Genomic DNA, 81,305 nt, shown 5'->3' on the forward strand with positions numbered 1-81,305 from the left:
GGCCTGACCACCGCCGACTTCACCGTGGCCAATGGCGTGCTGAGCAACCTCAGCAGCAGCGACGGCGGTATCACCTGGATCGCCACCCTGACGCCGACATCGGGTAATACCAGCACCGGCAACCTGATCACGCTGGACAACACCGGTGTGCAGGACGCGGCGGGCAACACCGGGGCGAACACCACCGTCTCCAACGCCTACGCCATTGACACCGCGCGCCCGACCGCCACCATCACGGTCACAGACAGCGCGCTGGCGGCGGGCGAGAGCAGCACGGTCACCATCACCTTCAGCGAAGCGGTCACCGGCCTGACCAGCGCCGACTTCACCGTGGCCAATGGTGTGCTGAGCGGCCTTAGCTCCAGCGACGGCGGTATCACCTGGACAGCGGTGCTGACACCGACCGCAGGCGCCACCTCCGCCGCCAACCTGATCACCCTGAACGGCAACGGTTATGCCGACGCAGCCGGCAATACCGGGGCGAGTACCGCGGTCTCCAACAACTACGCCATCGATACCCGGCACCCGACCGTGGCAAGCGTCAGCGTGCCGGTCGGCGTGCACTACAACGCCGGCGACACCCTGACCTTCGTGGTCAACGCCAGCGAAGCGGTGATCATCAACGGCACGCCGCGCCTGGCCATCGATATGGGCGGCACCACCGTGTTCGCCGATTACGTGGCGGGTTCCGGCAGCAATACGCTGGTGTTCCAGTACACGGTCCGCGCCGGCGACAACGATGCCAACGGCATCGCCGTCACTGGCCTGGTGGCCAATGGCGCGACCCTGCGCGATGCCATCGGCAATTCGATGAACCTGACGCTGAACGGCGTCGGCAACACCAGCGGTGTGATTGTGGACACCACGGCGCCTGGCGTCAGCGCCACCGTCACGCCGCTGCCAACACCCGGCAGCGTGCAGTACACCGTGACCTTCGATGAGAACGTCAACGGCGTCGACCTTGGCGACTTCTACATGGTCACCACTGGCAACGTTACCGGCACCCTCCAGTCGCTGGTGCGAGTGGATGCCCGTACCTACCTGGTCACGGTCAGCAACGTCGCCGGCAGTGGCACCCTGACTCTCGGCCTGAATGCCACGGGTACCTTCATCACCGATGTCGCGGGCAACCCGCTGGTTTCGGGCTTGTCCGGGCAGGCCTACAGCATTCCGCAGAGCGATGGCGATCCGGAGTTCCGTGCCAATCCGCCGGTCATCGTGCCGCCGGAGCCGACGGTACCGTTCGACCCGGTGCAGCCCAACGTGCCGCCGCCACCCTTCACCTCGCCGCTCATTCCGCCGCCGCTGTTCGAGCAGCCGACCCTGGGCAGCGGCATTCCGACCCTGGGCAATATCTTCATCAACCAGGGAGCCCTGGCGCCCAGCTTCATCGCCCAGGTCTTCGCCAGCAGCGATAGCTTCGGCGACGGTTCGGGCAGGGGCTTCCTCGGCTTTGGTGGCGGCGATGCCAATGTGTTCGGCAGCAGCAGCCTGTCGAGTTTCTTCGACAAGGACGTGCCGCAGGACTCCGAAGAAATGAAGCTGTTCGACGGCAAGCAATGGAAGGGCGGCTCCGGGGGGAGCGGCCAGGGCATCTTCGGAGCGCCCACGCTTGGCCAGCAGTTGCAGGACATGCAGGACAAGGAGCATCGCCAGGTCCGCGACCTGGCCATGGCACTGGGACAGATCCAGGCGGATCGCCCGCAGGTTTGAACAACAACGAATTAGAGATCTGTAAGTGCCGTGTCTAGGGGGCGGCCCAAGGATGAGCAAAGCAGCGAAGCTTTTCACCGTCAGCGTGCTGGCGCTAGCGGTCACCGGATGCGCGGTGACCAGCCAGCCTATCGACCGCAACGTCAGCGAACAGCGTGCCCGCCAGGATATGGCGACCATGTTCAAGGACCAGGAGCCTCTCAGCGGACCCCTGACCCTGCATGAGGCCATGGCCCGCGCCGTGAAGTACAACCTGGAGGCGCGCCTCAAGGTGATGGAAGAAGCCCTGGCCAAGCGCCAGGTAGACCTGGCCAGCTTCGACATGCTGCCGCGCATGGCCATGGAAGCGGGCTACGCCGGGCGCAACAACGTCAGCGCCTCCAGCAGCCAGAGCGTGCTGACCAACACCCAGTCCCTGGAACCGTCCACCTCCCAGGACCGCGACCGTGGCGTGGCGGACCTGACCATGGTGTGGAACGTGCTGGACTTCGGCGTCAGCTACGTCAGCGCCAAGCAGCAGGCCGACCAGCGCCTGATCGTCCAGGAGCGTCGCCGCAAGGTGGTCCACACCATCATCCAGGACGTGCGTTCGGCCTATTGGCGCGCCGTGGCCGCCGAGCGCCTGCTGAAGCAGATCGACAGCCTGATGGCCCGCGTCGACGAAGCCCGCAACAGCAGCCAGCGCATGAGCAGCGAACGCATCGGCGATCCGGTGCAGTCCCTGAGCTACCAGCGGGCACTGATCGAAGCCACCCGCCAGCTGGAAGAACAGCGCCGCGCGCTGTCCCTGGCCAAGACCGAACTGGCCGCGCTGGTGAACCTGCCGCTGAATACCGATTTCACCCTGGCCGCGGATGACAACTACCAGGTGCCCGAGCTCAAGGTGGACATCACCCGCCTGGAAGAAGAAGCCCTGGCCAGCCGCCCGGAACTGCGCGAGCAGGACTACCAGGCGCGCATCAGCGCTGCCGAAACGCGCAAGGCCATGCTGCGCCTGCTGCCGGGCCTGGAGTTCTCCGCTGGCGGCCACTACGACAGCAACTCCTTCCTGGTGAACCAGAGCTGGGCCGACTACGGCGTGAAGGTCACCTGGAACCTGTTCAACGCCATCTCCGCACCGGCCGCCATTGACGTCGCCAAGGCCGGCGAGTCGGTCGCCGCGGCTCGTCGCCAGGCCATGTCGATGGCCGTGCTGGCGCAGCTTTATGTGGCCAACGCCAACTACCACGAGGCCCAGCGCCAATTCCAGACCAGCCAGCAACTGGCCGAGCTGGACGGGCAGATCGCCGAGCAGCTGCGCAATCGCTACAAGACCCAGAGCATCGGCGAACTGGACCTGATCCAGGGTGAGCTGAATACCCTGCAGGCGCAGCTCAAGCGTGACCTGTCCTACGCCGAACTGCGCAATGCCTATGCCCAGCTGTTCGTCAGCGCCGGCGTCGACCCGCTGCCCGAATCCCTGCCGGACGACAAGCTGGCCACCATCGCCAGCGCGCTGCAGAGCAACGAGTCGCGCTGGGCGAGTGGGGATATCGGCGCCGCGAAGTAAGGCGTCAGTCGGTCGCCTGCACGCGTAGGGTGGGCTTCAGCCCACCAATATGGGATGTGGGCCATGGGAGCGAATTTTTTCGCGAATGAATTCGCCCCCATGGCCAACCTACGGAAATGCGGCATGGCACTCAGTGCCCGTGCCCCTCCCCATGCCCTTCATCCTCCGCCACTTCGGTGTCATGTCCGTGGGGAGCGCTTTCGCCACCGCCGTGCTGGTGACCGTCGCTGCTGGCCACCAGTTGGCGATAGCCGTCGGCGTCCAGTTTGGGTAGCTGCTGGAGGAACGCCACCATCCCCCAGATGTGTTCGTCGCCCATGCTCTTGCCCCAGGCGGCCATGCCGGTGGCTTTTATGCCGTGCTTGATCACCCAGAACGTGGCTGCCGGGTCGCCATTCACGCCTTGTCTGGCGAGGTTCGGCGGGGCGGGGTAGAGGGCCTGGCTGAGTTCGGTGGCTTCAACGCCGGGAGCCAGGTGGCAGCCCACGCACATGGCGTCGTAATTGCCGGCGCCGGCTCGGATCAGTTCGGCGCCGTCCAGCGGTGGTACCTGGATATCCTGCGAACGCACTTCGATGGAGCGGTCCCGCGCTGCCTTGAGGAAGGCATGCACGAGGGAATAGTGCGGGTCGTCTGCGGCGACGTTCACCACGCCGCTGTAGACCACGCCGCCCACGCCAGCGGCGACCACCAGGCCGGCGAGGGCCAGGGTTTTTATTGTTCTTTTCATGGTTGGGTTCTCAGAACCAGAGGCGGATACCGGCGACGAAACGGGCTTCGTCGTTGTCGTCGCCTTCTTCGCTCGCGAAGTCAGCGGTGTTGCCGTAATTGCGGTTCCAGGTCACGCCGATGTAAGGCGCGAACTCGCGGACGATCTCGTAGCGCAGGCGCAAGCCCACCTCGGTGTTGGCCAGGCCCGAGCCGACGCCGCGCTCGTGGTCGTTGCGGCCATAGAGGTTCACTTCGGCCGTGGGCTGCAGGATCAATTTGTTGGTCAGCAGGATGTCGTAGTCGCCTTCCAGGCGCAGCGCGCTCTGGCCGTTTTCGCCGAGGAAGGCGGTGGCTTCCGCCTCGAACGCGTACAGCGCCATGCCCTGCACACCGAAGGCGGCCCAGGTTTGCGGTGAGCCCGGCTTGAAGTCCTGGCGCACGCCGGCCACCAGGTCCCACCAGGGGCTGATCGCGCGCCCGTAGAGCGCCTGGACTTCCGCTTCCTCGGTCTTGCCGTTGGCGCGCTCGCCCTCGGAGCGGAACCAGAAGCGATTGATGTCACTGCCAACCCAGCCGGATGCGTCCCAGCTCAGCACGCTGGCGTCATCGGCGTCCTGGTACTCCAGCTGGTCCAGCAGGAAGAAGCTGTTGATGCCACCTGCGTGCATCGTGTGGGGTGGAAGCTCCGGGAAGGCGGCGGCGCGGTCGGCATCGGTGGGCACGGGGATGGGCGTGCGGCTGCCGTACCCGGCGGTTTGCGCCTTCTGGTTGTGGTCCATCTGGCTGTGATCCATGGTGCCGTGATTCATCTGTCCATGCCCCATGGCCTCGTGATCCATGGTTTCGGCTGCCTGCGCGCCACCAGCCGCGGCGAGGGCCGCGACCAGGGCTAGCAGGGCAGGGCGCTTGGGACTATCGATCATCGTTGCTTTCCGCCTTCGGCTTGGCGTCCTTGTGCATGGCGCCGTGATCCATCTTGCTGTGATCCATGTTCTGCATCTGGCTATGGTCCATGCCCTGCATCTGGCTGTGATCCATCTGCCCGTGGTTCATCTGGCCATGGTCCATTTTCCCGGCCTCGCCGGCCGGAGCTTTCTGGTGGCCGGCGTGGTCGTCCTGCCCGGCCCAGGCGGCGGGCGCCAGCAGGGTGAAGGCCAGTGCGGCGGCGGTGAGGGACTTCATCGATTTGTTCATGGGGATCTCCTTCATTCGACCACGCGGACTTCACGGAACATGCCCATGTCCATGTGGAACAGCAGGTGGCAGTGGTAGGCCCAGCGCCCAAGGGCGTCGGCCGTGACTCGGTAGCTGCGGCGGGTGCCGGGCGGCATGTCGATGGTGTGCTTGCGCACCAGGAAGTTGCCCGACTCGTCCTCCAGGTCGCTCCACAGGCCGTGGAGGTGGATGGGGTGGGTCATCATGGTGTCGTTGACCAGGGTGATGCGCAGGCGCTCGCCGTACTTCAGCAGCAGCGGTTCGGCATCGGCGAAGGGGATGCCGTCGAACGACCAGGAGAAGCGCTCCATGTGCCCGGTCAGGTGCAGCTCGATGGTGCGGGCCGGCTCGCGGCCGTCCGGGTCGGGGAAGGTGCTGCGCAGGTCGGAGTAGGTCAGTACGCGGCGGCCGTTCTTGCGCAGGCCGATGCCGGGGTCGGCCAGCTTCGGTGCGGGTGTCATGGTCTGCATGTCCACCAGCGGGTTGTTGGACTCCGATGCCGGATGGGACTGCATCTGGCCGCCCATCTGGGAGTGATCCATGCCCGCCATGCTGGAGTGGTCCATCCCAGCCATCTGGGAATGGTCCATGCCCGCCATCTTGGAGTGATCCATCCCGGCCATCTGGGAATGGTCCATGCCCGCCATCTTGGAGTGGTCCATCCCGGCCATCTGGGAATGATCCATACCTGCCATGTTGGAGTGGTCCATCCCCTTCATGTCGCCATGCCCCATGCTGCCGTGATCCATGCCCATGTCGGACATGCTGATCAGCGGACGTGGGTCCGGCTGCGGTACGGGGCCGCTCAGGCCCTCGCGCACGGCCAAGGTGCCGCGGGCGTATCCTGAGCGGTCCATGGACTGGGCGAAGACGGTGTACGCCTCCTCGCCAGCGGGCTCCACCAGCACGTCGTAGGTCTCGGCCACAGCGATGCGGAATTCATCGACGCTCACTGGTTCCACCGGCTGGCCGTCGGCGGCGATCACGGTCATTTTCAGGCCGGGGATTCGCACGTCGAAGTAGGTCATGGCCGAGCCGTTGATGAAGCGCAGGCGGATCTTCTCTCCCGGCTGGAACAACCCGGTCCAGTTGCCGTCCGGCGCCTGGCCGTTGAGCAGGTAGGTGTAGGTGGCGCCGCTTACGTCCGCGAGGTCGGTGGGGCTCATCTTCATTTCCGCCCACATCTTGCGGTCGGCCATTGCGGCGGCCCAGCCGTCCTTGCTGACGTCATCGATGAAGTCGCCGACGGTGCGCTTGTGCTGGTTGTAGTAGTCCGACTGCTTCTTCAGCTTGGCCACCACGCGGGCCGGGTCTTCGTCGGTCCAGTCGCTCAGCATCACCACGTAGTCGCGCTGGTACTGGTAGGGCTCCGGTTCCTTCGGATCGATCACGATGGGGCCGTACACGCCCACCTGCTCCTGCAGGCCGGAATGGCTGTGGTACCAGTAGGTGCCGTGCTGCTTCACCTGGAAGCGGTACTCGTACATGCCGTCCGGCGCGATGCCGGCGAAGCTGAAGCCCGGCACGCCATCCATGTTCGCCGGCAGGATCATGCCGTGCCAGTGAATGGAGGTGTCTTCGTCCAGGCGGTTGCGTACGCGCAGGGTCACGGTGTCGCCCTCGCGCCAGCGCAGCAGCGGGCCGGGGAGGGTGCCGTTGATGGTCTTGGCGATTCGCGCCTTGCCGGTGAGGTTCACCGGCGTCTCGCCAATGAACAGGTCGAACTCGGTGCCGCTGAGCACCGTTGGCTGGCCGGGGCTGGTCACCGCCCAGACGGGCGTTTTCCACAGCCCGAGACCACCGAGTATGCCGCCGGCGGCCAGGCCTTTGACGAAGGTCCGCCGCGAGGTTTTGCACTGCATGCCGTTTCAATCCAGTCAGTCGAAAGAGGCACCGCGCAAGCCGATGTCGCGCGGTTCGAGTGCAAAACTGCCACAACAAAAATCGGCACGTGATTACATTTCTGTCAGCTTGCCCAAGCCTGTTGCCGACCCTTGGGCTATCGTTTCCCAACGGCAGCGGTAGGGTGCAAACCCTTGCCTGGTTCAAGGACAACCACTTCCTTTGCGGGAGACGCACCATGCCCATCCGCAACCGATTCAGCGCACTGTTGTTGGCCCTGCTGGCCTCCGGCAGCGCTCCGCTCTATGCCGCCACGGACGCCGGTATTTCCGCCGCCGAAGGCGACACGCCAACCGCAGGTGTTTCCGCCGTTCCAGCGGAGGCCCCCGCGCCGGTTCCCCAGGCTGCGGCGCCGGCCGCCCAGCCCGCGGCCCAGCCCGCCGCTGCCCAGGCAGTGTTCAGTGTCGAAGAACTCGACCAGATGATGGCGCCCATCGCCCTCTACCCGGATTCCCTGCTGGCGCAGGTGCTGATGGCTACCACCTATCCGGGCAACGTGGCTGACGCGGTCGCCTGGTCCAAGGCCCACCCGGATGCCAAGGGTGATGACGCCGTGAAGCAGGTGGCCAACCAGCCCTGGGACCCCAGCGTCCAGTCGCTCGTGGCCTTTCCGCAGGTGCTTGCTACCCTCGGCCAGGACCCGGCCTGGGTGCAGCGCGTAGGGGATGCCTTCCTGGCCCAGCCCAATGACGTGATGGATTCGGTCCAGCGCCTGCGTCGCCAGGCCCAGGCCGCCGGCAACCTGCAATCCAACGAGCAGCAGACGGTAACCGTGCAGGCCGCTCCGCCACCCAGCTCCACCACCACCGTGGTACAGCCGGCCGCGAGCAACCAGACCATCGTCATCGAGCCTGCGAATCCGCAGGTGGTCTACGTACCGAGCTACAACCCGACCGTGGTCTATGGCACCTGGTCCTATCCGTCCTATCCACCCCCTTACTATCCACCGCCGCCCAGCTACGGCTATCCCATCGCCACCGGCCTGGCGGCGGGTCTGGCCTTCGGCGTCGGCGTCGGCATCGTCAACTCACTCTGGGGCGACTGTGACTGGGGCGGTGGCGATGTCGACATCGACGTCAACAAGTACAACAACATCAACTCCAACCGGCAGATCAATCGCAACCAGAACAAGTTCGTCCACAACCCTGCCAACCGTCAGGGCGTGCCCTACCGCGACAACGTCAACCGCCAGCAGAACGGCCTGCGCCTGAATGGCGGTGAGCAGCGCCAGGCCTTGCGTGGCTACGATGGCAATCGCACCGCGCAACGCCAGCGTGCCAGCCAGAGCATGCAGCAGCGCGGCATCCAGGCCCCGGCCGCTACAAATCAGCAGGCTCGCGAACGCGCCCAGGCCGCCACTCGCGACATGCGCAATGACCCGCAGGCGCGCCAACGTGCCGAAGGCGTACGGCAGCAGCGCCAGGCGGGCGATGCCAACCGCCAGCAGCGCCCGCGTGCGCAGAACAACCAGCAAGTGCGGCAGCAGGCACGGCAGCAAAATGCCTCTGCCCGGCAAGCGCCGCGAAATAACGCTTTTGCAGGAGCGCGACAGCCGTCGCAGACGCGCGCAGCGGCAAACCGGGGGCAGGCCAGCCGGGCTTCCGCTTCGCGTCCGCACCAGTCGGCCGCTGGCCGCCAGGTACAACGTCCAGCCCACACACCGTCTCGTGGCGGTGGTGGTCGTCGGCGCTGAAAGGAGACAGCACATGAATCGCGCATCCCGAATCATCGCCCTGGCAGTGCTGGTAACCGCCGCCCTGAGCGCTGGCGCCAACGAGCGCTTCAAGACCCCGGACGCCGCCGCAGAAGCCTTCGTCGTGGCCCTCGGCACGGAAAAGGCCGACGCCAACAAGCTGGCCGCGCTGCTCGGTGCCGACTGGCAGGAGTACATCCCGACCAAGGGAATCGAGCGCAAGGACGTGGACGCCTTCATCGCCTACTACAAGGAAAAGCACGTCATCCAGACCGCCACCAAGGGCCGCGCCCATATCGTCGTCGGCAACGACCCCTGGACCCTGCCCATCCCCATCGTCCAGGGCAAGGAAGGCTGGAGCTTCGACGCCAAGGCCGGAGGCGAAGAGATTCGCCAGCGCCGCATCGGCCGCAACGAGCTGGCTGCCATCCAGGCCGCCGAGGCCTATCACGACGCGCAGATGGACTACGCCGAAGTCGACCGCAATGGCGACGGCATACTCGAGTACGCGCAGAAGTTCATCAGCAGTGATGGCCAGCACGACGGCCTCTATTGGCCGGATGAGGATGGCACCGAGGAAAGCCCCCTCGGCCCGCTGTTCGGCGGCCAGACCAAGGGTGACGACTGGCACGGCTACCACTTCCGTATCCTCACCTCGCAGGGGCCATCAGCGCCGGGCGGCACCTACAACTACATGCTGGGCAAGGCCATGAGCCGGGGCTTCGCCCTCGTCGCCTGGCCCGCCCAATACGGGGATAGCGGGGTGATGAGCTTCATGATCAGCCATGAAGGCCAGATCTTTCAGAAGGACCTTGGCCCCAACAGCGAAAAGATCGCCAAGGCCATGAAGAGTTTCGACCCTGACAGCAGCTGGGATGAAATCCAGACGCAGAGCACGCCGGGGTCGTAATCGCGCAAACGAAAAAGCCGCAGGGTGCCATGGGCACCCTGCGGCTTTTGTATAAGGTCGGGCATCCTTGCCCGCCCACGCTTAGCAGGACGCGAGCGCAGGATTCAGGCGGACGGAAGCCTTGGCTTCGGCCCGGTTGGCGGCCCACTTCACCAGCAGGCTCATCGTTACGAAGCCGAGGCAGATGAGTACCGGGTAGGCAGCCATGATTTCGGTCAGGGAGTACTTCCAGCTCAGCGGACGGGCGATACCCAGCATCGCGCCATAGAACCAGGACACCCCGGAAACGACACCCGAGAACAGCGCGAGGCTACGGGCATTGATGTCCATCTTCAGCAGGCTGCCAGCCTTGTCCATCGCAGGCATTACCACGCTGTGCAGGACCCAGCCATTGAGGGTCAGAAGAGCGACCACCAGGATCTTGGACTGCAGTTTCGGGTTGAGGAAGTACATCGCACCTTTCTGCGAGTAATCCAGCGCCAGGATGCCGATACCGGTCACCCAGAGTGCCGCCAGAGCAATCAGCACGGTCTTCTTCAACATATGCAGGTGTTCCTTGTCGGCATCGGTCGAGTCGCGGCCCTGGAACAGCTGCTTGATCATGGCGACATCACTGGTCAGCACCAGTCCGATGGCCACACAGCAAGCGATGAGGTGGGCGTATACAACACCCATCCGGGTCAGCTCCATGGTTACCGGTTGCTGAAGCGCGGAAGCAACAAGATGAAAAAGCTCCATGGTTTACCTCTTTCTAACAATTTGAGCGGCTGTACTGATGCAACAGCGGCATTGGAATTATGGATTTGAGTGTTCGCCGATTAGTGCGAACTAAGACCCTGTTCGGGAGATGCGACATCCAGGTCAGACGTACATCCACCATTGGCCTTTTTTCGGGACGAAAAATCCCCTGCACATGAACTCATGCACTGTGGAGTCGTTCCGGATTTAGTTGGAAAACTCAGTCGCGCTATCAGTGGTGTTGATAGCAGCTCGCGTCCTGATCGCCGGGGCATAATAATCGCAACATCTGGATTTTGCTCAAAAAGTGATCAAAATGCCGACCGGCGGCAGTGTTGGTGATGGTTATAACGGCCTCACAAAAGTGATGAATCGCCTCTAAACCGGTGGTTTCCGAAAGCCATGAAGACCTTGTGGGCAATTCGGAATCTTGACGATCTGCAGGTGGCAAATCAGTCATGCAATGGCCTAAGTGCCATTGTTGTCGGTGGGTTTTGCTCGGGGCGGTTGAGCGAAGCGATGCCCTTCGACCAGGGGGCGAATGGCTATCCATATCTGCGGTTTTCCGCCGCATTGCTCCCTTCTCGGTGCACCGCCAACATCAGGTTTCGATTCTGGAGGCTCGCTATGGAAAGCAATGGTTGGTTGCTGTTGGCCGCTTCGGGCACGTTCCTCGCCGCTGCGCTGCACGTCGCTTGCATCTTTTTCGGTCCAGCCTGGTACGACGCCATGGGGGCTGGCGAACGGATCGTCCGCTGGTCGCGCGAGGGCCATTGGAAGCCAGCGCTGATCACCAGCGCGATCACCTTCATGCTCGTGATCTGGGCACTTTACGCACTGGCCGGCGCAGGCATGCTCCCCACCGTACCGGCCGCGCGCTTCGTATTGTCCGCGATCACCGCCATCCTGCTGTTGCGCGGGATGGCAGGCCTGGCCCTTGCCCGGTTCAGACCCGGCTACAATGGCGCCCGCTTCTGGATCGTCAGTTCGGCGGCCTGCCTGGTGCTCGGCGGTCTGTACCTGGTCGGTACCCTTCAGGCCTGGCCCCGACTGTAGGTGCACGCCGGCTCACATCAACGCCTCCCGGATGAAATCCGGGAAACCCCTCAAATTCCGTCCACCAATCGCGCGCGTGCTGTTTCGTAGGATGTGGTTGAGCGAAGCGATACCCATCAATTCGCCGCCGCCATCGCCTGTTGATGCATCCGCCACCTCCTGAACCTGCTCGCTGACGTCGGATAGAAGCGGAAAGTAGGGGGCGGCTCACGTCAACGTCTCCCTGTCGCACAGATTCATCGCCCGCTCATGCGCGGCCTCGTAGAGCGACCGCGCATCCCCCAGCAGCAAACCCACCGCAAAGGACAGCCGCGCCGCTTCGCGCTGCACGAAGTCCGAGCTCTCGGCCTGCTCCACGAGTTGCAGCAAATCGATCACGGCGGTCATGCGCTGCTGGGCCGTTTCAAATAGCTGGGCGGGGTCGGCGCTGGCGTTGAAAAACATCACATCGTTGTAGGGCTGGGAGGGTGAAGTGAAGGCCCTGAAGTCAGGCATGGCGCACCTCCGGGATGGAGGCGGAGAAGGGGGGAGGGTTGGAAGTGGCGCGGAGGGGCGCGGGGGTAAAAGGCGGGAAGTTGCTATCCATGGCAAGCACCTTGGTTGGGCTTTCTTTTCCTGCCAGCAACCTTCCTACGGGTTGGTGGCAGGGCCGTGCAAGGGTAGGAACCCCGACAACCAAGATCCGGGCAGGCCCCAGGAGGCCTCCTCACACGGCCCGCCATAGATGTGCAGGACAGCATCAACGCTGATCCAGCAGCCATGTCGCTACCGCGTCTTGGTTAGGTTCCGGGTTCCTACGCCCGGGTCACGGGATTGACCGTGACGGGCCGGACTCTAGCCAGCGCGCTTGTAGGCGCTCAAGGCTAAAGGCTCGTAGGAATCTTCTATGTAGGAATGCGGGTTTGGAGTACAGAAAGGGCTGTAGGAAAGGGCCTTCACCGTACGTCGCCCGGGCCCCTTCCGCCGACGTAAGGTGGCCGCAGAATCAAGGCGGAATTGGTCAAAAACTATACTGAGAGTGCGGGGGTGAAACTGGGGGGACCATTCAGGAGGGCTCGCCATGCGTATCCTCAAGCTCCTCATCCTCTTGCTGGCCTGCGCCACCAGCGGCCAGCTCCTCGCCCAGCAACCCTGGACCACTTCCAGCGGCTCCGGCGAAACCCTGCTTGCATGGAACGGCGGCGGCCATGGTGGCGGGCGACACAACGGTTATCGCCACGGCAATGGCTACAACCACCACAAGCACTTCAACCACCACCGTGGATACTACGGACCTCGCGTCATCTACGCTCCGCGCTACTACGGCTATGGCGGTTACTACGTGCCTCCGCAGCCGTATTACTACCCGCGCTATGGCAGCCCGCGGGTCGTGATTCAGTACTACGACCCGAGGCTGGGAATATTCATAGGGTCGGATCTGGGAGGGTATTGAACAACTACTCGAACGGCTGGCCGGTGCTCGCCGGCCAGCAGCGATGCGATGTTCCCGTAATGCACGGAAATGCCCTGGCTGGTTCCAGACCTACTTCACAGACGCCAGATAGTGCGCCACCAGCGCATTGGCATGACCATGACCCATGCCGTGCTCGGTCTTGAGCCAGGCCACCATCTCCATGTGCTTCTTGCCGCTGAGGGTTCCCAGCAGATTCAGCCAGTGGGTGATGGGTTGTCCGTATCTTTTCTCGATGGAGGGGAAGTACGAGGCGGGTCCCTTTACCTGGCCATCTTCAGGCATGGTGAAGCTCCTTTGGGGGGGTATAAGCCGCATTTACGTTAGCTCAGGTTGGAGCCTGGCGCTGGCAATTGGCAGGAGGGACTTCCGGTGTTCAACGGGCGGGGTAGAGCGGGAAAAAGCAGGCGCCGCCGGGCGGCGGCGCCTTGGGGAAGCATCAGTCCTGACGGCTGGTGACTTCCAGCAGGTGATAACCGAACTGGGTTTTCACCGGGCCTTGCACCACGTTCAGCGGGGCGCTGAAGACGACGGTGTCGAATTCCTTGACCATCTGGCCGCGGCCGAAGGAGCCGAGGTTGCCGCCGTCGCGGCTGGAGGGGCAGGTGGAATGCTGCTTGGCGATTTCGGCGAAGTCGGCGCCGGCTTCGATGGCGGCCTTCAGTTCGTTGCACTTGGCTTCGCTGGAAACCAGGATGTGGCGGGCGGTAGCGCGTGCCATGGTGGGGTACTCCTCTTTCGTTGAGGCGCCAGAGACTAGCGGAATTGACGGGTGAATCAAGGTGCTTGGTCGGGGTGGCGTAAAGCTCCGTGAGTCCCGGATCGGCCCAACTTGCGTCAGGCCGCCGGCCTTCGTTCATTCACGAATGAATTCGCTTCCCACTTCCTGGTGATGCGGGTGCAAAGGCGAGCCGCTTTTCGTAGGTTGGGTAGAGCGAAGCGAAACCCAACGCTTCACAGCTCGCCCTCTTTCGTTGGGCCTCGCTCCTCGGACCAACCTACGGGAGGCCTGCGGCCTCCATCGCGAATGATTTCGCTCCCACAAGGGATTTCCCCTGCCGGGTATTTCATATCTGCCTCTTACGCGCGGCCGACGCTGAAGTGGCTCACCTGGGCGTGCAGGCCTTCGGCGAGGCGGGCGACACCCTGGCTGGCGCTGCTCACCTGGTCGGAGCCGGCGGCGTTGCTGCTGGCCAGGTCGCGGATCAGTTCGATGCGCTGGCTGATGTCGTGGGCCACGGCGGCCTGTTCTTCGGCGGCGCTCGCAATTTGCACGGCCATGTCGCTGATCACCCGGTTGGCGTGGGTGATGCTTTCCAGCGCCTGACCGGCGTCGTCGGCCTGGCGCGAGCCGGCTTCGGCCTGGTTGCGGCTTTGTCCCATCGCGTCCACTGCTTGTTGGGCGCCCTGTTGCAGGCGCTGGATCATGCCCTGGATTTCCTGGGTGGAGTCCTGGGTGCGCTTGGCCAGGCTGCGGACTTCATCGGCCACCACGGCGAAGCCGCGGCCTTGTTCGCCGGCGCGGGCCGCTTCGATGGCGGCGTTGAGGGCGAGCAGGTTGGTCTGGTCGGCGATGCCGCGAATCACGTCGAGGATGCCGCCGATGCTGGCGGTATCGGCGGCCAGGGCCTGGACCACTTCGGCGGCCTCGCCGATGTCGCCGGACAGCCTCTGGATGGTGTCGACCATCTCCTCCACCACCTGGCGGCCATTGCTGGCGGAACGGTCGGCCTGCTGCGCGGCTTCAGCGGTCTGCGCCGAGTGGCGCGCCACTTCCTGCACGGTGGCGGCCATTTCGGTGATGGCGGTGGCCACTTCGACGGTGTGCAGTTCCTGCTGCCGGATATTTTCCAGGGTGGTGCGGGTGGTGTTGGTGAGCTGCTCGGCAGAGACGCTGAGCTGGCTGCTGGAGTGCGCCACGTTGCTGACGATCTCGCGCAGCTTGGCCACCATCTGCCCGAAGGAGTGGGACAACACGCCGAACTCGCCGGAGCTGCGGGCGTCGAGGCGGGTGTCGAGGTCACCGTCGGCCACCCGGCGGGCTTCGCCGGAAAGGCGCATCAGGGCGCCACTGACCCTGCGGCGAATGGTGAAGATGCCGATCACGGCAATGACGATCAGCAGCAGGACCATCACGCTGACGGCGGTCATGTAGGCCCTGCCGGCGGTGTGCAGCTCGTCGACTTCGCTTTGGGTGCGCTGGTCGAGCATGACGAAGAAGTCTTCCACCGGGTGCATGATGCGCGCCTTTTCCGCGTGGTATTTGGGGCTGTGCACCTGCTCAGTGGCGAGCGCGAGGTTGCCGCCACGGACGGCCTCGAAGGCCTTCGTCTCGATACCGGCCAGTTCATTGGAGGCTTTTTCCGCTTCGATCAGTTTGTCCAGCTCGGCCTGGCTGAAGCCCTGGCGGCGCATCAGTTCCTGCAGAGGCACGGCCGGTTCGGTGCCGCGCTCGGTGCCCTGGCCGGCGGCGAGGAAATCGAGGTACGGGAGCTGATACTCCGCAGGCCGGGGTTGCTGGCCGTTGCGGATCGCGAGCACCTGCTCGTAAAGGCGTGCGTAACGCTCGTCGCCGGTGACGGCAAAGGTACGGGCCATGCGGGTGAGGTCATCGGAGCTTTGTCGCAGTTCATCGGCCAGCAGGTAGGACTGGTAACGGTTCTCCTGGCGTTCGCCAAGGCTTCGCTGGTTATTGATGAGCAGCACCACCAGCAGGCAGAGGATGGAGGTGCAGATGATGATGGCGCTGAAGATCAGCGAGAACAGTCGTTGAATGGACATCGGGCTCTCCGGCAGGACCGGGCCGGTCTCGCAGGCGGGCGCTTGGGCGGGAGGTGGGTGGCGATCCTTCGCTCAGTCGATTCGCGGTGCGGGGGGAGGCGGCAATCCGTGCGCTTGTTTCGGGACGCACCGGATCGGTGCGACGGAAATAATTGACCACTTGGGCAGAGATGGCAAACGGCCATGGCGCATAGAGTTATGCCCGGGCGGTTTTGGAATGTGCCTCGGCAATGAGCCAGTCGCTGAGTTCGCGCAGTTGCGGACTTGGGGCAGGGCGTTCGGGGTAGACCAGGAAGTAGGCGCCGCCGGTGGGAACCTTGAGGTCGAAGGGTGCAACCAGGCGGCCGGTCGCGAGGTCTTCGCCGATCAGCGCCCAGTCGCCCAGGGCTACGCCATTGCCTTGGGCGGCGACGGAGAGGGCCAGATCGAGGGTGTCGAAGTGATGCCCGCTGCCGAGCTTGTCGAGGGTGGCTCCGGCGGCCCGGAGCCAGGTTTTCCAGTCTTCGTCATCGCGGGTCGGGTGAAGCAGGGTGTGCCTGGCCAGGTCGGCAGTGCTGGTCAGTGGCACCGGACCATCCATCAGTTGCTGGGAGCACACGGGAGTGAGCTGTTCATCGAACAGGTGGTGGGCGACCTGCGCGGTGCCGGGCTGGGTGCCGTAGATCACCGCAGCGTCGAACTCTTCACGGCGAAAATCCACGCCGTATTGCACGGTGGTGGTCAACTCCACCGGCACGTCCGGGCGTTCAGCCTGCCATTGCATCAGGCGCGGCAGGAGCCAGCGCATCACGCAGGTGGGGGCCTTGAGTTGCAGCGCTTCGCGCTTCGCGCCGACCTGTTCGACGGCCTCATCGATCAGGTTGAAGACCTGCTGGATGCGCGGCAGCAGTTCACGCCCCTGGGGGGTGAGGCTGAGCCCCCGTGCCTGGCGCTGGAACAGTGGGTAGCCCAGGTGGCTTTCGAGCCCTGAAATCTGCCGGCTTACAGCACCCTGCGTGAGGTGCAGCAGTTCGGCGGCGCGGGTGAAATTGCAGCACTGGGCCGTGATCAGGAAGGTATGCAGGGCGGGCAGGGGAGGCAGGCGTTTCATTGTATGAGCCATGACGTTAGGGCATGGCTAGTATGACGATTTTTGCCTTGTCAGGCATACCGCTCGACGGCTCAATAGGCGCTAGTTGTGGCCCTCCAGCCGGTTTTTGTTCCTTGCGCAGGGAGTGGCCGCCATCAGTCTCTCTCATGGAGCCCATACAATGTCGAATACCCTCCCGACCTTCCCCGAGACCCTGGCCGGCGTTTATATCAACGGCCAATGGCTTCCCGGTGGCACCGTGCTGGATGTGGTGAACCCGTCTACCGAGGAGCACCTGGCGAGCATCGGCACCGGTGATGCCAATGACGTCGACCAGGCCGTGCAGGCTGCCAGCCAGGCGCTCCCGGCCTGGGCACGCAGCAGCGGTGCCGAGCGTGGCGCGGTGCTGCGCCGCATTGCCGAAGGCGTACGCCAGCGTCGTGAAACCCTGGTCCAGCTGCAGTCGCTGAACAACGGCAAGCCGCTGTTCGAAGCGGCCATCGACGTCGATGACGTGATCGGCACCTTCGAGTACTACGCCAGCCTGGCCGAAGGCCTGGACGCCCAGCAGGACCGTCCGGTTGAATTGCCGACCGAAGACTTCGCCGCTCGCCTGCGCCGAGAACCCATTGGTGTGGTGGGCCTGATCGTGCCGTGGAACTTCCCCATGGTGACCACCGCCTGGAAACTCGCCCCGGCGCTGGCAGCTGGTTGCGCCGTAGTGCTCAAGCCTTCTGAAGTGACGCCGCTGCCGGAGCTGGAGCTGGCGCGCATCATCGCCGAGGCCGGCCTGCCGGCAGGCGTGCTCAACATCGTGTGTGGCACCGGCCTGGCGGTGGGTGCACCGCTGTCCTCCCATCCCCAGGTGGCCAAGGTGTCCTTCACCGGCAGCAACGCGGTTGGCGTGCAGGTAATGCAGCGCGCGGCCGAAACCGTGAAGGGCATCAGCCTGGAGCTAGGTGGCAAGTCGTCGCTGCTGGTGCTGGAAGACGCGGACCTGGAGTTGGCCGTCGAACTGGCCTGCGGTGGCGCCTTCTTCAACGCCGGGCAGATGTGCTCGGCCACTAGCCGCGTGCTGGTGGCAGAACCCCTGGCGGCCGACTTCCTCGCCCTCGTGCAGGCTCGCGCTGAAGCGATCCAGGTGGGTGAGCCCTTCAGCGCGGGGGTGGAGATGGGCGCCCTGGTGAATCAGGCCCAGTACCAGCGCGTGCGCGGCCACATTGAGCGCGGCATCGCTGCCGGTGCGCGCCTGGTGTGTGGCGGTGGGCGTCCGGCTGAGCTGGAACGCGGTTTCTTCCTCAAGCCCACCGTGTTCGCCGATGTACCCAGGGACAGCGCCTTGTGGAACGAGGAAATCTTCGGGCCGGTGCTCTGCGTGCGCAGCTTCTCCACCGAGGTAGAGGCTATCGCCCTGGCCAACGACACCCAGTTCGGCCTGGTGGCCAGCGTGGTGAGCCGTAACCTCGATGCCGCCGAGCGCGTGGCCAATGCCCTGCAGGCCGGCATGGTGTGGATCAACTCGCCGCAGGTGATCTTCCCGCAGACCGCCTGGGGTGGTTACAAGCAGAGCAGCATCGGCCGCGAACTCGGTCCGTGGGGCCTCTCCTCCTTCCAGGAAATCAAGCACGTGGTAAGGGCTGTCTGACGGCTCAACAGAAGCTGGTGGGGGATGCCTCACCTGTGGGGGCGATTTCAATCGCCAAGCAGGCCGTAGGCGTACCTGACGGAGCATCGTGGGGCCCTGCGCGGCCCTTCGCGAATGAATTCGCCCCCACAAACAACTGCATCAAGCCCAACAGAGCCGCCTTCGGGCGGCTTTGTCATGTTTGGGTCCCAGCCATGCATTAAGGACATGGCTCCGATGACGAATTTTCGATTGTTGCGTCCCCTGGCGCACCGCAGGATGACCGCGCCGGCCACTTCGCTGCCGTAGCTCCATACAAAAACAATAGGAGTCCTCAATGGGCGAGCATGATCTGAGCAGAAGAAATTTCATCAAGACGGTAGGTGTCGCTTCGGTGGCCGCTGCCACCCTGTCGATGCCCTTCATCCGGGCCAGTGCCAGCGATACCCGTTTCCAGGGCAAGACCTTGCGTCTGCTGACCTGGTCGGACGACACCGGTCTCGCGGCTCTGCGCAATATCGCGGCTACCTTCGAGGCCAAGACGGGTGCCAAGGTGATCGCCGACCGCACCGGCAGCACCTCGGAAATGGTCGCCAAGCTGAAGGCCGGTGGTGATCGCCCGCAGTACGACATCATCACCCTCGCCGGGGTGGGCGCCGAAGGCCTGGCCAGCGCCGGGCTGCTGGAGAAACCCGACCTCAATCGCATTCCCAACCTCAAGGACGTGCCTGCCCAGTACCAGACCGGCGCTAACGGTCATGGCATCGGCTACCTGCTGTGGTGCAACAGCCTGGTGTACAACACGCGCACCGTGAAAGACGTACCGGACAGCTACGCCGCGCTGTGGGACCCGGCCTACGAAGGCCGCCTGTTCCTGCCGCCGCCGAACTGGACCGAAGCCATGGACCTGATCATCATCGCGGCCAAGCTGGCCGGTGGTGATGTGCATAACATCGAGCCGGGCTTCAAGAAGCTGGAAGAGCTGAAGGACCGCGTGATGACCCTGGGCGAAAACCCCAACCAGATCGCCGAGCTGTTCCGCACCAACTCGCTGGATATGGGCGGTCTCTACGCTCCGGCGTTCTTCCCCAAGCAGATCCGCGATCCTGCCTACAGCCTGGGCGCCACCTTCGGCATGAAGGAAGGCTTCTACACCGACCTGATGCTCTCGGTAATGCCCAAGCACCGTCCGGGCGATACCGATCTGGCCTACGCCTTCCTCGACCATTCGCTGGACCCGCTGGTGCAGGGCAAGATGGCCGAAGACATCTTCAACGGTCCGGTCAACTCCAAGGCGATCATCTCCGCCGAGGCGCGCAAAAGCCCCTTCATCCTCACGCCGGAGCAGATCGCAGAGAAGGCGATCATGCACGACAACGCCTTCCTCGCTACGGTCCATGACCAGTGGATTCGCCGCTACACGGAAATCTTCTCTTCCTGATGCAGCCACGGCACCTGCCGTGAGTCGCGCCGGGCGGCTGGCCTTCGGCTGCCCGCTCCGGCGCGTGGTTTCCCTGTTCTGACGAGACGAGCGATATGGAACACATTGATCTGACCGATCCGGTCGGCGCGGCACCCCTGCGCCCGCCAAAGGCGGTTTCTCCTACTGTGCGGGCCTGGCTCTTCCTTACCCCTTCGATGCTGTTCCTGGCCGTGCTGGTGGCCGCCAGCCTGTTGGTGCTGCGCATGAGCATCGGCGAGAAGGGGGCGGAGTGGAGCGGGTTCAGTCTGGCCAGCTATGCCCAACTGGCCGAGCCCTACTACCTGAAGTCGCTGTTGCTGACCTTGCGCCTGGCGCTGTTCAGCGCGCTGATCGCGGTGGTCCTGGCGATTCCGGTGGGCTACTGCATGTCACGCCTGCAGTCGCCGTTCCTGCGCCGGATATTCCTGGCCGCGGTGCTCCTGCCGTTGCTGGTGAACCTGTTGCTGCAAAGCTACGGCTGGCTGGTGATTCTCGGTCCGGCGGGCATGCTCAACCAGGGCCTGATGGGGCTGGGGCTGATCGACCGGCCGATGATGCTGCTCTACAACCAGACCGGCGTGCTGATGGGCCTGGTGCAGACGGCCTTCCCCCTGGCGGTGCTGCCGATCGCCAGCGCCATGCGCGGCGTGTCGCGCACCTACGAAGAGGCCGCCGCGACCCTGGGCGCCAGCCGCGTGCGGGTGTTCTGTCAGGTCGTACTGCCGATGAGCCTGCCGGGCATCTTCACCGGCGCCACCCTGGTGTTCGCCTACAACGCCAGCAGCTTCGTGGTGCCGCTGCTGCTCGGCGGGCGGCGCGTGCCGATGCTGGCGGTGATGGTGCATGACCAGATCGCCCCGCTGATGAACTGGCCCGCGGCCTCCGCCGCCGGCGTGGTGCTGATAGTCACCACCCTGGCGATCATGACTTTCTCCGAATACGTCACTGGCCGTCGCCGCCGCATGCTGGAGGCTTCGCAATGAGCAATCCTTTCCGTTCCCACGCGGCGCTACCGGGGGAAACCGGCCGCTTCGCGATGATCCTTTCCGGCGTGATCCTGTTTCTGGCGGTGTTGCCGATCCTGACGATGATCGTGATGTCCTTCAGCGGCGCGTCGAACCTCGATTTCCCTCCGTCGAGCTACAGCCTGCAATGGTACGAGGCGGCCTGGCGCACCTTCGTCTCGCCTGACGCCAGCGATGTGCTGAGCCTGGGACAGGCGCTGACCACCAGCCTGCTGGTGTCCTGCCTGACCATGGTGCTGGCCACCCTGGTCGCGGTGCCGGCGTCGTACGCGCTGACCCGCTGCGAATTCCGTGGCAAGGCCGTGGCGCTGCAGCTGATGTCGCTGCCCCTGGTGTTCCCCATGGTGGTGCTGGGGCTGGCGTTGTTACTGGTGTTCGACAGCCTGCCGTTCCACATGGATACCTCGCGGCTGGTGATCGCCCACGTGATCCTCGCGCTGCCCTTTGTGGTGAAGAACTGCACGGCCGCCATGGTTTCCATCGGCACCGAAGTGGAGGAGGCCGCGCAGATGCTCGGCGCGTCGCCGCTACGGGCAATTCGCGACGTTGTCGTGCCGCTGATGCGCTCGGGCATCCTGGCCGGGATGCTGCTGGCCTTCATCGTGTCGTTCAACGAGTTCACCGTTACTTACTTCCTCTACAACATCGATGTGATGACCGTGCCGATCTGGATGTACAGCCGCACCGTGTCGTCCCTCGATCCCACCGTATTTTCCTTTGCCGTGCTGATCGTGCTGATCGACTTCGTCCTGATCTGGGCGCTGGAGAAGCTGGTTGGCGATGGCGGCGTGTCTTTCTGAATCGAGGTGAAGCATGTCTGGACTGATTCTGCAAAAAGTTGAAAAGCGCTACGGCTCCATCTGTGCCGTGACGGACGTAAACCTGCACCTGCCTGAGGGCAAGCTGGTGTGTTTCCTCGGCCCATCGGGTTGCGGCAAGACCACGCTGCTGCGGATGATCGCCGGCCTCGAAAGCCTGAGCTCCGGGCAGATCCTCCTGGATGGCAAGAACATCGGCTACACGCCGGCGCACCAGCGCAACTTCGGCATGGTGTTCCAGTCGCTGGCGCTGTTCCCGCACATGACGGTGGGCGAGAACATTGCCTACCCGTTGCGCCTGCGCAACGTGCCCAAGGCCGAGCAGCAGGCGCGGGTGGCCGAGCTGCTGCAGATGATCCAGCTGCAGGAAATGGTGGACCGGCCGGTGTCGCGGCTTTCCGGTGGGCAGCGCCAACGCGTGGCCATTGCCCGCGCCATCGCCTCGCACCCCAAGCTGCTGCTGCTGGATGAACCCCTGTCGGCGCTGGACGCCAAGTTGCGCGAGTCGATGCAGATCGAGATCCGCCAGCTACAGCAGCGCCTGAACATCACCACCATCATGGTTACCCACGACCAGCGTGAAGCCATGACCATGGCCGACATCGTGGTCGTGCTCGGCGAGCACCGGGTGCAGCAGGTGGGCACGCCGATCGAGATCTACCGCAACCCGGCCAACGAGTTCGTCGCCGATTTCATCGGCACCGGCAACATTTTCCCGGCCACTGCTCTGGGCAGCGGGCGCGTGGGTTTGCCTGGCGGCGCAGCGTTCCAGGCGCCGATCTGCAACAGCATCCAAGCCGGCGCGCCGATCAAGCTGCTGGTGCGCCCGGAAGACTTGCAGCTGTCCGCGCCTCACGCCGGCGGGGCCAACAGCGTGCCGGGTACGGTGACCTTCGTGCGGGATATCGGCGCCACCATCGAGACCACGGTGGAGTGCTCCGGTGTTTCTCTCACCGCGCTGACCACGCCTTGTCAGGACATTGGCCTGGCCATCGGCAATCCGGTGGCGGTGACCATTCCGGAGCATGCCTGCCGGGTGCTCTCGGCATGAGTCATGACGTGTTGTTTGGCCATTGGCCTCGATCAGCGTCAGGCGCACACTGGCGGGTGAACCTGGAAATGGAGTGCTGATCATGGACCTTCAACTACAAAACCGCAGTGCCCTGGTGTGCGGCGGCAGCTCCGGGTTGGGTTTCGGCGTGGCCGAGGCCCTGGCCAGGGAGGGCGTACGGGTCTGCCTGCTGGCGCGCAACCTGTCGAAGCTGGAGCTGGCGGTGGAACGCATCCGCAAGGAGGGCGGTGACGCCCAGGCAGTCGCGGTGGACCTGAACGATCTGGGGGCTGTGGATATGGCCATCGAGCAAGTCGTGGCGGCCATCGGGGCGCCGGACATCCTCGTGGCCAACAACGGCGGGCCGCCGCCCATCAATGCCGTGGATTTCGACCCGCAACTCTGGCACCGTCAGCTGGACGCCATGCTGCTGAGCTCCATGGCCCTGGTGAATGCCTTCCTGCCGAGCATGCGTCAGCGGCGCTTTGGCCGAATCCTGATGATTTCGTCCACCAGCGTGGTGGAGCCCATTCCCGGCCTGGTGCTCTCCAGCGCGCTACGCGCGGCTCTGGCCAACTGGGCCAAGACGCTCTCAGCCGAAGTGGCCGCCGATGGTGTGACGGTGAATACGCTGATGCCCGGCTCCTTCTGGACCGAGCGCACCGAATCCCTGACGTTGCGCGCCGCCGAACGCAGCGGCACGCCGGTGGCGAGCCTGATGGCCAAGGAGCAGGCGGCGATTCCGGTGGGACGCTATGGCGCGACCGAGGAGTTCGGAGCGGTGGCGGCTTTCCTTGCCAGCCCGCTTGCCAGCTATGTCACGGGGGCGCTGATTCCGGTGGATGGTGGCGTTCTGAAGGGTTGATGGGGCAGGTCTTCGGCCTGCTTGGCGAATGAATTCGCCCCCACAAGAGCGTTCCTGTGGGGGCGATTTCAATCGCGATGGGCCGCGACGCGGCCCTACTCATTCACCACGCGCAGGACGGCTCGAAACTGTCGGCCCGCGCCATCGCCCACATGCGTTCGTAGAAGTCCGCCTCGATCTTGTCCTTGAGCAGGTCCCCCGGCTTGAGAAAGACGTGGATCTGCGAGAACAGGCGAATCTCCTTGTCCGAAACGCGCCGCACCAGGTGGCGGGGTTCGAGTTGGTTGGGGTGATCCAGGCCGGCAGCGGCGAGCATTTCGGCCAGGGCTTTCAGCGTATTGCGGTGGAACATCTGCACCCGTTGGGCCTTGTCCGGTACCACTAGTGCGCGCTGGCGCAGCTTGTCCTGGGTGGCGACGCCGGTGGGGCATTTGTTCGTGTGGCACGACTGCGACTGGATGCAGCCAATGGCGAACATGAAGCCCCGCGCCGAGTTGGCCCAGTCGGCACCGATGGCCAGTACGCTGGCAATGTCGAAGGCGCTGATGATCTTGCCGCTGGCGCCGAGCTTGATCTTGTCCCGCAGGTTCAACCCCACCAGGGTGTTGTGCACGAACAGCAGCCCCTCGCGTAGCGGCACGCCGATGTGGTCGGTGAACTCCAGCGGGGCTGCGCCGGTTCCGCCTTCCTTGCCGTCGATCACGATGAAGTCGGGAAGGATGCCGGTTTCCAGCATGGCCTTGGCGATGCCCATGAACTCCCACGGGTGGCCCAGGCAGAACTTGAAGCCCACCGGCTTGCCGCCGGACAGCTCTCGCAGTTTCGCGATGAACTGCATCATCTCGATGGGCGTGGAGAAGGCACTGTGGCGGGAGGGTGAAATGCAGTCCTCGCCCATGGGCACGCCTCGGGTGAGGGAGATTTCCTCGGTGACCTTGTGCTTGGGCAGGATGCCGCCGTGACCGGGCTTGGCGCCCTGGGACAGCTTGATTTCGATCATCCGCACCTGGGGACTGCGCGCCTGGGTGGCGAAGCGTTCCGGGTCGAACTGGCCGTCGCTGGTGCGGCAACCGAAGTAGCCGCTGCCCAGTTCCCAGACCAGGTCGCCACCGTTTTCGCGGTGGTAGGGGCTGATGCTGCCTTCGCCGGTGTCGTGATAGAAGTTGCCGAGCTTGGCGCCACGGTTCAACGCGCGAATGGCGTTGGCGCTAAGGGAGCCGAAGCTCATGGCCGAGATGTTGAAGACTGAGGCTGAATAAGGCTGGGTGCACTGCGGCCCGCCTACTACCACGCGGAAGGCGGTCGAGTCGCTGAGTGGCGCCGGGCGCATGGAATGGCCGATGAATTCGTAGCCGGACTTGTACACGTCGATCAGGGTGCCGAAGGGTTTGTCGCCCCCTTCGTTCTTGGCCCGTGCATAGACCAGCGAGCGCTGGGCGCGGGAGAAGGGCAGGCGGTCGTCGTCGGCTTCCAGCAGGTACTGGCGGATTTCCGGGCGGATGCCTTCGACCAGGTAGCGGATGTTGCCGAGGATGGGGTAGTTGCGCCGCACGGCGTGGCGCGACTGCATCAGATCGAACACCCCCAGCACGCTGAGCGCGAGACCTAGCAGGGTGAGCGGCCAGACCCAGTCGTGGTCGGTGAAGGGCAGGCTGAAGAGGGTGAACAGCACGCAGAAGGCGAAGAAGGCGTAACGGCTCAGCAGTGAAAGGCTCATGCGGACTCCTTGTTTGCAGGTACCGGCACAGAGTAGTGCGAATGCGCGGGAATTGCCTTGCCGGGGCTCAAGATCGGGATTCCTGGGCGCTTCCTGTAGGTTGGTCTGAGGAACGAAGCCCAACACAGCAAGGCTGGACTACGCATCGTTGGGCCTCGCTGCGCTCGGACCAACCTACGGTTTGCAGTCGTGAATGAACGCGTTCCCTTAAACAAAAAAGCCCGGAATTTGCCGGGCTTCGAGCTTTTGTAGCGGAGTGCGATCAGCTTACGCGCTGGGCTTGCACCAGACGGTCGGCACCACCTTCGGCGATGCGGCTGGCGCCGGTGCGGTCGGAACCGCCTTCGGCGATGCGGTTGGCGCCGGTGCGGTCGGACCCACCTTCAGCGATGCGGTTGGCGCCGGTGCGGTCGGAACCACCTTCGGCGATGCGGTTGGCGCCGGTGCGGTCGGAACCACCTTCTGCAACGCGATCCAGCACCATGTAGCCTTCAGCGACAACCGGCTCGATGGTCTGGGAGGAGGACGGCAGAGCGAAAACAAAGCTGCTCAGGGTAGCGATGAACAGTGCGGCGATGGCTTGAGTTTTCATGATCTGGGCTCCTCGAAGGGGGACTGGAAACTGGGTACGGAGCCAATCTTACGGATGGGGGGATGATTAAAAAGTGATCACGCCCGATAGAGACCATCAACGCCGTTGATGGTTGGCTAAATCCTTTTGTATCAATGACTTGTGCTTTTTTGCTCAACGGTAGATGGGCGAACCAGACTCCGCTGGTGGACCGATGGAGCGTGGTCCACCCTACGAAAGCGCCCGAACGCAGAAAAAGAAAACGGCCCGCGAGGGGCCGTTTCTTGTACAGCGAGGTCGTTAGCCGCCGAGGTAGGCGTCGCGGACCTTGGGGTCGTTGAGCAGGTCGTCGCCGCTGCCCTGCATGACGATGCGTCCGTTCTCCAGCACGTAGCCACGGTCGGCCAGCTTGAGCGCCTGGTTGGCGTTCTGCTCCACCAGGAAGACGGTTACGCCGTCCTTACGCAGCTGTTCGATGATGTCGAAGATCTGCTGGATGATGATGGGCGCCAGACCCAGGGACGGCTCGTCGAGCAGCAGCAGCTTGGGCTTGCTCATCAGCGCACGGCCGATGGCGAGCATCTGCTGTTCGCCGCCGGACATGGTGCCGGCGCGCTGCTCGAAACGCTCCTTCAGGCGCGGGAACAGGTGCAGCACCTTGTCCATTTGCTCCTGGTAGTCGCCCTTTTCGGTGAAGAAGCCGCCCATGGCCAGGTTCTCTTCGACGGTCAGGCGGGCGAACACGCGGCGGCCTTCCGGCACGACGGCGATGCTCTTGCGCATGATGTCGTAGGACTCCCGGCCAACCAGCTCTTCGCCTTCATAGCGAATGCTGCCGCTGGCCGCGCGCGGCGAGCCGCAGAGGGTCATCAGCAGAGTCGACTTACCGGCGCCGTTGGCACCGATCAGGGTGACGATCTCGCCTTTCTTCACATCCATGCTGACGCTGTGCAGCGCCTGGATCTTGCCGTAGAAGGTGGAAACCTTGTCGAAAGTAAGCATGGCTCAGGCCTCCCCCAGATAGGCTTTGATCACGTCGGGGTTGTTGCGGATCTGCTCCGGCGTGCCGTCGGCCAGGGGGGTGCCCTGGTTGATCACATAGATGTGGTCGGAAATGCTCATCACCAGCTTCATGTCGTGCTCGATCAGCAGCACGGTCACGTTGTGCTCGTTGCGCAGCATGGCGATCAGCGCCTTGAGGTCGTCGGTCTCTTTCGGGTTGAGACCAGCGGCCGGCTCGTCGAGCATGAGGATGCGCGGGCGCGTCATCATGCAGCGGGCGATTTCCAGGCGACGTTGCTGACCGTAGGCCAGGGTGCCAGCCGGGCGGTTGGCGAAGTCGGTCAGGTTGACCTTCTCCAGCCAGTGGGCGGCGTAGTCCATGGCCTCGCGTTCGCTCTTGCGGAAGCCCGGAGTCTTCAAGAGGCCGGCGAGGAAGTTGGTATTGAGGTGGCGATGCTGGGCGACCAGCAGGTTCTCCACCGCAGTCATTTCCTTGAACAGGCGGACGTTCTGGAAGGTCCGCACCACGCCCTTGCGAGCGATCTTGTGGCCCGGCAGGGCTTCGATCTGCTCGCCATCGAGGCGGATGCTGCCGGAGGTCGGCTGGTAGAAGCCGGTCAGGCAGTTGAACACGGTGGTCTTGCCGGCGCCGTTCGGGCCGATCATGGAGACGACTTGTTTTTCCTGAACGGTCAGACCCACCCCGTTGACGGCCAACAGGCCGCCGAAGCGCATGGTGAGACCGCTTACTTCGAGAATCGCGCGGCTCATTGTTTCAGCTCCAGGTGGGGACGTTGCATCGGCAGCAGACCTTGCGGACGCCAGATCATCATCAGAACCATCAGGGCGCCGAACATCAGCATCCGGTACTCGCTGAACTCACGCATGAGTTCGGGCAGCAGGATCATCACGACGGCCGCGAGGATCACACCCAACTGGGAACCCAGGCCACCCAGCACGACGATGGCGAGAATGGTCGCCGACTCGATGAAGGTGAAGGACTCGGGCGTCACCAGGCCCTGGCGTGCGGCGAAGAAGCTGCCGGCAAAGCCCGCGAAGCAGGCGCCCAGGGTGAAGGCGGAGAGTTTGATGATGGTGGGGTTCAGACCCAGTGCGCGGCAGGCGATCTCGTCTTCGCGCAGGGCTTCCCAGGCACGGCCGAGCGGCATGCGCAGCAGGCGGTTGATCACGAACAGGGCCAGCAGCGCCAGCAGCAGGGCGACCAGGTAGAGGAAGACCACCTTGTTCACCGAGTTGTAGGCAATGCCGAAGTACTCGTGGAAGGTCTGTAGGCCTTCGTCGGCGCGACGCTCGAAGGACAGGCCGAAGAGGGTTGGCTTGTCGATGTTGCTGATGCCGTTCGGGCCGCCGGTGAGCCAGGTCAGGTTACGCAGCAGGATACGGATGATCTCGCCGAAGCCCAGGGTCACGATGGCCAGGTAGTCACCGCGCAGGCGCAGCACCGGGAAGCCGAGGATGAAGCCGAAGAAGGCTGCCATCAGGCCGGCGATCGGCAGGCACACCCAGAAGCCCAGGCCGTAGTAGTGCGACAGCAGCGCGTAGCTGTAGGCGCCGACGGCGTAGAAGCCGACGTAACCCAGGTCCAGCAGGCCCGCCAGGCCGACCACGATGTTCAGGCCAAGGCCGAGCAGTACGTAGATCAGGATCAGGGTGGCGATGTCCACGGCGCCGCGAGAGCCGAAGAACGGCCAGACCAGGGCGACCACGATCAGGCCGAGGATGACCCAGCGCTGGGTCGAGGGCAGGGTGAGGAAGTTCGCGGTGCCCTTCGACATGCTCGGCAGCTTGGGCGCGGAGGCCCAGGCGCCCTGCACCTTGTCGCGCATCATCTGCCAGATGAACATGGCCACGGCGCACGCCGCGATGGCCAGCAGGGTCGGGGTGTTGGCACCGGTGACCACCAGGCCCACGCCGACGACGCTGAGTTTCAGGCCGAGGACGGGGTAGGCGACGGCCAGCACCAGGAGGGCGCTGAAGAACGCCGTTTTGAGTCGAGTATTCATACCTTCTCCACCTCCGGACGGCCAAGGATGCCGGTCGGCCGGAACAACAGGACCAGAACCAGCAGGCTGAAGGCCACGACGTCCTTGTACTGGTCGCCGAAGATGTCGGCGCCGAAGGCCTCGGCTACACCCAGCACCAGGCCGCCGAGCATGGCGCCCGGAATGCTGCCGATGCCGCCGAGTACCGCTGCGGTGAAGGCCTTGATACCGGCCAGGAAGCCGATATGCGGGTTGATCACGCCGTATTGCATGCCCAGCAGCACCGCGGCCACGGCGGCCAGGGTGGCGCCGATGACGAAGGTCAGGGCGATGATGTTGTTGGTGTTGATGCCCAGCAGGTTGGCCATGCGGATGTCTTCCGCGCAGGCGCGGCAGGCACGGCCGAGGCGCGAGCGGGAGATGAACATCGTGAGGCCGTACATGACCAGGAAGGTGACGACGAAGATCAGGATCTGCATGTAGGAGATCACCACGCCATTCATGGTGCTCTCGCCAAGCACGAAGTTGCCCGGAATCAGGTTGGGAATCGCCTTGTCCTTGGAGTCCTGAGTCAGCAGTACTTCGTTCTGCAGGAAGATCGACATACCGATCGCGGAGATCAGCGGGATCAGGCGGTTGCTGCCGCGAAGGGGACGGTAGGCGACCCGTTCGATGCTGTAACCGTAAGCGCTTGCAACGATGATGCTCGCGGCGAAGGCCGCGACGATAACGATCGGAAGGCTTTCCAGACCGAGCATGGTGAGCCCGGCAATTACGATGAAGGCTACGTACGAGCCGATCATGTAAACCTCGCCGTGGGCGAAGTTGATCATGCCGATGATGCCGTAGACCATGGTGTAGCCGATGGCGATCAGGGCATAAGTGCTGCCAACGGTAAGACCGTTAACCAGCTGTTGCAGATAGTGGTAGAGATCAGGCATTCCCTAACTCCTCGGGCATCACGAAAAGCGGCGCTTGTGGCGCAGCGGAGCCCGTAAAACACGGATAAACAAAGCCCACTGCCTAAGCAGTGGGCTTTGCGTTCAGGCGGGAAGCTTATTTAGCTTCGGTCTTGGTGCCGTCCTTGTGCCACTCGTAAACCACGAAGCTGAAGTCCTTCAGATCGCCCTTCTCGTCGAAGGCCAGGTTACCGGTCGGGGTTTCGAACGAGTTGGCGCGCAGGGCAGCTGCGACCTTGGCGGTGTCGTCTGCGCCGGCTTTGGTGATGCCGTCGGCGATGACTTTCACAGCGGCGTAAGCCGGGAACACGAACGGACCGCTCGGGTCTTCGTTCTTGGCCTTGAAGGCATCTACCAGGGCCTGGTTCTTCGGATCCTGGTCGAAGGACTTCGGCAGGGTTACCAGCAGGCCTTCGGAAGCCGGGCCAGCGATGGCGGACAGTTCCTTGTTGCCTACGCCTTCCGGACCCATGAAGCGGACCTTCAGACCTTTTTCAGCCGACTGGCGCAGCAGCAGGCCCAGTTCCGGGTGGTAGCCGCCGTAGTAGACGAAGTCCACTCCGCTCTGCTTCAGCTTGGCAACGATGGTGGAGAAGTCCTTGTCGCCGGCGTTGATGCCTTCGAACAGCGGAACCTTGATGCCTTTGGCTTCCAGGGTCTGCTTCACGGCAGTGGCGATGCCTTCGCCGTACTGCTGCTTGTCGTGGATGACGGCAACGGCCTTCGGCTTGACGTGGTCAGCGATGAAGTTGCCGGCGGTCGGGCCCTGCAGGCTGTCGAGGCCGATGGTGCGGAACACCAGCTGGTAACCGCGGGAGGTGATGTCCGGGCTGGTGGAAGCCGCGGTGATCATCAGGACGCCTTCGTCTTCATAGATGTCGGACGCAGGCTGGGTGGAGCTGGAGCAGAGGTGGCCAACCACGTAGTGAATACCGTCGTTGACGATCTTGTTGGCTACGGCGACGGCCTGTTTCGGATCGCATGCGTCGTCATACACCACGCCTTCGAGCTGAGCGCCGTTCACCCCGCCGGCCTTGTTGATCTGCTCGATCGCCATCTTGGCGCCAATGAATTGCATCTCACCGTACTGGGCAACCGCACCGGTCACCGGACCTGCCAGGGCGATCTTGATGGTGTCAGCTGCTACGGAGTAGCTGGCGACACCGGCCAGAGCCATGGCGGCGAACAGTTTGGAAATCTGCTTGGTAGCCTTGTTCATAGTGCTCCACTCTTGTGTTTTTCGTTGTTGTTGTCCTGTTTGCCGGAGCTACGGGACAGGGAGTTGCACCCCGCCAACACCCCCCGGCAACTGTACCGGAACAGTGTAGATTGCTGATTTACGGCTTGAAAAGTCAGGTTTTGATGGCGGAATGATCTTGTGTCGCTTAATCGAAACAAACGTATAGAAATACGGCGTGTCTCGTGAGTGGCTGGCAACGTCAAGACAGGCTTGTCTGAATGTTGACCGACGCTATCATTGCGCCCCCCAATCCATTCGTTACCAACCAACACAAAACAAGCCATGAACGACAACGCTAGCACCCTCTATGCCAAGCTGCTCGGCGAAACCGCCGCCATCACCTGGGAAGAGCTGCAGCCCTTCTTCGCCCGTGGCGCGCTGCTCTGGGTGGAAGGCGCCGAAGACCTGGTGGGCGTGGCACTGGCCGTGGCCGAAGACGACAAGGCCCGGATATCGGCCCTGCTGGCCGCCGGCAAACTGAGCAAGGTCGAGGAAGACCGTGCCCAGGACCTGCTGGCGCGCGACCCGAAACTCTGGGCTGTAGTGGTAGCCCCCTGGGTACTGATCCAGGAGCGGGACGAGGCGCCTACCCGTCACTGACGGAGCGCCCGAATGGAGGCCAGGGAAGGCGTCCAGAAGTGTGCCGGCCGCCTGATCGCGCACTGATCAGGAGCAACCGGCGAATCCGGTGTGGCGAGCTAGACTCAATCCACCTTCTTCATTTATTGACCAACAGGGAGCGTCATCATGTTCGAACCAGGCCATGTACATCGGGCCAGCGTGCCCGGATTCCCAGGGCAGCAGTTCTCCATCGACCTTTATTACGAAGCGCGCCCTAATGCGAAAGAGGGCACCATGCTGCACTTCCGCATGGTGGGTGATATCGACGGCAAGCAGTTCTCGGAAGAGTTCGAGATGCACCGTGATACGGCGTTCAATTTCGCCAGCATCATTTCCAAGGTGGCGATTAAGAATGGGCTGCACCCCAACACCACGCTGATCATGCGCAATCACAAGGAATACGACAAAATCTTCGAAGACATCCGCCGCATTCTCGGTGCCGAGCCGGGCGAGTCGGTGAACTTCGACCATCTGGAGAAGGACGGTCTCTGACCGATTACCTGCCCAGGCAATTCAGCTTGGGCTCTTCTTGTGGGGGCGAATTCATTCGCAAAGGGCGGCAACGCTGCCCTGTGGATTTCGAAGGGCAGCCCTTCGGACCGCTAAACGATTGAAATCGCCCCCGCAGTTTTGCCTGCCTACGCGCTGACCCAGCGCTGGCGCATCCAGCCGCTCAAGGCATCCACGCCCAACACGAGCACCAGCATGGCGAGGATCACGCTGGCGGCCTGGGCTTCCTGGAACAGGGACAGGCTCATGTAGAGCATCTGTCCGAGACCTCCGGCACCAACGAAGCCCAGCACGCTGGCCATGCGGATGTTGTTCTCCCAGCGATAGAGCATGTAGGCCACCAGCTGCGGCCAGACCGCCGGCAGGGTGCCGTAGCAGAAGGCAGTGATGCGCCCACCACCGTTCAGGCGGATCGCTTCGGCCGGTTCCGCGGGGGTGTTTTCCAGGGCTTCGGCGAACAGCCGGCCCAGCACGCCAGCGGTATGCAGGGCGAGGGCCAGGGTGCCGGCGTTCGGGCCGAGGCCCGCCGCCAGCACCATCAACGCCGCCCAGACCAGCTCCGGCACGGCACGCAGGGCGTTGAGCACCAGCCTCGCGCCACCCTGGGCAGCGCCGCCGAAGCGGCCAGCGGCGGGTATGGCGAACGCCATCCCCAGCAAGGCTGCCAGCAGGGTACCCAGTGCTGACATGGCGAGGGTTTCCAGGGCGCCCCAGCCAATGGCCGCAAGATGCGGGGCGGACAGGTCGGGCTTGAGGAAGCGCGCCGCGTAGCTGCCCATCTGTTGCAGGGCATCGCCACTGACGAGCGCGCCGAGATCGATACCCAGCCCTATAAAAGAAGCGATCACTGCCGCCAGCAGGGCGAGAAGCACCAGGATATTGCCCGGCTTCACGCGAACCTCCCGCGCAGGAAGCGACTGAGCTGGTCGGCCAGCAAGACCAGGGCGAGGAAGGTCAGCAGCATGCTGGCCACTTCGCCACCGGCGAACATGCGCATGGACAGGTCCATCTGCTGGCCCAGGCCGCCGGCGCCGACGAAGCCCATCACCACCGAGGCGCGTACCGCGCACTCCCAGCGGTAAACGGTGTAGGAAATCATCTCCGCCGCAGCAACGGGCAGCACGCCGTAGGCGAAGGCGGAAAGGCGCGGGCTACCGGCGGCAAGCAGGGCACGGGTGGGGCGTGGGTCGACGGATTCGAAGATTTCCGCATAGACCTTGCCGAGCATGCCGCTGTAGGTGATGGCGATGGCCAGCACCCCGGCAGTGGGGCCCAGGCCCACGGCGCGGACGAACAGCAGCGCCCAGACGATCTCCGGCACGCTGCGCAGGAAAATCAGCAGCCCGCGCACCGGCCAGCGCAGGGCCTGCGCCCACCAGGCCGGGCGACCGCCGCGGTGCAGGGCGGACAGCGACAGCGCACGACTGGCCCAGAGGGAAGCGGGCAGGGCGATCAGCAATGCCAGGCTCATGCCGGCAGTGGCGATGGCCAGGGTTTCCAGGGTGGCGCGGCCCAGGAGAAGGAGGAATTCCTCGCCGTGCTCGGGAGGCCAGAAGGCGGAGAGGAACTGCCCCATGGTGCGGGCGTTGCCTTCATCCAGCAGGACGGCCGGGTTCAGCTCGCTCAGCTTCAGGCCGGGCCAGAGCAGCGCCAGGGCCAGCAGGGTGAGCAGCAGCCGGGGCAGCGCCGCAGGGTCGCGAGGAGAAGACTTCAGCATCGCGGAATATGCAGTACGGGCGGCGCCACGGGCGGGGAGGACGGTAGGTCGCCGCGCAATTGCTCGTTGGCGTAGAGACTATCCAGATCGGCCTGAGTCACGGCCTCGCGGGGACGGTCGAAGGCGATGCGGCCATCCCGTACGCCGACGATGCGCGGGAAGTGCGCCAAGGCAAGCTCCACTGCGTGCAAGCTGGCGAGCAGGGTGACGCCACGACGGCTGGCATCGGCGCAGAGGACGCCGAGGGTGTGGTCGGCCAGGACCGGGTCCATGGCGGAAACAGGCTCGTCGGCGAGGATCAGTTCCGGCGTCTGGTAGAGCACGCGGGCGATGCCCACCCGCTGCAATTGGCCGCCGGAGAGTTGGTCGCAGCGCTCGAAGAGTTTTTCGGCCAGATCGAGCCGGGCCAGCGCGGCCTGGGCACCGGCTCCGTCCAGTGGATGCAGAAGGCTGAGCAGTCCCTTGGCCAGCGACCACTGGCCGAGCTTGCCGGCCAGCACGGCAGTGACTACCCGCTGGCGTGGTGGAAGCGGCGGGGCCTGGTGGACCAGGCCGATGCGTGCGCGCAGTCGCTGGCGTTCCCGCGCGGAGAGCGACCAGGGCGCTGCGCCGAGCAGCTGGAGCTGCCCGGATGAGGGCTTCAGACTGGTGGCCAGCAGGCGCAGCAGACTGGTCTTGCCGGCACCGGACGGACCGATGATGGCGACCCGCTCGCCGTGGCCGACGTTCAGGTCGATGCCCCTGAGCGCCGGCTGGCCGTTGGCGTGGACCAGGTCCACGCCATGCAGCGACAGGCTCACTTCAAGAGGCCGGCCGAGCGTGCGGCTTCCTCGATGCCCTGGTAGTTCTCGGGCTTGGTCGGAATGAAGCGGCTGGCGGCCTGCAGATCGAGGATCGCCTTGTGCTCCGGGTTGGCCGGGTCGAGGGCGAGGAAGGCCTGCTTGATCTTCTCGGCCAAGGCCGGGTCGAGGGTGCCACGCACGGTCCAGTTGTAGTCGTAGTAGGTCGGGGTGGTGGCGAAGACTTTCACCTTGCCGGTGTCGACCTTGCCGGCGTCCACCAGCTTCTGCCAGACGCTGGCGTTCAGCACGCCGCCGTCCACCTTGCCGGCCTGGACCCAGGCCACGGTGGCGTCGTGGGCGCCGGAGTAGGCGACGCGGGAGAAGAACTGCTCGGGCACGATGCCGTCCTTCTGCATGAAGTAGCGCGGCATCAGGCTGCCGGAGGTGGAGGACACGGAACCGAAGGCGAAGGTCTTGCCCTTGAGGTCCTGCAGGGACTTCACCGCCGGGTCGGCGCTGATGAATTTGCTGGTGAACTTCTCGTCCTGCTCACGCTGCACCAGCGGAATGGCGTTGCCGGTCTTCAGGCGGGTCTGGACGAAGGTGAAGCCGCCGAGCCAGGCCATGTCCAGGCGGTCGGCCGCCAGGGATTCGACCACGGCGGCGTAATCGGCCACGGGAACGAACTCCACCTTCATGCCCAGTTGCTGCTCGAGGTAGGCACCAAGCGGCTTGAACTTGCGCAGCAGTTCGGTGGGGGCTTCATCAGGAATGGCCGATACCTTGAGAACGTCGGCGGCCTGGGAGACGACTGCGGAAACGGACAGGGCAATGCCAGCCACGAGGGCGAGAGAGCGTTTGATCATGGGATTCTCCGGTTCAATAGCGGAAAAGGCAGGCGGATTATAGTGAGCGCCAAGGGGCTTGGTAGCTTCATGTTGCTGCCCACGCGTTTAAGATGTGCGTTTCGCCAACTGTCTGGAGTCTCGGCATGACCGATTCCCTGCCTTCCATTGCTTTTGCCGGCATTGGCCTGATGGGCCTGCCGATGACCCGCCGCCTGCTGGCTGCGGGTTTTCCGCTGACTGTTTGGAACCGTTCCCCGGAGAAATGCGCGCCGCTGCTGGAGCAGGGTGCCCATCGCGTGAAGATCCCGGCCGAGCTCTGTGCCGAGGCGGATATCGTCATGCTCTGCCTGGCCGATACCCGTGTGGTGCGCAAGGTGGTGTTCGGTGAGGGCGGGATAGTCGAAGGCGCGAAACCGGGCCAGTTGCTGGTGGACTTCTCCAGCCTGGAACCGGCGGCCACCCGCGAAATGGCGGCCGAGCTGGAGGCCCGGACCGGCATGCGCTGGATGGATGCCCCGGTATCCGGCGGCACACCCGGCGCCGAGGCCGGCACGCTGGCGATCATGGCCGGCGGCCATGCAGAGGACGTGGAGCGGGTACGGCCGATCCTCGCCCACCTGGGCCAGCGCCTGACCCGCATGGGCGGGGTAGGGGCCGGCCAGGTGACCAAGGTGTGCAACCAGATGATCGTGGCCTGCAATGCCTTGGTGATTGCCGAAGTGGTGGCCCTGGCGGAAAAGGCCGGTGTGGATGCCAGCCTGATCGCTCCGGCTCTGGCGGGCGGCTTCGCCGACTCCAAGCCCTTGCAGATCCTCGGGCCGCAGATGGCCGAGAGCCGCTTCGAACCCATCAAATGGCACGTGCGCACTCTGTTGAAGGACCTGGATACCGCCGTCCGCCTGTCCCGTGAACACGACTCGGCAACACCGCTCAGCGGCCTGGCTGCGCAGTTGATGCGCCTGCACGGCAGTCAGGGCAATCTGGAACGTGATCCGGCTACTCTGGTGGAAATGTACCGGGAGGATCTCTGATGAAGATCGCCGCCAACCTGTCCCTGTTGTTCACCGACCGCCCGCTGATCGAGCGCGTCATTGCTGCCCGCGTCTCCGGCTTCGATGGCGTCGAGGTGCAGTTTCCCTATGAGTTGCCGGCGATCCGCATGAAGGAAGTGCTGGAGGCCGCCGGCCTGCCGCTGATCCTGTTCAACCTGCCGGCCGGCGACCTGATGGAAGGCGGCCCGGGGCTGGCCGCGGTGCCGGAGCGCCAGGAACAGTTCGACGACGCCCTGGAACAGGCGCTTGCCTACGCCGCCATGACCCGGCCGCGCTTCGTCAACGTACTGGCCGGGCGTCAGGCCGAGGGTGTCAGTCGCGATCGTGCGCTGGCCTGTCTCGCCGCCAACCTGCGCAAGACCGCCGAAGCCTTCGCCGTGCTGCACATCGGCGTGGTGTGCGAGGCGATCAACCCGCTGGACATGCCGGGCTTCCTGATCAACACCCCGGAGCAACTGGACGTGCTGCTGCGTGATGTCGATCACCCCAACCTGCACGCGCAGTACGACCTCTATCATATGGCCCGCCAGGGCGTGGACGCGGCGGCGGGCATCCGCCTGCTGGCCGGCCGCATCGGCCATGTGCAGTTCGCCGACTGCCCCGGCCGTGGCGAACCGGGCACCGGCAATACCGACTTCGGCCCGGCCATGCGTGCCCTGCAGGAAGACGATTACCCCGGCTGGCTGGGCGCCGAATACAAGCCCACCGGCGTTACCGCCGAGACCCTCGGCTGGTTGCCGGAGTGGAAGGCCAGGCTGGCCTGAGTCGCCCGGCGTGCAAGAACATTGTGGGGGCGAATTCATTCGCTGAGCGGACCGGCAGGTCCGGCGGTGGATGCAAACGGTGAGCGCGGTGCGCCCATAAGCGAATGAATTCGCCCCCACAGAAAACTGATTCAGCTTCTGTAAGAGAGAACCAGATGACCGACCCCATCCGCCTGACCCAGTACAGCCATGGCGCTGGCTGCGGCTGCAAGATTTCCCCCAAGGTGCTGGAAGTGATCCTTGCCGGCAGCGGTGCCCAGAACCTCGATCCGAAACTCTGGGTAGGCAATGCCTCCAAGGATGATGCGGCGGTCTATGCGCTGGACGACGAGCGCGGCGTGGTGTCCACCACCGACTTCTTCATGCCGATCGTGGATGACCCCTTCGACTTCGGCCGTATCGCTGCCACCAATGCCATCAGCGATATCTACGCCATGGGCGGCGACCCGTTGATGGCCATTGCCATCCTCGGTTGGCCAGTGAACCTGCTGCCGCCGGAAGTGGCCCGCGAAGTGATTCGGGGTGGCCGTTCGGTGTGCGACGAGGCGGGCATTCCACTGGCCGGCGGACACTCCATCGATGCCCCCGAGCCTATCTTCGGTCTGGCCGTCACCGGCGTGGTGGACAAGCGCAACATGAAGCGCAACGACACCGCCACCGCCGGCTGCAAGCTCTACCTGACCAAGCCCCTGGGCATCGGCATCCTCACCACTGCCGAGAAGAAGGGCAGGTTGCGGGAGGCCGACGTGGGTCTGGCCCGCGACTGGATGTGCACGCTGAACAAGCCCGGCAGCCGCTTCGGCAAGCTGGCGGGGGTCACCGCCATGACCGACGTCACCGGCTTCGGCCTGCTCGGCCACCTGGTGGAAATGGCTGACGGCAGCGGCCTGACCGCCCGCATCGATTACGCCAAGGTGCCCAGCCTGCCCGGTGTCGAGTACTACCTTGAACAGGGCTGCGTGCCCGGCGGCACACTGCGCAATTTCGACAGCTACGGCCATCGCCTGGCGCCGCTGGCCGAGGTGCAGAAGCTGTTGCTCTGCGACCCGCAGACCAGCGGTGGGCTGCTGGTGGCGGTGACGCCGGAAGGGGAGGCGGAGTTCCTCTCCGTGGCCGAGGGGCTTGGCCTGCAACTGGCGCCGATCGGCCAGCTGCACGAGCGACAGAGTCTCGCGGTAGAGGTGTTCTGATGCGTCCCGATACCTCGAACTACCGCGAAATCTTCCTCAACGACGTACCGATGATGGATGCCCGCGCTCCCGTTGAATTCATCAAGGGCGCCTTCCCGCACACGGTCAACCTGCCGCTGATGACCGACATCGAGCGGCAGAAAGTGGGTACCTGCTACAAGCAGCATGGCCAGGACGCTGCGATCGCTCTGGGCCACCAACTGGTCAGCGGGGCTACCAAGGCCGAGCGCATCGAGGCCTGGTCTGCCTTCGCCCGCGCCAATCCCCAGGGCTATCTCTACTGCTTCCGTGGCGGCCTGCGTTCGCAGCTGGTCCAGCAATGGCTGAAGACCGAAGCCGGCATCGAGTATCCGCGCGTGAAGGGCGGCTACAAGGCGATGCGGACCTTCCTCCTGGACACCACCCAGCAGGCGGTGGCCCAGTGCGAGTTCGTGCTGGTCGGCGGCCTGACCGGCACCGGCAAGACCGATGTGATCACCCAGTTGGCCAACAGCCTCGACCTGGAAGGCCATGCCAACCATCGCGGTTCCAGCTTCGGCAAGCGCGCCACGCCGCAGCCGGCGCAGATCGATTTCGAGAACAGCCTCGCCATCGACCTCCTGAAGAAGCGTGCTGCCGGCCATGAGCAGTTCGTGCTGGAAGACGAGGGGCGCATCGTTGGCAGCTGCTCCGTGCCTCTGGAGCTTTACCAGGGTATGCAGGATTACCCGCTGGTGTGGCTCGACGACAGTTTCGAAGACCGCGTCGAGCGCATCCAGCGCGATTACGTGGTGAACCTGTGCGCCGAGTTCATCGACACCCACGGTGCCGAGCACGGCTTTACCCGTTTCGCTGCGCGTTTGCGCCAGAGCCTGGACAATATCCTCAAGCGCCTGGGCGGCGAGCGTCATCAGCGCATGTCGGCCCTGATGGACCAGGCCCTGGCCGAGCAGGAGGCCACCGGCAACGTGGACCTGCATCGCGCCTGGATCGAAGGGCTGCTGCGGGAGTACTACGACCCCATGTACGCCTTCCAGCGCGAGAGCAAGGCCTCGCGCATCGAGTTCGCCGGGGAGCAGGCGGCGGTGCTGGAATACCTGCGTCAGCGTGAGCTGGCGCGCGCCTGAGCGGGCTGGCCGAGCGGGGCCGGGACGCTAGGCAGGGTTCGAGTCAATCGGCCTCAGTGGCCTTACGTTGCTGCTGCCCAGCCCGTGGGAGTGGCGCAGGAAATCCTCGATGACCACCAGCGGCTGGGGACGGCTGAGCAGGTAGCCCTGGATGTAATCGCAGCCGTGGCTGCGCAGGAAGTCCAGTTGCTCACGGGTCTCCACGCCTTCGGCCACCACCTGCAGGTGCAGGGTGTGAGCCATGCCGATGATGGCCTGGACGATCTCCATGTCGGCATGGCTACCGGGAATGTCCATGACGAATGACCGGTCGATTTTCAGGGTGTCCAGTGGCAGGCGCTTGAGGTAGGCGAGGGAGGAATAGCCGGTACCGAAGTCGTCGATGGAGATGCTGACACCCAGGCCGCGGATGCCCTCCAGAAGGTGCAGGGCCTGGCTGACATTGCTCATCAGGGCGTTTTCGGTGACTTCCAGTTCCAGTCGCTGCGGGCGGATGCCGTTCTCCGTCAGGGCACGTTGCACTTCCTCCACCAGGTCGTCACGGCTGAGGTTCAGCGCCGAGCAGTTCACCGCCACGCGCAGTTCGTGGAAGCCCTGGGCTGCGAGGCTGGACAGGTCGCGGCAGGCCTGGCGCAGCACCCAGCCATCCAGGTCGGCGATGAAGCCGTTGGCCTCGGCAACGCTGATGAAGCGTTCCGGCGACAGCAGCCCCAGTTGTGGATGTTGCCAGCGCACCAGGGCTTCCAGTTTGGTCACCTGGCCGCTGTGCAGGTCGAGGATGGGCTGGTAGTTGAGGAAAAGACCTTCGTTCTTGGCCAGCGCCAGGTGCAGTTCTTCTTCCAGTTGCAGTTCGAAGGTGGCCTTGTTCTTCAGGTGCCGGCTGAAGAAGTGCAGGTTGTTGCGTCCGCTACCCTTGGCCTGGTAGAGCGCAAGGTCGGCGTGTTTGAGGAGTTCCTCGCAGGTTTCGCCGTCGTCGGGGTAGAGGCTGATGCCGATGCTGGTGGTCATGGTGACATTGCGCCCGGCCAGGGTGATGGGCTCCTTCATGCGCTGCATGATGCGCTGGGACAGGGCCTTGGCTTCGGCCAGGTTGTCCAGGCTGGCGAGCACGCAGAACTCGTCACCTCCCAGGCGTGCAATCACGTCGTCGCGGCGCAGGACACTTTGTACCCGGTCGGCCACTACCTTGAGCAGCTCGTCACCGGCGTCGTGGCCCAGGTTGTCATTGATGCGCTTGAAGTGGTCCACGTCCAGGAACATCACCGCCAGCGACTGCTTGAGCTGGGCGTGGACGAGCAGCTTTTCCGCGAAGAACTCATTGAAGGCGCGGCGATTGGGCAGGTTGGTCAGGGCGTCGTAATGGGCGACGTTCTGCAGCTTCACCTTCACCTGTTCCAGCTCCCGCAGCAGATTGCTGACGTGCTGCAGGTCGCGCTCCTTGCGTTGCAACTTCTTGTCGGCCCAGGCCACACCCAGGGCGGACAACAGCACCATGCCGGCAATCACCGCCAGGCTTGAGCCAAGTTGTACGGCATTGTCGGCGTGGTCCAGTAGCAGTTCGGTACCGACCGGCACCACCAGTTGCAGGGCCAGCATCCCGGTGAAGTGCATGGCGCAGATGGCAGCGCCCATGGCCAGGCTGGCGGGAATCTTCAACAGCTGGTGGCCTTCGTCGTGGTCGCGGAAAAAGGTGGAAAGGAGCATGGCGGCCAGGCTGGCGGCGATGGCGACGCCCACCGAGAGCGCGACCATGCCGGGGTGGTAGTACTGGGTGGCCGCCGAGCGGATGGCGGCCATGCCGCAGTAGTGCATCAGGGTGATGCCCAAGCCCACGGCGAGGGCCGCGATTACATAGTGTCGGGGGTCGAGCTTGGCCCGCCCGAGGGTGTACATGCCCACCAGCGAGGCGGCGACCACGATCATCAGGGAAAGGGCGGTCGTGGGGATGTCGTAATCGATGCTGACTGGCGCCTCGAAAGCCAGCATGGCGATGAAGTGCATCGCCCAGATTCCGCCGCCCAGGCAACAGGCGCCGAGCCAGCTCCACCATCGCCGGGTTTCCGACTGTTGCGCATGGGCCACCCGTTCGGCCATGTCGAAGGCGCAGTAGCCAGCTCCTGAAGCCACCAGGAAGGCCAGCAGCACCAGCCAGCTGTTATGGGTGCAAGCCAGCAGAATCTGGCCGTCCGCAGGGAGTTCGGTACCGAAACGCAGGCCCAGCCAATCCATAGAAAATTTCCCATGCAGGCGGTTCGAGTTCACGGAAAGAGGTCTGATGGCACAGTGCTGTCAGTTTAGTCAGCGTAGGGGGTCTTTTTTGGTACTGACGTGCATTGGCGCTGAACGGTCGCCGACGTTGGATAGCTGGCAGGGGAGGGCATCCATTACCGCAGCATCGGGTTACATAAATCACACGAATTTTCGCAGACAGCTGTCAGCAGGAGGCTCTAGATTGCTGCATCGACCCCGGCTTGCGGTTACCCGGGCGCCTGACAACAACAACGAGACCGACACATGCAGCAATCTCCTCAAGCGGCCAATGCCTGGCGCGTGCTCTTCCTGCTTTTTCTGGCGAACCTGTTCAACTTCTTCGATCGGACCATTCCGGCCATCATCATCGAGCCGGTTCGTCACGAGTGGAGCCTCTCCGACTTCCAGCTGGGCCTGATCGGCACCGCCTTTACCCTGGTCTATGCCGTTGCCGGCGTCCCGCTGGGACGCATGGCCGACACCGGCGCGCGCAGGAAGATCATGGGTTGGGGCCTGGCAGTCTGGAGCGGGCTGACGGCGGTGAACGGCCTGGCCTGGAACTTCTGGAGCTTCCTCCTGGTGCGCATGGGCGTGGGCATTGGCGAGGCCAGCTACGCACCTGCGGCCAACTCGCTGATCGGTGATCTCTTCCCCGCCCACAAGCGCGCCCGCGCCATGGGCATCTTCATGCTCGGCCTGCCGCTGGGGCTGGTACTGGCCTTCTTCACCATCGGCGCCATGGTCAAGGCCTTCGACAGCTGGCGCGCTCCGTTCTTCATCGCCGCTGTGCCGGGTCTGATCCTGGCCATCTTCATGTTCTTCATCAAGGAACCTGCTCGCGGTGCCGCCGAGGTGGTGAAGGTTTCCAGCGCAACTCCGGTGGATAAGCCGCTGCGCCGGGTGCTGGCTATCCGCACCTTCTGGTGGCTGACCGTGGCTGGCCTGACCTACAACTTCGCCACCTACGCCACCAACTCCTTCATGGTGCCGATGCTACAGCGCTACTTCCTGATGCCCCTGGAGCAGGCGGCCATCTCAACCGGGATAATCACCGGCCTGACCGGTCTCGTGGGGCTGACCCTGGGTGGCTGGGTGGCGGACAAGGTGCACCAGAAGTCCGAGCGTGGCCGTCTGTTGTTCGCCGCCTTCAGCATGGCGGTTGCGGCCGTCTGCACCGGTTACGCGCTGATGGCGGGACGTATCGAGATCGGCCTGTTCGTCGGCGTGTTCAGCCTGGGCTGGCTGTTTGCCTACAACTTCTACACCTGCGTCTACACCGCCATTCAGGATGTGGTGGAACCGCGCCTGCGGGCCACCGCCATGGCGCTGTACTTCGCTGGCCTTTACCTGCTTGGCGGCGGCCTCGGCCCGGTCGTGGTGGGCTTGCTGTCGGACCACTATTCCCAAGTGGCGATGCTGGCGGCCGGTGCCAGCGAAATGAACGAAACCTTCAAGGCCGTGGGCCTGCACAATGCCATGTACCTGGTGCCGGCGGCGCTCACCCTGACCATGCTGGCGCTGTTCCAGGCCGCTCGTTGCTTCGTGCGCGATGCGGCGAATATGCGTCAGGGAATGGTGGCTGCCGCGGCCTGACGGTTCGCAGCAATAAAAAAGGCCCGCATCTGCGGGCCTTTTTTATTGCCTTCCCTGGATCAACCCGCTACGAGCACCCGGATCGACTCCAGACGCAGGGCTGCCTTGTCCAGCAACTGGAGGCCCTCGTTACGCTGATGACGAACGGCTTCCAGCTCGCTGTCGCGCACGGTCGGGTTCACCGCCTGGAGCGCGGTGAGGCGGGCCAGTTCTTCGTCCAGCTCGGCCTTCAGGCGACGTTGGGCTTCGGCCACTCGCTCGGCGTGGCGCGGGGCGATCTTGGCTTCGCCGGCGTTGATCTGCGCTGCGAGCACATCGCGCTGGGCCTGGACGAACTTGTTGGCGCTGCCGCGCGGCACGCTTTCCAGCTGGTCATTGAGGGTGTCGAAGGCCACCTTCGCCGCCAGGTCGTTGCCGTTGGCGTCCAGCAGGCAGCGCAGGGCCTTGGGCGGCAGGAAGCGGCTGAGCTGCAGGGCGCGCGGAGCTACCGCTTCGCTGACATAGATCAGTTCCAGCAGCACGGTGCCGGGCTTGAGTGCCTTGTTCTTGATCAGCGCCACGGAGGTGTTGCCCATGGAGCCGGAGAGCACCAGGTCCATGCCGCCCTGGACCATGGGGTGCTCCCAGGTGAGGAACTGCATGTCCTCGCGGGACAGTGCCTGGTTGCGGTCGTAGGTGACGGTCACGCCTTCGTCGTCGCCCAGGGGGAAGCCGGCGTCGAGCATCTTCTCGCCGGGCTTGAGTACCAGGGCGTTCTCGGAGTGGTCTTCGCTGTCGATGCCGAAGGCTTCGAACAGGGATTCCATATAGATAGGCAGGGCGAACTGGTCGTCGATCTCGAGGATGTCCTCCACCAGGCGCTCGCCCTCGCCGGCGCCGCCGGAGTTGAGTTCCAGCAGGCGGTCACGGCCGTTGTGCATTTCACCTTCCAGGCGCTTGCGCTCGGCTTCGGCTTCGTCCACCAGGGCGTCCCAGTCCTTGTCGTCGCTACCTTCGAGCATCGGCAGCAGGCGCGGGCCGAACTTGTGCTGGATCGCGCTGCCGGTGGGGCAGGTGGCGAGGAAGGCGTTCAACGCCTGGTTGTACCACTGGAACAGGCGCTCCTGCGGACTGGTTTCCAGGTAAGGCACGTGCAGCTGGATGGTGTGCTTCTGGCCGATACGGTCGAGGCGGCCGATGCGCTGTTCCAGCAGGTCCGGGTGGGCCGGCAGGTCGAACAGCACCAGGTGGTGGGCGAACTGGAAGTTGCGGCCTTCGGAGCCGATTTCCGAACAGATCAGCACCTGCGCGCCAAATTCCTCGTCGGCGAAGTAGGCGGCTGCGCGGTCGCGTTCAAGGATGCTCATGCCTTCGTGGAACACGGTGGCGGGAATGCCGGAGCGCACGCGCAGGGCGTCTTCCAGGTCCAGGGCGGTTTCCGCGTGGGCGCAGATCACCAGAACCTTGAACTTCTTCAGCATCTTCAGGGTGTCGATCAGCCACTCGACGCGCGGGTCGAAGCGCCACCAGCGCTCGGATTCGTCGCCGCTGTCTTGTTGCGCCTGGAAGCTGACTTCCGGGTAGAGGTCAGGATGCTCGCCGATCGGCAGCTCCATGTATTCCACCGGATTGGGCAGCGCGTAGGGGTGCAGCTGACGCTCGGGGAAACCCTGCACGGCGGCACGGGTGTTGCGGAACAGCACGCGGCCGGTGCCGTGGCGGTCCAGCAGCTCGCGTACCAGGCGCGGCGAGGCTTCTTCATCGCCCTCGGCAAGGGCCTTGAGAAGACTTTCGCCCTCTTCGCCGAGGAAGCCCTTGATGGTGGCTTCGGCCTTGGCGCTCAGGCGGCCCTGGTCCAGCAGTTCCTGGACGGCCTCGGCCACGGGGCGGTAGTTGGCGCTTTCGGCGCGGAAGGCGTCCAGGTCGTGGAAGCGGTTCGGGTCCAGCAGGCGCAGGCGCGCGAAGTGGCTTTCCAGACCCAGCTGTTCCGGGGTCGCGGTGAGCAGCAGCACGCCGGGGATGACTTCGGCCAGTTGCTCCACCAGGCGGTATTCGGGGCTGGCCTGTTCCGGGTGCCAGACCAGGTGGTGGGCTTCGTCGACCACCAGCAGGTCCCAGCCGGCGGCGAAGGCAGCATCCTGGGCGCGCTCGCTGCTCTTCAGCCATTCCAGGGAAACCAGGGCGAGCTGAGTGTCCTCGAAGGGGTTGCTGGCATCGCTTTCGGCGAAGCGCTCGGCATCGTACAGGGCAACCTGCAGGTTGAAGCGACGGCGCATCTCCACCAGCCACTGGTGCTGGAGGTTTTCCGGGACCAGGATCAGCACGCGGTTGGCGCGACCGGAAATGAGCTGGCGATGGATGACCAGGCCGGCCTCGATGGTCTTGCCCAGGCCCACTTCGTCGGCCAGCAGAACGCGCGGCGCAACGCGGTCGGCCACTTCACGGGCAATGTGCAGCTGGTGGGCGATGGGCTGCGCGCGGGCGCCGGAGAGGCCCCAGAGGGACGACTGCAGCAGGCGCGAGCGGTGCTCCAGGGTGTGGTAGCGCAGGGCGAACCACTTGTGCGGGTCGATCTGGCCGGCGAACAGGCGATCGTTGGCCAGACGGAACTGGATGAAGTTGTTCAGCTGGGTTTCCGGGAGGATGCGGCGCTCGTTCTGGGCGGTGATGCCGTGATAGATGAGCAGGCCGTCGACATCCTCGACTTCCTGGACGTTGAGTTTCCAGCCGTCGAAGTGGGTGATCTCGTCGCCGGGGGCGAAGCGCACGCGGGTCAGGGGAGCATTGCGCAGCGCGTACTGGCGGGTGTCGCCAGTGGCCGGGTAGAGCACGGTGAGCAGGCGGCCATCCGACGTCAGGATGGTCCCGAGCCCCAGCTCCGCTTCGCTGTCACTGATCCAGCGTTGCCCCGGTTGATACTGCTGCGCCATGCCTGTCTCCCTGAGATGAAAAAAGCCGCGTATGTTAACGGAACAGCGGGCGCAGGGCGACGCCGGATACGGGCCGTATGTCCGCAAAAGTGTAGCGAGCGCCGGTAAAGAAGCGGCGAAGGCGGCCGACAGACTGACCAAAGGAGGGCGTCATCATGCTGCCACCCATTCCGCAGAGCCTGGTCCCGGTCACGGCCCAGCAGGACGTGGTCAAACCGCGCCCCGACATTCCACCGGTCACACCGATGCAGGAGAGCGCGCAGGAGAGCGCCGTGGGCCTGGACAAGCGTCATCCCCAGGAGGCTGAGGAGCTGTTGCGCGAAGAGCAGCGCCGCCGCCAGCGACGTGGCTATACCCCGCAGGAGCTGGCGACGGGCGAGGTGGCCGAGGAAGACCAGTCGGTGCTGGAGGAGCTGCCGCGACAGGGCCTGTGGGTGGATGTGGAAGTCTGACGCGCGCAGAATGAGCCATCTTCTTTCCTGAAGCCGATACCGGTGGACCTGTTCGACGATATCCCCCTCCAGTTGCCCGACGCCGAACTGCGCTACGAGCCGCACTTCCTGTCGAGGGATGAGGCCAGCGACTGGTTTACGCGGCTGGTGGCCGAAACGCCCTGGCAACAACCCGAGGTCTATTTGCACGGCCGCTATTACCCGGTGCCGCGGCTGGTGGCCTGGTACGGCGATCCCGAGGCCAGCTACCGTTATTCCGGCCTGACCCACCAACCCTTGCCCTGGACGCCGTTGCTGGCGGAAATCCGCGCGCGGCTGGTGGATGCGACAGGCCAGCCTCTCAATGGCGTGCTGCTCAACTACTACCGCGACGGCCAGGATTCCATGGGCTGGCACAGCGACGACGAGCCCGAGCTGGGGCGCAATCCCCTGGTGGCCTCGCTGAATCTGGGTGGCACCCGTCGTTTCGACCTGCGGCGCAAGGGCGGCAGCCGCATCGAGCACTCCCTGGAACTGGGGCATGGCGCGCTACTGGTCATGAGCGGGCCGACGCAGCATCATTGGCAGCACCAGGTGGCGAAGACCCGTACCTCTTGCGCCCCTCGGCTCAACCTCACATTCCGCTGGATCCGCTGATGAGCAACGACGAAAACCTGATCGACTTCGGCGCAGAGCGCGACAAGCGCATCCATGACGTCCACGAGAAGCGCCTGAACGACATGCGCAAGGCCTTCGAGCAAGCCATGCCCTTGTCCAAGGGCAAGAAAGGCAAGAAGCCGAAGAAGCGCTGAGCTTCTCTCGAGTCGCCCTGATACCGCTCCGGTAGGGTGCGCCGCGCGCATCGGCGGTCAGACGTGGCGCCGAAGCTGATGCTCATGGCGGTGCGCATAGCGCACCCTACGATCTAGACCGAGCTAAAGAACTTGGCTTCGCTCCCGCAAGCCCTCCATTCCGCGACTTCGACCCCCTCGAAAATTGACTTGGATCAGTCTCCGGCAAGCCTGTTCGCGGGGGCTCGTAGCTTATTGATCCAAGTCAATTTTCCTCTCCAGTCGTGCGGGTAACTTGAACCCATCGAAGCAACAACGCCACAACGCAGGAGGCAGATCATGTTCATCGATACAGTCGTTCTCGCCGGTATAGGCACCGTCGGTCTCATGGTCGCTTTCTTCGCCGGTGTTGGTTACTTCATCTGGAAAGACTCCCACAAACGCAATTCGCGTTGAGTCACTCTGGGTTTACAGGCACGCAAGGCACCTCGGGCGACTTCGGTCGCCCATTTTTTTGTTCCCGCTTTTCTTCCTTCCCGGCCCGCGCCAGACTGGCGCAATGCCAATCCAGACCCTTTCCCGCCTAGACGATCTCGACCCGCAGCACTGGGACGCCCTGCTGCCGGACGACCAACCGTTCCTGCGTCATGCCTTTCTATCCACCCTGGAGGAAAGCGGCAGCGTGGGTGGCCGCAGTGGCTGGCATCCGGCCCATCACCTGCTCCGAGGGGCGAATGGCGAGCTCAAGGCCGCCATGCCGGCCTATCTGAAAAGTCATTCCTACGGCGAGTACGTGTTCGATTGGGCGTGGGCCGATGCTTGCCAACGTGCAGGCATTCCTTACTACCCCAAATTGCTGGCGGCAGTGCCTTTCACTCCGGTGGGCGGAGCGCGGTTGCTGGCGGTGGATGATGCTGCGGCAAGCGAGCTGCTCGATGCGGCGGTGGCCGACGCGGCTGCCGACGACCTCTCCGGGCTGCATATCAATTTCACCGATGCCTTCGCCGACCACCATTTGCGCAACCGTGACGGCTGGCTAGAGCGCCTCGGCTGCCAGTTCCACTGGCGCAATCACGGTTATAGGGATTTCCAGGACTTCCTCGATGCCCTGAGTTCGCGCAAGCGCAAGCAGATCCGCAAGGAGCGCGAGCAGGTGGCGGGGCAGAGGATCGAGTTCCAGTGGCGCAGTGGCCAGGAATTGGATGAGGCAGACTGGGATTTCGTTTATTCGTGCTACGCCAACACCTATCGTGTGCGCGGCCAGGCGCCTTACCTGACGCGCAGTTTCTTCAGCCTGCTGGCCGAGCGGATGCCGGAGACGATTCGCGTGGTGCTGGCGCTGCAGCACGGCCGGCCGGTGGCCATGGCGTTTTCGCTACAGGGCGGTAACACCCTTTACGGGCGCTACTGGGGGTGTCTGGCGGAGTTCGACAGGCTGCATTTCGAAACCTGCTTCTACCAGGGTATCGACCAGGCCATTGCAACCGGACTCCAGCGTTTCGATGCCGGGGCCCAAGGCGAACATAAGTTGATACGGGGATTCGAGCCGGTGATCACCCGCTCCTGGCACTGGCTGTCCCATCCCGGCTTGCGGGCTGCGGTGGACGACTTCCTGGTGCAGGAGCGGGGTGGGGTGCTGGCCTACGCAGAAGAAGCGCGTGGCCTGCTGCCCTATCGGCGGGATTGATCAGCCGATCTGGGTGGGGTCCGCGGAGACGTCAGTCCCGCTGTCGGGGGACACGTCGACCTGGCTAACGAGGGTGCCGTCAGCGGTAGTGCCACCCCATTCGAGGAAGCGGAGCTTGTGCACTTCGCCCTCGCTGTCTTCGTAGACGAGGGTGACCGGCACTACGCCTGTCTTCTGGGAGGTGTCGGTGCGGTGCAGCACCTTCTGGATGTCGACTTCCATTCCGTAGTGATAGTCCACGGGCTGCAGGGCGGCACCGTGGTTCTGGTTCTGAATGCCATCCTGGGCGAATACGCTGGGCGCGAGGCTAGAGAGCAGGGCGCTTACAACCGAGGCCATTTTCATAAGGCTTGTATTCCTCTGTTGGGTTTCGCTTACAAGGGACTCCATCTGACCCGCTGAGCGTTTTTAGTTCAACCGCCCTCCTCGGCGACCCTCGGTTTGGGTGTTTTTTAACCAGCTGCAATCGCCCGAGCTTGAGGCGTTGCGACCGTTTGTCGCAGGTGGTGAATTTTTTTATCTACTGGCCTTTCTGGGCGTTAATTCCACCCCGACCAGGCCGTTTATCTGGTGATTTCACCTGGGTAAGGTGCACCGCTCATCCCAGGGCACGAAGTCGGGGGGCGCATGGTGCGCCCTACCGTCTGTCAGGTACCGCACAGCTCAGCTGTTGCTGGTATGGCTGCCCCATTCCAGGAAGCGGACCTTGTGCAGTTCGCCCTGGCTGTCCTCGTAGACCATGGTGACGGGAACCACGCCCGCGCGCTGGCTGGCGTCGGTGCGATACAGGACGCGCTGAACGTCCAGTTCCATGCCGTAGTGGTAATCGACTGCCGGGATGCCGGCCCCGATATCTCGCTGGTATTCGTGGGCGAACACGCTGGGGGCAAGGCTGGCGAGCACGGCGCTGACGGCGGATGCGATCTTCATGGGCTGATCCTCTCTGGGTCCGTTGATGGTTTCAGGTGAAACCGGATACGGGCTCCATATGACCAGCCGGGCGCGCCGGGTTGAAATCAATGCGCCTTGTAATGGAGATCAGCCGCGTCGATGCAGGGGCGCGGCCCGGGATCAATCCACACCGACGAAACCACCTGTCTGGTGCTGCCAGAGGCGCGCGTAGAGGCCGCCGAATTCCAGCAGTTCCCCGTGGGTGCCGCTCTCCACGATCCGGCCCTTGTCGAGCACCACCAGGCGATCCATGCGGGCGATGGTGGAGAGGCGGTGGGCGATGGCGATTACCGTCTTGCCACGCATGAGGGTCTCCAGGCTTTCCTGGATCGCCGCTTCCACTTCCGAGTCCAGCGCGGACGTCGCTTCATCCAGGATCAGAATGGGGGCGTCCTTGAGCAGGACGCGGGCGATGGCGATGCGCTGGCGCTGGCCGCCGGAGAGCTTCACTCCGCGTTCGCCGACATGGGCGTCGAAACCGCGCCGCCCGCTGGCATCGGAAAGCAGAGGGACGAACTCGCCGGCACGGGCCTTGCGAACCGCCTCCAGCAGTTCTGCGTCGCTGGCACCGGGGCGGCCGTAGAGCAGGTTGTCGCGGATGGATCGGTGCAGCAGCGAGGTGTCCTGGGTGACCATGCCGATCCGGGCGCGCAGGCTTTCCTGGGTTACTCGGGCAATGTCCTGGCCATCGATCAGGATGCGTCCGCCCTCCAGGTCGTAGAGCCGCAACAGCAGGTTGACCAGGGTCGACTTGCCGGCACCGGACGGCCCCACCAGGCCGATCTTCTCGCCGGGGCGCACCACAAGGTCGAGGCCTTCGATCACGCCGCTGCCTTTGCCGTAGTGGAAGCTGACGCGCTCGAAACGCACCTCGCCCTGGTTCACCTTCAAGGGCTGGGCGTCCGGGTTGTCGACGACCTGGCGCGGTACCGAAATGGTCTGCATGCCGTCCTGGACCTGGCCGATGTTGTCGAAGATGCCGGTGACCACCCACATGATCCAGCCGGACATGTTGATGATGCGGATCACCAGGCCGGTGGCCAGCGCAATGGCGCCGACGCTGATCAGGCCCTGGTTCCACAACCAGAGCGCCAGGCCGCAGGTGGTGACGATCAGCAGGCCGCCCATGGTGGTGATGGTGGCGTCCATGGCGGTGATCACCCGTGCGGTCATCCGGGTCTTGTGGGTCTGCTCGTTGATCGCTTCGCGGGCGTAGTCCTCTTCCTGGCGGGTGTGCGCGAAGAGTTTGAGCGTGGTGATGTTGGTGTAGCCGTCGACGATGCGCCCCATCAATTTCGAACGGGCATCGGAAGACTCCACCGAACGCTGCTTCACCTTGGGGACGAAGTAGATGATTGCGAAGAGGTAACCGGCGATCCAGAGCGCCAGCGGCAGCATCAGGCGCCAGTCCGCTTCGGCGAACAGCACCAGGGAGCTGACGGCGTAGATCAGTACATGCCAGAGGGCGTCCACAGCCTGCACTGCGGAGTCGCGCAGCGAGTTGCCGGTCTGCATGATGCGCTGGGCGATGCGCCCGGCGAAGTCGTTCTGGAAGAAACCCAGGCTCTGCTTGAGCACGTAGCGGTGGTTCTGCCAGCGGATCAGGTTGGTGAGACTGGGGTTGATGGTCTGGTGGACCAGCAGGTCGTGCAGGCTGTTGAACAGCGGCCGCAGGATCAGCGCCACGATCGCCATCCACAGCAGTTCGGTACCGTGTCGCTGGAAGACTTCGCCGCTGGGGGTGGCTTGCGCCAGGTCGACGATGCGACCGAGGAAGCTGAACAGCGCCACTTCGATCAGCGCGACGATCAGCCCCACCAGCAGCAGGGCGCTGAACACCGGCCACACCTGGCGCAGGTAGTAGACGTAGAAGCGCACCACGTTGCGCGGAGGCATTTCATCAGGCGCTTGGCGAAAGACGTCGATCAGGCGCTCGAAGCGTTTGAACAACATAACGAGTCCATCCGAAAGTGAAGCGGTCGGCCCGGGCGTCCTGCCCGGGCTGAATACATCAGAGCCGCTTGGCGGAGAGGATCACCACCGGCTGCAACGGCACATTCTGGTACATCCCGCGGTTGCCGGTGGGGACGTTGGCGATCTGGTCGACCACATCCATGCCACGCACGACCTTGCCGAACACCGCGTAGCCAAAGTCCCGGCTGCCGTGGTCGAGGAAAGCGTTGTCGTTGTGGTTGATGAAGAACTGGCTGGTGGCCGAGTTCACCGCCTGGGTGCGCGCCATGGCCAGGGTGCCGCGCAGGTTGCGCAGGCCATTGTCCGCTTCGTTCTTGATCGGGTCGCGGGTTTCCTTCTGGCTCATATCGGTGTCGAAGCCACCGCCCTGGATCATGAATCCGGGAATCACGCGATGGAACACGGTGCCGTTGTAGAAGCCGGCGTCCACGTAATCGAGGAAGTTCTTCACACTGGCCGGCGCCTTGTCGGCTTCCAGTTCCACCTCGATTTCCCCGGCGCTGGTGGTCAGCAGCACATGGGGCTTGTCGGCGGCCATGAGGTTGAGGGAGACGAGCAGGGCGCAGGCGCCCAGGACGAGTTTCTTCAGCATGGTTTTGGGTCCTTGTTGCGCTCCACTTCGGCCAGGAAGTCGAGCAGGGTGGCGTTGAATCGTTCGGGTTGATCCAGCGGTGTGGCGTGACGGGAATTCTCGATGACCACCAGCCGCGCGTTCGGTAGCTCCTTCACGTAGGCCTCCTTCTGGGAGACTGGTGTGTAGTCGCGGTCGGCGGTGATCACCAGGGTCGGGCTCTGGATACGCTGCAGGTGATCGCGTACGCCCCAGCCGATGATGGCGTCCAGTGAGGAGAGGTAGGCGCGCTTGTCGTTCTGCGGCCAGCGCTCCTCGATCTTGCTGCGCAGGTCGCCCTGTTCAGGCAGCGGGAACAGCAGGCGGCCAAGGGCCTTGGCGATGCTGTCGAGGCTGAGCAGGCGCGAGAGAGTCCAGCGCTTGGCGATTTCCAGGTAGTCCTTCGGTGAACGGGGCTTCACCTCGGGGCCACTGTTGACGATGGTCAGGCTGCGTAGCAACTCCGGGCGATCAACGCCGAGCTGGAAACCGATCATGCCGCCCATGCTGATGCCCACCAGGTGCACATCGATCAACCCCAGGTGCTCGATCAGCGCCGCCACGTCTTCGGCGAATGCGGCGATGCTGTAGCGCTCCTGGGGTTTGTCGGAGCGGCCGTGGCCACGCACATCGATGACGATGACGCGGTAATGGGCGGCGAGGGCGGGGATCTGGTACTCCCAGTCGCGGGTGCTGGAACCCAGGCCGTGGACCAGCAGCACCGGCATGCCTCGGCCGTAGTCTTCGTAGTGCAGCTGGCATCCATCATTCTCGAAGTACGACATGAGCGACCTCCTGTCAGGCGCTGGGGAGCGGTGCTGCGAATGGCGCATCCAGCGGCGCCGAGTCGAAGGTTTTGATCAGTTCGACCAGGATCTGTGACGCCGGACCCAGGGCCTTGTCCTTGTTGGAATATAGATAGAAGGAGGGGTGGCGGCTGCCGCCCTGTTCCAGTGGCAGCGGCTTGAGCTGGCCATCCTTGAGTTCCCGCTCGATCAAGTGGCGCGGGAGCCAGGCGAAGCCCAGGCCGCTGCTGACGAAGTTGGCGGCGGTGGACAGGCTGCCCACCGTCCAGCGTTGCTCCGCGCCGAGCCAGCCGACATTGCGCGGCTGGGTCCGGCCGGTATCGCGGATCACCACCTGCAACTGGCTTTCCAGGTCCTGGAAGTTGATCTGGCGCTGCAGGCGATGCAGGGGATGATCGGGGTGGGCAACGGCGACGAACTCCACCGAGCAGAGCCCGGCACCCAGGTAGCCCTGGATGTCCAGGCCGGTGATGGCGAGGTCTGCGGAGCCTTCCAGCAGCACTTCCTCGACACCGGAGAGCACTTCCTCGCGCAGGCGCACGCGGCATCCGCGGCTTTGCGGCATGAAGGCGGAGAGGGCGCGCACCAGGCGGGCATTGGGGTAGGCCGCGTCCACCACCAGGCGTACTTCGGCTTCCCAGCCCTGTTCCATGTGGTGGGCCAGCTCTTCGAGCTGGCTGGCCTGCTTGACCAGTTGGCGCGAGCGGCGCAGCAGCACTTCACCGGCTTCGGTCAGCACCGCCTTGCGTCCTTCGATGCGCAGCAGGGGAACGCCCAACTGCTCCTGCATGCGCGCGACCGTATAGCTGACCGAGGATTGCGAACGATGGGTCGCTTCCGCCGCCTGGGCGAAGCCGCCGTGATCCACCACGGCCTGCAGGGTCCGCCACTGGTCCAGGGTTACGCGCGGGGCTTTCATGCGGTGCTGCTCCTCTAGCTGCTCATGCCGGCAGATCGTGTGTGCCCATGGCGCTGATTCCGCCTGTGGCGCTCTGTTAAGCTGGCGCTCTCTGCACTGGAGATCGCCCATGAAGAAACTCTGCTGTGCCCTGTTCGCCCTGTTGCCAACCCTGGCCTTCGCATACCCCATTGAGGTGGAGAAGCAGTACAACGGCGCCGAGATCGTCTACGACACCACCGATATTGCAAACAACATGGCCGCCATCAATATCCAGAACGTTGGTGGAACCGCAGCGGAGTGCAAGGCAGTGTTCGTTAACGGACCTGAAACCCCCAAGGTGCGCAAGGCCGTGATCGAAAGTGGCAAGAGCGCCTACGTGACGGCCAATTTCACCCGTGCAGTGATCAAGCTGCGGATCAAGCTGACGTGCAACCCCAAGTAGTCGGGGCCAGGATTCGGGCACAGCAACCAGCCTAGTGCCCCTCCTTATAAAAATCAACTTTCTTGATATTTTTCGGCGGATATTTACGCTTTTTTATCGATTCGTGACGAAATAATCTGCGCCCCATCGACGCAATCAACCCCCGATGGAGGTAGCCCAAATGTCCCGCGTACTCGTCATCGAAAGCAGCGCCCGCCAGCAAGGTTCCGTTTCCCGCCAGCTCACCCAGGACTTCATCGCCAAGTGGCAAGCCGCCCACCCGGCTGATGAGATCACCGTTCGCGACCTCGCCACCGAGCAGGTTCCGCACCTGGACGCCGACCTTCTGGGAGGCTGGATGAAGCCCGCCGACCAGCAGAGCGAAAGCGAAAAAACCGCCCTGCAACGCTCCAACCTGCTGACCGAAGAACTGCTGGCTGCCGACGTACTGGTGATGGCTGCCCCCATGTACAACTTCGCTATCCCCAGCACCCTGAAATCCTGGCTGGACCACGTGCTGCGCGCCGGCGTCACCTTCAAGTACACCGAAACCGGTCCGAAGGGCCTGCTCACTGGCAAGCGCGCTTTTGTCCTGACCGCTCGTGGCGGCATCTACTCCGGTAGCCCGCTGGACCATCAGGAGCCCTACCTGCGCCAGGCCATGGGCTTCATCGGCATCCATGACGTGACCTTCATTCATGCCGAAGGCCTGAACATGGGTAATGAATTCCAGGAGAAGGGCCTGGCTTCCGCCAAGGCTCAGCTCGCCCAGGTCGCCTGATCCGCTGCTCCGCTCCTCGCTCCTTCGGTGCGCCATGGCTCCTTGAGCGCACCCTCTCTGCCCGGCCTGGTTCAGGTCGGGCTTTTTTATGGATGACGAGAAAGAGAGGCCGGTGTCCTCTTTGGCGAATGAATTCGCCCCCACAGGGAAATGCCCAGGCTGAACGCTTGCACGGATGGCTCCCTGTCCCTCTGGGGCGAAGAGGCACGCTTTCGGAAGCACTGCTTCCGGTGCCGATGAGCGCCAGGACGCGCAGCGATCTGGCTGGGGCGCAGGGCGGGGTTGGGGTGAGGGGGCGCCGTTCGTTGTTCGGACCTAAGCCATGCCGTTTTCAACAATGCGGGCGACGGCCCTGCCCGGATGGTCAGATTCCCGCCTTGTTAATCTTCCGCTCGCGGCAAGGAAGGCGTATGTTCGCCGGCTGCTTTGCGAGGCCCTGATGATGTCGTCCCATTTCCTCTTCCACGTGCAGAGACGGTCATGAAGCTGTCCGGTCGTGGTGTCTCGCTGTCCCTGACGGCGTCCGTCCTGTTTGCCCTGATGCCCGGTTACGTGCGCGAACTAGCGCCGCTGGATGGCGTGCAGGTATTTGCCCAACGGGTGCTCTGGTCGATCCCGGCGGTGCTCCTGCTATTGATGCTGACCCGCCAATGGCCCGCCTTCATCGCCGTGCTCGGTCGACTGAAGCGCGAGCCGTTGCTCCTGGCTTCCCTGCCCATTGCGGCGGTGCTGATCGGCCTGCAATGGGGGCTGTTCCTCTGGGCACCCCTGCAGGGGCGGATGCTGGAGGTCTCTCTCGGCTACTTCCTGCTGCCCCTGGCGATGGTGGTAGCGGGACGGGTGTTCTACGCCGAGCGCCTGCGGCCGTTGCAGCTGGTGGCGGTGCTCTGCGCCCTGGCCGGCGTGCTGCACGAGCTCTGGCTGACCCGTGCGTTCTCCTGGCTGACCCTCGTTACTGCCCTGGGCTATCCGCCTTACTTCATGCTGCGACGCTGGATGAAGCTGGATGCGTTGTCCGGCTTCATCCTGGAAATGGCGGTGCTGGCGCCCCTGGCCATCTGGCTGATCGCGAGCTTCTCGCCGCCGGGTGCGTTCAGCCAGGCGCCGCAACTCTGGTGGCTGATTCCCGGCCTGGGGCTGCTGGGCACCCTGGCATTCGCGGCCATGATGGCGTCCAGCCGGCTGCTGCCCCTGGGGTTGTTCGGGATTCTCAGCTACGTGGAACCGGTGCTGCTGTTCGCGGTGGCGGTGGTATTCCTGGGCGAGCCCTTCAACCCTGCCCAGCTCTGGACCTACCTGCCGATCTGGCTGGCCGTGCTGCTGATTGGCGGGGACAGCGCGATGCTGTTGCGCAGGCAGGCTCGGAAAGGCTTCTGAACAGGGTCGCTCAGCGACCCGTCAGGGCGTCCAGTACGTGGTCGCGCAGCAGCGGGGCCAGGTTTTCCGGGTGGGGCTGACCGGGCTCCAGCCAGGCCAGTTCTTCCAGCTCGGCCGCCGCTTCCACGGCATGGGGCAGGCGGGCGATGAAGATATCGGCGTCCACCCAGGTGTCCGCCTCGTTGGCGGCCGGCGCGCGGAAACGGCCCAGCGGAGTCAGGGCCGACGCTTCCAGGCGCAGCTGGAGTTCTTCCCAGAGTTCGCGTTGCAGGGCCTGAAGCGGGCTTTCGTCAGCCTCGCGCTTTCCGCCGGGCAGCATCAGCGCGCGGGTGCCGCGTTTGCGCACCAGCAGCAGGCGATCTTGCGAGTCGAGCAGGCAGGCGGCGGCGATATTCAGGGTGGTCATGGTGTCTCGGCTTCGGGCAGGAGTTGGTAGTGCAGCTGCACCACGCCGGTGGGGAAGCTGCGCTGCTCGCGCAACTGGAGGCGGCGTTCGAGGCCCGTGGCGAACATCGGGATACCGGCGCCCAGGAGGTGGGGAATGACGCTGACCACCAGTTCATCGAGCAGCCCGGCAGAGTAGCAGGTCCCGGCCAGCGAACCACCCCCGACCAGCCACACGCGCTTGCAGCCGGCAGCGGCCAGTTGTTCGAGGGCCTGGGCCGGCGTGTCGTGGTTGATCTGTACGTCCGGGCTGGTTCGCAGTGGTTCGTTGCGGGTCAGCACGAGGCAGGGTTTGCCGGGATAGGGCCATTCGCCGCCGAACGCCAGGATGCTCTCGTAGGTCATCCGCCCCATCAGCAGGCCGTCGATGCTGGCGTAGAAGGCCTGGTAACCATGATCGTCGCCCGACTCCTCGATGGGCTTCAGCCAGTCGACGCGGCCGTCGGGACGGGCGATGTAGCCGTCGAGGCTGGCGGCGACGTAGTAGATCAGGGCTGGACGCATGGCGGAGCTCCTGGAAAGGGTGCAAAGAGCGTATACCGGCTCGGGTTTTCCGTCGCTGGCTCACTCGGAATTCGGGCGTTTGCTCCCGACTCCGGGTAACCTATGCAGCTATTTACGCTTTTGACCGAGGTAGCCCCGTGTTTTCCCAATTCGCCCTGCACGAACGTCTGCTCAAGGCCGTTGCCGAACTCAAATTCGTCGAGCCGACCCCGGTGCAGGTGGCGGCCATCCCGCCGGCCCTGGAAGGGCGCGACCTGCGGGTGACCGCCCAGACCGGTAGCGGCAAGACCGCTGCCTTCGTCCTGCCGCTGCTGAACCGCCTGATTGGCGAGGCCAAGCCCCGCGAGCGCATCCGTTCGCTGATCCTGCTGCCGACCCGCGAGCTGGCGCAGCAGACCCTGAAAGAGGTGGAGCGCTTTTCCCAGTTCACCTTCATCAAGTCCTGCATCGTCACCGGTGGGGAAGACTTCAAGGTGCAGGCTGCGATGCTGCGCAAGCTGCCTGACGTGCTGATCGCCACGCCCGGTCGCCTGATCGAGCACCTGAACTCTGGCACCGTGGATCTGCGCGAGGTGGAAGTGCTGGTGCTGGACGAAGCCGACCGCATGCTCGACATGGGTTTTGCCGAGGACATGCAGCGCATCACCGAACTCTGCGCCAACCGCCAGCAGACCCTGCTGTTCTCCGCCACCACCGGCGGCGCCGCGCTGCGCGAGGTTTCCGCCAATGTGTTGCGTGACCCGCTGCACCTGCGCCTGAACAGCGTCGATCAGCTCAACGAGAGTACCCGCCAGCAAATCATCACGGCCGACCACCCCGAGCACAAAGAGGAGCTGGCGCGCTGGCTGCTGGCCAACGAGACCTACCAGAAGGCGATCATCTTCACCAACACCCGCGCCCAGGCCGATCGGCTGTACGGGCACCTGGTGGCGGGCGGCTACAAGGCGTTCGTGCTCCACGGCGACAAGGACCAGAAGGACCGCAGGCTGGCCATCGAACGTGTGAAGCAGGGCGGTACCAAGGTGCTGGTGGCCACCGATGTCGCCGCCCGTGGCCTGGACATCGAAGGCCTGGACCTGGTGATCAACTTCGACATGCCGCGCTCCGGCGACGAATACGTGCACCGCGTCGGTCGCACCGGCCGTGCCGGTGGCGAAGGCCTGGCGATTTCGCTGATCTGCCATAACGACTGGAACCTGATGTCCAGCATCGAGCGCTACCTGAAGCAGAGCTTCGAACGCCGGACCATCAAGGAGCTCAAGGGCACCTACACGGGTCCGAAGAAGGTCAAGGCTTCCGGCAAGGCCGCTGGCGCCAAGAAGAAAAAGACCGACAAGAAAGGCGACAAGAAGGCTCCGGCCAAGGCCGCTGCGCCCAAGCGCAAGCCGAGCAAGCCGCGTGAGGAGTCCCGCGTGGTGAGCACCGACGGCCTGGCGCCGCTCAAGCGCAAGAAGCCGACGGCGGAATGATCCGTCGGCTTGCTCCGGCCTCGCTGCTCTTCGCGCTGGGTTCGGCGCAGGCCGAGGTCTATCGCTGCATCCAGGCCGATGGCGTGGTGCGTTACACCGATCAGGGCTGCGGATCGCTGGAAGGTTCGCGGCCGCTGGCCAGTCCGGATGCAGTTGAGCAGTTGCTGCAGACTGCCACGAACGGATTGAACCAGTGGGTGCAGCCTCTGCTGGGTGGCGCTGCCCCCTGGAAGCTGTTGCTGGCGGTCTATCTGCTCATGAGCCTGATCTGCTTCGTCGCGTACTGGCGCGACAAGCGCTTAGCCGTAGCCGGGGAGCAACGTACGCCCGAATCCCGCCTCCACCTGTATGAACTTCTTGGCGGCTGGCCGGGCGGTCTGCTCGCCCAGAGGCTGATTCGCCACAAGAATCGCAAGGTCGCCTACCAGGTGAAATTCTGGCTGATCGTGGCCGTGCACCTGGGCTTGCTGGGGTACTGGGTGCTGCATTGAGGCGAGCACGGCGGACCTGCGGTCCGCTTGGCGAATGAATTCGCCCCTACAGGAAAACATCGAGGTTCGGATTACGGCCGCTCCCACTTGCAGGGGAGCGGCCCTTGATCGCGAATGAATTCGCCCCTACAGGAAAAGCGTCGACGCCCAGGTAAGGCACGTACTGCTCCCTCTCCCGCCTGCGGGAGAGGGCTGGGGTGAGGGTGCTTTTCAGGGCACCAGCACAATCTTCCCATCCCGCTCGCCACCGGCCGCTGCGGCGACGGCTTCCTTGATCCGGCTGATGTCATAGGTGGCGGCGATGCGCGCCTTGAGCTTGCCGCTGGCGATCAGCTGGATCAGTTCTCCGAACAATTGCATCTGCTGCTGCGGCGTGGCCTGGCGGAACCAGCGCGCCAGCCAGAAGCCCTTCAGGGTCACATCGCGGAAAACGAAGGAACCCGGATTCACCTGGCAGGGCTCGCCGCTCATGCGGCCGTAATTCACCAGCACGCCACCTTCGGCCAGGCTGGCCGCGAGATGGTCGGTGGAGGCGCCGCCCACGGCGTCGATGCCCAGCTTCACCGGTGCGCCGCCGGTGGCTTCGCGTACGCGCTTGGCCAGGTCGGGGCCGTCCACCAGCACAACGTCACCGCCTTCGGCCTGCACGGCCGCGACCGCCGAGTCGCGGCGCACCACGTTGATGGTTTTCAGGCCACGGATCTTCGCCAACTGAATCAGGTAGCTGCCCACCCCCGAGTTGGCGGCGTTCTGGATCACCCAGTCGCCCGGCTGCAGGTCGACGAAATCACGCAGCATCAGATAGGCAGTGGGCGGGTTGACGGTGAGCATCGCCAGTTGCTGCGGATCGGCGCTGGGCAGGGGGATGAGCTGCTTGGCCTCGGCGATCAGGTGGGTGCGCCAGGTGCCGCAGCCTACCGGCAGCAATACGGTCTGGCCGGGCTTAAGGCCAGTGACGTCGGCGGCCACTTCCAGCACTTCACCCACGCCTTCATTGCCGCCGATGGCGGGTAGCGGCGGCAGCATGCCGTATTCGCCGGTCAGGGTGAGCACATCGGATGGGTTGATCGGTGCCGCCAGCACTTTCACCAGCGCCTGGCCGGCGGCCACTGCTGGCAGTTCGAACTCCACGGCTTCGATCACATCCTGGGGCACCGGGCCACGGGTCTTGTATTCGGCTTTGAGCATGACGCTTCTCCTGGCGGCTTGAGGGGAGGTTGAGTCTAGCCGCAGGCGGCCGAGGGGGACTGAATCCTCCGCCATTCCCGTGGCTGATCGGCTGGCGCTAAGAGAACGCTGGAGGTCGTTCTGGTGACGGCTGCGGGCAGAGCCTTTGCTAGGTTCGGCGGCGAAGCCGGAGTCGGAGCTTCGCCATGCTCACGCAAGCCATCAAAAGGAATAAGAAGAAGATGAAGATCGCCAAGACGTTGATGTCCGCTGCACTGTGTCTGGGATTGGCCGCCAGCGCCCAGGCCGCGACCGAGCTCAAGCACTGGCCGGAGCCGGCCGCGAAGCAACTGGATGCGCTGATTACCAAGCACGCCAACCAGGGCAACTTCGCCGTATTCGACATGGACAACACCAGCTATCGCTACGACCTGGAAGAATCCTTGTTGCCGTTCCTGGAGATGAAGGGCGTCCTCACCCGCGAGAAGCTCGACCCTTCGCTCAAGCTGATCCCCTTCAAGGATGTGAAGGGGCACAAGGAAAGCCTCAACAGTTACTACTACCGCCTCTGCGAAGTGGACGACATGGTTTGCTATCCCTGGGTCGCCCAGGTGTTTTCCGGCTTCACCCTGCGTGAGCTGAAGGGCTATGTCGACGAGCTGATGGCCTACGGCAAGCCGGTCCCCGCTACCTATTACGAAGGGGACGAAGTGAAGACCATCGAGATCAACCCGCCGAAGATCTTCACCGGCCAGAAGGAGCTGATGAACAAGCTCAACGAGAATGGCATCGAGGTCTACATCATCACCGCCGCCCTCGAAGAGCTGGTGCGGATGGTCGCCTCGGACCCGAAATACGGCTACAACGTGAAGCCGGAGAACGTCATCGGCGTCACCACGCTGCTGAAGGACCGCAAGTCCGGCGCCGTGACCACCAGCCGCAAGCAGATCACCGATGGCAAGTACGACCCGAAGGCCAACCTCGATCTGGAACTGACCCCGTATCTGTGGACTCCGGCCACCTGGATGTCGGGCAAGTACGCTGCGATCCTCACCTACATCGACGAATGGAAGAAGCCGATCCTCGCCGCTGGCGACACGCCCATCAGCGACGGCTACATGATGTTCCACGGTACGGATGTGGCCAATGGCGGCATCAATCTGTGGATCAACCGCAAGGCCAAATACATGGATCAGATCAGCGCCATGCAGAAGCGCAACGCCGAAGCCCAGGCCAAGCAGGGCGTGCCGGTAACGGCGGACAAGAACTGGATCGTGGTGGTGCCCGAAGACATCCAGTGACAGCCTGATGTTCGCGAAGCGACCGCCTCCAGGCGGTCGTTTCGTTTCATGCACTAGAGTCATTCCTGTCGGCTTGATCGGTGAGTCGGGCTGTCTTGGCTGGACAGTGTTGCCTCACGCCGTGGCTGTTACCCTGCCGGGCCTTGCCTGAACCCCCGTCATGGAGTGATCGATGAAGTACCTGGCGCTCGCCCTCAGCCTGAGCCTTGCCGGCTTGCCATCCGCGGCGCTGGCCTGGTCCAACCACGCCCTGGGTACCGCCCTGGCGCTGGCGGACCTGCCGCAGATAAGGGACGCGCAACCGGTTCCGGTGGAAAGCCTGGAGTCCTTCCTGGAAGAGGAGGGCGTGGCCCTGGAGCAGTTGCTGGACGAGCAGGAAGAGTTCTTCCGCGAGAACCTTCCGGGCTACCCGGAACGACCTGATGAGCTGCGCTGGGTGCCCACCCATGGCGGTGACCACCGCAGGGCCTTCCTGACGGCGCTGCGGGTGAACCCCGAGATCAAGTTGGCCTCCTTCGTCCAGGCCCTGCCGGGAATGGACTGGAGCGGCCACAGCGCCCTCGATGCCTCCGACGTGCTGGTGTTCCACAAGCTCAGCCTGTGGCGCGAATGGCGCTTCTACCAGGTGCAGCCCGGCGAGACGCTGCCCGCCCTGGCGGTCGTGGCCAGCGCCGCCGATGAGCCGGACTACGGCCATGACATCAACCTGTTCAGCGACAACCCGGGTGAAGCCGGTGCCCGTTACAACTTCGGCCCGCAGCCCTTCGGCGACGCACGTTTCGAGTACTCCTCCCAGGCGCCGTTCCATATCGGTTACTACCACGAGGACGAGCTCATCTACCGTTTCGCGCCTTACCTGGCGCGCACCTATCCCGAAGTGCGGGTCCACCAGTACCTGGGCCTCGCGCGCTTTGCCTTTGAGAGCGGCCACCCCTACTGGGGCTATCGCTTCCTCGGCTGGGGGCTGCATTACATCCAGGACCTGACCCAGCCCTACCACGCCAAGGCCCTGCCGGGCCACGGTACGCCCGCGCTGATCTGGATCGCCCTGAAGGCCGCTGTCGGCCTGGACAGCGACAAGCTGGCGGCCATCGAGCAGGTGGCCAACCGGCACACCGAAGTGGAGAAGTACCAGGCCGACTGGTTGCGCAAACTGCTGCGCGAGGGGCGTAACGACAGCCCGCTCCTGCGGGCCTATGCCGACAGCCGCACGGATGCCGACTATCCGCCCTTCGACGGCGACTCGTTGCGCCTCGTGGTGTCCCAGGAGTCCTATGATGCCGCCGATGAATTTGACGCCCGCATCGGCCATTGGCTGGCGGGAGGGCGGACGCAGATGGGGTTCAGCCAGGGCAACCAGCTCGCGCCGTTGCCCGACGATGTTCAGCTGGACCAGACGCTGGTGCGGCTGATCCGCCACTTCGGCGCCCACAGCCGCAACGCCACCCGGGCGACGCTCCCCTGAGGGACGCTGCTCATCTTGTGGGGAACCGTGGATAGAACAGGGGCGCCATTTCGGCGCCCCTTTGCTTAGTGATACTGCTGCAACCTCAACTCGGTGCTTTCGGGCAGTACGGCGCGGTCGTTGCCGGGATTTTCCAGCTCGTTCTCCAGGGCGTCCTGCTGCCGGCCCAACAGGCCGAAGAGTGTGGTGATGGGGTGCAGCGGGCGTTTCTGCGCTACCTGGGCATTGGCTTCGGCGGCCACGGCAGCAGGCGGCAGCGGTTGAGTGGTGACGCGGAAGTCGCTGATCTCGATCACCCCACGACCCTCGGCCAGCAGGTGGAAAGAGAACGCCTTGCGCGCTTCCGGGTTGTCGAAAGCGAAGTTGACCTTCAGCGGCTTGCCCTGTTTGAGCAGCGGCAATTCGGGAATCGGCAGCGCTACGTCACGCTCGAATTCCTTGGCCTTGAGCCGCAATTGGGCACCCTTCCTGTCCATGCGCAGGACCTTGATGGTCATCTGCACGCTGGTGCGGCTGTTCTTCGGCAGTTCCATGTACTGGGCACCGATCAGGTTGTCCGCCCAGTCATCCCGGGCCTTCTCCTTGAGCCGAATGCGATCGCGCGTGGCGAACTGGTATTCCTGGCCGAGGCTGCCGCCCTGCAGGGACTGGTCCAGAAGCGCCGCACGCTGGGCGATCACGCGCGCCTTCTTGCCGCTGTAGCTGCCCAGGTAACGGGCTTCGTCGGCTATGAATCCCTCGCTCTGGTAGCGCCGGCAGACCTGGCGGAAATCACATTCGGTGAAGGTGTCCTTGCCATCGTGGTAGCGCAATTTGCCGTTGGTGTAGGACATGATCTCGCGGCCGGTTTCATAGTCGCGGAACAGCGAACGGCCGGAGAGGTTCTGCGGCACGCGGTAGCCGAAGTAGTCGAGGATGGAGGCTGTCAGGTCGACATGGCCGTACACACCACTCTTGATCGGCGGCAGCGCGGCCTGCTCGGGGGCCAGCACCAGGTTGAAGCCCCAGGCGGAGGCGAGGCGGACGTTCTCGATGCCGTGGGACTCGTCCGAGGTGACGATCACCAGGGTGTCCTTCAGCACGCCCTGTTTTTCCAGGCCGGAGAGGAAGGCGTCCACGGCGTCATCCAGGTAGGCGATGGCGGCTTTCTTCGAGTCCGGGTAGCGCATCAGGTAGTCGACCGGGGCCGAGTAGGGCTGGTGGGTACCGACGGTGAGCAGGGTGAGCATCCACGGCTTCTTCTGGTGGCGCAGTTGTTTCACGTAGGTCTGTGCACCTTCGAAGAAGGCCTTGTCGTCCATGCCCCAGGGGAATTCCAGGTAGGCCTTGTTGCGGAACCAGTTGCGCCCTTGGGTCTTGTCGAAGCCCATCTGCGGCATGATCTTGTCCTTGGCCATGAAGCGCAGCCCGGCACCCTGCAGGAAGTGGGTGCTGAAGCCGTGCTGGTGCATCTGCGAAGGCAGGCAGGCCTTGGCACGCGCCGGGTTGTTCAGCAGTTCCAGTCCCTTGGGCGTGCCGGAGTCCAGCTTGCTGTAGTCGCCGCAGAGCATGGCGTACAGGCCGCGGATGGTCTGGTGGCTGTGCAGCACATAGTCCGGCGTGGTCATGGCGCGCTCGGCCCAGGCGCTGAGCTTGGGCATCAGCGAATCCTGGTAACTGCTGTTGATCGCGGCGCGGTTGGCGGCGATGTAGGCGCCAGGGATGCCTTCCAGGGTAATCACCAGGACGTTGCGCGCACGGCCGGGGCCGGCGAGCAGGGGCGTGCCGTTGAGGTCCAGTTGCGCCAGGCCGGCGATGTCCGGCGGAACTTCCGGCTGGTCGCCGTCGAGCCAGTCTTCGACCGCCAACTGGCCGCTACTCGCGGCACTGGCCATCAGCTTGTGGGGCAGGTTGAACTGCTTCCACTGGTCGGCATCGCTGGGCTGCACCGATTGCAGGGTGACGTACCCGGTCAGCAGCGCGGCCGGCGTGGCGAACCATTTCCAGTTCAGCGGATCGTGTCGGCGCCGCCAGCACAGCAGGCAGGTCAGGACGCTGGCACCCAGCGCCAGACCCAGGTACGGATGGGTGATGCCGCCGCCCTGGGTGGAATGACTGACGAATTGCGGGTCGAGCAGGTACTTGAGGTCACTCGGCTCTGGCATGCGGCCGACGGCGCCCACCAGTTCGGCATTGCCGAGGATCATCGCGCTCCAGAGCAGCATCAGCGGCAAAGCCAGCCACAGCGAGCGGCCGTAGAGCAGCACGATCAGGAAACTGCCAAAGGCGAGGTCGGAGAGGTAGCCGAAGGCGTTGGACCAGCCCAGCCAGTAGCGGCTGGCGAGGGGAATCACCAGGAACAGCACGCCGAGTGTTGCCAGCGATAGGGTTTGCGACAGCCAGCGGCTGGATGAGCGCACAGGAACTCCTGAGATGGGACAGTGAGAATCCGTCGGGTGATGCCGGAATACATATAGGTCGCGCGTACGACGACATGATTCTGAAACATCGTTGTGCTAGCGACCAGTAGACAGTTTTGCAGAATGAAAATTCAGGCGCTCTCGTGCGGCTTGTCTGGCGATGAAAGGCGCGTTTGACGGCCATCGTGATACCGGCACCGGGCGCCCGGCGCTCGTGGTTAGCCGGCCGGCCAGCAGGTAGAATGCCGCTTCGAATTTCAGAGGTAGCGAAGATGGCACTTTTCGGGCGTTTCAATTCACTTCAGGTGGCCAAGCACACCGAGTTCGGTCTGTACCTGGATGGCGGCCCGGATGGCGAAATCCTCCTGCCCAGGCGCTATGTGCCCAAGGACCAGCCCACCGAAGTGGGCGACTGGCTGAACGTCTTCCTTTATCTGGACAGCGAAGACCGTCCGGTGGCCACCACGCTCAAGCCCAAGGTCCAGGTCGGCGGCTTCGCCAGCCTCAAGGTCGTGGAGATCAACCGCATCGGCCTGTTCCTCGACTGGGGCCTGCCCAAGGACCTGCTGCTGCCGCATTCGGAGGAGAAGCGCCCGCTGCAGGTCGGCGACTATTGCGTGGTGCACGTCTACCTCGACAAGCGTACCCGCCGCATCACCGCTACCGCCCGGCTGGACCGCTACCTGGACCAGACCCCGCCGCGCTACAAGACGGGCCAGGAAGTCGACCTGTTGGTGGTGGACAAGACCGACCTCGGCTTCAAGGCGATCATCGACGGCAAGCACTGGGGCCTGATCCACAAGAACGAAATGTTCAAGTTCGTGCGCAGCGGCATGCGCGAGAAGGGCTACATCAAGGAGATCCGTGATGACGGCAAGATCAGCCTGAGCCTGCAGCCAGTGGGTGCGGAAGCGGTCAGCGGCCTGGGCGAGCAGATCATCGCGGCGCTGCGTGCCGAAGGTGGCACGCTGAACCTGTCCGACAAGAGCCCGCCTGAAGTGATCAGCCAGCGTTTCGGCGTTAGCAAGGGTAATTTCAAGAAGGCCATCGGCGGCCTCTACAAGCAGGGGCTGATCCGCATCGAAGACGATCGCATCGAACTGCTCTGATCCCCCTGCAGGCCGCGCCTGGCGCGGCATTGCATACAAAGCCCCCGGCCCGGCGCGCCCCCAGGTCGGGGGCTTTGCTGTTCAGTGGTCATGCAAATTGCACGCTGCAAACTCCCGGAATCGTGCGCAATGCATGGAAAAAGTTGTTCAAAAAATTTGCAAACGACTGATTTATTTGGCGTTTCCGTTGTCATAGCGCTGGCATGCACGCTGCAAACGAGGTGCAGGAGCAATCACTTTTCTGGGAGAGAAAGACATGGATCTGGATTTTGACAAGCTGATCAGCGCCTTTCCGGAATACGAGCTGAGCACCAAGCCTCGGCCCGATGGTGGCTTTGTGCTGACGCTGGAGCGCGACGGGAAATTCTTCCAGCGCGTGGTGGCGGCGACGGTGCAGCTGGATTGGCTGGTCAGTACGCTCAAGCGCGACCTGGCGCTGGAGCATGGAGAAGTTCCACCGGTGGATTCGCTGAAGGTGCTACACCGAAAGCCTCTGCCGCGCTACTTGCGCGCCTGAGGCCGACAGGCCGCGACAGGGACATCGCGGCCGGAATGACCAGGGATCAGGTCTCGATACCGGAGGGAGGCAGCATGGCGTCCTCTTCCTTGCCCTCATTTTTGTTCGACGGCGCGCGTGGTGCCTGCTCGCGGGCTTCGTCCTTTTTCGGTTCTCCCAGCAATTCCTTGGCCGAAGCCTGGGCTTGGTCCACTTGCTTGTTCAATTCGTTGACCGCTTCGCCAATGGCTTCCCGGGCGATCTCCTGGGCGGCCGCCTCGGCTTTCTCCGCCAGCTTGTTGGCCGACTCCTCGGCCAGGTCGCAGCCGGCGAGACTGGCCAGCAGGCCGACGCCGAGCAGCAGGGCGGTGAGGCGGGGGACAGGTTTCATGCAGTGATTCTCCAGTTACGACACGCGGCGCCATCATTGCCTACGGCAGGCGCTGAGGAAACAAGCCAGTCCGGCGATTCTGTATGCGGACGTTTCCTATTTTACGCGCATGGGAAAGCCCCGGGTCTACAGCGGCGACTGGATAGAGCCCGGGGCTTGGGGCCGGCACACGCCAACCTCGAATAAACTGACCGACGGATCGCAGTAGGGTTCCGCGCGACGGCGCCACCGGCTCTGCTTCACTAGGCTTGGTGGGATGGGCAACGCTGAAGCGGGGGCGAAATGGGCAAGGTGCCGAGGCTGGTCAAACTCTGTTTGCTGCTCCTGGCGCCGGCACTGGCCTTCGCCCAGGACGTAACCTTCGACGACATCCAGCCGATCCTCCAATCCCGTTGCGTGATGTGCCATTCCGGCGAAGCCGCGCCGCTCGGCCTGCGGCTTACCAGCCTCGATGAGCTGCTCAAGGGCAGCAGCCGACCGGTGGTGACAGCCGGCGATCCCGCCGCCAGCGAGTTGATCCGGCGCCTGAAAGGCCAGAGCCAGCCGCGCATGCCGATGACGGGGCCGCCCTTTCTCAGTGACACCGAAATCGCCTTGTTCGAGGGTTGGATTGCTGGCGGCTTGCAGGCTGGCAGCCGTCCCTCGAATGCCACCGTCCCGCCTGCATCGCTGCAACGCCCGCCTGCTGGCCAGCCAGTCACCTACAGCCATGTGGCGCCGATATTTGCCAGTCGCTGCGTCAAGTGCCATTCCCCCTATGGACTGATGGGGTCTGCCCCGGAGGGGCTGCTGCTCGATTCCTATGGGGCCATTCTCGATCGCCATGAGCGCGTGCGTGTGGTGCCGGGTTCCTCCGACGCCAGTGAACTGGTGCGGCGCGTACGTGGCCAGTCGCAGCCGCAGATGCCCTATGACGGCCCGCCTTTTCTCAGCGACGAGGAAGTTCGCCTGATCGCCGATTGGATCGACCAGGGTGCGCGCGATGCCGAAGGCCGGCCGGCGCCCAGCCCCGTGGGCTCGCGGGTACGGCTGCAAGGCGTGCTGGGGGAGGGCTGGACCCTGGACTCGCTGCCACTGGTGATCGGTCCCGGCACCCGCATCGACAAGTCGCCGGGTGTCGGGGACTACGTGGAAGTGCGCGGGCGCTGGGGAGCGGACGGCCGGGTAGTGGTGGAGCGCATCCGTCGGCGCTGATTACTGGCCGCGGCAGGCTTCCCTGACTCCGCTTTCACGAAGATGCATGAAGCCGGCAGAGCCCGGTCAGGCCTCGGAAGGGGCGAGCGCCTTGCGTTGCTGGCGGCCGCGCAGCAGCTCGGCACCGCTGACCAGCACGATACCGCCCAGTACCAGGGTTGCACCGATGGCGAAGGACGGGTCGATGGTCTCGCCCAGCACCAGCACGCCGAAGGTGACGCCGAACAGCGGCGTCATGAAGGACAGCACCGACAGGCGCGAAGCCAGGTAACGGCGCAGCAGCCAGAACCAGGCCAGGTAGCTCACCAGGGCGATGACCACCACCTGGAAGGCCAGGCTGATGACGGCCTTCTGGGTCAGTTGCATGTCGGTCTTGCCGGTGCTGAACGCCACCACGGTGAGCAGCAGGACGGCGCCGAACAGTTGATAGAACAGAGTCTTCACCGGGTTGGCCTCGGACAGCTTCGATCCGCGGATCACCAGGGTGGTGGCGCCCCAGGCGAGGGCGCCGCACAGGGCGTAGATGTCGCCCAGCAACGCATTGCCGGGTGCGCCGGCGGGTTGACCGAGGAAGGCCGTGGCGATGCCGCCGAAGGCCACCAGCACGCCCAGCCACTGGATGGGCGAGAGGCGCTCCTCGGGCAGCATCAGGTGTAGGCCGAGGGCTGCGAACATGGGGGCGGTGTAGAGGAATACCGACAGGTGCGAGGCGCTGGTGTGATTCAGTCCTTCGCCGATGAACAGGAATTCCAGGGCGAACAGCGTACCGACCGTGATCCCCGGCAACAGGGTGCCGTCGCTGAAGGCGCCGCGTCCTTCCTTCCACAACACCAGGGCACCCAGCACCAGGGCGGCGCCGCCGGAGCGGATGGCCAGCTGCAGGATGGAGGGCACGTCGTCCAGCGTCAGCTTGATCGCCACCTGCTGGAAGCCCCAGCAGATGCAGAGGACGAACATCAGTCCGCAGGCGAACCAGTCCAGGGGAAGGCGGGAGGGTTTCATCGTTCGACTCGCAAGGCAGAGGTGCGCGGCAGACGCCGCCAATGGGTTGCAGGATCGTTCCCGGCCGGCTTGCTTTCAAACGATGATTTGTCATCATGCTTTGACTTGAACTCAAAGCGAACCTGCCATGCGTCTCCCTTCACTCATCGCCTTGCGTACCTTCGAGGTTGCTGCCCGCAGCCGCAATTTCACTGAAGCCGCCCAGGAGCTTTCGGTGACGCCGGGAGCGGTGAGCCGGCAGATCCGCCTGCTGGAAGCTGAACTGGGCGTGAGCCTGTTCGACCGCACGCGCAACACCGTCACCCTGAACGACAACGGACGCCGCCTGGCCGCCACCGTTGCCCAGGCCTTCGAGCTGCTGGAGCGGGGCGCCGATGAATTGCGTGGGCAGGACGAAGGGCCGATCCACATCACCTGTGCCCCGTCCATCGCCAGCCACTGGCTGATGCGCCGGCTCAACCAGTTCTCCGCCTGCAACCCCGACATCACCCTCAGTCTGGAAGCCACCGAGCAGTTGGTGGACCTTGAGCGCGGCGAGGCGACCCTGGCCATTCGGTTCACCACCACCGACGCGCCCATGCCGGCCAGCGAGTTGCTGTTCGTCGAAGAGTTCTTCCCGGTTTGCAGCCCCACCTACCTGGAGCAGTACGGCGCGGTGCGCGAGCCTCGGGACATGCTCGGCGCCCGGCTTATCCACACCCACTGGAAGAACACCGGCAACCTGCATCTGCCGAGCTGGGAAGACTGGTTCACCACCTTTGTGGGCGAGCCAGGGCCGGTGAAGGGGGGGATGCGCTTCGGTCTGATCGGCCACGCCATCCAGGGGGCGGTGAGTGGGCAGGGATTCGCTCTGGGTTCCACGGCCCTGGCTTTTGACGACATCGCCAATGGTCGGCTGGTGCTGCCTTTCGGCGAGGGTTGCCGCCTGTCGACGCCCTGGGCCTACCGGCTGGCCTGGAGCCGCAGGTCGCCCCCGGCAGAGAAAGTGCGCAGGCTGATCGACTGGCTGCTGGCCGAAGCCCGCGCCAGCACGATGTCGGATAAGGGAGCAGTGAAGGCGGGTTGAAGCGGCGGATGACGCCAGGCGTTGCATCCGCCGCCGCGGGCGTGGATCACATCATCTTGCGCCACTGATGCAGGCGGTGTTGCAGGCCCTCGGCCCAGTCCGGCGTGGCTTGGCCAGTGCCGGCGGTCCTGAGCATCGGGTGGTGGCTGACGACAGTGGCGAGAATGGCTTCCTGCGCGGGTTTCACATCGACGAAGAACACATGCTTGCCTTCTTCCAGGGTGCGCTGGAAACGCTTCACCACGGCGTTGGGTGTCTGGATTCCGAACAGGCTGCCTTCCCAGACGCTGAAGCCGAACAGGGCGATGGCGAGGAAGATGAAGGGAATCCAACCGGCGGCCGTGCCGGTCCAGCCACTGAACCAGGCCACCAGCATGACCAGCGCCGCCAGGGCGATGCCAATGCCGACGCCGATCAGGCCGGAATGGACCATATCGAGCTTCATCACGGAGGACACGTCGTGGAGTTGGTAGTGCTCGACGTCGGCATCGCGTTCGCTGAGCACGTGGATCTGCTCATGATCGATGCCCTGGGCTTCGAGCTCGTCTTCGACCCTTTCCAGGTCTTTGAGGTTGTCGCTGATGTAGTAGTGCCGCTGCATGGGACACCTCCCATCTGGCTGGCGCCGGGCCCCCACCGGCCGATACCCCCAGTTCCGGCCGCTGGCGGCCTGAGTGGAAGTTTAGCGTGGTGCGCCCCGTGGCAAGCGGCATCCGCCCATCGGCAGGACGGAGCGTTGGCGCCGGGCGTCAGGTCGCGTGCCTGACCGCCCGTTGGCGCCAGGAAGGTCTTACTTGTTGCCGATGCGGATGTGGCGGCTCGGCGCGACCTGGGCGCTCACGCCCTTGGCGATCTCCTGGATCTCGCCACCCTTGTTCAGGAAGGCGGCAATCTGAGCTTCCAGGGCTTCGCTGCTGGTGGTGGCTGCCGGCGGCTTGGGGGTGCTGCTGTGGGAAGTCTTGATGCGCATTTCACTTTCTCTGTACGTAGTGGCCGGGTGGGGCCATTTAAAACCACTGAAAAAAAAACCGGCCCGAAGGCCGGTTCTTTTTCGGCTCGTGCTTACAGCACTTGCACTTCGTCGGCCTGCATGCCTTTTTGGCCCTGCACGGCGATGAAGGAGACCTTCTGGCCTTCCTTCAGGCTCTTGAAGCCGGCGCTTTGGATGGAACGGTAGTGAACGAACAGATCCGGGCCGTTATCGGTGGTAATGAAGCCGAAGCCCTTTTCATCGTTGAACCACTTGACGGTACCGGTTTGGCGCTCGGACATTTGAATGTCTCCTAGAAACTGAATTATTGCTGGGCTGGATCGTTCCAGCCTGTCACTGAGTGCAGATAGTCGGCAACCGATGAAGAGGGGACCGCTAAAGTACAGACCGTTTCCCGGTGACACATGCATCACAGCGCTCGACACAATACCTGTGCTTTCGAGGAATGCCTAACCTTTTATTCGCCGGCTGTCAGTTCACCCCGCCAAAGCGCCATTGCAAGCCCTATGCAACGACTGTCCGACCAGTGGATCGTCGCTCGCAAGGGACGCGGAACCATTTTCTGGTACCGACACCCGCTACCTATGTCCCCCGGCTGAACACCATGCGCACCGGTTCGGCACCAGATGGTCCCGATATCGCTGGTGCGCGCGGCGCACCCTACAGGTGTTTTGGATCTGTGGGGGGGATTTCAATCGCGAATGAGTTCGCCCCTGCAACGGGTGAACTAGGCTCCTTGAGTCGCCATTGGAGGGCCTCATGTTCCGTACCGTCGAATCCCAGCTGTCCCGTCTGGCCGTCACCGCCGAACTCAGGGTGGAGTTCCTGCAATACGACTTCGAGCGGTTGCGCACCTTCTGCATGCTGGTGTTCAGCCTCAGCATCGCGCTCTGGTTTCTCTTCGACCTGGTGGTGAGCTTCGAGGGAGGGCAGGGCTTCACCATCAGGTCCATCTACTTCCTGGCGCTGCTCGGCGGCTTGACTTGCTGTGTGCCCTTTATTCGCAAGGCGGGGCATTTCTATCTGCTTAACCTCGCCTTCGTAATGGTCTACTGCCTGGGCGCACGGCTGGTGATCGACGGCATCCCGCTTGATCTCCAGCCGCTCTGGCTGACGCTCACCGCCTCCAGCATCATCTTCCTCGCCTCGGTACTGCCGCAGAGCAACTTCAGTTTCTTCGCAGTGCTGGTGCTGAGCTGGGTGCTCCTCAATCCCTTCTTCCACGACGTCCCGGTGCTGGAGCTCAAGGGCACGCTGATCCTGTTCTATGCACTCGTGTTCTCCACCCTGAGCGTCTACACCCATCTGCGTCTGCGCCAGGGCAAGCTGCACAACTACCTGATGGCCAAGTTGCTGATGGAGCAGGCCTATATCGATGCGTTGACCCAGATACCCAACCGCCGCGCCTTCATGACCCGCACTGCCGCGCGCCTGGAGAAGTCCGCACCCGGTCAGCGTCGTTACCTGGCCATGGTGGATATCGACTTCTTCAAGAGGATCAACGACAGCTTCGGCCATGACATCGGCGACGAAGTGCTGCAGCGGATCGCCGGGAACATCCGCGACGCGATGGGTGCTTTCGAGTTCGCCCGCCTGGGCGGTGAAGAGTTCGGTGTCTATCTCTGGGAGCTGTCGCCGGAAGAAGCCTGGCAATGCATGGACAGGTTGCTGCACGCGGTGCGTGATACGCCCTCGGCGCATCCCGCCACCGTCAGCGTCGGCCTCGCCCGGCTGGCTGATGGCGACAGCATCAACCAGGCGTTGATCAAGGCCGACCAGGCGCTCTACGAGTCCAAGCACAATGGGCGCGACCGCTGCACCTACGCGCCCTGAGGCCAGGGCGCGGCCTGTTCCCGTACCACCTGTTCCAGCCAATCCATGAAGGCCCGCACGCGCCGGGGCAGGCGTCGGTGGGCGTAGAGCAGGATGGCTTCCAGTGGCGGTGCCTGGTAGTCCGGCAGCAGGGCTACCAGCTCGCCGCTCTGCAGGTACTCGCGCACGCCATGCAGCGGCACCTGGATCAGCCCGAGCCCGCCGAGGCAGGCAGCGCTGTAGGCCTCGGCGTTGTTCACCGTCACGCTGCCGGCCATGGGCAGGAATTGCACCTTGTCGCCGGCCAGGTATTCGAACCCCGCCGGCCGGCTGCCCAGCACCGACACGTAGTGCACCAGCCGGTGCCGGGTGAGGTCCTCCAGGGTGCGCGGCACACCATGCACGGCGAGGTAGTCGCGGCTGGCGACGTTGACCATCGGAAAGCCGCCCAGGGAGCGCGCCACCAGAGAGGTGTCCAGCACCGGTCCCACCCGCAGCACCAGGTCGAAGCCCTCACGCACCAGGTCCACCCGACGGTCAGTGCTGCTGACTTCCATTTCCACACCCGGATGCCGACCGGTGAACTCGGCCAGGCGCGGCATCACCACCTTGCGTGCGAGCACCGTGGGCATGTCCACGCGGATGCGGCCAGCCAAGGCGGTAGCGTCTTCGCGGAACAGACCTTCCAGCTCGTCCATCTGTGCCAGCAGTTCTCGGCTGCGCTCGTAGAACAGCAGGCCGTCCTGGGTCGCCTGCACCCGTCGCGTGGTGCGTTGCAGCAATCGCGCGCCCAGCAGGTCCTCCAGGGCTTGTATCTGGTCCGACACGGTGGAGCGGGGCAGGCCGAGGCTGTCGGCGGCCTGCGTGAAACTTGACAGCTCGCTGACCCGTACGAAGGTTTTCAGTAGCTCCAGCTTGTTCATCCGTGTGGCGCCTCCCTCCGGATTGTTCGATTGAGCCGATCAGTGCTTCCGAGATCAGCATATTTATCGCATATGAACCGGACAATAAGCTCCTCACCACTTCCCACCCACTGCATCCAGGAGCACAGCAATGACCCGCAAGATCGCACTCATCACCGGCGCCAGCCGCGGCCTCGGCAAAAGCATGGCGCAGCACCTGGCGGCCCAGGGCATCGACATCATCGGCACCTACCACAGCAAGCTGGAGGACGCCGAATCCCTCAGCCGCGAGATCATGGACCTCGGCGGTCACGCCGCCATGCTGCAGCTGGATGTGAGCAAGAGCGCCACCTTCGACGGCTTTGCCGCCAGCCTGGCGCGCCTGCTGAAGAATGAATTCGGCCGTGACAGCTTCGACTTCCTGGTGAACAACGCCGGCATCGGCATCCACGCGAGCTTCGCCGAAACCACCGAAGAGCAGTTCGACCAACTGGTGAACGTCCAGCTCAAGGGACCGTTCTTCCTCACCCAGAAACTGCTGCCGCTGATCGCCGATGGCGGCCGCATTCTCAACATTTCCACAGGCCTGGCCCGCTTCGCCCTGCCGGGCTATGCCGCCTACGCGGCGATGAAGGGCGGCATCGAAGTGCTGACTCGCTACCAGGCCAAGGAGCTGGGCGCGCGGGGAATTTCGGTGAACGTGCTGGCACCCGGCGCCATCGAGACCGATTTTGGTGGTGGGGTGGTGCGTGACAACTCCCAGGTCAATGCCTTCATCGCCAGCAACACCGCACTGGGGCGCGTCGGCCTGCCGGAAGACATCGGCGCCGCAGTGGCCATGCTGCTCTCCGATGCTGGCCGCTGGATCAACGGCCAGCGCGTGGAAGCGTCGGGCGGGATGTTCCTGTAACGCCGCTGGCCAGGGATGGCCGGCAAGCCCGGATGCGGCCCGGGGCGTGCCATGCGCCTTTATTCCTCCAGTAGCGCGACTTAGCACCAATCGGGCTTTACCGTGCGATGACCTGCCTTGCCCAGGCCAGCCTGGTGGCCATACTCCTTGCCTGATCCCATTTTTCCGAAGGCACGCGTCCCCCGACGGCTGGGGACCTGTGCCGCGTTAAAACAAGAAAGGCCCGCCCGCAATCGCATTTCAGCAAAGGAGGACGATTGCCATGCGCTCGATCGCGAAGATTCTCGTCGTCATTCCCGCCGAACCTGGCTCCCCGGCCCTTGAACGGGGGCTGCAACTCGCCCAGAAGCTCGGCGCTAACCTTCACCTGCTGCTCTGTGACCCGAACGATGGCTCCTCCGGGCTGCTCGACCAGTACCTGGTCGGCTTGCTGCGGGCGGGCGTACGTGCCCGTGGCGAAGTGGCGCGGGTGGCTTTCGAGCGGGCCAGCAGTCAGGTCCTGGAGGTCTGTCGGTCCCAGGAATGCGACCTGGTGATCAAGCAGCACCGTCCGTCCGGGCGGTTGAGCCAGCTATTGATGACCCCTGACGACTGGCACCTGCTGCGGCAGGTGCCCACGCCGCTGTTCCTGATCCGCAGCAGCCTGACCTGGGAAGGCGGCACCATCCTCGCCGGCATGGACGTCGAGCATCAGGACGAGGCGCACGTGGCGCTGCAAGGCAGCGTGATCGAGCACGCCAACTTCCTCTGTGACCTGTTCGAAGCCGATCTGCATGTGGTCAGCGCCTATTCCTCCACGCGTTTGCCCCAGGCCGACCCGGAGCAGACCTTTGGCCAGGTCGCCGCGCGTCATTGCCAGGAGCAATGCCGCTGGTTCATGGAGGAATACGAGCTGCCCGAGCATCGCCTGCACGTCGGCGAAGGGCCGGCCAGGGACCTGATTCCGCGGGTCGCCCACGAGTTCGAGGCAGCACTGACTGTGCTGGGCACGGTCGCCCGTCAGGGAGTGGTCGGTGCGCTGGTGGGTAATACGGCCGAAGCCGTGCTCGATCGCCTGGAAGGCGATCTGCTGGTGCTCAAGCCGAACGCCGCATCGCTGGATGACGTGGTGCCCAGCGGCCATCGCGCGGCCTGAAAGACAACGCCCTCCGTCGAGGAGGGCGTTTTCATGTTACCGGGCGTCTCAAGGATTCGGTGCATGGCTGCCGAGCAGGCCAGCGCCGGATTTCTTGCTGCGCTTGGCCATGCGTTTTTCCTGGAGGGTTTTCTGAGGCTTTTTCTTCGCCTCGCGTTTTGAATCGAGACCTTTGCTCATGGCGGTGACCTCCGCGAGAGGGTGAATGGGTCAGCGCATCCCTGCCTTGAAGCGCTCAATGGCCATTACCACCTCCTGGGCTGCACGAGCCTGTGGTTTGCGAATCCGATGCACTCAGCATAGCCCCACTGCGGCTGGTCGCACGGCCGGGCAATTCCTCGACTGCTTAACACTTCATGCGCCAGGCAGTGACAGCGCCGGGTGGTCGCCGCATCATGCAAGGTCATCGCTGGACTGAAGTAGGAACCCCATGTCCGAGCTCCTGGGATACGCCGCGCAGTCAATTACCGGTTGCGTGCGTGAACACAACGAAGATGCGCTGCTCTGCGCCCCCGAGCTGGGGCTTTGGGCTGTGGCCGACGGTATGGGCGGCCACCTGCGCGGCGAAGTGGCCAGCGCGGTGGCGGTAGCGACCCTGCGCGAGGCCGTGGCGGCCGGGCAGGGCCTCGACAGTGCCGTGCAGGCGGCTCATGAAGCGGTGATCGCAGCGGCGTCGGGTTCCGGTATGGGCACTACCCTGGTCGCGGTGAGGTTCGACGGGGCGGCATTCGACCTGGCCTGGGCCGGCGATAGTCGCGCCTACCGGGTGAGCGCTGGCGACATCGTCCGCCTGAGCCACGACCACAGCCTGGTGCAAGCACTAATAGATGCCGGCCAATTGAGCCCGAAGCAGGCGCGCCGCCATCCCCAGCGCAACGTGGTAACCCAGTGCCTCGGCCAGGAACACCAAGCCCTGGATGTCGGCCACATGCAGGGCCGGCTGGCCCCCGGCGAGCTGTTGTTGCTCTGCAGCGACGGCCTCAGCGGCGAACTGGAGGATGGACAGATCCAGACCCAGTGCGCCGGCGCCGACACCCTCGACGAGCTGGTAACGCGCTTGCTGCAGCAAGCCTGCGATGCCGGCGGTCGGGACAATATCTCCTGTATCGTCATCGGCCTTGTGTCGCCGGAAACCTCTTCGGTGGCAAACAGGTCCAATTCGTTCCTGAGCCGGTTGCTCAAATCCCGTAGACCCTGAACCCATGACCGACAATCTTCTCGATATCCCCGGCTACCTCGTGCACGGACGCCTGGGCAAGGGCGGGATGGCCGAGGTTTACCTCGCCACCCAGGAATCCCTCAACCGCAAGGTGGCGGTGAAGGTGCTGGACAGGCTGGACGACGAAGCCTTCATCGACCGCTTCTTCAGGGAAGCGCGCATGCTCGCGTCCCTGCGCCATCCGTCCATCGTCACCATCCACGACATCGACCGCCTGCCCGACGGCCGGCCCTATCTCGCCATGGAGTTCCTCTCCGGTGGCGACCTCGGCCGCTACAAGGGCCAGGTGCTGGAGCCTCTGGAAGCGCTGCGCATTGTCCGGCAGATCGCCGGGGCCCTGGCAGTGGTGCACGACAAGGGGTTGGTACACCGCGACATCAAACCGGCCAACATCCTCTTCCGCGACGATGGCACGGCGGTGCTCACCGATTTCGGCATCGCCAAGGACCTGGAACTGGACACCGAACTGACCCAGTTCAACGTCGCCGTCGGCAGCCCGGCGTACAGCAGCCCCGAGCAGGCCCAGTGCCAGCCGCTGGATGCGCGCAGCGACATCTACAGCCTGGGCGTGATCCTGCTGGAGCTGCTGACCGGCGAGAACCCCTACCGTGGCGCCAACTACGCCGAAACCGTGCTCAACCACGTGCAGATGGACCCGCCGCTGCTGCGCCGCGGCCTGTCCGATTATCAGCATGTGATCGACCGAATGCTGGCCAAGGAGCCGGACGAGCGCTTCGCCGATTGCCGCGTGTTGCTGGAGAGCCTGACCGAGCTGAGCGACCTCGATCTCGACTTCACCCGCATCGCGCCGGTCGCGCAGGTGGACGGAGGAAAGCTGAAGCCGAAGCCGAAAACGGCGGCCTCGAGCCGCTTGCGTGGCCTGCTCTGGGGCCTGGCCGGCCTGACGCTGCTGGTGGTTTCCGCCGGCGGTGGCTACTACGTCGTGCTGCGGATGAAGATCGCTGACCTGCTGGAGCTGGGCGAGCAGCGCCTGGTCGAAGGCAAGCTGGTGGAGCCGGCGGCGGACAATGCCGACTTCTATTTCCACGAGGTGCTGCGCCTGGACAACGACAACGCCCAGGCTGGCGACGGCCTGCAGCGGGTGCTTGCCGCGCGTGTGGCCAATATCCTCGCGCTGGCCGAACAGCGCCTGGCCGAGGACAACCTGCTGCAGCCGGACCAGGACAATGCGGTGTTCTACTTCCAGCAGGTGCTCACCCTGGCGCCGGGTAACGAGCAGGCGCTGGCCGGTCTGGAAAGGGTGGCGCAGCGCTTCGTCGAGCACAGCGAAGCGGCATACGGCCGTCGCGAGTTCGCCCTGGCGCTGGAGTACATAGACGCCGGCCTGCAGGTGGCGCCGACGAACCCGACCCTGCTTGAGCTCCGTGCCGTCCACGAGCAGCGGGTGAAAAAGGCCACGCGTGCCTCCACGACCCGGCAGGCCAGGCCGCAGCAGCAGGCGAGGCAGCAGGAAGAGAGCAACCCCATCAAGAAATTCTGGAACCGCCTCTTCAATTAACTGCCAACTCCAGCAAGGTCAAAGTTGCAGGCACATGGCTATCATTGGCCTGTGCCCTGCCTCCAAGGACCCCACATGCTCAGGATTCACTTCGCCGATAACCGCCAGGCCCCCATCTGGCTAGTGGACGAACGCTTCACCATCGGCCAGGACAGCCGCAACAGCCTGGTCCTGACGGAACCGGAGATCAGCCTGTTCCACGCGGAAATCCGCCAGGATCACGGCCAGTACTACCTGAGCGATTGCGGCAGCCCCGGCGGCACCTTCGTCAATGACGAACGTGTCGGCGCGCGCTTCCAGCTGCGTTCCGACGACCGTGTGCGCATCGGCAACCTCGAACTCCTGCTGGTGGACCCGGCCAAGGCGCGGCCAAAGGCCGAAGCGTCGGCGCGCTGGTTCCTGCAGGTGATCAAGGGCGAGCACGAGGGGCAGAAGATTCACGTCACCGGCTCCATGAGCTTTGGCCGATCGGTGAAATGCGAGCTGTGCTTCAGCGACCAGGAGCTGTCGCGTCGTCACTGCGAGTTCTTCCTCAAGGACGACGTGCTGGAGGTCAAGGACCTGGCGTCGGCCAACGGTGTGTTCGTCAACCAACAGAAGGTGAACACCGCCGTGCTCCAGCCCGGCGACCAGGTCCGCATGGGCTCGGTCACCCTGCTGGTGATCGGCCCCAAGGTGACGGCCCCCCAGGCAGTGGACGAAGACGCCACGCTGTTCATGCCTGCCGTCCAGTTACCCAAAGCGTCCGTGCCGCGTCCGGCCTCTCGTCAGCCAGTAGCCAACCCGTTGCGGGCGGCGCAGAAGAACGCCGCTCCGGTTGAAACGCCGCGGCAATCGCCAAACAAGGTGCTGATCGGCGTGTTGCTGCTGGCCGTGGCCGCAGCGGCTGCCTTCGCCGGCAAGACGATGCTATAGGGGCGATTTCCTTCGCCAAAGGCTGCGCAGCAGCCCCGTAGGTTGGTCCGAGCGCAACGAGGCCCAACGATTCCGGCATCGGCTACGAAACGTTGGGTTTCGTTCCTCTACCCAACCTACGAGAACTCCGGGGGTGAACTCCTTCGCCAAGGGCCGCGCAGCAGCCCCGTAGGTTGGTCCGAGCGCAACGAGGCCCAACGATTCCGGC

At 64.2% G+C, this 81,305-nt stretch carries 79 protein-coding genes and 3 pseudogenes; 42 read left to right on the forward strand and 40 right to left on the reverse strand.

Annotated elements, in window-relative coordinates; translation table 11 throughout:
* The coding region (locus E8F06_RS00145; RefSeq protein WP_280362992.1) for an Ig-like domain-containing protein at positions 1-1,713 on the forward strand (1,713 nt) is incomplete at its 5' end.
* A 52-nt stretch (positions 1,714-1,765) separates the two neighbouring features.
* The gene (locus E8F06_RS00150) at positions 1,766-3,262 is read left to right on the forward strand and encodes a TolC family protein (protein ID WP_280362994.1); all 1,497 of its coding nucleotides are present in this window, start codon (positions 1,766-1,768) and stop codon (positions 3,260-3,262) included.
* Between the two features lie 178 nt (positions 3,263-3,440).
* On the opposite strand, the pseudogene E8F06_RS00155 reads toward E8F06_RS00150, so the two are convergent.
* From E8F06_RS00155 to E8F06_RS00170, 4 genes and pseudogenes are all read right to left on the reverse strand, one after another.
* Positions 3,441-3,992, reverse strand: a pseudogene (locus tag E8F06_RS00155) (cytochrome c); the annotation flags it as partial.
* 10 nt (positions 3,993-4,002) lie between these two features.
* Entirely contained in the window at positions 4,003-4,896 is an 894-nt protein-coding gene (locus tag E8F06_RS00160) for a copper resistance protein B (RefSeq protein WP_280362996.1), read from the reverse strand.
* Positions 4,886-5,167: a hypothetical protein gene (locus tag E8F06_RS00165; RefSeq protein WP_280362998.1), complete on the reverse strand. Its 282-nt coding sequence runs from the start codon at positions 5,165-5,167 to the stop codon at positions 4,886-4,888. Before E8F06_RS00165 ends, E8F06_RS00160 begins: the two co-directional genes overlap by 11 nt.
* Positions 5,168-5,178: 11 nt before the next feature.
* Positions 5,179-7,050, reverse strand: a complete 1,872-nt coding sequence (locus E8F06_RS00170) for a copper resistance system multicopper oxidase (protein WP_280363000.1) — start codon at positions 7,048-7,050, stop codon at positions 5,179-5,181.
* A 218-nt stretch (positions 7,051-7,268) separates the two neighbouring features.
* Here E8F06_RS00170 and E8F06_RS00175 point away from each other — a divergent pair, with 218 nt between their 5' ends.
* Complete coding sequence (locus E8F06_RS00175) at positions 7,269-8,783, forward strand: DUF3300 domain-containing protein (protein WP_280363002.1); 1,515 nt, start codon at positions 7,269-7,271, stop codon at positions 8,781-8,783.
* Between the two features lie 13 nt (positions 8,784-8,796).
* A complete protein-coding gene (locus E8F06_RS00180; protein ID WP_280363004.1) occupies positions 8,797-9,693 on the forward strand; it encodes a DUF2950 domain-containing protein in 897 nt (298 codons plus the stop codon).
* Positions 9,694-9,774: 81 nt separating this feature from the next.
* Here E8F06_RS00180 and E8F06_RS00185 read toward each other — a convergent pair whose 3' ends face one another.
* Positions 9,775-10,431 (reverse strand): hypothetical protein, encoded by a 657-nt coding sequence (locus tag E8F06_RS00185; protein WP_280363006.1) that lies wholly within the window; start codon positions 10,429-10,431, stop codon positions 9,775-9,777.
* A gap of 627 nt (positions 10,432-11,058) precedes the next feature.
* Here E8F06_RS00185 and E8F06_RS00190 point away from each other — a divergent pair.
* Positions 11,059-11,487 (forward strand): hypothetical protein, encoded by a 429-nt coding sequence (locus E8F06_RS00190; RefSeq protein WP_280363008.1) that lies wholly within the window; start codon positions 11,059-11,061, stop codon positions 11,485-11,487.
* A gap of 207 nt (positions 11,488-11,694) precedes the next feature.
* On the opposite strand, the gene E8F06_RS00195 is transcribed toward E8F06_RS00190, so the two are convergent.
* The gene (locus E8F06_RS00195) at positions 11,695-11,982 is read right to left on the reverse strand and encodes a hypothetical protein (RefSeq protein ID WP_280363010.1); all 288 of its coding nucleotides are present in this window, start codon (positions 11,980-11,982) and stop codon (positions 11,695-11,697) included.
* A 565-nt stretch (positions 11,983-12,547) separates the two neighbouring features.
* On the opposite strand from E8F06_RS00195, the gene E8F06_RS00200 reads away from it, so the two are divergent.
* Positions 12,548-12,919 (forward strand): hypothetical protein, encoded by a 372-nt coding sequence (locus E8F06_RS00200; protein ID WP_280363012.1) that lies wholly within the window; start codon positions 12,548-12,550, stop codon positions 12,917-12,919.
* A 90-nt stretch (positions 12,920-13,009) separates the two neighbouring features.
* Here E8F06_RS00200 and E8F06_RS00205 read toward each other — a convergent pair whose 3' ends face one another.
* From E8F06_RS00205 to E8F06_RS00220, 4 genes are all read right to left on the reverse strand, one after another.
* A complete protein-coding gene (locus E8F06_RS00205) occupies positions 13,010-13,222 on the reverse strand; it encodes a DUF4287 domain-containing protein (RefSeq protein WP_280363014.1) in 213 nt (70 codons plus the stop codon).
* 154 nt (positions 13,223-13,376) lie between these two features.
* A complete protein-coding gene (locus E8F06_RS00210; RefSeq protein WP_280363138.1) occupies positions 13,377-13,703 on the reverse strand; it encodes a peptidylprolyl isomerase in 327 nt (108 codons plus the stop codon).
* Between the two features lie 314 nt (positions 13,704-14,017).
* Positions 14,018-15,718 (reverse strand): methyl-accepting chemotaxis protein, encoded by a 1,701-nt coding sequence (locus tag E8F06_RS00215; RefSeq protein WP_280363016.1) that lies wholly within the window; start codon positions 15,716-15,718, stop codon positions 14,018-14,020.
* A 196-nt stretch (positions 15,719-15,914) separates the two neighbouring features.
* Positions 15,915-16,808 (reverse strand): LysR substrate-binding domain-containing protein, encoded by an 894-nt coding sequence (locus tag E8F06_RS00220; RefSeq protein ID WP_280363017.1) that lies wholly within the window; start codon positions 16,806-16,808, stop codon positions 15,915-15,917.
* A gap of 160 nt (positions 16,809-16,968) precedes the next feature.
* Between E8F06_RS00220 and E8F06_RS00225 the strand changes: the two genes are divergently transcribed.
* The 6 genes from E8F06_RS00225 (at position 16,969) to E8F06_RS00250 (ending at position 23,632) form a co-directional block, all read left to right on the forward strand.
* Positions 16,969-18,432: an aldehyde dehydrogenase family protein gene (locus tag E8F06_RS00225; protein WP_280363019.1), complete on the forward strand. Its 1,464-nt coding sequence runs from the start codon at positions 16,969-16,971 to the stop codon at positions 18,430-18,432.
* A gap of 316 nt (positions 18,433-18,748) precedes the next feature.
* The gene (locus E8F06_RS00230) at positions 18,749-19,852 is read left to right on the forward strand and encodes an extracellular solute-binding protein (RefSeq protein WP_077526353.1); all 1,104 of its coding nucleotides are present in this window, start codon (positions 18,749-18,751) and stop codon (positions 19,850-19,852) included.
* A gap of 95 nt (positions 19,853-19,947) precedes the next feature.
* The gene (locus E8F06_RS00235) at positions 19,948-20,856 is read left to right on the forward strand and encodes an ABC transporter permease (protein WP_280363021.1); all 909 of its coding nucleotides are present in this window, start codon (positions 19,948-19,950) and stop codon (positions 20,854-20,856) included.
* Entirely contained in the window at positions 20,853-21,698 is an 846-nt protein-coding gene (locus tag E8F06_RS00240; RefSeq protein WP_280363022.1) for an ABC transporter permease, read from the forward strand. The genes E8F06_RS00235 and E8F06_RS00240 overlap by 4 nt, the downstream gene beginning before the upstream one ends.
* Before the next feature lie 13 nt (positions 21,699-21,711).
* Complete coding sequence (locus tag E8F06_RS00245) at positions 21,712-22,767, forward strand: ABC transporter ATP-binding protein (RefSeq protein ID WP_280363024.1); 1,056 nt, start codon at positions 21,712-21,714, stop codon at positions 22,765-22,767.
* Positions 22,768-22,849: 82 nt separating this feature from the next.
* Positions 22,850-23,632, forward strand: a complete 783-nt coding sequence (locus E8F06_RS00250) for an SDR family oxidoreductase (protein WP_280363025.1) — start codon at positions 22,850-22,852, stop codon at positions 23,630-23,632.
* A 103-nt stretch (positions 23,633-23,735) separates the two neighbouring features.
* Here E8F06_RS00250 and E8F06_RS00255 read toward each other — a convergent pair whose 3' ends face one another.
* The 7 genes from E8F06_RS00255 to E8F06_RS00285 all read right to left on the reverse strand — a co-directional run bounded on the left by E8F06_RS00255 (position 23,736) and on the right by E8F06_RS00285 (position 31,103).
* A complete protein-coding gene (locus tag E8F06_RS00255; protein ID WP_280363026.1) occupies positions 23,736-25,349 on the reverse strand; it encodes an FMN-binding glutamate synthase family protein in 1,614 nt (537 codons plus the stop codon).
* 262 nt (positions 25,350-25,611) lie between these two features.
* A complete protein-coding gene (locus tag E8F06_RS00260; protein WP_280363028.1) occupies positions 25,612-25,941 on the reverse strand; it encodes a phage infection protein in 330 nt (109 codons plus the stop codon).
* Positions 25,942-26,220: 279 nt separating this feature from the next.
* Positions 26,221-26,922 (reverse strand): ABC transporter ATP-binding protein, encoded by a 702-nt coding sequence (locus E8F06_RS00265; protein WP_280363029.1) that lies wholly within the window; start codon positions 26,920-26,922, stop codon positions 26,221-26,223.
* A 3-nt stretch (positions 26,923-26,925) separates the two neighbouring features.
* Positions 26,926-27,693: a high-affinity branched-chain amino acid ABC transporter ATP-binding protein LivG gene (livG, locus tag E8F06_RS00270; RefSeq protein WP_280363031.1), complete on the reverse strand. Its 768-nt coding sequence runs from the start codon at positions 27,691-27,693 to the stop codon at positions 26,926-26,928.
* Positions 27,690-28,946: a high-affinity branched-chain amino acid ABC transporter permease LivM gene (locus E8F06_RS00275; protein WP_280363032.1), complete on the reverse strand. Its 1,257-nt coding sequence runs from the start codon at positions 28,944-28,946 to the stop codon at positions 27,690-27,692. The genes livG and E8F06_RS00275 overlap by 4 nt, the downstream gene beginning before the upstream one ends.
* Complete coding sequence (gene livH / locus E8F06_RS00280) at positions 28,943-29,866, reverse strand: high-affinity branched-chain amino acid ABC transporter permease LivH (protein WP_280363034.1); 924 nt, start codon at positions 29,864-29,866, stop codon at positions 28,943-28,945. The genes E8F06_RS00275 and livH overlap by 4 nt, the downstream gene beginning before the upstream one ends.
* A gap of 115 nt (positions 29,867-29,981) precedes the next feature.
* A complete protein-coding gene (locus E8F06_RS00285) occupies positions 29,982-31,103 on the reverse strand; it encodes a branched-chain amino acid ABC transporter substrate-binding protein (RefSeq protein WP_280363036.1) in 1,122 nt (373 codons plus the stop codon).
* Between the two features lie 303 nt (positions 31,104-31,406).
* Between E8F06_RS00285 and E8F06_RS00290 the strand changes: the two genes are divergently transcribed.
* Together E8F06_RS00290 and E8F06_RS00295 are read left to right on the forward strand one after the other, a co-directional pair.
* Positions 31,407-31,724, forward strand: a complete 318-nt coding sequence (locus E8F06_RS00290; RefSeq protein ID WP_151132475.1) for a DUF2288 domain-containing protein — start codon at positions 31,407-31,409, stop codon at positions 31,722-31,724.
* Between the two features lie 147 nt (positions 31,725-31,871).
* Entirely contained in the window at positions 31,872-32,237 is a 366-nt protein-coding gene (locus E8F06_RS00295; RefSeq protein WP_280363038.1) for a DUF5064 family protein, read from the forward strand.
* Between the two features lie 146 nt (positions 32,238-32,383).
* On the opposite strand, the gene phnE is transcribed toward E8F06_RS00295, so the two are convergent.
* The 4 genes from phnE to E8F06_RS00315 are packed head-to-tail and all read right to left on the reverse strand — an operon-like array spanning position 32,384 to position 35,620.
* Positions 32,384-33,148, reverse strand: coding sequence for a phosphonate ABC transporter, permease protein PhnE (gene phnE, locus E8F06_RS00300; RefSeq protein ID WP_280363039.1), 765 nt, complete (start codon positions 33,146-33,148; stop codon positions 32,384-32,386).
* Complete coding sequence (locus E8F06_RS00305) at positions 33,145-33,972, reverse strand: ABC transporter permease (protein WP_280363040.1); 828 nt, start codon at positions 33,970-33,972, stop codon at positions 33,145-33,147. Before E8F06_RS00305 ends, phnE begins: the two co-directional genes overlap by 4 nt.
* Positions 33,966-34,772: an ATP-binding cassette domain-containing protein gene (locus E8F06_RS00310; protein ID WP_280363042.1), complete on the reverse strand. Its 807-nt coding sequence runs from the start codon at positions 34,770-34,772 to the stop codon at positions 33,966-33,968. Before E8F06_RS00310 ends, E8F06_RS00305 begins: the two co-directional genes overlap by 7 nt.
* Positions 34,769-35,620, reverse strand: coding sequence for a putative selenate ABC transporter substrate-binding protein (locus E8F06_RS00315; protein ID WP_280363045.1), 852 nt, complete (start codon positions 35,618-35,620; stop codon positions 34,769-34,771). The genes E8F06_RS00310 and E8F06_RS00315 overlap by 4 nt, the downstream gene beginning before the upstream one ends.
* Positions 35,621-35,745: 125 nt before the next feature.
* Between E8F06_RS00315 and E8F06_RS00320 the strand changes: the two genes are divergently transcribed.
* The 4 genes from E8F06_RS00320 (at position 35,746) to mnmH (ending at position 39,714) form a co-directional block, all read left to right on the forward strand.
* Positions 35,746-36,633 (forward strand): NAD(P)-dependent oxidoreductase, encoded by an 888-nt coding sequence (locus E8F06_RS00320; RefSeq protein ID WP_280363047.1) that lies wholly within the window; start codon positions 35,746-35,748, stop codon positions 36,631-36,633.
* Positions 36,633-37,418, forward strand: coding sequence for a TIM barrel protein (locus E8F06_RS00325; RefSeq protein WP_280363049.1), 786 nt, complete (start codon positions 36,633-36,635; stop codon positions 37,416-37,418). The genes E8F06_RS00320 and E8F06_RS00325 overlap by 1 nt, the downstream gene beginning before the upstream one ends.
* A 155-nt stretch (positions 37,419-37,573) precedes the next feature.
* On the forward strand, positions 37,574-38,608 hold the full coding sequence (gene selD, locus E8F06_RS00330) for a selenide, water dikinase SelD (RefSeq protein ID WP_280363051.1): 1,035 nt from the start codon (positions 37,574-37,576) through the stop codon (positions 38,606-38,608).
* Positions 38,608-39,714 carry a tRNA 2-selenouridine(34) synthase MnmH gene (gene mnmH / locus E8F06_RS00335; protein ID WP_280363053.1) on the forward strand — a complete coding sequence of 369 codons (1,107 nt, stop codon included), beginning with the start codon at positions 38,608-38,610 and terminating at the stop codon, positions 39,712-39,714. The genes selD and mnmH overlap by 1 nt, the downstream gene beginning before the upstream one ends.
* Positions 39,715-39,741: 27 nt before the next feature.
* Here mnmH and E8F06_RS00340 read toward each other — a convergent pair whose 3' ends face one another.
* A complete protein-coding gene (locus E8F06_RS00340) occupies positions 39,742-41,943 on the reverse strand; it encodes a bifunctional diguanylate cyclase/phosphodiesterase (RefSeq protein ID WP_280363056.1) in 2,202 nt (733 codons plus the stop codon).
* Positions 41,944-42,228: 285 nt separating this feature from the next.
* Here E8F06_RS00340 and E8F06_RS00345 point away from each other — a divergent pair, with 285 nt between their 5' ends.
* A complete protein-coding gene (locus tag E8F06_RS00345) occupies positions 42,229-43,557 on the forward strand; it encodes an MFS transporter (RefSeq protein WP_280363059.1) in 1,329 nt (442 codons plus the stop codon).
* A gap of 59 nt (positions 43,558-43,616) precedes the next feature.
* Here the strand turns inward: E8F06_RS00345 and rapA are convergent, their stop codons facing one another.
* Positions 43,617-46,466, reverse strand: coding sequence for an RNA polymerase-associated protein RapA (gene rapA / locus E8F06_RS00350; protein WP_280363062.1), 2,850 nt, complete (start codon positions 46,464-46,466; stop codon positions 43,617-43,619).
* A 155-nt stretch (positions 46,467-46,621) separates the two neighbouring features.
* Here rapA and E8F06_RS00355 point away from each other — a divergent pair, with 155 nt between their 5' ends.
* The 5 genes from E8F06_RS00355 to E8F06_RS00375 all read left to right on the forward strand — a co-directional run bounded on the left by E8F06_RS00355 (position 46,622) and on the right by E8F06_RS00375 (position 49,375).
* Positions 46,622-46,918, forward strand: a complete 297-nt coding sequence (locus E8F06_RS00355; protein WP_151132488.1) for an aspartate-semialdehyde dehydrogenase — start codon at positions 46,622-46,624, stop codon at positions 46,916-46,918.
* Between the two features lie 42 nt (positions 46,919-46,960).
* Positions 46,961-47,554 carry an alpha-ketoglutarate-dependent dioxygenase AlkB gene (locus E8F06_RS00360; RefSeq protein ID WP_280363064.1) on the forward strand — a complete coding sequence of 198 codons (594 nt, stop codon included), beginning with the start codon at positions 46,961-46,963 and terminating at the stop codon, positions 47,552-47,554.
* Positions 47,554-47,709, forward strand: a complete 156-nt coding sequence (locus tag E8F06_RS00365; protein WP_280363067.1) for a hypothetical protein — start codon at positions 47,554-47,556, stop codon at positions 47,707-47,709. Before E8F06_RS00360 ends, E8F06_RS00365 begins: the two co-directional genes overlap by 1 nt.
* Positions 47,710-48,027: 318 nt before the next feature.
* On the forward strand, positions 48,028-48,144 hold the full coding sequence (gene ccoM / locus E8F06_RS00370; protein ID WP_280178739.1) for a cytochrome c oxidase subunit CcoM: 117 nt from the start codon (positions 48,028-48,030) through the stop codon (positions 48,142-48,144).
* 103 nt (positions 48,145-48,247) lie between these two features.
* Complete coding sequence (locus tag E8F06_RS00375) at positions 48,248-49,375, forward strand: GNAT family N-acetyltransferase (RefSeq protein ID WP_280363068.1); 1,128 nt, start codon at positions 48,248-48,250, stop codon at positions 49,373-49,375.
* Here the strand turns inward: E8F06_RS00375 and E8F06_RS00380 are convergent, their stop codons facing one another.
* The 6 genes from E8F06_RS00380 to E8F06_RS00405 form a co-directional block, all read right to left on the reverse strand.
* Positions 49,376-49,720, reverse strand: a complete 345-nt coding sequence (locus tag E8F06_RS00380) for a DUF2790 domain-containing protein (RefSeq protein WP_280363070.1) — start codon at positions 49,718-49,720, stop codon at positions 49,376-49,378.
* Between the two features lie 318 nt (positions 49,721-50,038).
* Positions 50,039-50,305 carry a DUF2790 domain-containing protein gene (locus E8F06_RS00385; RefSeq protein WP_280363073.1) on the reverse strand — a complete coding sequence of 89 codons (267 nt, stop codon included), beginning with the start codon at positions 50,303-50,305 and terminating at the stop codon, positions 50,039-50,041.
* Positions 50,306-50,446: 141 nt separating this feature from the next.
* A complete protein-coding gene (locus tag E8F06_RS00390; protein ID WP_280363076.1) occupies positions 50,447-52,279 on the reverse strand; it encodes an ABC transporter ATP-binding protein in 1,833 nt (610 codons plus the stop codon).
* A 58-nt stretch (positions 52,280-52,337) separates the two neighbouring features.
* Complete coding sequence (locus E8F06_RS00395) at positions 52,338-52,892, reverse strand: peptidylprolyl isomerase (protein ID WP_280363078.1); 555 nt, start codon at positions 52,890-52,892, stop codon at positions 52,338-52,340.
* Positions 52,886-53,695 (reverse strand): alpha/beta hydrolase, encoded by an 810-nt coding sequence (locus tag E8F06_RS00400; RefSeq protein WP_280363080.1) that lies wholly within the window; start codon positions 53,693-53,695, stop codon positions 52,886-52,888. The genes E8F06_RS00395 and E8F06_RS00400 overlap by 7 nt, the downstream gene beginning before the upstream one ends.
* A 13-nt stretch (positions 53,696-53,708) precedes the next feature.
* Positions 53,709-54,635, reverse strand: a complete 927-nt coding sequence (locus tag E8F06_RS00405; protein WP_151132496.1) for a LysR family transcriptional regulator — start codon at positions 54,633-54,635, stop codon at positions 53,709-53,711.
* Between the two features lie 109 nt (positions 54,636-54,744).
* On the opposite strand from E8F06_RS00405, the gene E8F06_RS00410 reads away from it, so the two are divergent.
* The 3 genes from E8F06_RS00410 (at position 54,745) to rarD (ending at position 57,196) form a co-directional block, all read left to right on the forward strand.
* Entirely contained in the window at positions 54,745-55,059 is a 315-nt protein-coding gene (locus E8F06_RS00410) for a 3-phosphoglycerate kinase (protein WP_280363083.1), read from the forward strand.
* 160 nt (positions 55,060-55,219) lie between these two features.
* Positions 55,220-55,819, forward strand: coding sequence for an FMN-dependent NADH-azoreductase (locus E8F06_RS00415; protein ID WP_280363085.1), 600 nt, complete (start codon positions 55,220-55,222; stop codon positions 55,817-55,819).
* A 480-nt stretch (positions 55,820-56,299) separates the two neighbouring features.
* On the forward strand, positions 56,300-57,196 hold the full coding sequence (gene rarD, locus E8F06_RS00420; protein WP_280363087.1) for an EamA family transporter RarD: 897 nt from the start codon (positions 56,300-56,302) through the stop codon (positions 57,194-57,196).
* A gap of 10 nt (positions 57,197-57,206) precedes the next feature.
* Here rarD and E8F06_RS00425 read toward each other — a convergent pair whose 3' ends face one another.
* Together E8F06_RS00425 and E8F06_RS00430 are read right to left on the reverse strand one after the other, a co-directional pair.
* Positions 57,207-57,602: an NUDIX domain-containing protein gene (locus E8F06_RS00425; protein WP_280363090.1), complete on the reverse strand. Its 396-nt coding sequence runs from the start codon at positions 57,600-57,602 to the stop codon at positions 57,207-57,209.
* Positions 57,599-58,144, reverse strand: coding sequence for a dihydrofolate reductase family protein (locus E8F06_RS00430; protein ID WP_280363092.1), 546 nt, complete (start codon positions 58,142-58,144; stop codon positions 57,599-57,601). Before E8F06_RS00430 ends, E8F06_RS00425 begins: the two co-directional genes overlap by 4 nt.
* A gap of 137 nt (positions 58,145-58,281) precedes the next feature.
* Between E8F06_RS00430 and E8F06_RS00435 the strand changes: the two genes are divergently transcribed.
* From E8F06_RS00435 to E8F06_RS00445, 3 genes and pseudogenes are all read left to right on the forward strand, one after another.
* Entirely contained in the window at positions 58,282-59,613 is a 1,332-nt protein-coding gene (locus E8F06_RS00435; RefSeq protein WP_280363096.1) for a DEAD/DEAH box helicase, read from the forward strand.
* Positions 59,610-59,729: pseudogene (locus tag E8F06_RS00440) on the forward strand (DUF4124 domain-containing protein); the annotation flags it as partial. The gene E8F06_RS00435 and the pseudogene E8F06_RS00440, both read left to right, overlap by 4 nt.
* Positions 59,730-59,861: 132 nt before the next feature.
* A pseudogene (locus tag E8F06_RS00445) lies at positions 59,862-60,071 on the forward strand (DUF1294 domain-containing protein); the annotation flags it as partial.
* 243 nt (positions 60,072-60,314) lie between these two features.
* Here the strand turns inward: E8F06_RS00445 and E8F06_RS00450 are convergent.
* Positions 60,315-61,292 (reverse strand): zinc-dependent alcohol dehydrogenase family protein, encoded by a 978-nt coding sequence (locus tag E8F06_RS00450; RefSeq protein WP_280363099.1) that lies wholly within the window; start codon positions 61,290-61,292, stop codon positions 60,315-60,317.
* Between the two features lie 221 nt (positions 61,293-61,513).
* Here E8F06_RS00450 and E8F06_RS00455 point away from each other — a divergent pair, with 221 nt between their 5' ends.
* The gene (locus tag E8F06_RS00455; protein WP_280363141.1) at positions 61,514-62,572 is read left to right on the forward strand and encodes a haloacid dehalogenase-like hydrolase; all 1,059 of its coding nucleotides are present in this window, start codon (positions 61,514-61,516) and stop codon (positions 62,570-62,572) included.
* Positions 62,573-62,744: 172 nt separating this feature from the next.
* Positions 62,745-64,037: a phospholipase gene (locus E8F06_RS00460; protein WP_280363101.1), complete on the forward strand. Its 1,293-nt coding sequence runs from the start codon at positions 62,745-62,747 to the stop codon at positions 64,035-64,037.
* Positions 64,038-64,102: 65 nt separating this feature from the next.
* Here E8F06_RS00460 and E8F06_RS00465 read toward each other — a convergent pair whose 3' ends face one another.
* Positions 64,103-66,436 (reverse strand): LTA synthase family protein, encoded by a 2,334-nt coding sequence (locus tag E8F06_RS00465; RefSeq protein WP_280363103.1) that lies wholly within the window; start codon positions 66,434-66,436, stop codon positions 64,103-64,105.
* 272 nt (positions 66,437-66,708) lie between these two features.
* On the opposite strand from E8F06_RS00465, the gene E8F06_RS00470 reads away from it, so the two are divergent.
* Both E8F06_RS00470 and E8F06_RS00475 read left to right on the forward strand, forming a co-directional pair.
* A complete protein-coding gene (locus E8F06_RS00470) occupies positions 66,709-67,545 on the forward strand; it encodes a S1-like domain-containing RNA-binding protein (RefSeq protein WP_280363106.1) in 837 nt (278 codons plus the stop codon).
* 256 nt (positions 67,546-67,801) lie between these two features.
* Positions 67,802-68,062: a DUF3509 domain-containing protein gene (locus E8F06_RS00475; protein ID WP_190832800.1), complete on the forward strand. Its 261-nt coding sequence runs from the start codon at positions 67,802-67,804 to the stop codon at positions 68,060-68,062.
* A gap of 46 nt (positions 68,063-68,108) precedes the next feature.
* On the opposite strand, the gene E8F06_RS00480 is transcribed toward E8F06_RS00475, so the two are convergent.
* Positions 68,109-68,432, reverse strand: coding sequence for a hypothetical protein (locus E8F06_RS00480; protein ID WP_280363110.1), 324 nt, complete (start codon positions 68,430-68,432; stop codon positions 68,109-68,111).
* Between the two features lie 282 nt (positions 68,433-68,714).
* On the opposite strand from E8F06_RS00480, the gene E8F06_RS00485 reads away from it, so the two are divergent.
* Entirely contained in the window at positions 68,715-69,626 is a 912-nt protein-coding gene (locus E8F06_RS00485; protein WP_280363113.1) for a c-type cytochrome domain-containing protein, read from the forward strand.
* A 66-nt stretch (positions 69,627-69,692) separates the two neighbouring features.
* On the opposite strand, the gene E8F06_RS00490 is transcribed toward E8F06_RS00485, so the two are convergent.
* Entirely contained in the window at positions 69,693-70,628 is a 936-nt protein-coding gene (locus E8F06_RS00490) for a DMT family transporter (protein WP_190832793.1), read from the reverse strand.
* A 127-nt stretch (positions 70,629-70,755) separates the two neighbouring features.
* Here E8F06_RS00490 and E8F06_RS00495 point away from each other — a divergent pair, with 127 nt between their 5' ends.
* A complete protein-coding gene (locus E8F06_RS00495) occupies positions 70,756-71,694 on the forward strand; it encodes a LysR substrate-binding domain-containing protein (RefSeq protein ID WP_280363118.1) in 939 nt (312 codons plus the stop codon).
* 46 nt (positions 71,695-71,740) lie between these two features.
* On the opposite strand, the gene E8F06_RS00500 is transcribed toward E8F06_RS00495, so the two are convergent.
* The 3 genes from E8F06_RS00500 to E8F06_RS00510 form a co-directional block, all read right to left on the reverse strand.
* Positions 71,741-72,295, reverse strand: a complete 555-nt coding sequence (locus E8F06_RS00500; protein WP_280363120.1) for a magnesium transporter — start codon at positions 72,293-72,295, stop codon at positions 71,741-71,743.
* A gap of 189 nt (positions 72,296-72,484) precedes the next feature.
* A complete protein-coding gene (locus E8F06_RS00505; RefSeq protein ID WP_028626729.1) occupies positions 72,485-72,664 on the reverse strand; it encodes a hypothetical protein in 180 nt (59 codons plus the stop codon).
* Positions 72,665-72,756: 92 nt separating this feature from the next.
* Positions 72,757-72,966 (reverse strand): cold-shock protein, encoded by a 210-nt coding sequence (locus E8F06_RS00510; RefSeq protein ID WP_120652128.1) that lies wholly within the window; start codon positions 72,964-72,966, stop codon positions 72,757-72,759.
* 478 nt (positions 72,967-73,444) lie between these two features.
* Here E8F06_RS00510 and E8F06_RS00515 point away from each other — a divergent pair, with 478 nt between their 5' ends.
* Positions 73,445-74,518 carry a GGDEF domain-containing protein gene (locus E8F06_RS00515; RefSeq protein ID WP_280363122.1) on the forward strand — a complete coding sequence of 358 codons (1,074 nt, stop codon included), beginning with the start codon at positions 73,445-73,447 and terminating at the stop codon, positions 74,516-74,518.
* Here the strand turns inward: E8F06_RS00515 and E8F06_RS00520 are convergent.
* A complete protein-coding gene (locus tag E8F06_RS00520) occupies positions 74,506-75,420 on the reverse strand; it encodes a LysR family transcriptional regulator (protein ID WP_280363124.1) in 915 nt (304 codons plus the stop codon). The genes E8F06_RS00515 and E8F06_RS00520 overlap by 13 nt on opposite strands.
* Positions 75,421-75,550: 130 nt before the next feature.
* On the opposite strand from E8F06_RS00520, the gene E8F06_RS00525 reads away from it, so the two are divergent.
* On the forward strand, positions 75,551-76,309 hold the full coding sequence (locus tag E8F06_RS00525) for an SDR family oxidoreductase (RefSeq protein ID WP_190832784.1): 759 nt from the start codon (positions 75,551-75,553) through the stop codon (positions 76,307-76,309).
* A gap of 262 nt (positions 76,310-76,571) precedes the next feature.
* On the forward strand, positions 76,572-77,444 hold the full coding sequence (locus E8F06_RS00530) for a universal stress protein (protein WP_280363126.1): 873 nt from the start codon (positions 76,572-76,574) through the stop codon (positions 77,442-77,444).
* A 48-nt stretch (positions 77,445-77,492) separates the two neighbouring features.
* Here E8F06_RS00530 and E8F06_RS00535 read toward each other — a convergent pair whose 3' ends face one another.
* The gene (locus E8F06_RS00535) at positions 77,493-77,624 is read right to left on the reverse strand and encodes a hypothetical protein (RefSeq protein ID WP_263399190.1); all 132 of its coding nucleotides are present in this window, start codon (positions 77,622-77,624) and stop codon (positions 77,493-77,495) included.
* A 250-nt stretch (positions 77,625-77,874) separates the two neighbouring features.
* On the opposite strand from E8F06_RS00535, the gene E8F06_RS00540 reads away from it, so the two are divergent.
* The 3 genes from E8F06_RS00540 (at position 77,875) to E8F06_RS00550 (ending at position 81,097) form a co-directional block, all read left to right on the forward strand.
* Positions 77,875-78,642 (forward strand): protein phosphatase 2C domain-containing protein, encoded by a 768-nt coding sequence (locus tag E8F06_RS00540; RefSeq protein WP_280363128.1) that lies wholly within the window; start codon positions 77,875-77,877, stop codon positions 78,640-78,642.
* A 4-nt stretch (positions 78,643-78,646) separates the two neighbouring features.
* The gene (locus E8F06_RS00545; RefSeq protein ID WP_280363131.1) at positions 78,647-80,182 is read left to right on the forward strand and encodes a serine/threonine-protein kinase; all 1,536 of its coding nucleotides are present in this window, start codon (positions 78,647-78,649) and stop codon (positions 80,180-80,182) included.
* 75 nt (positions 80,183-80,257) lie between these two features.
* On the forward strand, positions 80,258-81,097 hold the full coding sequence (locus tag E8F06_RS00550) for an FHA domain-containing protein (protein WP_280363135.1): 840 nt from the start codon (positions 80,258-80,260) through the stop codon (positions 81,095-81,097).
* The last annotated feature ends 208 nt before the right edge of the window (positions 81,098-81,305 follow it).

It is taken from the genome of Pseudomonas sp. BN411, assembly GCF_029871235.1.
GTDB lineage: Bacteria > Pseudomonadota > Gammaproteobacteria > Pseudomonadales > Pseudomonadaceae > Metapseudomonas.

Bases quoted from the DNA above. Each gene is read 5' to 3' on its own strand.
- E8F06_RS00235 (WP_280363021.1), top strand. From the start codon at position 19,948: ATGGAACACATTGATCTGACCGATCCGGTCGGCGCGGCACCCCTGCGC.
- E8F06_RS00535 (WP_263399190.1), bottom strand. From the start codon at position 77,624: ATGAGCAAAGGTCTCGATTCAAAACGCGAGGCGAAGAAAAAGCCTCAG.
- E8F06_RS00250 (WP_280363025.1), top strand. From the start codon at position 22,850: ATGGACCTTCAACTACAAAACCGCAGTGCCCTGGTGTGCGGCGGCAGC.
- E8F06_RS00380 (WP_280363070.1), bottom strand. From the start codon at position 49,720: ATGAAAATGGCCTCGGTTGTAAGCGCCCTGCTCTCTAGCCTCGCGCCC.
- E8F06_RS00365 (WP_280363067.1), top strand. From the start codon at position 47,554: ATGAGCAACGACGAAAACCTGATCGACTTCGGCGCAGAGCGCGACAAG.
- E8F06_RS00550 (WP_280363135.1), top strand. From the start codon at position 80,258: ATGCTCAGGATTCACTTCGCCGATAACCGCCAGGCCCCCATCTGGCTA.
- E8F06_RS00540 (WP_280363128.1), top strand. From the start codon at position 77,875: ATGTCCGAGCTCCTGGGATACGCCGCGCAGTCAATTACCGGTTGCGTG.
- E8F06_RS00305 (WP_280363040.1), bottom strand. From the start codon at position 33,972: ATGCTGAAGTCTTCTCCTCGCGACCCTGCGGCGCTGCCCCGGCTGCTG.
- E8F06_RS00295 (WP_280363038.1), top strand. From the start codon at position 31,872: ATGTTCGAACCAGGCCATGTACATCGGGCCAGCGTGCCCGGATTCCCA.
- E8F06_RS00415 (WP_280363085.1), top strand. From the start codon at position 55,220: ATGTCCCGCGTACTCGTCATCGAAAGCAGCGCCCGCCAGCAAGGTTCC.
- E8F06_RS00500 (WP_280363120.1), bottom strand. From the start codon at position 72,295: ATGCAGCGGCACTACTACATCAGCGACAACCTCAAAGACCTGGAAAGG.
- E8F06_RS00495 (WP_280363118.1), top strand. From the start codon at position 70,756: ATGCGTCTCCCTTCACTCATCGCCTTGCGTACCTTCGAGGTTGCTGCC.
- E8F06_RS00340 (WP_280363056.1), bottom strand. From the start codon at position 41,943: ATGGATTGGCTGGGCCTGCGTTTCGGTACCGAACTCCCTGCGGACGGC.
- E8F06_RS00195 (WP_280363010.1), bottom strand. From the start codon at position 11,982: ATGCCTGACTTCAGGGCCTTCACTTCACCCTCCCAGCCCTACAACGAT.
- E8F06_RS00505 (WP_028626729.1), bottom strand. From the start codon at position 72,664: ATGCGCATCAAGACTTCCCACAGCAGCACCCCCAAGCCGCCGGCAGCC.
- E8F06_RS00485 (WP_280363113.1), top strand. From the start codon at position 68,715: ATGGGCAAGGTGCCGAGGCTGGTCAAACTCTGTTTGCTGCTCCTGGCG.
- E8F06_RS00460 (WP_280363101.1), top strand. From the start codon at position 62,745: ATGAAGTACCTGGCGCTCGCCCTCAGCCTGAGCCTTGCCGGCTTGCCA.
- E8F06_RS00160 (WP_280362996.1), bottom strand. From the start codon at position 4,896: ATGATCGATAGTCCCAAGCGCCCTGCCCTGCTAGCCCTGGTCGCGGCC.
- E8F06_RS00520 (WP_280363124.1), bottom strand. From the start codon at position 75,420: ATGAACAAGCTGGAGCTACTGAAAACCTTCGTACGGGTCAGCGAGCTG.
- E8F06_RS00455 (WP_280363141.1), top strand. From the start codon at position 61,514: ATGAAGATCGCCAAGACGTTGATGTCCGCTGCACTGTGTCTGGGATTG.
- E8F06_RS00290 (WP_151132475.1), top strand. From the start codon at position 31,407: ATGAACGACAACGCTAGCACCCTCTATGCCAAGCTGCTCGGCGAAACC.
- E8F06_RS00190 (WP_280363008.1), top strand. From the start codon at position 11,059: ATGGAAAGCAATGGTTGGTTGCTGTTGGCCGCTTCGGGCACGTTCCTC.
- mnmH (WP_280363053.1), top strand. From the start codon at position 38,608: ATGCGTCCCGATACCTCGAACTACCGCGAAATCTTCCTCAACGACGTA.
- rapA (WP_280363062.1), bottom strand. From the start codon at position 46,466: ATGGCGCAGCAGTATCAACCGGGGCAACGCTGGATCAGTGACAGCGAA.
- E8F06_RS00390 (WP_280363076.1), bottom strand. From the start codon at position 52,279: ATGTTGTTCAAACGCTTCGAGCGCCTGATCGACGTCTTTCGCCAAGCG.
- E8F06_RS00320 (WP_280363047.1), top strand. From the start codon at position 35,746: ATGACCGATTCCCTGCCTTCCATTGCTTTTGCCGGCATTGGCCTGATG.
- E8F06_RS00395 (WP_280363078.1), bottom strand. From the start codon at position 52,892: ATGCTGAAGAAACTCGTCCTGGGCGCCTGCGCCCTGCTCGTCTCCCTC.
- E8F06_RS00400 (WP_280363080.1), bottom strand. From the start codon at position 53,695: ATGTCGTACTTCGAGAATGATGGATGCCAGCTGCACTACGAAGACTAC.
- E8F06_RS00185 (WP_280363006.1), bottom strand. From the start codon at position 10,431: ATGGAGCTTTTTCATCTTGTTGCTTCCGCGCTTCAGCAACCGGTAACC.
- rarD (WP_280363087.1), top strand. From the start codon at position 56,300: ATGAAGCTGTCCGGTCGTGGTGTCTCGCTGTCCCTGACGGCGTCCGTC.
- E8F06_RS00165 (WP_280362998.1), bottom strand. From the start codon at position 5,167: ATGAACAAATCGATGAAGTCCCTCACCGCCGCCGCACTGGCCTTCACC.
- E8F06_RS00315 (WP_280363045.1), bottom strand. From the start codon at position 35,620: ATGATCAAACGCTCTCTCGCCCTCGTGGCTGGCATTGCCCTGTCCGTT.
- E8F06_RS00525 (WP_190832784.1), top strand. From the start codon at position 75,551: ATGACCCGCAAGATCGCACTCATCACCGGCGCCAGCCGCGGCCTCGGC.
- E8F06_RS00405 (WP_151132496.1), bottom strand. From the start codon at position 54,635: ATGAAAGCCCCGCGCGTAACCCTGGACCAGTGGCGGACCCTGCAGGCC.
- E8F06_RS00515 (WP_280363122.1), top strand. From the start codon at position 73,445: ATGTTCCGTACCGTCGAATCCCAGCTGTCCCGTCTGGCCGTCACCGCC.
- E8F06_RS00285 (WP_280363036.1), bottom strand. From the start codon at position 31,103: ATGAACAAGGCTACCAAGCAGATTTCCAAACTGTTCGCCGCCATGGCT.
- E8F06_RS00255 (WP_280363026.1), bottom strand. From the start codon at position 25,349: ATGAGCCTTTCACTGCTGAGCCGTTACGCCTTCTTCGCCTTCTGCGTG.
- E8F06_RS00410 (WP_280363083.1), top strand. From the start codon at position 54,745: ATGAAGAAACTCTGCTGTGCCCTGTTCGCCCTGTTGCCAACCCTGGCC.
- E8F06_RS00245 (WP_280363024.1), top strand. From the start codon at position 21,712: ATGTCTGGACTGATTCTGCAAAAAGTTGAAAAGCGCTACGGCTCCATC.
- E8F06_RS00345 (WP_280363059.1), top strand. From the start codon at position 42,229: ATGCAGCAATCTCCTCAAGCGGCCAATGCCTGGCGCGTGCTCTTCCTG.
- E8F06_RS00355 (WP_151132488.1), top strand. From the start codon at position 46,622: ATGCTGCCACCCATTCCGCAGAGCCTGGTCCCGGTCACGGCCCAGCAG.
- livG (WP_280363031.1), bottom strand. From the start codon at position 27,693: ATGAGCCGCGCGATTCTCGAAGTAAGCGGTCTCACCATGCGCTTCGGC.
- E8F06_RS00375 (WP_280363068.1), top strand. From the start codon at position 48,248: ATGCCAATCCAGACCCTTTCCCGCCTAGACGATCTCGACCCGCAGCAC.
- E8F06_RS00205 (WP_280363014.1), bottom strand. From the start codon at position 13,222: ATGCCTGAAGATGGCCAGGTAAAGGGACCCGCCTCGTACTTCCCCTCC.
- ccoM (WP_280178739.1), top strand. From the start codon at position 48,028: ATGTTCATCGATACAGTCGTTCTCGCCGGTATAGGCACCGTCGGTCTC.
- E8F06_RS00490 (WP_190832793.1), bottom strand. From the start codon at position 70,628: ATGAAACCCTCCCGCCTTCCCCTGGACTGGTTCGCCTGCGGACTGATG.
- E8F06_RS00200 (WP_280363012.1), top strand. From the start codon at position 12,548: ATGCGTATCCTCAAGCTCCTCATCCTCTTGCTGGCCTGCGCCACCAGC.
- E8F06_RS00385 (WP_280363073.1), bottom strand. From the start codon at position 50,305: ATGAAGATCGCATCCGCCGTCAGCGCCGTGCTCGCCAGCCTTGCCCCC.
- E8F06_RS00275 (WP_280363032.1), bottom strand. From the start codon at position 28,946: ATGAATACTCGACTCAAAACGGCGTTCTTCAGCGCCCTCCTGGTGCTG.
- E8F06_RS00260 (WP_280363028.1), bottom strand. From the start codon at position 25,941: ATGAAAACTCAAGCCATCGCCGCACTGTTCATCGCTACCCTGAGCAGC.
- E8F06_RS00240 (WP_280363022.1), top strand. From the start codon at position 20,853: ATGAGCAATCCTTTCCGTTCCCACGCGGCGCTACCGGGGGAAACCGGC.
- E8F06_RS00470 (WP_280363106.1), top strand. From the start codon at position 66,709: ATGGCACTTTTCGGGCGTTTCAATTCACTTCAGGTGGCCAAGCACACC.
- E8F06_RS00175 (WP_280363002.1), top strand. From the start codon at position 7,269: ATGCCCATCCGCAACCGATTCAGCGCACTGTTGTTGGCCCTGCTGGCC.
- E8F06_RS00150 (WP_280362994.1), top strand. From the start codon at position 1,766: ATGAGCAAAGCAGCGAAGCTTTTCACCGTCAGCGTGCTGGCGCTAGCG.
- E8F06_RS00510 (WP_120652128.1), bottom strand. From the start codon at position 72,966: ATGTCCGAGCGCCAAACCGGTACCGTCAAGTGGTTCAACGATGAAAAG.
- E8F06_RS00230 (WP_077526353.1), top strand. From the start codon at position 18,749: ATGGGCGAGCATGATCTGAGCAGAAGAAATTTCATCAAGACGGTAGGT.
- E8F06_RS00430 (WP_280363092.1), bottom strand. From the start codon at position 58,144: ATGCGTCCAGCCCTGATCTACTACGTCGCCGCCAGCCTCGACGGCTAC.
- E8F06_RS00180 (WP_280363004.1), top strand. From the start codon at position 8,797: ATGAATCGCGCATCCCGAATCATCGCCCTGGCAGTGCTGGTAACCGCC.
- E8F06_RS00225 (WP_280363019.1), top strand. From the start codon at position 16,969: ATGTCGAATACCCTCCCGACCTTCCCCGAGACCCTGGCCGGCGTTTAT.
- E8F06_RS00475 (WP_190832800.1), top strand. From the start codon at position 67,802: ATGGATCTGGATTTTGACAAGCTGATCAGCGCCTTTCCGGAATACGAG.
- E8F06_RS00480 (WP_280363110.1), bottom strand. From the start codon at position 68,432: ATGAAACCTGTCCCCCGCCTCACCGCCCTGCTGCTCGGCGTCGGCCTG.
- E8F06_RS00220 (WP_280363017.1), bottom strand. From the start codon at position 16,808: ATGAAACGCCTGCCTCCCCTGCCCGCCCTGCATACCTTCCTGATCACG.
- E8F06_RS00265 (WP_280363029.1), bottom strand. From the start codon at position 26,922: ATGCTTACTTTCGACAAGGTTTCCACCTTCTACGGCAAGATCCAGGCG.
- livH (WP_280363034.1), bottom strand. From the start codon at position 29,866: ATGCCTGATCTCTACCACTATCTGCAACAGCTGGTTAACGGTCTTACC.
- E8F06_RS00170 (WP_280363000.1), bottom strand. From the start codon at position 7,050: ATGCAGTGCAAAACCTCGCGGCGGACCTTCGTCAAAGGCCTGGCCGCC.
- selD (WP_280363051.1), top strand. From the start codon at position 37,574: ATGACCGACCCCATCCGCCTGACCCAGTACAGCCATGGCGCTGGCTGC.
- E8F06_RS00530 (WP_280363126.1), top strand. From the start codon at position 76,572: ATGCGCTCGATCGCGAAGATTCTCGTCGTCATTCCCGCCGAACCTGGC.
- E8F06_RS00450 (WP_280363099.1), bottom strand. From the start codon at position 61,292: ATGCTCAAAGCCGAATACAAGACCCGTGGCCCGGTGCCCCAGGATGTG.
- E8F06_RS00325 (WP_280363049.1), top strand. From the start codon at position 36,633: ATGAAGATCGCCGCCAACCTGTCCCTGTTGTTCACCGACCGCCCGCTG.
- E8F06_RS00215 (WP_280363016.1), bottom strand. From the start codon at position 15,718: ATGTCCATTCAACGACTGTTCTCGCTGATCTTCAGCGCCATCATCATC.
- E8F06_RS00545 (WP_280363131.1), top strand. From the start codon at position 78,647: ATGACCGACAATCTTCTCGATATCCCCGGCTACCTCGTGCACGGACGC.
- E8F06_RS00425 (WP_280363090.1), bottom strand. From the start codon at position 57,602: ATGACCACCCTGAATATCGCCGCCGCCTGCCTGCTCGACTCGCAAGAT.